Annotated in this window: 105 protein-coding genes and 2 pseudogenes (1 of these 107 cut by a window edge); 53 read left to right on the top strand and 54 right to left on the bottom strand. The window is 66.6% G+C overall.

Annotation, left to right across the window (positions count from 1 at the left end; genetic code table 11):
• The 25 genes from LGM56_RS33820 to LGM56_RS33700 all read left to right on the top strand — a co-directional run.
• Positions 1–245, top strand: the 3' portion of a protein-coding gene (locus LGM56_RS33820) for a flagellar hook-basal body protein (protein ID WP_256990186.1). Its footprint begins 460 nt before the window's first position; the window shows 245 of its 705 coding nt (coding positions 461–705); its start codon lies beyond the left edge, outside the window; the stop codon is at positions 243–245.
• 2 nt (positions 246–247) lie between these two features.
• On the top strand, positions 248–1,021 hold the full coding sequence (locus tag LGM56_RS36995; RefSeq protein WP_089498684.1) for a flagellar hook-basal body protein: 774 nt from the start codon (positions 248–250) through the stop codon (positions 1,019–1,021).
• Positions 1,018–1,785: a hypothetical protein gene (locus LGM56_RS33810; protein ID WP_226207937.1), complete on the top strand. Its 768-nt coding sequence runs from the start codon at positions 1,018–1,020 to the stop codon at positions 1,783–1,785. Before LGM56_RS36995 ends, LGM56_RS33810 begins: the two co-directional genes overlap by 4 nt.
• A 1-nt stretch (position 1,786) precedes the next feature.
• A complete protein-coding gene (locus LGM56_RS33805) occupies positions 1,787–2,377 on the top strand; it encodes a flagellar basal body L-ring protein FlgH (protein WP_089498682.1) in 591 nt (196 codons plus the stop codon).
• Positions 2,371–3,492 (top strand): flagellar basal body P-ring protein FlgI, encoded by a 1,122-nt coding sequence (locus tag LGM56_RS33800; RefSeq protein ID WP_089498681.1) that lies wholly within the window; start codon positions 2,371–2,373, stop codon positions 3,490–3,492. Before LGM56_RS33805 ends, LGM56_RS33800 begins: the two co-directional genes overlap by 7 nt.
• Positions 3,493–3,504: 12 nt before the next feature.
• Positions 3,505–3,870: a flagellar basal body rod protein FlgB gene (locus LGM56_RS33795; RefSeq protein ID WP_089498680.1), complete on the top strand. Its 366-nt coding sequence runs from the start codon at positions 3,505–3,507 to the stop codon at positions 3,868–3,870.
• A 3-nt stretch (positions 3,871–3,873) separates the two neighbouring features.
• The gene (gene flgC / locus LGM56_RS33790) at positions 3,874–4,320 is read left to right on the top strand and encodes a flagellar basal body rod protein FlgC (RefSeq protein WP_089498679.1); all 447 of its coding nucleotides are present in this window, start codon (positions 3,874–3,876) and stop codon (positions 4,318–4,320) included.
• Entirely contained in the window at positions 4,317–4,622 is a 306-nt protein-coding gene (gene fliE, locus LGM56_RS33785) for a flagellar hook-basal body complex protein FliE (RefSeq protein WP_226207936.1), read from the top strand. Before flgC ends, fliE begins: the two co-directional genes overlap by 4 nt.
• 3 nt (positions 4,623–4,625) lie before the next feature.
• Complete coding sequence (gene fliF / locus LGM56_RS33780) at positions 4,626–6,104, top strand: flagellar basal-body MS-ring/collar protein FliF (RefSeq protein ID WP_226207935.1); 1,479 nt, start codon at positions 4,626–4,628, stop codon at positions 6,102–6,104.
• Positions 6,040–6,624, top strand: coding sequence for a hypothetical protein (locus LGM56_RS33775; protein WP_226207934.1), 585 nt, complete (start codon positions 6,040–6,042; stop codon positions 6,622–6,624). The genes fliF and LGM56_RS33775 overlap by 65 nt, the downstream gene beginning before the upstream one ends.
• Positions 6,621–7,340, top strand: coding sequence for a FliH/SctL family protein (locus LGM56_RS33770; RefSeq protein ID WP_226207933.1), 720 nt, complete (start codon positions 6,621–6,623; stop codon positions 7,338–7,340). Before LGM56_RS33775 ends, LGM56_RS33770 begins: the two co-directional genes overlap by 4 nt.
• Positions 7,333–8,655: a FliI/YscN family ATPase gene (locus tag LGM56_RS33765; RefSeq protein WP_089498675.1), complete on the top strand. Its 1,323-nt coding sequence runs from the start codon at positions 7,333–7,335 to the stop codon at positions 8,653–8,655. Before LGM56_RS33770 ends, LGM56_RS33765 begins: the two co-directional genes overlap by 8 nt.
• Positions 8,652–9,101, top strand: coding sequence for a hypothetical protein (locus tag LGM56_RS33760; RefSeq protein WP_144023174.1), 450 nt, complete (start codon positions 8,652–8,654; stop codon positions 9,099–9,101). The genes LGM56_RS33765 and LGM56_RS33760 overlap by 4 nt, the downstream gene beginning before the upstream one ends.
• Before the next feature lie 113 nt (positions 9,102–9,214).
• A complete protein-coding gene (locus tag LGM56_RS33755; protein ID WP_226207932.1) occupies positions 9,215–9,808 on the top strand; it encodes a hypothetical protein in 594 nt (197 codons plus the stop codon).
• Positions 9,798–10,205, top strand: coding sequence for a flagellar hook assembly protein FlgD (locus tag LGM56_RS33750; protein WP_175038154.1), 408 nt, complete (start codon positions 9,798–9,800; stop codon positions 10,203–10,205). Before LGM56_RS33755 ends, LGM56_RS33750 begins: the two co-directional genes overlap by 11 nt.
• Positions 10,206–10,227: 22 nt before the next feature.
• Positions 10,228–11,421, top strand: a complete 1,194-nt coding sequence (locus tag LGM56_RS33745; RefSeq protein WP_226207931.1) for a flagellar hook protein FlgE — start codon at positions 10,228–10,230, stop codon at positions 11,419–11,421.
• Entirely contained in the window at positions 11,418–12,224 is an 807-nt protein-coding gene (locus LGM56_RS33740) for a FliM/FliN family flagellar motor C-terminal domain-containing protein (protein WP_089498670.1), read from the top strand. The genes LGM56_RS33745 and LGM56_RS33740 overlap by 4 nt, the downstream gene beginning before the upstream one ends.
• Positions 12,221–12,553, top strand: coding sequence for a FliM/FliN family flagellar motor switch protein (locus LGM56_RS33735; RefSeq protein ID WP_089498669.1), 333 nt, complete (start codon positions 12,221–12,223; stop codon positions 12,551–12,553). The genes LGM56_RS33740 and LGM56_RS33735 overlap by 4 nt, the downstream gene beginning before the upstream one ends.
• Entirely contained in the window at positions 12,550–12,897 is a 348-nt protein-coding gene (locus LGM56_RS33730) for a hypothetical protein (protein WP_089498668.1), read from the top strand. Before LGM56_RS33735 ends, LGM56_RS33730 begins: the two co-directional genes overlap by 4 nt.
• Entirely contained in the window at positions 12,812–13,672 is an 861-nt protein-coding gene (gene fliP, locus LGM56_RS33725) for a flagellar type III secretion system pore protein FliP (protein WP_226207930.1), read from the top strand. Before LGM56_RS33730 ends, fliP begins: the two co-directional genes overlap by 86 nt.
• Positions 13,669–14,433 carry a sigma-70 family RNA polymerase sigma factor gene (locus LGM56_RS33720; RefSeq protein WP_226207929.1) on the top strand — a complete coding sequence of 255 codons (765 nt, stop codon included), beginning with the start codon at positions 13,669–13,671 and terminating at the stop codon, positions 14,431–14,433. The genes fliP and LGM56_RS33720 overlap by 4 nt, the downstream gene beginning before the upstream one ends.
• A 6-nt stretch (positions 14,434–14,439) precedes the next feature.
• On the top strand, positions 14,440–15,012 hold the full coding sequence (locus LGM56_RS33715) for a tetratricopeptide repeat protein (protein WP_226207928.1): 573 nt from the start codon (positions 14,440–14,442) through the stop codon (positions 15,010–15,012).
• A gap of 17 nt (positions 15,013–15,029) precedes the next feature.
• Positions 15,030–15,392, top strand: a complete 363-nt coding sequence (locus tag LGM56_RS33710) for a hypothetical protein (protein ID WP_089498665.1) — start codon at positions 15,030–15,032, stop codon at positions 15,390–15,392.
• A 58-nt stretch (positions 15,393–15,450) separates the two neighbouring features.
• Positions 15,451–16,695: a glycosyltransferase family 9 protein gene (locus LGM56_RS36990; RefSeq protein ID WP_226207927.1), complete on the top strand. Its 1,245-nt coding sequence runs from the start codon at positions 15,451–15,453 to the stop codon at positions 16,693–16,695.
• Positions 16,696–16,718: 23 nt separating this feature from the next.
• The gene (locus LGM56_RS33700; RefSeq protein WP_226207926.1) at positions 16,719–16,979 is read left to right on the top strand and encodes a hypothetical protein; all 261 of its coding nucleotides are present in this window, start codon (positions 16,719–16,721) and stop codon (positions 16,977–16,979) included.
• Positions 16,980–17,034: 55 nt separating this feature from the next.
• Here LGM56_RS33700 and LGM56_RS33695 read toward each other — a convergent pair whose 3' ends face one another.
• From LGM56_RS33695 to LGM56_RS33680, 4 genes and pseudogenes are all read right to left on the bottom strand, one after another.
• Positions 17,035–17,370 (bottom strand): hypothetical protein, encoded by a 336-nt coding sequence (locus LGM56_RS33695; protein ID WP_144023170.1) that lies wholly within the window; start codon positions 17,368–17,370, stop codon positions 17,035–17,037.
• Between the two features lie 12 nt (positions 17,371–17,382).
• Complete coding sequence (locus LGM56_RS33690) at positions 17,383–31,776, bottom strand: LysM peptidoglycan-binding domain-containing protein (RefSeq protein WP_226207925.1); 14,394 nt, start codon at positions 31,774–31,776, stop codon at positions 17,383–17,385.
• Positions 31,777–32,221: 445 nt separating this feature from the next.
• Positions 32,222–32,489 (bottom strand): annotated as a pseudogene (locus LGM56_RS33685) (integrase core domain-containing protein); the annotation flags it as partial.
• 320 nt (positions 32,490–32,809) lie between these two features.
• Complete coding sequence (locus LGM56_RS33680) at positions 32,810–33,931, bottom strand: DUF2827 domain-containing protein (protein ID WP_226207924.1); 1,122 nt, start codon at positions 33,929–33,931, stop codon at positions 32,810–32,812.
• 185 nt (positions 33,932–34,116) lie between these two features.
• Here LGM56_RS33680 and LGM56_RS33675 point away from each other — a divergent pair, with 185 nt between their 5' ends.
• Complete coding sequence (locus tag LGM56_RS33675; RefSeq protein WP_226207923.1) at positions 34,117–34,689, top strand: hypothetical protein; 573 nt, start codon at positions 34,117–34,119, stop codon at positions 34,687–34,689.
• A gap of 135 nt (positions 34,690–34,824) precedes the next feature.
• Here LGM56_RS33675 and LGM56_RS33670 read toward each other — a convergent pair whose 3' ends face one another.
• The 3 genes from LGM56_RS33670 to LGM56_RS33660 form a co-directional block, all read right to left on the bottom strand.
• Positions 34,825–35,823, bottom strand: a complete 999-nt coding sequence (locus LGM56_RS33670; protein ID WP_226207922.1) for an ABC transporter substrate-binding protein — start codon at positions 35,821–35,823, stop codon at positions 34,825–34,827.
• Positions 35,824–35,869: 46 nt separating this feature from the next.
• Positions 35,870–36,214 carry a DUF3088 domain-containing protein gene (locus LGM56_RS33665; protein WP_071336123.1) on the bottom strand — a complete coding sequence of 115 codons (345 nt, stop codon included), beginning with the start codon at positions 36,212–36,214 and terminating at the stop codon, positions 35,870–35,872.
• Positions 36,215–36,334: 120 nt separating this feature from the next.
• Positions 36,335–36,754: a hypothetical protein gene (locus LGM56_RS33660; RefSeq protein WP_226207945.1), complete on the bottom strand. Its 420-nt coding sequence runs from the start codon at positions 36,752–36,754 to the stop codon at positions 36,335–36,337.
• Between LGM56_RS33660 and LGM56_RS33655 the strand changes: the two genes are divergently transcribed.
• The 4 genes from LGM56_RS33655 to LGM56_RS33640 all read left to right on the top strand — a co-directional run bounded on the left by LGM56_RS33655 (position 36,698) and on the right by LGM56_RS33640 (position 41,111).
• Positions 36,698–37,882 carry a porin gene (locus tag LGM56_RS33655; protein ID WP_226207921.1) on the top strand — a complete coding sequence of 395 codons (1,185 nt, stop codon included), beginning with the start codon at positions 36,698–36,700 and terminating at the stop codon, positions 37,880–37,882. The genes LGM56_RS33660 and LGM56_RS33655 overlap by 57 nt on opposite strands.
• Before the next feature lie 140 nt (positions 37,883–38,022).
• Complete coding sequence (gene soxC, locus LGM56_RS33650) at positions 38,023–39,297, top strand: sulfite dehydrogenase (protein WP_226207920.1); 1,275 nt, start codon at positions 38,023–38,025, stop codon at positions 39,295–39,297.
• Positions 39,290–39,814, top strand: coding sequence for a c-type cytochrome (locus LGM56_RS33645; RefSeq protein ID WP_226207919.1), 525 nt, complete (start codon positions 39,290–39,292; stop codon positions 39,812–39,814). Before soxC ends, LGM56_RS33645 begins: the two co-directional genes overlap by 8 nt.
• A gap of 109 nt (positions 39,815–39,923) precedes the next feature.
• The gene (locus LGM56_RS33640) at positions 39,924–41,111 is read left to right on the top strand and encodes an LLM class flavin-dependent oxidoreductase (protein ID WP_226207918.1); all 1,188 of its coding nucleotides are present in this window, start codon (positions 39,924–39,926) and stop codon (positions 41,109–41,111) included.
• Between the two features lie 2 nt (positions 41,112–41,113).
• Here LGM56_RS33640 and LGM56_RS33635 read toward each other — a convergent pair whose 3' ends face one another.
• From LGM56_RS33635 to LGM56_RS33600, 8 genes are all read right to left on the bottom strand, one after another.
• Positions 41,114–42,475 carry an LLM class flavin-dependent oxidoreductase gene (locus LGM56_RS33635; protein WP_226207917.1) on the bottom strand — a complete coding sequence of 454 codons (1,362 nt, stop codon included), beginning with the start codon at positions 42,473–42,475 and terminating at the stop codon, positions 41,114–41,116.
• A gap of 42 nt (positions 42,476–42,517) precedes the next feature.
• A complete protein-coding gene (locus LGM56_RS33630) occupies positions 42,518–43,735 on the bottom strand; it encodes an acyl-CoA dehydrogenase family protein (RefSeq protein ID WP_226207916.1) in 1,218 nt (405 codons plus the stop codon).
• Between the two features lie 167 nt (positions 43,736–43,902).
• Entirely contained in the window at positions 43,903–44,790 is an 888-nt protein-coding gene (locus tag LGM56_RS33625; protein ID WP_089498652.1) for an ABC transporter permease, read from the bottom strand.
• The gene (locus tag LGM56_RS33620) at positions 44,787–45,776 is read right to left on the bottom strand and encodes an ABC transporter ATP-binding protein (RefSeq protein WP_226207915.1); all 990 of its coding nucleotides are present in this window, start codon (positions 45,774–45,776) and stop codon (positions 44,787–44,789) included. Before LGM56_RS33620 ends, LGM56_RS33625 begins: the two co-directional genes overlap by 4 nt.
• A gap of 64 nt (positions 45,777–45,840) precedes the next feature.
• A complete protein-coding gene (locus LGM56_RS33615; RefSeq protein WP_226207914.1) occupies positions 45,841–46,872 on the bottom strand; it encodes an ABC transporter substrate-binding protein in 1,032 nt (343 codons plus the stop codon).
• A 49-nt stretch (positions 46,873–46,921) separates the two neighbouring features.
• The gene (locus LGM56_RS33610; protein WP_413226813.1) at positions 46,922–47,851 is read right to left on the bottom strand and encodes a TauD/TfdA dioxygenase family protein; all 930 of its coding nucleotides are present in this window, start codon (positions 47,849–47,851) and stop codon (positions 46,922–46,924) included.
• 172 nt (positions 47,852–48,023) lie between these two features.
• On the bottom strand, positions 48,024–48,185 hold the full coding sequence (locus tag LGM56_RS33605) for a hypothetical protein (RefSeq protein WP_226207913.1): 162 nt from the start codon (positions 48,183–48,185) through the stop codon (positions 48,024–48,026).
• Between the two features lie 503 nt (positions 48,186–48,688).
• Entirely contained in the window at positions 48,689–49,627 is a 939-nt protein-coding gene (locus LGM56_RS33600) for a response regulator (RefSeq protein ID WP_226207912.1), read from the bottom strand.
• 231 nt (positions 49,628–49,858) lie between these two features.
• Here LGM56_RS33600 and LGM56_RS33595 point away from each other — a divergent pair, with 231 nt between their 5' ends.
• Complete coding sequence (locus tag LGM56_RS33595; RefSeq protein WP_226207911.1) at positions 49,859–50,332, top strand: acyl-CoA thioesterase; 474 nt, start codon at positions 49,859–49,861, stop codon at positions 50,330–50,332.
• A gap of 13 nt (positions 50,333–50,345) precedes the next feature.
• Here LGM56_RS33595 and LGM56_RS33590 read toward each other — a convergent pair whose 3' ends face one another.
• The 3 genes from LGM56_RS33590 to LGM56_RS33580 all read right to left on the bottom strand — a co-directional run bounded on the left by LGM56_RS33590 (position 50,346) and on the right by LGM56_RS33580 (position 52,840).
• On the bottom strand, positions 50,346–51,788 hold the full coding sequence (locus LGM56_RS33590; protein WP_226207910.1) for a sensor histidine kinase: 1,443 nt from the start codon (positions 51,786–51,788) through the stop codon (positions 50,346–50,348).
• 492 nt (positions 51,789–52,280) lie between these two features.
• Positions 52,281–52,493: a twin transmembrane helix small protein gene (locus tag LGM56_RS33585; RefSeq protein ID WP_006489184.1), complete on the bottom strand. Its 213-nt coding sequence runs from the start codon at positions 52,491–52,493 to the stop codon at positions 52,281–52,283.
• Positions 52,490–52,840 carry a hypothetical protein gene (locus LGM56_RS33580; RefSeq protein ID WP_089444220.1) on the bottom strand — a complete coding sequence of 117 codons (351 nt, stop codon included), beginning with the start codon at positions 52,838–52,840 and terminating at the stop codon, positions 52,490–52,492. The genes LGM56_RS33585 and LGM56_RS33580 overlap by 4 nt, the downstream gene beginning before the upstream one ends.
• Positions 52,841–53,109: 269 nt before the next feature.
• Between LGM56_RS33580 and LGM56_RS33575 the strand changes: the two genes are divergently transcribed.
• Together LGM56_RS33575 and LGM56_RS33570 are read left to right on the top strand one after the other, a co-directional pair.
• The gene (locus LGM56_RS33575) at positions 53,110–53,868 is read left to right on the top strand and encodes a YoaK family protein (protein ID WP_089498645.1); all 759 of its coding nucleotides are present in this window, start codon (positions 53,110–53,112) and stop codon (positions 53,866–53,868) included.
• Positions 53,869–53,955: 87 nt separating this feature from the next.
• Positions 53,956–54,141: a ribbon-helix-helix protein, CopG family gene (locus LGM56_RS33570; RefSeq protein WP_021158209.1), complete on the top strand. Its 186-nt coding sequence runs from the start codon at positions 53,956–53,958 to the stop codon at positions 54,139–54,141.
• Positions 54,142–54,174: 33 nt separating this feature from the next.
• On the opposite strand, the gene LGM56_RS33565 is transcribed toward LGM56_RS33570, so the two are convergent.
• Both LGM56_RS33565 and LGM56_RS33560 read right to left on the bottom strand, forming a co-directional pair.
• Positions 54,175–55,011: a spermidine synthase gene (locus tag LGM56_RS33565; protein WP_226207909.1), complete on the bottom strand. Its 837-nt coding sequence runs from the start codon at positions 55,009–55,011 to the stop codon at positions 54,175–54,177.
• Between the two features lie 43 nt (positions 55,012–55,054).
• Positions 55,055–55,399, bottom strand: coding sequence for a zinc ribbon domain-containing protein YjdM (locus LGM56_RS33560; protein WP_021158207.1), 345 nt, complete (start codon positions 55,397–55,399; stop codon positions 55,055–55,057).
• Between the two features lie 362 nt (positions 55,400–55,761).
• Here LGM56_RS33560 and LGM56_RS33555 point away from each other — a divergent pair, with 362 nt between their 5' ends.
• The 3 genes from LGM56_RS33555 to LGM56_RS33545 all read left to right on the top strand — a co-directional run bounded on the left by LGM56_RS33555 (position 55,762) and on the right by LGM56_RS33545 (position 57,256).
• Positions 55,762–56,025 (top strand): HPr family phosphocarrier protein, encoded by a 264-nt coding sequence (locus tag LGM56_RS33555; protein WP_179250258.1) that lies wholly within the window; start codon positions 55,762–55,764, stop codon positions 56,023–56,025.
• A gap of 63 nt (positions 56,026–56,088) precedes the next feature.
• Complete coding sequence (locus LGM56_RS33550) at positions 56,089–56,310, top strand: hypothetical protein (protein ID WP_089463946.1); 222 nt, start codon at positions 56,089–56,091, stop codon at positions 56,308–56,310.
• Positions 56,311–56,716: 406 nt separating this feature from the next.
• Positions 56,717–57,256 (top strand): GNAT family N-acetyltransferase, encoded by a 540-nt coding sequence (locus LGM56_RS33545; RefSeq protein ID WP_226207908.1) that lies wholly within the window; start codon positions 56,717–56,719, stop codon positions 57,254–57,256.
• Positions 57,257–57,317: 61 nt separating this feature from the next.
• On the opposite strand, the gene LGM56_RS33540 is transcribed toward LGM56_RS33545, so the two are convergent.
• Both LGM56_RS33540 and LGM56_RS33535 read right to left on the bottom strand, forming a co-directional pair.
• Positions 57,318–57,572, bottom strand: coding sequence for a hypothetical protein (locus LGM56_RS33540; protein ID WP_226207943.1), 255 nt, complete (start codon positions 57,570–57,572; stop codon positions 57,318–57,320).
• Between the two features lie 19 nt (positions 57,573–57,591).
• A complete protein-coding gene (locus LGM56_RS33535) occupies positions 57,592–57,945 on the bottom strand; it encodes a hypothetical protein (protein WP_226207907.1) in 354 nt (117 codons plus the stop codon).
• Positions 57,946–58,579: 634 nt separating this feature from the next.
• Here LGM56_RS33535 and LGM56_RS33530 point away from each other — a divergent pair.
• Positions 58,580–59,290: a response regulator gene (locus LGM56_RS33530; RefSeq protein ID WP_089498642.1), complete on the top strand. Its 711-nt coding sequence runs from the start codon at positions 58,580–58,582 to the stop codon at positions 59,288–59,290.
• A gap of 9 nt (positions 59,291–59,299) precedes the next feature.
• On the opposite strand, the gene LGM56_RS33525 is transcribed toward LGM56_RS33530, so the two are convergent.
• The 14 genes from LGM56_RS33525 to LGM56_RS33460 all read right to left on the bottom strand — a co-directional run bounded on the left by LGM56_RS33525 (position 59,300) and on the right by LGM56_RS33460 (position 73,409).
• On the bottom strand, positions 59,300–59,782 hold the full coding sequence (locus LGM56_RS33525) for a DUF1641 domain-containing protein (protein WP_226207906.1): 483 nt from the start codon (positions 59,780–59,782) through the stop codon (positions 59,300–59,302).
• 220 nt (positions 59,783–60,002) lie between these two features.
• The gene (locus tag LGM56_RS33520; protein WP_226207905.1) at positions 60,003–61,178 is read right to left on the bottom strand and encodes a YncE family protein; all 1,176 of its coding nucleotides are present in this window, start codon (positions 61,176–61,178) and stop codon (positions 60,003–60,005) included.
• 61 nt (positions 61,179–61,239) lie between these two features.
• Positions 61,240–62,052 carry a creatininase family protein gene (locus tag LGM56_RS33515; RefSeq protein ID WP_089463942.1) on the bottom strand — a complete coding sequence of 271 codons (813 nt, stop codon included), beginning with the start codon at positions 62,050–62,052 and terminating at the stop codon, positions 61,240–61,242.
• Between the two features lie 194 nt (positions 62,053–62,246).
• The gene (locus tag LGM56_RS33510) at positions 62,247–62,645 is read right to left on the bottom strand and encodes a RidA family protein (protein ID WP_089498638.1); all 399 of its coding nucleotides are present in this window, start codon (positions 62,643–62,645) and stop codon (positions 62,247–62,249) included.
• A gap of 91 nt (positions 62,646–62,736) precedes the next feature.
• Positions 62,737–63,507 carry a benzoate diol dehydrogenase BenD gene (benD, locus tag LGM56_RS33505; protein ID WP_226207904.1) on the bottom strand — a complete coding sequence of 257 codons (771 nt, stop codon included), beginning with the start codon at positions 63,505–63,507 and terminating at the stop codon, positions 62,737–62,739.
• 2 nt (positions 63,508–63,509) lie between these two features.
• A complete protein-coding gene (benC, locus tag LGM56_RS33500; RefSeq protein ID WP_226207903.1) occupies positions 63,510–64,532 on the bottom strand; it encodes a benzoate 1,2-dioxygenase electron transfer component BenC in 1,023 nt (340 codons plus the stop codon).
• 45 nt (positions 64,533–64,577) lie between these two features.
• Positions 64,578–65,066 carry a benzoate 1,2-dioxygenase small subunit gene (benB, locus tag LGM56_RS33495; RefSeq protein ID WP_089476094.1) on the bottom strand — a complete coding sequence of 163 codons (489 nt, stop codon included), beginning with the start codon at positions 65,064–65,066 and terminating at the stop codon, positions 64,578–64,580.
• The gene (locus tag LGM56_RS33490; protein WP_226207902.1) at positions 65,063–66,421 is read right to left on the bottom strand and encodes a Rieske 2Fe-2S domain-containing protein; all 1,359 of its coding nucleotides are present in this window, start codon (positions 66,419–66,421) and stop codon (positions 65,063–65,065) included. The genes benB and LGM56_RS33490 overlap by 4 nt, the downstream gene beginning before the upstream one ends.
• A gap of 121 nt (positions 66,422–66,542) precedes the next feature.
• Positions 66,543–67,487 (bottom strand): catechol 1,2-dioxygenase, encoded by a 945-nt coding sequence (catA, locus tag LGM56_RS33485; RefSeq protein ID WP_226207901.1) that lies wholly within the window; start codon positions 67,485–67,487, stop codon positions 66,543–66,545.
• 51 nt (positions 67,488–67,538) lie between these two features.
• Positions 67,539–68,675, bottom strand: a complete 1,137-nt coding sequence (locus tag LGM56_RS33480) for a muconate/chloromuconate family cycloisomerase (protein WP_226207900.1) — start codon at positions 68,673–68,675, stop codon at positions 67,539–67,541.
• Between the two features lie 564 nt (positions 68,676–69,239).
• Complete coding sequence (gene iaaH, locus LGM56_RS33475; protein WP_226207899.1) at positions 69,240–70,712, bottom strand: indoleacetamide hydrolase; 1,473 nt, start codon at positions 70,710–70,712, stop codon at positions 69,240–69,242.
• 105 nt (positions 70,713–70,817) lie between these two features.
• Positions 70,818–71,531 carry a helix-turn-helix transcriptional regulator gene (locus LGM56_RS33470; RefSeq protein ID WP_226207898.1) on the bottom strand — a complete coding sequence of 238 codons (714 nt, stop codon included), beginning with the start codon at positions 71,529–71,531 and terminating at the stop codon, positions 70,818–70,820.
• 286 nt (positions 71,532–71,817) lie between these two features.
• Complete coding sequence (locus LGM56_RS33465) at positions 71,818–72,255, bottom strand: hypothetical protein (protein ID WP_226207897.1); 438 nt, start codon at positions 72,253–72,255, stop codon at positions 71,818–71,820.
• Positions 72,256–72,506: 251 nt separating this feature from the next.
• On the bottom strand, positions 72,507–73,409 hold the full coding sequence (locus LGM56_RS33460) for a LysR family transcriptional regulator (protein ID WP_226207896.1): 903 nt from the start codon (positions 73,407–73,409) through the stop codon (positions 72,507–72,509).
• A 184-nt stretch (positions 73,410–73,593) separates the two neighbouring features.
• Here LGM56_RS33460 and LGM56_RS33455 point away from each other — a divergent pair, with 184 nt between their 5' ends.
• Positions 73,594–74,370: an SDR family NAD(P)-dependent oxidoreductase gene (locus tag LGM56_RS33455; RefSeq protein WP_226207895.1), complete on the top strand. Its 777-nt coding sequence runs from the start codon at positions 73,594–73,596 to the stop codon at positions 74,368–74,370.
• Positions 74,371–74,430: 60 nt separating this feature from the next.
• On the opposite strand, the gene LGM56_RS33450 is transcribed toward LGM56_RS33455, so the two are convergent.
• Positions 74,431–75,615 (bottom strand): sugar transporter, encoded by a 1,185-nt coding sequence (locus LGM56_RS33450; protein WP_226207894.1) that lies wholly within the window; start codon positions 75,613–75,615, stop codon positions 74,431–74,433.
• A gap of 214 nt (positions 75,616–75,829) precedes the next feature.
• On the opposite strand from LGM56_RS33450, the gene LGM56_RS33445 reads away from it, so the two are divergent.
• Entirely contained in the window at positions 75,830–76,504 is a 675-nt protein-coding gene (locus LGM56_RS33445) for an HAD family hydrolase (protein WP_226207893.1), read from the top strand.
• Between the two features lie 109 nt (positions 76,505–76,613).
• Here LGM56_RS33445 and LGM56_RS33440 read toward each other — a convergent pair whose 3' ends face one another.
• A complete protein-coding gene (locus tag LGM56_RS33440) occupies positions 76,614–76,856 on the bottom strand; it encodes a DUF6566 family protein (protein ID WP_089498625.1) in 243 nt (80 codons plus the stop codon).
• 342 nt (positions 76,857–77,198) lie between these two features.
• Between LGM56_RS33440 and LGM56_RS33435 the strand changes: the two genes are divergently transcribed.
• From LGM56_RS33435 to treY, 9 genes are all read left to right on the top strand, one after another.
• Positions 77,199–77,483 (top strand): hypothetical protein, encoded by a 285-nt coding sequence (locus tag LGM56_RS33435; RefSeq protein ID WP_089444215.1) that lies wholly within the window; start codon positions 77,199–77,201, stop codon positions 77,481–77,483.
• Positions 77,484–77,562: 79 nt separating this feature from the next.
• On the top strand, positions 77,563–78,051 hold the full coding sequence (locus LGM56_RS33430) for a phage protein NinX family protein (RefSeq protein WP_089498624.1): 489 nt from the start codon (positions 77,563–77,565) through the stop codon (positions 78,049–78,051).
• 145 nt (positions 78,052–78,196) lie between these two features.
• On the top strand, positions 78,197–81,589 hold the full coding sequence (locus LGM56_RS33425; protein ID WP_226207892.1) for a maltotransferase domain-containing protein: 3,393 nt from the start codon (positions 78,197–78,199) through the stop codon (positions 81,587–81,589).
• Positions 81,589–85,002, top strand: a complete 3,414-nt coding sequence (gene treS, locus LGM56_RS33420) for a maltose alpha-D-glucosyltransferase (RefSeq protein ID WP_226207942.1) — start codon at positions 81,589–81,591, stop codon at positions 85,000–85,002. Before LGM56_RS33425 ends, treS begins: the two co-directional genes overlap by 1 nt.
• Positions 84,999–87,206 (top strand): 1,4-alpha-glucan branching protein GlgB, encoded by a 2,208-nt coding sequence (gene glgB / locus LGM56_RS33415; RefSeq protein ID WP_226207891.1) that lies wholly within the window; start codon positions 84,999–85,001, stop codon positions 87,204–87,206. Before treS ends, glgB begins: the two co-directional genes overlap by 4 nt.
• Positions 87,207–87,238: 32 nt before the next feature.
• Positions 87,239–89,365 carry a glycogen debranching protein GlgX gene (glgX, locus tag LGM56_RS33410; protein ID WP_226207890.1) on the top strand — a complete coding sequence of 709 codons (2,127 nt, stop codon included), beginning with the start codon at positions 87,239–87,241 and terminating at the stop codon, positions 89,363–89,365.
• Positions 89,362–91,233: a malto-oligosyltrehalose trehalohydrolase gene (gene treZ / locus LGM56_RS33405; RefSeq protein ID WP_226207889.1), complete on the top strand. Its 1,872-nt coding sequence runs from the start codon at positions 89,362–89,364 to the stop codon at positions 91,231–91,233. The genes glgX and treZ overlap by 4 nt, the downstream gene beginning before the upstream one ends.
• Entirely contained in the window at positions 91,230–93,440 is a 2,211-nt protein-coding gene (gene malQ, locus LGM56_RS33400) for a 4-alpha-glucanotransferase (protein WP_226207888.1), read from the top strand. The genes treZ and malQ overlap by 4 nt, the downstream gene beginning before the upstream one ends.
• Positions 93,437–96,208 (top strand): malto-oligosyltrehalose synthase, encoded by a 2,772-nt coding sequence (gene treY, locus LGM56_RS33395; protein ID WP_226207887.1) that lies wholly within the window; start codon positions 93,437–93,439, stop codon positions 96,206–96,208. The genes malQ and treY overlap by 4 nt, the downstream gene beginning before the upstream one ends.
• A gap of 372 nt (positions 96,209–96,580) precedes the next feature.
• On the opposite strand, the gene LGM56_RS33390 is transcribed toward treY, so the two are convergent.
• The 3 genes from LGM56_RS33390 to LGM56_RS33380 all read right to left on the bottom strand — a co-directional run bounded on the left by LGM56_RS33390 (position 96,581) and on the right by LGM56_RS33380 (position 97,967).
• Positions 96,581–96,808, bottom strand: a complete 228-nt coding sequence (locus LGM56_RS33390) for a hypothetical protein (protein WP_089429619.1) — start codon at positions 96,806–96,808, stop codon at positions 96,581–96,583.
• A 229-nt stretch (positions 96,809–97,037) separates the two neighbouring features.
• Entirely contained in the window at positions 97,038–97,394 is a 357-nt protein-coding gene (locus tag LGM56_RS33385) for a DUF1488 domain-containing protein (protein WP_226207886.1), read from the bottom strand.
• Positions 97,395–97,595: 201 nt separating this feature from the next.
• Positions 97,596–97,967: a hypothetical protein gene (locus LGM56_RS33380; RefSeq protein WP_226207885.1), complete on the bottom strand. Its 372-nt coding sequence runs from the start codon at positions 97,965–97,967 to the stop codon at positions 97,596–97,598.
• A 170-nt stretch (positions 97,968–98,137) separates the two neighbouring features.
• Here LGM56_RS33380 and LGM56_RS33375 point away from each other — a divergent pair, with 170 nt between their 5' ends.
• Complete coding sequence (locus LGM56_RS33375; protein WP_089444157.1) at positions 98,138–98,494, top strand: DUF3175 domain-containing protein; 357 nt, start codon at positions 98,138–98,140, stop codon at positions 98,492–98,494.
• Positions 98,495–98,530: 36 nt separating this feature from the next.
• A complete protein-coding gene (locus tag LGM56_RS33370; RefSeq protein ID WP_226207884.1) occupies positions 98,531–99,850 on the top strand; it encodes a cation:proton antiporter in 1,320 nt (439 codons plus the stop codon).
• Between the two features lie 159 nt (positions 99,851–100,009).
• Here the strand turns inward: LGM56_RS33370 and LGM56_RS33365 are convergent, their stop codons facing one another.
• The 6 genes from LGM56_RS33365 to LGM56_RS33340 form a co-directional block, all read right to left on the bottom strand.
• On the bottom strand, positions 100,010–100,396 hold the full coding sequence (locus tag LGM56_RS33365) for a DUF3022 domain-containing protein (RefSeq protein ID WP_226207883.1): 387 nt from the start codon (positions 100,394–100,396) through the stop codon (positions 100,010–100,012).
• Positions 100,393–100,554 carry a DUF1328 domain-containing protein gene (locus LGM56_RS33360; protein ID WP_011349711.1) on the bottom strand — a complete coding sequence of 54 codons (162 nt, stop codon included), beginning with the start codon at positions 100,552–100,554 and terminating at the stop codon, positions 100,393–100,395. The genes LGM56_RS33365 and LGM56_RS33360 overlap by 4 nt, the downstream gene beginning before the upstream one ends.
• Positions 100,555–100,600: 46 nt before the next feature.
• Positions 100,601–100,789 (bottom strand): DUF3008 family protein, encoded by a 189-nt coding sequence (locus tag LGM56_RS33355; protein ID WP_089499056.1) that lies wholly within the window; start codon positions 100,787–100,789, stop codon positions 100,601–100,603.
• A gap of 77 nt (positions 100,790–100,866) precedes the next feature.
• The gene (locus LGM56_RS33350) at positions 100,867–102,327 is read right to left on the bottom strand and encodes an RNA polymerase factor sigma-54 (RefSeq protein WP_226207882.1); all 1,461 of its coding nucleotides are present in this window, start codon (positions 102,325–102,327) and stop codon (positions 100,867–100,869) included.
• A 215-nt stretch (positions 102,328–102,542) separates the two neighbouring features.
• Entirely contained in the window at positions 102,543–102,851 is a 309-nt protein-coding gene (locus LGM56_RS33345; protein WP_089498612.1) for a hypothetical protein, read from the bottom strand.
• Positions 102,852–103,013: 162 nt separating this feature from the next.
• Positions 103,014–103,319 carry a hypothetical protein gene (locus LGM56_RS33340; RefSeq protein ID WP_089498611.1) on the bottom strand — a complete coding sequence of 102 codons (306 nt, stop codon included), beginning with the start codon at positions 103,317–103,319 and terminating at the stop codon, positions 103,014–103,016.
• Between the two features lie 163 nt (positions 103,320–103,482).
• On the opposite strand from LGM56_RS33340, the pseudogene LGM56_RS33335 reads away from it, so the two are divergent.
• Positions 103,483–103,656: pseudogene (locus LGM56_RS33335) on the top strand (CBS domain-containing protein); the annotation flags it as partial.
• Between the two features lie 109 nt (positions 103,657–103,765).
• On the opposite strand, the gene LGM56_RS33330 reads toward LGM56_RS33335, so the two are convergent.
• The 4 genes from LGM56_RS33330 to LGM56_RS33315 form a co-directional block, all read right to left on the bottom strand.
• On the bottom strand, positions 103,766–106,072 hold the full coding sequence (locus tag LGM56_RS33330; RefSeq protein WP_226207881.1) for an ATP-binding protein: 2,307 nt from the start codon (positions 106,070–106,072) through the stop codon (positions 103,766–103,768).
• A 37-nt stretch (positions 106,073–106,109) separates the two neighbouring features.
• Positions 106,110–107,477 (bottom strand): sigma-54-dependent transcriptional regulator, encoded by a 1,368-nt coding sequence (locus LGM56_RS33325; protein ID WP_089498609.1) that lies wholly within the window; start codon positions 107,475–107,477, stop codon positions 106,110–106,112.
• A gap of 461 nt (positions 107,478–107,938) precedes the next feature.
• Positions 107,939–108,403 (bottom strand): hypothetical protein, encoded by a 465-nt coding sequence (locus tag LGM56_RS33320; RefSeq protein WP_226207880.1) that lies wholly within the window; start codon positions 108,401–108,403, stop codon positions 107,939–107,941.
• A 45-nt stretch (positions 108,404–108,448) separates the two neighbouring features.
• Positions 108,449–109,087: a MarC family protein gene (locus LGM56_RS33315; RefSeq protein WP_226207879.1), complete on the bottom strand. Its 639-nt coding sequence runs from the start codon at positions 109,085–109,087 to the stop codon at positions 108,449–108,451.
• Between the two features lie 134 nt (positions 109,088–109,221).
• Here LGM56_RS33315 and LGM56_RS33310 point away from each other — a divergent pair, with 134 nt between their 5' ends.
• Positions 109,222–109,440 carry a DUF6566 family protein gene (locus LGM56_RS33310; RefSeq protein WP_089498606.1) on the top strand — a complete coding sequence of 73 codons (219 nt, stop codon included), beginning with the start codon at positions 109,222–109,224 and terminating at the stop codon, positions 109,438–109,440.
• A gap of 38 nt (positions 109,441–109,478) precedes the next feature.
• Here the strand turns inward: LGM56_RS33310 and LGM56_RS33305 are convergent, their stop codons facing one another.
• On the bottom strand, positions 109,479–109,856 hold the full coding sequence (locus tag LGM56_RS33305; protein WP_226207878.1) for a DUF5594 family protein: 378 nt from the start codon (positions 109,854–109,856) through the stop codon (positions 109,479–109,481).
• A gap of 37 nt (positions 109,857–109,893) precedes the next feature.
• The gene (locus LGM56_RS33300) at positions 109,894–111,426 is read right to left on the bottom strand and encodes an FAD-dependent oxidoreductase (protein WP_226207877.1); all 1,533 of its coding nucleotides are present in this window, start codon (positions 111,424–111,426) and stop codon (positions 109,894–109,896) included.
• A 235-nt stretch (positions 111,427–111,661) separates the two neighbouring features.
• Here LGM56_RS33300 and LGM56_RS33295 point away from each other — a divergent pair, with 235 nt between their 5' ends.
• On the top strand, positions 111,662–112,822 hold the full coding sequence (locus LGM56_RS33295; RefSeq protein ID WP_226207876.1) for an NAD-dependent formate dehydrogenase: 1,161 nt from the start codon (positions 111,662–111,664) through the stop codon (positions 112,820–112,822).
• 43 nt (positions 112,823–112,865) lie between these two features.
• Here the strand turns inward: LGM56_RS33295 and LGM56_RS33290 are convergent.
• Positions 112,866–113,677 (bottom strand): PLP-dependent aminotransferase family protein (locus LGM56_RS33290; protein ID WP_226207875.1); only part of this gene is annotated, 812 nt, incomplete at its 5' end.

Raw genomic sequence — 113,677 nt, 5'->3', positions numbered from 1 at the left:
CGTTCGCCAATCCGAATCAGCTGTCCCGCACCGCCGACGGCCTGTATCGCGCCAACGGCGCCCGACCTGTCGAACTCGTCGATCCGCGCGTGATGCAGGGTTATCTGGAAGCGTCGAACGTATCGAACGCCGACGAGATGGTCCGGATGATGGGCGCGATGCGACGCGTCGAATCCGGGCAGAAGCTCGTTCATGCGTACGACGACATGATGGGCACTGTCTTGCAACGTCTGGGAGACATGTAATCGTGAACAACGTGTTCTACATCGGCGCGACGGGTCTCAACGCGCAGCAAACCGCCATCGACGTCACGGCGAACAACATCGCGAACATGACCACGCCCGCGTTCAAGCGCGGCACCGTCGCGTTCTCCGAACTGCTCACGACCGTTCCGGCGCCGCTCGTGCGCGACTATGTGAACGAAACCTCGAGCGTCGCGGCGGGCGTCAGCGCGGATCCTTCGCTGCATGTCTATACGCAGGGCGAATTGCGGCCGACCAACAATTCCCTGGATCTGGCGATTCGCGGCAACGGCTTCATCGAGCTGGCGTCCGATTCCGGGCAGTCTCTTCTGTGGCGCGGCGGTACGCTGCGGGTCGGATCCGATGGCTATCTGGCAACCGCGGACGGCCAGCGCCTGAAAGCGATGATTTCAGTGCCGCGGGATGCGTCGGCGCTCACGATCTCGCAGACCGGCCAGGTTCAGGCGACCGTGCCCGGCCAGACCGACCCGCTCGAGATCGGCGAAATCGAAATGATGGTGCCCTCCGACGTGCGCGCGCTCGAATCGGTCGGCGGCGGCGTCTATCGTGCACGGGACGACGCGTCGTCATTGACGCGCGTTCGCCCCGGAGAGGACAACGCCGGCGTGCTGGTCCAGGGCTTCAGTGAAGCATCGAACGTGTCGATGTCGGATGAACTCGTCGGCCTGATGCTCTATCAGCGCACCTATGCGGCCAACGCGCGGCTCGTTCAGGTCGGCGACGAGCTGATGTCCATCGCGAACGGGCTCAAGCGATGACGCGCCGCCTGTCTCGCCGGCATCGGCCGCACGCGCCGCTTGCGGCACGCGTCCGACTGCTTTGCATCGGTGCACTTGTTCCCGCGTCGGTACTCGGCGCCCCGGCGCCGGAATCCGCGATCCGCTTTCGTTCCGCCGTGGTCGTCGATCGTCCGACGGTCACGCTGGCGGTGGTCGCCGATCTGACTGCACTGCCCGATTCCGTCGCGCAACGCGCAGCGACCGTCCCCGTGATGTCGCTCGCCCGCTCGGCAACCGACGTTCGCGTGGATGCGCGCCGGCTGGCCGAATCCGCGCGACGCGGAATGCCGATGCTCGCCCCGTGGCTCGGCAACGTGCCGGCCGCGAACGTCGACATCTCGCTTCGTCAGGCTGGTGCCGTCGGCAGCCCGGCCTCGCTCTCGTGCGTGACCCTGCTCGCAGATCTTCCCGTGGACGCCAGCCCGTTGGCCGGTCAGGTCCGGACTGCACGCTGTCCGGACGACGGCGCCGCGCGCGTCTGGCGCTACGACGCGGATTCGCATGTGGTTCGCGCGGCCCGGGATATGGCCGCGGGCGAGGTCGTGCCAATGCCCGCCTCGTCGCGTCTGGCCGCCGTCCATCGCGGCGGGCGCGTGTTCGATACCGTACAGGTGGGCGCCGTGACCGTCATGCGATCCGGAACGGCACTGGCTGACGCGGCGCCGCGCCATGCCGCCCCCGTACTGACGGGCAACGCGGACATCCAGGTTTGGCGGGCTCCGTCCGTCGAAAGGGGACGCTGACATGCACCGTCTCGTTTCCTTCATGCGCGCGGCCGTTCTTGCGTCGCCCCTGCTCGGTGCGATCCCCGCACCGGCGGCCGACCTCTATCAGGGATCGACTTATGAATCGCTGACGGCGGACCGCCGCGCGTCGCGGCCGGGCGACATCGTCACGATCCTCATCTACGAAAATTCGAGCGCAAGCAACACCGCGGACACGTCGACGAAAACCGGCTTCGGCGTGCAAGGCAGTGTGTCGACGCTGTACGCGGGCAAGAATTCCGCGCAAATCGGCCTCGGCGACAACTACGGCGGCAAAGGCCAGATCCAGCGCACGGGCCGGCTACTCGCCCAATTGAGCGCAAGCGTCACGGGCGTGACGCCGAGCGGCGATCTCGTCGTCGCCGGCACGCAGGACATCGACGTCAACGGCGAAAAAACACGCATCCGCCTTGAAGGCCGAATCCGGCCGATCGACATTGCCGCGAACAACACGGTGCTGTCGACACGGTTGGCCGACGCGAAGATCGACTACACGGGCGAAGGCTTCATCACCGATCGCTCGCGACCCGGCCTCATTCCCCGCTTCCTCGGATGGCTTGGCCTATGGTAAAGCGCGTCCTTATCCATGCCGCGTGGCTGCTCTGCGCGCTTTCGACCGGCGCCGCTGCGGCCACGGCCGAGGTCCGCCTCAAGGATCTCGGCCGCTTCCTCGGCTGGCGCGACAACATGCTCGTCGGATACGGGATCGTGACCGGCCTGTCTGGCTCGGGCGATTCGCCGCGCAACCAGGCAACGCGCCAGGCGATGACGAACCTGCTGTCGCAGTTCGACCTGAACCTGACTCAGGATCAGTTGCAGAGCCGCAACGCCGCGATGGTCATGATCACGGCGTCGCTGCCGCCGACCTCGGATGTCGGCGACAAGCTCGACGTCAACGTGACGTCGATGGGCGACGCGCGCAGCCTGTCCGGCGGCACGCTGATCATGACGCCGCTGCGCGGGCCGGACCGCAAGGTCTACGCGCTCGCGCAGGGTGCGGTATCCGTGGGCGGCTATCGCTACGACGCCAACGGCAACTTGCGGATGAAGAATCACCCCACCGCGGGCACGATTCCCGAAGGCGCGACCGTCGAGGTGCCGGTCACGGCCGACCTCGTCAATCGCGACGGCTACCTCAGCTTCATCCTGAAGGATGCCGATGCGATCACGGCGGAGCGCATCGCCTCGCAGATCAACCGTTCGCTGGGCGGCGGTACCGCGCGTTCGACTGATGCGCGCACCGTGCGAATCCGTGCACCGCTGGACGGTGGTGGGCTGAACGGCTACGTGGCCCGCATCGAGTCTCTCGCCGTCGCCCCCGACCAGCGCTCGCGCGTCGTGATCAACGAGCGTTCCGGCACGGTCGTCGCGGGTGGCGACACGCACATCGCGCCGATCACGATCTCGCACGGCGACATCAAGGTGACCGTCGCCACGCAGTACAACGCGTCGCAACCCGGTCTCATCGGGATCACGGGACCGAACGTTCGCAGCCTGGTCGTCGGCAACAGCGAGCTCTACGTCGACGAACCCGGCCAGACGGTCGCTGGATCGTTCCCGCAGGGCAGCGTCGGTGATCTCGTCCAGGCGCTCAAGGCGAGCAGGATCAGCACGCGCGACGTGATCGCGATCCTGGAAGCGATCAAGGCCGCCGGCGCGCTGCATGCCGACATCATCGTTCAATAAGGAGAGGGATCCATGTCCATCGATCTCGTCGCGTCGATCGCCACCCAGGCGCTCGATGGGTTGTTCGCCCGACAGGCCGCTACTGCACAGAACATCGCGAACGCCAATTCCGTCGGCTATGTGCCGGTCCGTGTGTCGTTCGAGGACGCGTTACGCGACGCCGCCGAAGCACGGCCCGGCGACACGGACGAGGCACGCCTCGCACGGGTCCGGTCGGTCGAACCGTCGATCGGCGCGCCACTGCCGATCGACGTCAACACGGTGCGCCTCGACGACGAAATTGCATCCGCATCGGAAACCGCGGCGCGCTACGCGATGCTGATTGGCATGCTCGACCGGACGCTGCAGATCCGCCAACTCGCCATCAAGGGAATGTAAGCGATGGAAAACAGCCTTTTCGCGATTGCGCGCTCGGGGCTCGACGTCGAGCGCCAGCGCATGGAAGTCATCGCCCAGAACCTCGCCAATGCGGGCACGACCCGCACCGCGGACGGGCAGCCGTACCACCCGTTGCGTCTCGTCTCGGGCCCGAGGATCGGGGCGACGTTCGAGGATCACCTGCGCAGCGGCGACACGTCGCCGACCTTTGGCATGACCGGCGTCCAGAGCTACGGCGTCGAGCGCATGGATACGCCGCCGCGGCTTGTCCACGACCCGGCCCATCCGCATGCCGACGCCAACGGCATGGTCGCCTATCCGGGGATCGACCACGCCGGAGAAATGGCGCTGATGGTACAGACGCTGCGCAGCTACGAAGCCGATACCGTGGTCTTCAACGCCGTGCGCTCGATGTACATGCGCGCACTCGAACTGGGGGCGCGTTCATGAGTGCCGCCCCGATCGAATCGATCTCGATGCTTCAGAGCGGGCCGCTGTCGGAGACGGTGGCGCTCTCGCCGCTCGCGCAACCGTCGAGTTTTGCCGACTGGCTCGTCACGGGCGCGACCCGCGTCGACCAGACCGCCAGGTTTGCCGACGATGCCGTGACCCGCTTCGCACTCGACGGTGCGGTCCCGCCGCATCAAGTGATGATCGCGCTGGAGGAAGCGCGCATGTCGTTGCAACTGGCATTGCAAGTGCGCTCTCGCATCGTCGAGGGTTACCAGGAACTGATGCGGATGCAGCTTTAAACCATGGAATCCCTGCTTTCACGTATTCGCGCATCGCTGGCCGACGCGTCGCCGCGCCGCCAGCTGGCCGCCGTGGCCGTACTCGTCGCGATCGTCGCGTCGTTGATCGCGGCCGGCTACTTCGCGCTGCGTCCGCATTATCAGGTGCTGTTCCGGGACCTGAAGCCGCAGGATGCAGCCACCATCGTGGCCGAGCTCGAACGACAGAAGGTGCCGTTTCGGGTCGGCGAATCGTCGTCGGCCGTGCTCGTCCCTGCCGCGGATGCTCAGGTCATGCGGCTCAAGCTGATGAGCAGCGACATGAGGCTGCAGGGTGCGGTCGGCTTCGAGCTGTTCAATAACTCGGACCTCGGCATCACCGATTTCGCGCAGAAGGTCAACTATCAGCGCGCCCTGCAGGGCGAACTCGCGCGCACCATCATGTCGCTCGACGAGATCGAACTCGCGCGCGTCCATCTGGCCTTTCCCGATTCGTCGATCTTCCGGCGTGCGGACGATCGTCCCAAAGCGTCCGTCGCGCTGTTCATGCGCAGCGGACATACGCTCGGCCCGGACACGGTACGCGGCATCCAGCGCCTCGTGGCTGCGGCGGTCCCCCAGTTGTCGGCCGCCGACGTGACGGTGCTCGACCAGCGCGGAGAGCCGGCAACCGCGCGCGACGTGCCCGTCGACGATCCGCACTACGCGCTCAAGCACGCGCTCGAACGCGAGTACGAGCGCAAGATCGACGCGCAAATCGCCCCGCTGCTCGGGTCACGGCACGCAACGGTCAGTGTCGATGCAACGCTGAACTTCGACCAGGTGCGCATCACCAACGAATCCGACCTTAACCGGCCGATCACTGGCGCTGGCAGCACGGGCATCCCGTTGCCACCATTGTCGACGACGGCGAAAAGCTTCAGTTCGCCGCCGGGCTTCCCGCCCTTGCCTGCCGCACCGTCGGCCGACGGCACACGGACGGAGCGCAAGCTGGAGCAGATCGTGTCGGCCCCGGGCTCGCTGAAACATCTCAGCGTCGGCGTCGTGATCGACGGTGCATTGCCGGAGGACACATTGACCCAGCTCAAATCCGTCGTGGCTGCGGCGGTCGGCGCCAATGAATCCCGTGGCGACACGGTCGTCATCTTCGCGCGTACCCAACCGGCCGATAACTCGGCCACGGGGATTGCGTCGCCGCTACCCGTCGACGGCGCCGGTCCCACGGCCGCCGCGTCGAACTACGCCGGCGATATGCATGCCGACCCGACGCATGCGCAGCCGGACGGTGTCCAGCGCCTCTGGACCCGGCTCGGGCTGCCGGGACCGTTGGCCGCCTACGCGACGGCGCTCGCGCTGATGATCGGAAGCGCGTTGCTGTGGCGCGCGCTAGCCGGCGGCCGGCGTTCTGCCGGCCCGCATGCGATGACTTCGACGGAACGTGCCGAGTACGTCACGCGTCTCCGCGTCCTTCTTTCCGAGAGCCGCCAGCACCATGAAGGTTAACGATCGAGCGCGCGCCGACCGGCGTCTGCGCGGCATGGTTGCCGATCTCGCCGATCGGCCCGCCGACGACATCGAAGCAGTCTGGCATGCGCTGTCGGACACCGAGCGCAAGCAGTTGCGCCCGCTGCTCGAAGGCGCGGCATCGCTCGGCTCCGGCGAGCCTGGCGGATTCGCGTCGGTCCTGTCTGTCGCACCGGCGCAGGCAGGCGATCAGGCGTCGCCCAATCACGCCGGCCCCGCGATCGGGCGCCTTGCCGGTCATTGGCCCGATGCGTTGCTCGCGCAGTTGGCCGGCTGTGTCGACGACGCACACCGCACGCGCCTGTTCGCCAGCCATCCGGCATGGCAGCGCCATGCCGTCGCGCCGCTCGCCCCGCGCGCACGCGATGCATTGTTGAAAGCCGCGCACGAGGCGATCCAGGCGCTCCCGCAGGCCATCGACATCGTTGCAGTGTCGCCGCGCCCGCCGGACTCGTGGGGACGACGCCTCCTCAACGGTCTTCGCAGGGGACGCACGTGAACGGGATCATCAAGGCCAGGCAGATCGTGTTGAGCGTCGACCGCGTTCCGCTCGGTGCGCAGCCCGACGTCACGGACCGTCGTGCGTCGCCCACCGGGCGCGCAGCGATCTCGCCTTTGCACGACGAAGGCGACACGGACAACGCATTTGCGCAGGAACGCGATCGCCTGCTCGCGCGGATCGCCGAGCTGGAAACGGCGGCATCCGGCCACGAAGCCGAGCGCGCGCAACAGGCTCGGGCAGCGTTCGAGCGCGGCATCGAGGATGGCGTTCGGCAGGCGGCACGAGCCGAGAGCGAGCGGCTTGCGCTGCTGAAGGGCGGCATCGATGCCGCGCTCGACGCGTTCATCGCGCGCATTGCATCGCTGGACGGTCTCGCGGCAGAAGTCGCGCTCGTCGGGCTGGAGCGCGTCCTCGGTGACCCGACCCGGCATGCGGAACTCGTCGTCGAAACCGTACGCCATCGCCTGACGTCGATCGCGCAGGGCTCGCTCGTCGGGATCCGTGTGTCCGCGGACGATTTCCGCGATTCGGCATTGCTCGATGCCGTCCGGCGCACGCTCGACACGGCCCCGTCGGTGGCGCTCGTCGCCGATCCGCAGCTTCCTGCCGGCGCGTGCGTCATCGAGCTGACGCTCGGCAAGCTCGACGCCGGTATTCCGCGCCAGTTGGCCAGCGTCGCCGCGACGATCCGGGAGGCAAGCCGCCATGCATGAACGGCGATCCGCGCACCCGTATGTCGAAGCGCTGCACCGCCTCGACCCCGTCGCGCGCTTCGGCAACGTGACCCGCATCATGCCGACCTTCGTCGAAGCAGACGGCCCGGGCGTGGCCGTCGGTTCGCTGTGCATCTTGGGCGAGCAGTCGCCGCCGCTCCATGCCGAGGTCACGCGCGCAGAAGTGGGCCGAGTGACCCTCGCGCCGTACCAGTCGACCTCGTCGCTCCAGGTCGGCGATACGGTGCGGGCGGCCGGTTCGGACGCGACCCTACCGGTCGGCGATGCCTACCTGGGACGGATCGTCGATCCGCTCGGACAACCGCTCGACGGCGGGGCCGCGATCGCCAACCGACATCCGTGGCCGCTCGCGGGCCTGCACACGTCGCCGCTCGAGCGCGCGACGCCCGACCGCGCGCTCGAAACGGGCATCCGTGCCATCGACACGCTGCTGACGCTCGGCGTCGGTCAGCGCATCGGCATCTTCGCGGGAAGCGGCGTCGGCAAAACGACGTTGCTCTCCACACTGGCCCGCCACGTCGATGCGGATGTCTGCGTCCTGTGCCTCGTCGGCGAACGTGGGCGCGAAGCCGAGGATTTCTGGCACCGGTCGCTTCAGGACGTGTCGCGCGCGCGCTCGGTGATGGTGATCGCCACGTCGGACCAGCCGGCGATCCTGCGCGCGCGCAGCGTATCGGCGGCGCTCGCTCATGCCGAGTACTTCCGTTCGCAGGGCAAGCATGTGCTGCTGCTGCTCGACTCCATCACACGCTATGCGCTCGCGCTGCGCGAGATCGGTCTCGCGGCGGGAGAGCCGCCGACCCTTCGCGCCTACACACCCAGCGTCTTCGCCGCGTTGCCGAAAATCGTCGAGCGCTGCGGCGCGGTGCGCGACGGCGGCGCCATCACCGCGCTGATGACGGTGCTGGCCGAAACCGACGAAATCGACGATCCGATGGCCGAAACCATGCGCGCGCTGCTGGACGGTCATCTCGTGCTGACGCGGACGCTCGCCGAACAGGGACACTTTCCGGCCATCGACGTGACGCGCAGCGTCAGCCGGGTCATGCAGCACGTCGCTGGCGACGACGCGCGCCATCTGGCGACGCGCGCCCTCGCCGGGCTGTCGCTCTACGAGCGCTCGCGCACGCTCATCGAAGCCGGCCTCTATGTCGCCGGCAGCAACCCCGTGCTCGACGACGCACTGCGCGTGCGCGCCAGCCTCATCGATTTTCTCCGGCAGGACGTCGGGCAGGCCACGGATCGCGATCACGCGATCGCATCGCTGAAGACCTTGCTGGAGGCGACGTCATGACGCGCCGATCGCAACGGGACGGTGCGCTCGACATCGCGCTTGTTCGTCAGCTTCAACTGCAGCAGGCAATCTCCCGTGCCGCGCAGGCGCGAGCGGTGCTTGATGTCGAGCGCGAGCGGCAGCGGCAGGTCGAAGCCGAGCACGACGCTCATCTCGCGGCGTGGCGCGGCGCGGCCGTGAGTGACCGGCTGTCGCCCGCGCTGCTCGCCAACTGCGCGGCGGCGCTCGTCTCCGTGTCTGTTCAACGGGACGCCGCGTCGCATCGCGTCGACGTGCGGACCGCCGAGTTGGCAGCCGTGCGCGATGTCCTGCAGCAACGCGACCGTCTCGCCGAAGCCGCCGACCGGCGGGCATTGCAAGTGGAGAAACAACATCGTGCGGCACTCGACGAGCGCCGGATGACCGAACTCGAAATCCGCGTGGCGCTTTCCGGAGGAACTCGATGACAACGGGAGTACAACTGTTTCGCCCGGCCGAACCGCCGGCCGATCGGCCGCACGCGTCGGCCGGCGGCACCGACAACGCGTTTGGCCAGTTGCTGCGTTCGATGGAGCAGGACATGTGGCGCAACGCGGCGTCCGGGCTTCCAGCCGGCGGCCCTGCCAGATCGGCGCCCGGCAAGACCGCACGCGTCGAAACACGAGCGGACGCCCCCGGAATCGCCGAACAGCGGCCTTCAACTGCCGCGACGACGCCTGAGGCAAAGGCAGCGGCGACGGTTTCGGCTGCCCCCCGTCCCATGCTCCCGGTCACGCAAGCGGGCGCGCCGACGGCGCAGGCGCAGCGCGAATACCCGGCGCGGACGGTGAGCGTCAGCCTGGAGTCCGCGCTTCCGCCGCCCAAGCGTGCCGGGCAACCGGCCACGCAGGCGACCGGCCCGACCGAACGCGTGAACGACGCCGCTCGCAGCCGTCCTGTCCCGGCCGCCTATGCGTCGCCACCCGCATCCGCAGCGCCGTTTCGCGTGACGGTCCTGCCCGGCGACGGCGCACCGCTCGTGTCGCTCCGCGTCGCGCAGGCCGCTCCGGAAGACCTCGACACACTCGATTCCCATGTTCGCGCCGCTCTTCAGCTGAGCGGCCTTCGCGCGTCGAAACTCGTCATCAACGGCGTCGACCGCAATGCTCCCGGAGAAACCAATCATGGCGATTGATCCCATTGCCTCGTCCACCAATCTCGGCGCCCGGGCGGATTCGCTCGGCCTGAACATGCAGTCGCTGCTTCAGATCATCCTGACCCAGCTTACCTACCAGGATCCGCTGAAACCCGTCGACAACTTCGAGTTCGTTTCGCAACTCGCGCAGTTCACATCGCTCGAGCAGAGCCGCCAGATGACGGACAAGATCGACAGCTTGCTGACCGTGCAATCGGCAACGAGAACGGTCGGTCTGCTCGGCCGCAACGTGGATGTCCAGACGGACACGGCTTCGCTGAGCGGCGTCGTCAAAAGCGTGTCGTTCAAGGACGGACAGCCGCAGTTGACGATCGAAACGGCCGACGGCCAGTTCCTGACCAACGCGACCGTCGCGCAGATCGTCGCGGTCCGATAGTCAACCTGCCCGGGAGAATTCCATGCTTGAAAGCATCTACATCGGCATGAGCGGCCTGACCGCCTATTCGCGCGGCTTGCAGACCATCAGCAACAACGTGGCGAACCTCAATACCGCGGGTTTCAAGACATCGACGCCCCAGTTTGCCGATCTGTACTACGGTCAGCAATTCGCGCGCGGCTCCAGCGGCAATCCGAACGTCACGTATTCGGGAAGCGGTGTCGAGTACGGCTACGCATCGCTGAATTTCAAGCAGGGCGATACGCGGCCGAGCGACGGCCAGCTCGACCTGGCGATCCAGGGCAACGGATTCCTGACCTTGCTCGACGAAAAGGACGCCCGTTACACGAGAACGGGCCAGTTCATCGTCGGCGACGACGGCTCGATTCGCGACAAGTCCAGCGGTCTGCAACTGGCAGCGCTCACCGGCTCCGGCGATCTCTCCGGCCTGTCGGTGGCCGGCAAGCAGATCAATCCGCCGCAGGCGACGACGGTCGTCAAGTTCACCGACAACCTGTCGACCGGTTCGACCAGCTTCTCGATCCCGAACATCGACGTGTATGACGCCGGCGGCGGGAAACATACGCTCAAGCTCGATTTCAAGCCCGATACCGGCCCGCTACCCGGACGCTGGAAAGTGTCCGTCAGTGACGAGAACGGCGCACCCGTCAAGGAAAGCACGCTGCAGTTCACCGGCGGCATTCCCGATCCGGGAAGCAACAAGATCGACGTCACGCTGCGTCCGGCCAACGCCCCGCTGCTCACCGTCTCGCTCGATTTCTCGAACGGCGTGACGAGCTATTCGGCAGGCACGACGTCGACGCTTCGCGTGTCCTCCAAGGACGGCTATGCGACCGGCACGCTATCGTCGCTGAGCGTCGATCAGGACGGCCAGCTCGTCATCGGCTATTCCAACGGCCAGAACGACAAACTGGGCGCGATCGCCCTCGCCAGCTTCGCCAATCCTCAGCAACTAGTCCAGACCGGCAAGGGGCTGTTCGATGCAAGCCACGCCGCGCCGCCCGCGTATCGCTCCAGCAACGGCGCGGGCGTCGGCAAGCTGCTGTCCGGCGCAACGGAAGCGTCGAACGTCGACCTGTCGTCCGAGTTCGGACAGCTCATCCTGATTCAGCGCGGCTTCCAGGCCTCGTCGCAGGTCGTCAGCGCCGCGAACGAGATGATGATGCAGCTGCTGCAGATGCGGAGTCAGGGATGAGCATCGGCCCCGTCACCTGGCGCCCGGCCGGCGCCCGCGATCCGGACATCGCGCGGGCGCTGTTCGAAACAGCACTCACCGACTGGCAATCGCGCTGGTTCGTCCGTCCGTGCTTTTCCATTGGCGAGATCGTCCGCCTGCCCGGCAGCCCGCCCGAAGCCGACGCCCTAGCGCAAACCAGCCACGCGTGTGCACCCGGCGTTCGTGTCGACCTGTACGAGCGCAGCGACCGGCGCCTGATCGATGCCGCATTTGCCGCAGGCGGACATGCCTTCGACACCCATGCGTGCCACGACTTCCTGGCCTCGATCGCCACGGAGATGCGCGACGATCTGATCGCGTCACTGCGCGTATCGTCCTCTTCCGCGCAGGTCAGTTCGCCGCACGCCGCAGCCGCCGCATCGTTCAGCGGCTACGGCGCCATTCGGCTGGCGATCGTCGCATCGAACGGAGACATACTCGCCATGCTGTTCTGCGACATTCGGCACGTCTGGAACGACGCCGCATCCGACGCGGCCATCGTGCCCCGCCGCCCCGTCGACTGCGACCTGACGCCTCGACGCCTCGCGCTCGATGCATGCCCGGTCGCGCTGTCCGTGCGGCTCGGTCAGTGCGAGCTGTCCGCGTCGCAGTTGACAACCCTGTCGCCGGGTGACGTCGTCGTCCTCGATCGCGCGCTCGACGCACCTGCCACGCTGGTCATCGACGAGACCTCGTCCACCGTCGCGTTCGGTACTCCCGGCCGTACCGGCACCTCGCTTTCCTTCAAACTGACGTCGCTCGCGACGCCCGATTCGCCATGACCACCCATACGTTTCCCAAACAGGCCGTCGCGGCCCGCGTCGATTTTCCCGAACAGCACGCCGACGCGCACACGGAAGATTCGCCGCGCCCAATGCTCGAGTTGCTCGACGGCGTCAAGGTAACCGTCGACGTGCTGCTCGGTCGCACCACAATGAACGTCAAGGACATGATGACGCTGCAATCCGGCGGCGTGCTCGAACTGGACCGATCGATCGGAGATCCGGTCGAAATCGTGTTGAACGGCAAGACGATCGCGACCGGGGAGATCGTCGCCGTAGACGGCCGCTTCGGCGTCAGTATCGTCAGTGTCGGAACGGCCGATCGATGACCTCAACGGTACCCACCTCGTGGCTCGAACGCGCGCCCGATGCCGCTCCGGCCGCGGGCCTCTTTTCACACCTCGGCGTCGACTGGGTTCGTGTCGTACTGGCATTGCTGTTGTGTCTCGCGCTCGGCGTCGTCGCCGCGCTCGTCATTCGGGCGCGCGCCGTACGCGGCACGCGTCGCGATTCCGCGAACACGTCACGCATCCGCGTGATCGAACATACCCGTCTTTCCGCCCGGGCTACCCTGCACTTGATCGAATATGACCAGCGCGTCGTCCTTCTCATGTCAGATGCGAACGGCAGCCGCGTCGTTGATGCTCGCGACCAATCGCCGTCGGAGTCCTGAGATGCGCACAACGTTCCACCGCGTCGTCGCCGTCACGCTGTTCGCGCTCCTGGGCACCGTCGCGGGTTGGGCTCATGCTGCGCCCGCCCTGCAGGCCGCTTCCCCGCTGTCATCGCTCGGCGTCGCCGATTTCGTGCGCCCCGGAGCCGGCATGTCGGAAGCCGTCCGGATCGCCGTTTTGCTGACGGTACTCAGCTTGCTCCCCGCCTTCGTCGTCTCGATGACGGCCTTCATCCGGATCGCGATCGTGCTGTCGATGATCCGCCACGCATTCGGCATGCCTGAAACGCCGCCGACGCCGGTACTGATCAGCCTCGCGCTGTTCCTGACCGTGTTCGCGATGCTGCCGACGCTGCAGGCGATCAACCACGATGCGCTTCAGCCGTTCATCGGTGGTCACCTGGAACTGTCACAAGCGCTTGAGCGCAGCAGCGGGCCGCTGCGCGATTTCATGCTGCGGCAGGTGCGTGAAGACGAACTGAAGTGGATGTACGAGATGTCGCACCAGCCGCTTCCCGCGACGCCAGCCGACGTCAGCCTGCTGCAATTGACGCCCGCATTCATCCTGAACGAGCTGCGCGTGTCGTTCCAGATCGGTTTCGTCATCCTGCTGCCGTTTTTGCTGATCGACCTCGTCGTCTCCAGCGTGCTGCTGTCGCTCGGCATGCTGATGGTGCCTCCGGCGACGATCTCGCTGCCGCTCAAGGTACTGATGTTCGTGCTGGTCGACGGCTGGGGCCTCATCCTGCGTGGCGTGCTGGGCAGCTTCAAATGACACTGCAGGATCTGCCGGGCGCAACGGACGCCATGTCGACGGAAGGACGGGAGAGCGATTTGTGGCTCGCGTTCGAACTCAGGCGCGACCCCGATGCTAGAGAGGCGCTGTTTGATTTTTATCTGTCGTATGCGGCCGCGCTAGCCGGCAATCTGTATCGCGGGCGCCACCGCGACGATGTCGAGTACCAGGACTATATGCAGTTTTCCTGCGTCGGCCTGCTCGAATCCATCGACCGGTTCGACCGGAGCCGCGGCGTCGCATTCACGACATTCGCGACGCAACGGATCAAGGGCAGCGTGCTGGACGGCGTCATCCGGCTGACCGACGGGCAGGAACAGACCGCGCTTCGCGCCAGTGTCCGCCGCGAGCGGCTGGACTCGCTGAAGGATGCGGCTGGTGACGAGCCACGCGACGTGTTTCGCGTGCTCGCCAGCGTGGCGGTCGGCTTGGCGATCAGCTTCATGCTCGACGATACAGGCATGGTCGACGCCAATGCAGGTGCCGTACAGCCTTTCCAGGACCACCCGTACCGGACACTTGCGCAGCAGCAGACGCGGTCCCGCCTGTACGATGCAGTCGATCACTTGCCTGCACGCGAGCAGAAGATCATCCGATACCACTACTTTCACCGCTTGAGCTTCGAGCACATTGCCGACATTCTCAACTTGTCCAAGGGCCGCATTTCGCAGCTGCATCGCGCGGCACTCGACGAGCTTCGTCGGCAGATCGGCACCGACGACTTCTATCTTCTTGCGTGACTCGCCATGGAAAACAACCCATCATCGACTTTGTGCCCGGACGACCAGATGGCCGTGCTGGTAGAAACCATGCGATCCAGCGACGAAGCAGCGCTGCACGCGTTGAACAATGCGCTCGAGCGCTGGCCCGACGATTATCGTCTGTGGTTCCTGCGCGGCGCGGTTCATGCCGGATCGCAGCACTACGAGGCGGCCAGAAGCGATTTCAGCGCAGCGCAGCAACTGACGCCCGATTTCCCGATCGCCGGCTTCATGCTGGGCTTTCTCCACTTGACTCATGGGCATGTCGATCGTGCAGTCGAAGCATGGGGGGCGCTCGATACGCTGCCGGCGGACGATACGCTGCGCGTGCTGAAAACCGGCTTGCTGAATCTTGCTGGCGACCGCTTCGCGCTCGCCAGCGAACAGTTGCGAGCGGGCATTGCATCGAATACGAAATACCCACTGATCAATCGCTATATTGTTGACGTGCTACAGCATGTCGAGTCGATCGTCGGTTCGTCGCCAGCCGATCACGCGCCATCCGAAAAGACGGGTATCCTTCCGGAAATTGATCCGGCGTTTTCGACGTCCCGCTGACAGGCTTTTCCATTGCCATGATTTCCCGTACCACGCTCGACCAACTCACCGAGATACTGCGCAGCGAGCTCGACAAGAAGGCGCGCGCGCGAGCAGGCGCCGCAGACGCGACGTCGGCCGGCAGTACGACTTCCAAAGTCGAGCCGCGCCCGTTGGGCGAAACGCTCCGGGCTCATATCGACCAGTTGCTCGCGGCGGGCGTGACGGACGAGTTCCAGTTGACGCGCGCCGCGGTCGAGCATGTGTTGCACCGGCAATTCGGCGACGAGCAGGTCAACGATCCGACGTTTCAGTCGATTGCGAACCGGGTGGCGCAAGCCATTCTCGAAGACGGAAATCTCAGGGACGATCTGATGGCTGCCTTTGCCCTTCGCAAATAACGCTCGTTGAACTGAGCCAACGCACATCACCGGGGCTAACGTGACAAGCGACCACACCGTGCTCGACAGCGCATACGAGATCTATCTCCGCGACAAATCCGCGAGCGCCGGACTCGCGCTGTGCCGGACACTCAGGCTTTCCGGTCACGCAGAAGAAGCCATACGGGTGTTGAAAGAACTGGCGGACCGTGTTGAAGATCCGTTTCTTCGCGCACAGATCGGTATCGACATGAACCTTCTCGGCCTTTTTTCCCAGGCCGAAGCCCTATTGAGTCAATCACTATCGGTACTTCACCACGAACCTGATCGGCGAGCCTTGACAGCCGAACTTCTGGTCTCGCAGTACGCTCAAGGCCGATTTCGCGAAGCCCACACGCTTAATCGGCGCTCGCGCGATGCATGGGGGCGAGCTGGTGTAGTTTCAAATATTTTTTCGACTCATACCAGCGAGTATCATCGGATTGTCAAAAAACTGCTTCGATGCGACGAATCCGTCGCCGGGAAGCGTGTCCTCATCATCCATGAGGGCGGCCTTGGCGATGTGATCATGTTCTCCCGGTACCTGCACTTGTTACGGGATGAAGGTGCGGCGGCTATCGTATTACAGGCACCAGCCATATTGGCGCCGATATTCGCCACCTACGACTGGATCACACTTGTCGAGAACGCCGGCGATGCCATTGACCAAAGCGATTGCATCATCTGTACCTTTGATCTCTTTGTCCGGTATCAAAAAACGCCCTACTTCCCAAGCTGGACGGAATCATACGTACAGGCGCCGGCTGGACGAGAAATGCCGACGCTGGCGGCTGACACTTTCCGCAACCGACGCGATGGTGTTCGCGAGATCGGCTTGATCTGGCGCAGCAATACTGCAGTGCGTCATGAACCGTACCGGTCGATCTCGCTGGCGCAACTCGCACCGCTGTTCAGTTCTTCGGAATGTCGTTTTCATGCACTACAGTTCGGCAAGATCACCGACGAGGAGCATGCGTTGCTGGGTCAACACGGCATCGGCATCCTCGGTAACGAGCTGCGCGATCTTGGCGATACGGCCGTCATTCTCAATGAGCTGGATCTATTGATCACGGTAGATACGGGGCCGGCCCACCTGGCTGGGGCGCTGGGGCGGCCAGTATGGGTGTTGCTGTCGGCGGCATGCGACGAGCGCTGGTACAACAGCCATCGTGATACGCCGTGGTACAGGTCCATGCAGCTATATCGACAAGCGACATTGGGCGATTGGAGCAGACCGATAGCAGAGATGGCAGATGCGCTGGCTGGCAATCACGCACTAAGGTGATCGCTCGCGGGGCGGGAATCGCGTTGATACACCGCCTCGACGGCGATTTTTGTTCGTCAGTCCACTCGCACTTTGGACCAACACCAGATTTACGCAGCAAAGGGGCCGGCGACGGCGCGACGGCCGGCGCCGGAATGCGGCAATTGCCGGCGTCAGTGGCAGCCGTCACGAACGACGAACATCGCGTCATTGCCGACGACTGGCTGCGCCGCGCGATCACCGGAATTCGCGTAATGCTCCTCGATGACGACGAACGGCGACGCGTCGCCAAGCATCTCTTCTGAGATTCGAGCCCAGAGACAACAACGCCTGCGTAAGCGGGCGTTGGTTCCTCAAAGACTAATCTTTAAAGCCCGCAAACGGCCCAAAGAACACCACTCCTTGCTGAACTAGAGACGGCAACTCCTCGGGCGACGGAAAGAAATCTGGACAATCCGACCAAACGCTTTCCACATAGGTACTCCACGAGTCCACAGGAATCTCGCGCACATTTCCTACGACAGTATCGAATATGTAGTGCATCTGAGCAGCGGCAAGTACCCCCTTCTTCACCGCAGCCTCATAACCCGATGCACTTGCGTAGCACACAACAAGTGCTCCATCGATTCCTTCCGGCATATCACAGCCATCGCCTCGCAATAGCCGCATCTGAAACTCAAACAGGTGGTTCTTCATGCTCCGCCTTGGTTAATATTGCCTTCCCGTTCCAGGAACGATGACGTTCCGCAATTGCTCAATCTGCTCTCGACTAAGCCCGAATTGATTGCTCGCCTTCGTTGGATCCGCAATCACTGGCTTGCCCGGGTTCAGGGGCCGCTTTGCTTCCTCGACTGCAGAAGCCCTCAATTGCTGTACAAACGATTTCGGCACTTCGAATGACTTGATCGTGTTGTCAGGGAACTGTTGAAGTCTCTGGGCCAAGAATTCCTGAGCACGAGCCTCGTCCCCGAAATTCAAGTAGAGATTCCGCTCATCGCCTCGCCCCTTGTTGGCTAGTACCGGCGGAATCGTGACGCTGCCAGTTGCCTCATCAATAAACAATCGACGATTTCCTGCTCCCTCAACACGATAGACCGTCACGGTACTTGGGCCGCTCGCGGCACCTCGCCCAAGGAGAAGCCCAACCCCAAACTCAGCATAGCTCGATGCCCCCGAGTTGTAGGGAATTTTTGCTCCATTCAGGAAGGGAACATAATCCGGCGTGCCAGGCAATGCGCCGCCCAGCAGGTTGACCCCTCCCTCAATCGTGTTCAGTGCAAGGTTGATCGGCAGCTTCGGAACATCGGCAACCCATGAACTCCCGAGATCGAATTGCGCTCGGCCGGCAGTACTGTTCCCGAAACGATCAAAGCCGCCGCGTACGTCCGTGGACAGACGTCGCTGCGCATCCCACACATATTTCAGCGCATCGGCGTCGCTTCCTGCCAAACCGAGCGAACCACCGTTGCGGTTCGCGAGATCGGGGTTCGCAGTGTAGCCAAATGCGTCAGCACGCCCCAATGGGCTTGGAGTAGAGAATCCCGCAGACAGGCCATACAGCGTCGACGCGCTGCTGTAGGTTGTCGGCGTTGTATCGACCAGCCCACCGTACGCGCCATACATCAAGGCGGCATTGCTGTACGTCGACTCCGGTGCGATGAACCCACTACCAACTCCGCCCAACCCACCCGGCAGAATTTGGTCGTTGACGGCGGCGATCGCGTCCTGCGCGCGCTGCGTAGTTTTGTCGACGGAGGCTGCCTGCACATTGCTGGCCACCATGTTGCCGACCGTGCTCGCCACCGCATCCGCCGCAATTGCTCCGATGTTACGCCCCAAACTTCCGCCACGAACCAGCGTGCTCGCAACACCAGCGCTCAATCCGCCGGTTACGCCGCTGGCAAATCGCGCCATGGCCGTGCTGGCACCAGCCCCGATCGCTACTTTTCCGACCTGCTCGCCTACCCCGTATCCTACACCCGATGCAATCGCGCTGGCCGCCACACCCTTCCAGTCAAAGCGATCCTGTAGTCCGGTTACAACCCCGATACCTTGCGTTGCCACCGATCTCATGGCGCCTTGAGCTGCCGCGCTCAACGCATTCGCCGGCGCGCCCACTGCCGCTCCAATACCTGCGGTCAAACCCGCCGCTACCGCCCCTAACGTGATGCTGTTCAAATTCAAGCCGTGCTGCTCGCCGGCCGCGATCATCACGCCTTGCGATGCTAGCGCGCCCGCAGCGCCGCCAATTGCTGCGGCTCCGAAACCAGCAGCACCCAACGAACCCGTCAGGGCGCTGACACCGGTTGTGAATAGCCCTCCGGTGGCTGTCGCGCCCAACGCCGGCGCCGCGGCCCCTGCTGTTATCACCGTTGCCACGGCGGCGACGACGATCGCTATGATCGGCATGAATCCGCCGCACCCGCTCGGTCCCGGCGGAGGTGGCGGCGCCGGCAGCGTCGGCTGCGTATTGCCGATCGCCAGCCCCGGATCGTACGGCTTGAACGTCGTCGACGTGTTGTGGACGTTCGTCACCTTGTTCGGCACAGTCAGCAGTTGGCCGGCCCGCAGCTCGTCCGTACTCTTCAGACCATTCGCGTCCGCCAGGATGTACCACAGGCTCGAATCGCCCCACAGCGCCGACGCAACCGACTTCAGCGTATCTCCTGCACGCACCGTCCACTGGCCCGCGCTTGCCGCCGGATATGTGCCGTTGATCGCCATGTAGTTCTCGTCGAAGTCGGCGGCACTGATCGGCGTGAAGACCCGATACTGGTTCTCGTTGCCCTTGCCCAGCTTGCCGGCAAGTTCCTGCATGTAGTCGATCTGGTCGATCCCGTCGTTGCCCTGGTTACCAACCCGGTTGCCGTTCAGGTAGTAATAGTTGTGCTTGCGGTCGCCCGCCGCCCCGTTGATTCGTCCATTTGCATCCACCGTGACGCCGGTCAGCTCGTCGCGCCGCTGCACCTGGCCGCGCAGGTCGGTCCAGTACTGGAACGCACGCGCCTTGCCCGGATCGTTCCCGCCGTCGTCATACGTGCTCTTCAGGTTGCCGTTCACGTCGTAGTTGAAGTACGACGTCGCCGGACGCCAGCCCGGTGCATTCGGATTCGACGCCTGTACGGTCACGCGCGATTGCTTCGCGCTGTCCCACCACTCGTATGCATACGTGGAAGTCGTACGCGTCTCGCTGGAGTCGTCCGGAGTCGTCTCAACCCTCGTCAACGTGCCATCCGCCATACGCGAGTATGCGGTCGTCGCACGATGCAGCGTGTCGCGCTCCTGCGTGATCATCCCGTCCGCGTCCCAGGTGCGGTCGATTCCGGTGACCTGCTGCCCCGTCTTCGCGTCGCGTTCGACGAATCCCGTCACGCGGCCCACCAGGTCGTTCTTGCGCTCCTGCACGATGATGTCGTTGACGCTCTGCGTTGTCAGGTAGCCGTTCGCATCGTACGTATAACGTTCGGTGCGGCCATCCTTCGCGTACGCAGCCAGCACGCGCTCGCCCGCCGCGTTGTAGCCGAGTTGCACGCCATCGCCCCCGAGTGCTCCCTTCACGATCGAAACGCTCGTGTCGTTCGGATCGGTTGCACGCGCACCCGACAAACTACCCATCGACACCGTGAAGCGGTTCAAAGCATCGTATTCGTACCAGTACTCCTGCTCACGATCGTGATATCCAACCATGTCGGTGTATTTCGCGAGCATGTGCCGACGATTACCTACCGCGTCGTACTCGTAATAGACCTTGTACGCGTCGTCCTCGATCGCCGTCACCCGGTTCAGCGCGTCGTACTTGACTCGCGACTGCGCGAACACGTAGACGTCGCCGAAGTTCGAGAAATACTCCGCCGTCCGGTTGCCGTCGCCATCGTATTCGTACAATGACTGCGTCTTCGTCGCGTTATCCTGGATCGAGCGCACCAGCCCGTTCGAGTAATATGTATAGTCAACATCCTGTCCGCTCGAGCCAGACTGCTTGGCAAGCAGCCCCGCCCAGTTGTACGCATACTGGAACACGTGCCCACCGAGGTCCGTGTGCTTCATCAGACGCCCGAACTGATCGTTCTCGTCGACCGTTGTCATGCCGTTTGAGTTGGTCGTCGTGCGGATCCATCCGCCGGCGGTCGCCGTCCCGGCCGAGCCCATGCTTGTGGCCCACTTGTAGTCGTATTTCACTTCACGACCCGCCGCACTGATCGTTTTGACGACCCGACCATCGACATCGTAAAAGGTGCGCTCACGGTTACCCAGTGCATCCGTATGCGCGATGCGCCGGTCCAGCGAATCGTATTCGTAGCGGTCAATGCTCCGCTGACCGTCGACCAGTGCCGGCCGATCGACTTCGATCAGGCGGTCCATCTTGTCGTAGCGATAGTCGGTGCGCCGCCCCAGCTCATCGATCGACGTTCGCAGGTGGCCAAACACGTCGTACTGCATCGTCTTACTGAACCCCAGCGCGTCCCACGTCCGGGCCACCGCGGCCTTGGATGCCCCGTAGTTCCACTGCTGCGTGGTCAGGTTGCCGTTGGCATCCTTCAACCCGACCAGGTTACCGGTGAGGTCGTAGTAGAACCGCGTCTCTGGTTCGACTTCCACCTGCGCACCATTCGCGAGCGTCACGCTCACCTTCGGCTCGTGCTTGAGCGTCAGATTCCCCATCGTGTTGTAGAAGGAAGTCGTCCAGTTGCCGCGGCCGTCTCGCTCGGCCGACACCTCGCGGAATGCGTTGTGCTGCTGCAGCCGGTCGATCGTCATGTCCTTCGCCGTTTCCTCGATCACGCCCACGATGTCAACGTTCGTCACCGGGTTGTTGCGCGTGCCGGTCAGGAAATAGCTCTGGCGCTCGGTCAGGACATTACCGTTCGTATCCTTGGCGAGATAGCGGTATTCGAACTCCGTGCGCGTTAGCAGCGCCGATGCATCGAACAGAAAGCGTCCCAGCGCGTCGCGCGTCAGCGTCACTTCGGTGAAAGGACGATCGAACGCCTGGTCTTTTGCCGTGGACTGACGGTAGTACAGCGTAACTGTATTGACGTTCGTAAGCGGCTGACCGTCGGAACCGACCGGTTTGAACTCGAAAATGCTCGGGCGCTCGCTGCCCGTCAACGTGACCTGCGTATTGCCAAGTGAGCCGACGGTGATGTCGCCGGCGCCCATCGCCAGCGGTATGCCCGCCGCGTCGTAGGCGGTGTATTTGATCGAATAGGCATACGACTGGCCCGGTTGCGGGATCAAGCCACCCGACTGGACGTCCCAGGTGAACTCGCCATTACCCATACGCGTGATGCGCGAATAGCGTGTCGTCCCGTCCTGCACCCACGACACCATGATGTAATCGGTGTCGGCCGGTTGTGCGTGGAAAACGATCGTCGATTTCAGGTCGGCGAGATAGTTCGTGCTGAACGAAGGCGAGCCGTTTCCTCCCGGCAATCCGACCGAACTCAGCAGGGCGTCAAGCTTCTGGCCTGCTGCGTTGTACAGGTCGAATTCCACGTCCAGGTTGCCCGGCGCGTATCCCGACAGATCGACCGAGAACGCACCCGTGGCCGGATCGCGCCAGAGCGTTCGTTCCTCGTTCCATGTGGTGCCGCCCTGCGGGCGCATCTTCACGACGACGTGGTCGGCCAGATGCAGCGCGGAATCGCGGGCTGAATAGAGGTTCAGGGTTTGCGGCGACGTCCAGATGTAGCTGCCGGATGCATCGGCAAGGAAACCAGCACGGCTGCTTTCCTCGTAAGCGGGGATCGGCGAAGACGTTACGGTCGAGTTACCGCCGCGCGCGATATGTGCGTTATAGCCATCGCGGCGCAGCAACGTACCGGGCTCACGCCCGTCGCTGCCGTCCGATATGGCCATGAAGATCATTTCGTAATCGCCGTCCGGCAAATTGCCTACGTCGATCGTGTATGAACCGGGTTCGCTGTTGGGGTCCTTGCCGAGCGTCCGGAATGCTTCGGTGGACCCCGATGGACGGTAGTACAGCATCGCACGCGCACCCTGGGGCAGCGTGTGATTGGCCAGACTCAATCGATTGGATACCGACTGCAGCTCCTGCGACGAATTGAGGGCGTCCTGATCAGCCACTTTGGCCTGAACGTTGCCGTTGGATACCCACGCTTCATACAGGACGGCCCCCTTTTCCACCTTTCCGAGCAAACGTCGTTCGCCGGAGCCATTTTGCGGCTTGACATAGACTTCGATGGAGTAATCGAACTGGAGCGGTTTATTGGGATAGTCGCCGCTTGGCGTACCTATCCGGACGTAGCTATTGACCGGAAAGGTGACCTTACCCGACTGGTTGACCGCTGTTTGAACCGTTTGGGTCTGCGTGATGTCTACCGGATCGTGGTCTACCCCGGAAGGCCGTGATGTCCCGAGGTTTTCGCCTTGCTCCCGATACGTCGCGACGACCTCGTACTGATAGGCTCCGTATACATCTTTCAGGTCAGGGAGATTGATGTCGAGGCTGTATATCTCAATATAAGACGACACCAGGTTCCATGACACGCTGGCTGTAGCTGCGGCGCCCGCTGACGTAGTCAAGCTCACTTCCGCCGGTTCGGTGTACACCGGACCAGCAACTGGCCGATTCTGTTTTTCGATCCATCCACCGATACTCAGTTGCGTATTCGCAAAGATTCCGCCGTCGATCGGAATATCGACCGGGTGGAAGCTGATACGCGGGACACTGCCCGACGTCTTCGGCTGGCGAATCTGGATGACCTGATTACGTGCGTCGTAGCGCGTAAAGGTCTGCATCATGTCGGCCTTCTGGAGCAACTTCTCGAGATCGTCACCCGTCTTGATCGCGAATTCACGCAGATCGGTCTGCATTGACTCGACCTTCAGCGTCGCGTTCCCGTTGCGATCGTACATGTACAGATGCGAGATGCCGTCGTTGAAGTTCGTTCGAACAACGCGGCCAGCATTGTCGTAGTCCGTGTATTCCTGCCACTCGCCGCCTTGCTCGGAGAGTACCCCGTTTCCGTTCGTGCGCCGACCAATCAATTCACCGTACGCGTTATAACGCAACTCGGTCTGGATGCCTTGCTCCGAGCCGCTTTCCCGCCATGTTCCGCTGAATCGCTTGATTTCCCGGTTTTCCAAGTCGTAGCGGGTCCCGAACGAATAAAATTTTCCGGGTCCATCAGCCTCGACGTTACCGAAAGACGTACCCGTCACATTACCGGCCACGTCGTACGAGTAAATCGTCAGCGTCCCGTCCGCATACCACTTGCCATTGACTCGGCCACGAGCGTAAGTGTATGCAGTCTCCTCGTCCCCGCTGCTGTGCTGCCGGGTTTCCCGGGTGATATTGCCGAGACCGTCATACTGGTACACAGTCCGTGCGCGGGTTCGCTGTCCCTGGTAGTCGGTGAACTCCGGCAATATTTCCAGCGTGCGATGGCTGAGAACATCGTACCCGTAGTCATACTGATTGCCGTTGGCATCGATCTGCCTCAACAAATTGCCGTTGCCGTCGTATGCATAACGCGTTGTCGCCGCACCGACCTGTTGCGTCAGCTTGCCGTTGTCGTCAACCGTTGCAAACTGTACATTTTCACGCGTCTCGCTCGTCTTTCGGCCGTTGCGATCCCACGTGTAATCGGTAATCCGGTCATCCTCGCTGCGCGGCCACGCGTTGATCAGCGTGGCGCCGAGCGAGGGATTCGCCGTCACTGGGTCCGGATACGGCTTGGCGAACCGTATCTCCTGCGTCACGTCACCTCGCTCGTTCAGCGTATAGGCGATGCCGTATCCCTTTGCGTCGATCTCCAGCGTCTTCTTGCCGCTACCGTTGTAGAAGTACAGTGTGCGACCGCCGCCAGGATCCGTTTTGGAGATGACCGCGCCGCGTCCGTCGTATTCCCATTGAGTGACGAGCTCACTACCTGACGTGATGAAGTATTCGCCACGCTGGTCTTCACCGGCGCTCGGATCGAAATACCCGGTCGCGACGTTCATCACGCGCGACTGGACGAGGCGTCCGTCTGCGTCATAGACCATACGTGTTTCACGCACGCTGGTCGCATCGACCGGCGCCGGAGGCTGTGAACCTTGCGTAGCCTTCACCGGGTCCCCGAAGATCCGCGTACGTGTCGCGTTGCCAGCCGGGTCATACTCCCACAACGTGAGCGTGCCGCTCGGGCTGACTTGCCCCGTCTTGCGACCGGCAGCATCGTAGTACCACGTTGTGATCGCACCGTTGACGCCGACTTTCGATACAAGGTTGCCGCGCGCATCGTAGACCGATGTTTCGATTGCATCGGCCACGTTATAGTTGCCCAAATAGACGGACTGATAGGTCCTTACCTGACGGTCCAGAAGATCGTAGCCGTATTCGGTAATTCGTTCTTCGTCGAGCCCCTGCGCCTCCGTCATCTTGATGCGGTTGCCGCGCGAATCGTACTCGAAGCGGTTGATGACAGTCTTGTCTTTCGACAGCACCGGCAACGTCTCCGACGTCATCCGGCCCAGATGGTCGTACGTATACTTGAACGTACCACCCAGCTTGTTCGTATAGCTCGTGCGATTGCCGAGCCCGTCATACCCGTAGGTTTCGAAATACCCTTCCGCATCCGTCGACTTGACCACGCGACCGAGCTTGTCGTACGCCATGCGAGTGACGGCATCTGCCGGATCGCCGGCCGGCAGCACCTGCGACAGATCCGACTTCCAGCCGTCGCGTTTCCACGCGTCATCGACTGCACCCGCGCGTGCGAGCCGATAATCTGTCACTTGTGACACGTTGCCGAACGCATCGTATTGCGTGCCGACCACCCAGTTCTCCGGGCTGACCTGCGCAACGACCCGGTTGAGCTTGTCGTAGAACGACACCGTCGTGGCCGACAGAGGATCGGTCATCGTCACCTGATTGCCGAACGCGTCGTACTGATAACGCGTCACGTTGTGCAGCGCGTCCGCCTTCTCGCTCACGCGACCGGCGGCGTCGTAGCTCTGGGTACTGGTGTAAGCCTGCAACAGCGCAAGCTTCTGGTCCGCGTTCAGCGCGGCCGCCGCCAGCGCCGTGCCGGCGCCATCCACAAGGCCTCGCGCACCGCGCTCCGCCAACGCCCAGGCAGTATCCTGTTCGGCGAGTTCGACACCACGTGGGTCGGTCGCCGCAATTTGCCGGCCGAGTGCGTCATACGCATAGCGGGTCGTGCTGGCGACGGCCGTACCGTATGCCAGCGTCTTCGCGATCAGGTTGCCTGCAAGGTCATAGACGGCATGTGTCGTCGATGCGTCGCTCGTGCCGGCGGCCACTGTCGTATCGATCGCCCTGCCGAGCGGGTCGAGCGTATAGCTGGTTTTGACGCCCAGTGCGTTGGTCATCTCGATCAGCCGACCGGCGCCGTCGTAGCGATAGGCCGTGACCGCAGCCTGATCGAGCGACTCGGACCTCAACGCCAGCCACGCGTCGTAGGTTGTCTTGTAGCTCGCTGCTTCCGGATGAGCACGTGCGTAACGGATCGTCTTCGCGAGACGGCCCGCGTTGTCGTACTGGTTCTCCGTAGCGTAGCCTTCGGCATCCACCGTGTACACCGGTCGGCTCGCGTCGTCATAGAACCACCGGGTTTCGCGCGCAGTGTTCTGTGCGCCTTGGGCGTCCCACGAGTTCAGCAGATCCGAGAAGGTGGCGTAATTCGGATTGTCGCTGCCGGTATACGGTGTCGCGTAAGACTTCGAGTCGACAAGCTGATCGATAGCGTTGTACGAATTTCGTGTGACATAACCGGCGGCATCGATCGTTGCGATCAGACGATGCTTGACGTCGTACACCATGCGCGTCACACGGTCGCCGGTTCGAACCTGCGCGTCGATCCGCGACAGTGCATTGCGAACGGTATCTTGCGACTCGCCGTCCGCAGTATCGATAAATCCCGCGTACGCGGTCTTGCGGATCACGTTGTTGCCAGCGTCGTACGTCAATTCAGTGACGGCGCCCGCCGCATCGACAGTAAAGCGCAGCCGACCGTCGGCATCGTAGACGTTCCGCCCAATCTCGTCCTGTTGCGATGCCGGCACCAGAGCGCGCAATTGCTCCGCCGTCAACTGGTCCGGCAAGGTTGCCAGCGCTGCCAACGTTGCATGCACGGTGCGTTTGACGATCCGCCCTTCGGCATCGCGGTCGATGACGATTACGGTGCCCGTCGGACCGACCGATCCGATCTCACGGCCCGCGGCATCGTAGACATGGTGCGTAACGCCACCCGCCGCATTGGTCTCGGACACCAGATTGCCGGCGGGGTCGTAGACGTAGTGCGTGGTCAGTCTCAGTCCGGCGGGATCGACTACCTGCTCGATCAGCCGGCCAGCGCCGTCGTAGGTGTTCTGCGTGGCCTTCGCGGCCGTGCTGTCCGCGCCCTCGGTCACCGTCAGAATCTGGCCCGTGCCGTCGTAGGCGAAGGTCGTCGTCAACTTCTGGCCGTTCGGATCGACGATCACCGTCATCTTTCGACCGTTCAGGTCGTAATGTGTGTCGGTCACCGTTCCGGACGGATCCGTTGTGCGGATCTGTTGCCCTTTCGCGTCGTATTCGTATCGTGTTACCAGTTCGACCGGGATCCACCCGTTCGGGCCACTTGTCGGCGCGCTTTGGTTGGTCCGCTCCTTGCGCGTCAGAACACGCCCAACTGCGTCATAGGTGTACTCGACGGACTTTCGGTCGCCCTCGTACTCCGTCAACACGTTTCCAGCGTGATCGCGAACGTATCCGTGGGACTGGGCCGTGTCATAGCCATTCAGCGTCCTGCTTTGGGAGCTGACGTTCTTCAACAGCCCATCGCGATCGTACTGATATTGAATTACATTCCCTTGTCCGTCGGTCACACTCTCGATCTGGCCATACTCGTTGTACTTTGTGGTTGTCACTACGCCCTCAGGCGTTTTGACGATCATCCACTGCATCTTCGAGCTGTAGCTGTACGTAGTCGTGTTGCCCAGACGATCGGTTTGCGTCAGTACGTTGTTGAACGCATCGTATGTCGTGCTGGTTCGACCGGACACGTCACGCGTACCGACAGTTCGCCCGTTTCGATCGTACTCCGTGACCCGCGACACCCCGTTCGCATCGACGGATTGCACCACACGGCCGAACGCATCGTAGACTGCCTTCGTGATCTGATTCAGGTAACCCGGGTCCGTCGCTTGCTGAATCTGATGTCCAACGCGATCGTAGTCGTACGTCGTGATTCGATGCGTATTGACGCCCACCTGTTGCGATTGCGATGTCACCTCACCGAACGTGTTGTACGCATACTCGGTGGTCGCACCCATCGCATCGGTGCGCTTCGTCAAGCGGCCCGCCGTACTGTAGTTGAAGGACGTGCGCGACGCATCGGCATTATCGAGTGCAGCAAGGGCAGTCGCCACATCATCCGTGAGGCGGCCACCCTGCAGCGTCTTGAGTACGTCGGCCGACAGCCGAACTGCGTAAGCAGTGGTTTGTGCTATATCTCCGAACGCGTCACGGTTGTGCGCGACAACTTCACCGGACGCGTTGATCGTCACCGCGAGATTGCCGTTCGCGTCGTAGTAGTAGAGCGTCTTGCGACCGTCCGCGTCGGTAGCAGATGTCCGCAGACCAGCCGCATCGTATGTGTAGGCTTCGTAGAACTCGTCACGCCGAAGCTGCGCGAGCATGGCGGTATCGCCGCTCTTTTCGTACAGGTCGATCAGCTCGAGTATCCGGCTGCCTTCTCCGGAATATTTCCGAACCACGCGGCCTTCTTCGTCGTAGCGATACGTCGTCGTGCGATTGAATGGGGCCTTGCCTTGCGTTTCGGTCAGCACGCGCCCCATCTTGTCGTAAGTGAAGCTAGACGTCTTGGATCCCATTACGCCATAGGTGACCTGCTCCAGCAGACGGCCCATCGCGTCGTACGCATAGGTCGTGCGTTCAAGGTCGCCCGGCGTTGATGCTGATGCGATCAGATCGGCTGCGTTGAGCGTGTAGCGAACACTGAACCATTGCGGGCCGTCGATGCCCATTAACGACGGCGTCGCAACCACCTGACTGAACACGTGATTGTCGAAGCTTGCACTACGTACCGTGACCGGGTTTTCTCTCCCTGAGCGGAATTCGACTGTATGACTTGCCAGCGGAATCGCATTGGGTACCGTCAACGTATAAGAGGTGTAATCCGACGCCGTCAGCGTTACCGTCCCTGCTTGCACGCCGTCCAGCCAGACCTCAAGTTTTGCGCCGACCTGGCCGGACGCCTCGATCTTCACCGGCACCTGCTGCGGCTGACTTAACGCGCCCAACGCGATGCGCTGCCCTCTCACACTCTCTGTTACGTTACCCTGAGCATCGTATTGATAGCGGGTGACGTACCCCTCACCATCTATTTCGGCTGCAAGCCACCCGCGTGCGTCGTAGACGAAGCGCGACGACGTGTCCTGTGCGTTGGCGACTGGAATCAGGTCAGCAAGCTTGGGTGCCCGCCCACCGGCGAAGGCCAGGCGAAGCGACTCGTTCACTGGCGTCGCATAGCGCACGATTTCAATGCGTTCGCCAGCAGCGTTATAGAGGTATTCCGTCAGATAACCTTGCGGGTCAAGCTCGCCGCGCAGCAGCCCGTCCTGGTCGTACAGGTAGCGTGTCGACCGATCCCGTGCCGGATCCGCCGGCGGAAGACCGGACGCCAGCACGGCAGCCGGATCGACGCGATTGGCGAATATCGTCTTGCCGGTCAAACGCCCAAAACCGTCATAGCTCAGTTGCGTCAACGTGCCATCGGCATCGACCGTGCGGTCGACCCACGCATTGTTCATTCTGAACAACCAGGTCGAGCGGTCCGCCGTGGTTGCGGCCGGCCGAAGTCCCGATGTTTCGAGGGTGAGCGCGCTTCCTGACGGTAACCGTTCGATCGCGCGTCCGGTGTTGTCAGACAACGTTGCGAGTTGCGCCGCGGTCAATCGCGTTGCGTACGTTACCGTCCTCGTCGGGAATGCGTAGGCCTTGTCGTAGACGTATTCGGTGAGCGTTCCGTCCGACGCTATCTCGGCAACCCGCTGGTTGCGGGCGTTGTACAAATAATGGGTACTCTGGCCATTCGCGTCGGTCGAAATCCGGAGCCTGCCGTCGGCGTCGTATCGATTCGTCGTCTTCGAAAGAAGACGACCTTGGACCGTATCGGTGGATGCGACGAGTTCGCCGGTCGCGTTCCAGACCGACGTACGCGTGAGGCCGTTGGCGAATGTCACCGAAACCGCGTGACCTGTATCGTCATACTGATACGTCGTCAGTGCACCATCGAAACTCACGGCACTCAACAACCGACCGAGGCCGTCGTAAGCGAATTGCTCAACCTGCTCCTGCCCCGACGGGCCAATGTAGCGCTGCAGCAGGCGCCCATGCGGATCGTAAACGTACCGCGTCTGGGATACCCCGCCAGACGTATCGCCCGTGCCATCGGTCAGCAAGTGCTCGTACCGCGTTTCGACCGCCACGTTACCGCGCCAGTCATAGGTCGAATCGATACGCAACGCATCTTGCCGACCACCGAGGCCGCTCACCCACGCATCGAGCGAACCGATGGACAGCGCCGTCGACTCAGCCAAACCGGCGACGTCGAACACCTCGCTGTTGTATCGGATTTCCGACACGCGCTGTCCGGCCGCGTTGTAGCGGTATTCCGTTACCCGGCCCTCGGCGGTCACTGTATAGCGCAGGTGTCCCACGGCATCGTACGCATAGCGCGTCGTCTGCGACATGAACTCGGGCCTGTCCATCGAACTCTTGACCGTCTCCGTCAGCAGCTCGTTACGCGGGCCGTAGGTACGCTCCACGCTCGTCCCGATATTACTTTCCAGAACCAGATTTCCTGCGGCGTCGTACTTGAGGTACGCGTTACCGAGCACCGTATCATTTTGGTTGCTCAGGTTTCCCTGGGTGTCGTAGTAGAAACTTGCCTCGCGACCTTCCCATTGCCCGTCGAGAGAAGGTGCTGTCCGAATATCAGTCAGCCGCCCGGACTCGTCCCATGACATCACCTGAGCGAAACCAAGCGGATCAATCACGGTCGTTTCGCGTTTCACGAGGTCGTAGCGCAGGCTCGTGACCCGTGAGGCACCGTTGTCGGCAAACTGAGCAATCGCCGAAACACGATATTCGCCATCGAGCAGCGCATACGCGAATTCCACCCGCGAGCCGTCCGTCTGCCCGATCGACGCTACCCGGTTGCTCGTGCCGTCATAGGTGTACGTCGTCGTAAACACGTTGCCGTCGGCAATGCTGTTGTCTTCAGGCGACAGATCGGTCACGACCTGCGACAGTCGCCCCTGCGCGTCGTATGCATAGCGCACCGTGGTCTCGGTCGCCGACTGCCCGTTCGCTTGCTGATAGACCGAACGCAGCGCCGAAAGCCGCCCGGCGGCGTCGTAGTCGAGATAAGTGACATCCCCGCCCGCCGTCGTGATCTGTGAGAGCTGACCCGAAGCGGTATAGCCGTACTTCACGGTGTTACCGTCGACGTCCCGGCTCGACACCAGCCGTCCGCCCTGTGCCGCGTCGTACGTTTCCGTCACATGCTGGGTACCATCGGTCCACGTCCAGCTGTTCGTGGCAGCATCGAACTGCAGGGTCGCACGCGGCCCCGTCGTCGTCACGGCCGTTGGTCCAGGCTGGTTTGCATTTCCGACGTTCGCGCCAACACCGGCAGTCGATACGTAGAGATTGCGCGTGGCATCGAACGCAAACTTCGTTTGCGAACCGTCCCAGTCGGTTAGCGTGATCGTGCTTCCGGCCTCATTCAGCGTGCCGGCCAGCCCATCCACGGTACGGGATGCCCCTTCACGCCAGTTGAGCTGCCCGAGGCTGTTGTACGCGCGGTACACGGCGCCGTTGATGCCCTGCCCCAACAGCAACTGATCGCGATCTTGCAGCATCAGGTTGCCATTCGCCGCGTTGACGTAGACCTGTTCGCCCATCTGGCCGAACGCGGCGTTACCCAGCACGCCTCTGTTGCCCAACGCCGTGGACGAAGATGATTGCAGACCCAGCCCTTGGCCCGTAACGATCGCTACCATGCGCTTGTTCTCCCGTATTCGATGTGGTGCCGTCTGGCCGGGTGGACCGGATTCGGCTTTCATGCGGGAGTTATCCGAAGCGTTGGAGATTCGTTTAGCCGATCGACCTGAAAGTTACACTTTGTTACATTTTCGGGGTCAAAGATCAGGACGCCGTCAGGCTGACGCCGATTCTGAGTGGGAGGTCATCTCAGGGCTCAGTCGTTTGCGTCCTACTCACGAGCACCAGCGCGCATCCTCGAAGCGCTCGCTGCCGGTTAAGCTCGACCGGTCGTTGCGTTGAGACCGTGTCAGCGCACGGTTGTGGCGTCGGCAAGCTCTCGTGTTTCAGCAGGTTCGATTGCCGATGACGCCGCCTGATGGTCTCCAGTGACCACGACCGCAATCTCGCGCGCTTTCCCAAAATATCGCACCAGCTTGGCGCGCACGCGTCGTTTTGCAGTTCCTCTGCGATGCGGAATTTCTCCAAGCAGTTGAACCGCGCCGGGAGTCGTGGAGGCTGGGTTATTTAAGTTAATGCAGGCACGTCAGCGATATTTCTGAGTTGCCTGTAGTAGTTTGCCTCAGCCTTAGCTGGGGGATATAGCCGAGCGGCTCCATCGGTCGATGATGGTTGTATAAGGCCACCCATTCCAGCGTTGCCAGTTCGACGAGTTCCCTCGTTTTCCAGCGGGACGACGATGAATCAGTTCCGTCTTGTACTAGCCATTGATCGTTTCAGTCAGTGCATTGTCGTAGCAGTCGCCCCGGCTGCCAACCGACGGCTCGATCCCGCTCACCAACTGAATGCGATTGCTTCCTCTGTGCGGCAGATGGCCAATATTGCCTTCTTTAACTCTTGCAGTATTTTTCCCCGCGCTCGCAAGGAAGTCATTTAAAATCAATTGTTTAACCGTGCTAAAGCATGAGCAATATTGCTCCCGTCATGCATGTTGATCAGCGAATAGCGCACTCAACGGGTAAGACCAATCTCGCTCCACTTGTTGCTACCGGCTCGCAATCAATAGCGGTCTCGAGGCGGCAGCGACATGCACATTCCGAATCTCACTCGCCTCGGTCAACGATTTTCTCAGTCCTCCCCCAAAGTTCCACGCATTCAATCAAAAAGACCGATCAGCAGCCTGTCATACGACTCGATTTGCCTAGAATTTGTCGACAGAAATCCACCAATAAATTCGCGCTGCCGATTTTTGTAATCAACCCATTTCTCATCGTGCGAATCGATTGCCTGCCCGAGTTGCAGAGCGCCCTCCTCCACGTCCTGTGCGCTATAAAAATAACCAAGCTCACGGCAGAGGTATGCGTTATGGATCAATGCATACCCGTTCCAGCAAACATCAAAATAGAAGTAATTCAGCGCAAGCCCTGATTGATGGGATATTACAATGTCGGTATGTTCCGAAAGAAATTGAGGGGTGTTGTAATAACCGACAAAGCTTATCTTTGAATCTTGCACCAGGTCGAGGTGGTACGCGATGCCAATAAATTCGGGGCTGTTTTTTGCAAGATGCTCCGTGTTCGTCGCGTGCACATAAGCTATCTTTTCGCCAAATTTTCGATAGCCCAGTTCTGCAATCAGGAGCGGATAGAGGCAGAACTTCGTCACGTCGATATTCGGCTCCATGATGGAGAGGCGCTTCGATTGCCCGGTTGGACGATACTCCCCGCCATGCGGAAGCGCTGCCGACCGCTCTTCGACGCACATCGGGTCCCAAACGAACGGGACTTCACGAACCGGCTGGCGCCGTAATACGCTGAAGTAGCCCGCGCTGGTATCGACAACTTGCGGGATGATCCACACTTGATCATAACGTTGGTTGATGAATACCGTTTCCGCGTGTCGTCTGCCAAAAATCATGGCCTGCATCATGTGCACGTATTCCGGACCGCAGCAGTAGCTCACGACTTTTGTGCCGCGAGCCTGCAGATACGCGGTTTGCTGCTGGTCAATTTGCCCCCCGAGTTCGATCAGGACATCGAGCGAGTCTTTCGCATCGTCGAACGAGCGAATCGGATACTGCGTGGTATCCCATGGAAGTTCCGACGTGATCTTGACGTTCGTGGTGTTGACGAGCGTGACCTGATGGCCAAGAGGCGAGTGTTGAAAGAGCTTCATCAGATACAAGGCGTTCTGCTTGATGCCGTTGACCCAGAGACTCTCCGCCGCGTGGTGAAGGCCAATTGTGATACCGACGCTGAGTGAGCGTGCCAAACTCATGGGAGGTTCTCCAGGATGCCCGTCCAATAAAGAGTTAGATCATAGCGCTGCACTAGTCTCCAGCTGTCAAGAACTGTCAAAATCTGACATGCGTGCTCGGCACGGGTGACCCTGCACGGCATGCCATACAGCGGCGCGCAGGGTTTCGTATTCGAGGAAGTGCGGTTATCGATTGACGTGTCCGTGTGCTGTCGATTGAAATCGCGTCGGATCCAGTCGACGATGTCCGGACAGCCCTGAGCGCGAAAATGCTCGCCTACCCGGCACATTTGTTAAATAGCTTGAATACCCGCCAACGTGCGAATGATTTGCCGTACTATCCGCCCGTCATCCTGGCTAATGTCGAATGCGGTCGAGCGACCTTGGGCAACGGCCATGGTTTTTATCTTCGGGAGCTCGAGCCGGGCGCCGATTTCATCCGCACGCCAGGACCGATCATGTTTCAGTCCCCGGGAGATTCCTTCGTCAACGGTTCGTTGCTGGGCCTGTGCGTCGAGGTTCCGCTTGCCGCGATCGTTTCGCTTGCGATGCACGGCGTCGACTGGAACGGGCCGCGCATCGCGATGCTCGTCGCCACGCCGGTGCTGATCGCATGCATCACCCTGCTGACGCGCCCCGTCGCATTCAGCACGGTATGGAAGCACAAACGCTCGCCGTTCGTGCTCGACGACAATGTGCGCGCATCGATTTACGGCCGGCTCTGCGGGATTGCGATCGGCGTCGTGTTCGGCATCATGGTCGCGACGACGTTCGCCTGACCCGGTCGAGAAAAATCTCCCATCGGGGCCTGCGCAGGGCGCGAAGCCTCGCTCACGAAGGGAAAGCAGCGTTTCCGGAATGCGCGTGCGCCCCCCAATCCCCCACTCACCCGGCCGCCTTCCCATTGCCCTCGATCACGTCGCCGCGACCAGCGCGTTGAACGACGTATCCCACAGCGGCGCGACATTGGCCGGCCCATCCAGCACACCGATCCGCGCGAACACGTCCGCGACCTGCTGATGCTGCGCCACCACGTCGGGCGTCACCGGCAGCAGTGCGTAGTCTTCGCTGCGCTGGTCGAACATCGCGACGAGATCGGCAACCGGCACGCGCGTCTCGCGGTTCTGCACGAGCGCATAGTCGCCGAAATGCCCGTTCGCCCATGCATACGCGCGTCGAAACCGGAGCAGCAGATCGCCCGTCGCCGCGCGACGGCGCGCATCGTCGAGCGTGCGCGGGTTCGCATAGACCGGAAAGTTGCCCGACAGATAGCCCTTCCCCGTCTTCAGCACGCGTGCACCGTAGCGATTGCGCGCGAGCTGGCCGTTGTAGCCGTAGATCGCCCATGCGTCGATGTCGCCGCGATCGTATGCGGACAAGCCATCGGCCGGCGACAGGTTGATCGGCTGGATATCGTCGAAGCTCAGGCCGGCCTCCGCGAGCTGGCGATACAGGAAGTAGTGCGACGTCGTCGCACGCACGTACCCGACACGCTTGCCCTTCAGGTCCGCGATGCCGCGGATCGGCGTGTCCTTGCGCGCGAGCGTGACCTGGTTGTTCAGGTCTTCGCGCACGCGGGTGATGAGCCGCACGTTGGCCTTCTGTCGCGCGGCGAACACGGCCGGAATTTCGCTGCCCGAACCGATGTCGAGCGCATCCGCGTTGAGCGCCTCGATGTGCAGCACGCCGTTGTTCAGCTCGCGCCAGTCGATCCGGTACGGTGTGTCGGCCAGCCCGGCCGCCTGCAACAGTGCGCGCCAGCCGCCCTTGTAGGTTGCGACGCGCAACGTGGTGCCGGCGAGATCGGTGTTGACCGCGGGCGCGGCGAACGCGGCCTTCGCGGCCCATGGCGCCGCCGCCACCGCGGCGCCGGCAAGCAGCAAACGGCGACGTGCCGCCGAAATTGACGACATCGGATGCTCCTGTCGGTCGATCAAACGGGAAGTGAAAATTGCTGCGTCAATGCAGCACCGGAAATCCGTGGCGCTCGGCCAGCAGTTCGAGGATGCGGCGCGCGTCGGTGACGAAGCGCACGTCGCCGAGCGTCTGTGCATCGTCCGGCGCCGGCTGGTCACGGCCGAGCACGAGGACCGGCAGCCCCTGGTGCGCATCGTCGAGCGCGTCGATCACCGCGTGCCGCGGCCGCTCGAAGCCGACACGTTTCACGTCGATTCGACTCGCGCGATCGGGCGCGCTCGCCAGCAGCCCCTCGATCGACAGTCCATGCGGGCAGACGAAGCGCTGGCCCGGATGCTTCGGATCGGCAAAGCCCGGTTCCAGCAGAAACAGCACATCGCGACTCATGACAGACGGCTCCCGTGTTCGTGGTTCAGCCGGGACGAATGCGCTTGGGCGCCCTTCCGTTCCCGGAGCATGCCGGCCCGAGGCCGGATGCCCGACTCTACCGGCATGCGTCGCATGGCCCTACCAACGTTTTGCGGAATCGATATGCGGCCGCGCGTAGCGCATCGGGCGCCCGCCGCACAGCGGGCGTTGCGTAAAAACATCGCGCGCCGGGCCGCAGATAGTGCGCACATCGAACGATTTCAGCGATCGATATGACGGCGCCCGCGCGTATCCGGTGCCCGACGTTCGCCGTTCGCGCGATACGTTCGCCGCAGCATGGGTGCCGGACGCGATCGCGGCGCACATGCAGGGCTTGCGGCAACGCATATTGCAAATCGGCCGCGCAGCGATTTGCAAACCACGGATCGACCGTTCGCCGGCACCGCCGTCATCAATAGGATCGTGATCCTCGCAGATGTACCCATAAAAAAGAGGATAGTCATGATCAAAAAAACGGTAGTCCTGGGTTTGGTTTCGATCGGTTCGGTCAGCGCGCATGCGCAGAGTTCAGTCACGTTGTACGGCGTCGTCGATGCCGGGTTCGCTTATACGAACAATCAGGGTGGCGCGAGCAACATCCAGCAGACGAGCGGCAAGCTGAGCGGCAGCCGCTGGGGCCTGAAAGGCGTGGAGGATCTCGGTGGCGGCGTGCAGGCGGTCTTCACGCTCGAAAGCGGGTTCCGGCCGAGCGACGGCGGGCTCGGCCAGGGCGGCCGCCTGTTCGGCCGCTCCGCCTACGTAGGCCTCGCCAGCAAGGGGCTCGGCACGCTGACCTTCGGCCGCCAGTACGAGCCGATCACCGACCTCGTTGCGCAGTACTCGGGGTCCGGCTTCTGGTCGCCGGCCACGCACGTGGGCGACAACGACAACATGAACCAGAGCTTCCGGCTGAACAACGCGGTGAAGTTCCGCAGCGACACGATCGCCGGCTTCACGGCCGACCTGCTCTATGCGTTCAGCAACCAGGCCAACGGTGGCGCGGGCACCGGGTTCTCGAACAACAACGCGTGGGGCGCGTCGGCGAACTACGTGAACGGCCCGTTGTCGGTAGGCGCCGGCTATGTCCGCATCAATCACCCGAATTCGACGTCGAATACGAGCGGCGCGGTGGGCGGTGCGACCACCACCACCGGCAACGACTACAGCGGCGGATTCTTCTACGGGCTGAACGGCGGCGTGCTCAAGCAGCAGATCGGCGTGGCGGGCGCGAACTACGCGCTCGGCCGTGCGACGCTGGGCTTCGCGTGGAGCCACACGCAGCTCGATTATCTCGACGGCTCGTCGCGCAAGTTCAACAACTACGACGTGAACGCGCGTTACCAGCTCACGCCGGCCGCCACGCTGATCGGTGTCTATACGTTCACCGACGGGCGCGCGAGCGGCCTGCCGGGCACTGGCGGCCAGACGCTGAAGCCGCGCTGGCACCAGTTCACGCTCGGGTTCGACTATGCGTTGTCGAAGCGCACCGATATCTACCTGTCCGGCATCTACCAGCTCGCGGCCGGCGATGCGAGCACGGCAACGTCGGGCGGCTATCGCAAGATCGCGGCGATCTCGAACATCGGCAGCGCGTCGTCGACGAACCGCCAGGTCGCGTTCGTCAGCGGGCTGCGCGTGAAGTTCTGACGGCGAGCATCGGGCGCATCGGGCGCGGTGCAGCGTGGTGCGATAAGCAAAGCGGGAATCGTTGTTTGTCGCACCGGGTTCGGTTGCCGAGAATGGGCGTTTCCCCGCGTGCTGCCCCGGCGCACGATACGCGTTCGACCATGACCGACTCCCGTTTCCCGCCCCATCCACCGCGCAGCGGCCGGCGCGCGGCACTGCGCCGGCTCGCCGGCGGCTGGGCGGCAGCGATGCTGCCTGCCGGCAGCGCGCTGGCTAGCCAGCCGCCCGCCCCGCTCTCCCCGCTCGACGTGCCGCCATGGACCCGCGAACCGGGTGCGCCGCTACTGTCGCCGCCCTACGGCATGCCGGGGCCGCACGAACGCGACGTGATCCGCCGCAGCGCCCGCACGCCGGCATTGCCCGGCTCAGGCTCGTCGATGACGCCGCTCGCCGACCTGTTCGGCGACATCACGCCGAACGGCCTCGTCTACGAGCGTCATCATGCGGGTGTGCCGGAAATCGATGCGCAGCGTCACCGCGTCGTCGTGCACGGCCTCGTGCGCGAGCCGCGCGTGTTCACGATCGACGACCTGCTGCGCTTTCCGTCCGAGTCGCGGATCCACTTCCTCGAATGCTCGGGCAACACCGGCAGCGAATGGAACGGCCCGAGCGGGCTGCCCGTTCAGTTCACGCACGGGCTGCTGTCGTGCTGCGAATGGACGGGCGTCCGGCTGTCGACGCTGCTCGACGAAAGCGGCATCGATCCGGACGCACGCTGGTTGCTCGCCGAAGGCGCCGACGGCGCGGCGATGACACGCAGCCTGCCGCTCGACCGGATCCTCGAGCGCGCGCTCGTCGTCTATGCGCAGAACGGCGAACGGCTGCGCCCCGAGAACGGTTATCCGGTACGGCTGATCGTGCCGGGTTTCGAAGGCAACACGAACATCAAGTGGCTGCGGCGGCTGAAGCTGGTGCGCGCGCCGGAGATGACGCGCGAGGAAACGTCGAAATACACGAACCTGCTGCCCGGCGGCTGCGCCCGCCAGTTCGTGTTCGAAATGGATGCGAAGTCGGTCATCACGCGGCCGTCGGCCGGCCATCGGCTCGCGGCGCACGGCTATTACCCGATCGGCGGCTACGCGTGGTCGGGACGCGGCCGGATTCGCGCGGTCGACGTCTCGACCGACGGCGGCCGCACCTGGCGGCCCGCGCGACTCGCGGGTGACGTGCGCGATCGCGCGCTGACGCGCTTCGAAGCCGACTGGATCTGGAACGGCGAGCCCGCCGACCTGCAAAGCCGCGCCACCGACGACACCGGCTACGTGCAGCCGACCCGCGAGGCGCTCGTCGCCGTGCGCGGCGTCAATTCGCAGTACCACTACAACGGCATCCAGAACTGGCGCGTCGGCGCGGACGGCGAGGTGCGCAATGCGTAAGCCGCTTGCCTGCCTGCTCGTTGCATCCCTGCTGGTTCCGAGCGCATTCGGCGCGGGCTACGGTCTCGGCCAGCCGGTCGACCGTGCGGCGCTCGCGGCGTGGGACATCGACGTCGCGCCCGACGGCAGCGGCCTGCCGCCCGGCTCGGGCACGGTCGCGCGCGGCGCTCACGTGTTCGCGGACAAATGCGCGATGTGCCACGGCGCCGGCGGCGAAGGCGGCGTCGGCGATCCGCTCGTCGGCGGACTGGGCTCGCTCGCGAGCGCGAAGCCGAAAAAGACGGTCGGCAGCTACTGGCCGTACGCGACGACGCTGTTCGACTACATCCGCCGCGCGATGCCGTACAACGCGCCGCAATCGCTGAGCGCGGACGAAGTCTATGCGGTCACCGCGTATGTCCTCCATCTGAACGGCATCGTGCCCGCCGATGCACGGCTCGACGCGCGCACGCTGCCACGCGTGCGGATGCCGAACCGCGACGGGTTCGTGCCCGATCCGAGGCCCGGCACGCTATGACGCGGCTCGAACCGCGCGCACGCACATCGTGCATGACACCCGAGCGATTCGCCGCCGCGCGTGCCGAGCGTTGTCGTCCGGACCCTGTCCAACCCGCAAGGAAGCCTTCATGAGCGACACTTCCCTCGCCGCGCCGGTCGCGCCGTCGCCGTTCGTCGACGTGCGCTCACCAGCGGATTTCCCCGACAGCCCGGTGTCGCGCGTCCTCGCGCAGCCGCTGATGCTCGGGCTGTTCCTGCCGATCCAGGCCGGCGGCTGGAGCGCGTCGACGCTGCCGCGCACGACCGACTGGACCTTCGACTACAACGCCGACCTGGTCGCGCGCGCGGAGGCACTCGGCTTCGATCTCGTGTTCGCGCTGTCGCAGTGGCTGCCGAAAGGCGGTTACGGCGGTGTGTTCGACGGCCAGGCGCTCGACTCATTTATGACGCTGGCCGCGCTGACCGCGCGTACCGAACGGATCATCCTCGTCGCGACGAGCCACGTGCTCTACGGGCCCTGGCATCCGCTGCATTTCGCGAAATTCACCGCGACGCTCGATCACATCTCGCGCGGGCGCTGGGGCATCAACGTCGTGACCGGCCACCGCGCGATCGAGCACGAGATGTTCGGCTGGAACCGGATCGAGCATGACCGGCGCTATGAAATGGCCGCCGAATTTCTCGATGCGGTCCAGCAGTTGTGGGCGCAACCGGACAATTTCAGCTACACACCGGCGCTGTCGAGCTGGCGGCTGGGCGGCGCATTCGTGACGCCGAAGCCGCGCTACGGCCGCCCGCTGCTGATCAACGCGACGGGCTCCGATGCGGGTATCGATTTCGCCGCACGCTACTCGGACATCGTGTTCGTCACGAGCCCCGCAGGCACGGATGCCGAACACGCGGTCGCTGCGCTGCCCGCGCATACCGCACGGGTGAAGGCAGCCGCCGCGGCGCGCGGCCGAACGATCCGCACGTTGCTCAACCCGCTCGTGATCTGCCGCGAGACGGCGGCGGAAGCCCGTGCGTACCGCGACGCGATCGTCGCGCATGCGGACGAAGGCAGCTTCCACCGTTTCGACAGTGACGCGCATGCATGGAGAGGCGGCTTCGAACAGCGCTCGCAGGCTGCCTCGCGCGCGATCGGCGGCAATATCTCGATCACCGGCTCGCCGGAGGAAGTCGCCGATACCATCGTGCGGCTGCACCGTGCAGGCATCGACGGCATCCAGTTGAGCTTCTACGACTTCAAGCCCGATCTCGACTTCTTCGGCGAGCGTGTGCTGCCGCTGCTGCGCGCCGCCGGCTTGCGGCGCTGACGTCAGGCAGCCGTTTCGGCACGGGTGGCGGTGGCGCGGCGCACGGGCCGCCGCAACCCCAGATGCTCGCGCAGCGTATGGCCCGCATAGTCGTCGCGAAACAGCCCTCGGCGCCGCAACTCGGGCAGCACCAGCGCGATGAAATCGTCGAGGCCACCGGGCAACGTCGGCGCCATCACGTTGTAGCCGTCCGCGCCGTAGCGCACGAAGCGCTCTTCGAGCTGGTCGACGATCTGTTCCGGCGTGCCGACGAGTTGCCAGTGGCCGCGCGCGCCTGCGACACGCAAATAGAGTTCGCGGATCGTCAGGTTTTCGCGGCGCGCGAGCTCGATCGTCAGCGCCTGTCGGCTCTTGCTGGCGTTGGTCTCCGGCAGCGGCGGAATCGGACCGTCGAGCGGATACGCGGACAGGTCGGATCCACCGGTGAGGCCGGATACGAGCGCGAGCCCGACCGTCGGGTCGATCAACGACTGCAGCGCGTCGAATTTCTCCCTCGCTTCGCTTTCGGTACGGCCCACCACCGGAAACACGCCCGGCATGATCTTCAGCGTATCGGGATCGCGGCCGAACGCCGCGAGCTGGCCCTTCACGTCCGCATAAAACGCGACCGCGTCGTCGAGCGTCTGCTGCGCGGTGAAGATCACCTCGGCCGTGCGTGCGGCCAGCCGCGTACCGGCCGGCGACGAACCGGCCTGCACGACGACCGGGTGCCCCTGCGGCGGCCGCGCGACGTTCAAGGGCCCGCGCACCTGGAAGAAGCGGCCGCGATGGTCTAGCACGTGGCGCTTGTGCGGATCGAAGAAGCGGCCCGATGCGCGATCGCGCACGAATGCATCGTCGTCCCAGCTATCCCAGAGGCCACGCACGACATCCGCGAACTCCTCCGCACGCGCATAGCGTTCGGCGTGATCGAAATGCGCGTCGCGATTGAAATTGCGCGCCTCGTGCTCACTCGACGACGTGACGAGGTTCCAGCCCGCTCGACCGCTGCTGATGTGGTCGAGCGAAGCGAACTTGCGCGCGATATGAAACGGCTCGTTGAAACTCGTCGACGCGGTGCCGACGAGGCCGATTCGCTCGGTAACGGCCGCGAGCGCCGACAGCAGCGTCAGCGGCTCGAACTGCGCGACGTAGCTGTGCGCGGTGCGGCTCAGGAACTCGACGTCGTCGCCGCGCGTGCCCACGCCGTCGGCAAGGAACACGAGATCGAACTTCGCGGCCTCGGCCGCCTGGGCAAGCCGCACGTAGTGGCGAAAATCGACGCCCGCGTCGGCCTGCGAACCGGGGTGGCGCCACGCGGCGATGTGATGGCCGGTCGGGTACAGGAATGCGCCGAGATGCAGGTGTCCGGTGCGGGTCGTCATCGGGAAGGGTTTCCGGAAAAGAGGGCCGCGCGCGCGGCCAGGTCAGAACACGCGGCCTTCGGTCAGGTGCGTCGTCACGCCGTTCAGCTCGTAGTCGCCGATCACGCGCGCCTTGTGCAGCAGCGGGTTGTGGCTGAAGATCGTGCGCAGGTTGCGCCAGTGCCGGTCGAGGTTGTGTTCGCGCGCCGTCGCCGACGCGCCGCCGACTTCGAACAGCCGCTCCGCCGCATGCAGCGCCAGCTTGCTGACGATGAGCTGCGTGCGTGCCGTGGCGAGCGCGCTGTCGAGCACCAGCGCATGCGCATCGGCATCGCCGGCTTCGATCGCGTCGGCGGAACGGTCGAGCGCCCGCGCGTTTTCACGGACGAGCGCATCGATTGCATGACTGTGGGCGGACAGCTCGCCGACGACCTGCTGGATGAAATGATCGTCGCGCGCGGTCGGCGCCGGGCTGTGCAGCACCGGGCGGCCGTGCGCGAGCACGTAGCGGCGCGCATCGGCAACCACGTTGCGCACGATGCCCGCCCCCGTCGCGACGAGATGCAGCTGCCGCAGCGCGCCGCAATGGCGGCCGACGAGCGTCGAGCCGTCGCGCGCGGCCACCTCATCCGCGAACACCTGCACGTCGTTCAGCAGCAGGCTGCCGCTCGCGGTCATGCGCTGGCCCATGCCGTCCCAGTCGTCGAGTACCTGCACGCCGTCCCGCGCGACGGGAATGATCACGGCGACCGCGTCACCCTGCTCGTTCTCCACGTTGATGCGTGCGAAATCGGCAAACGCGGTGCCGGTCGAATAGTATTTGCGGCCCGTCACGCGATAGTGATCGCCGTCCCGACGCAACACCGTGGTGTTCTCGCCGGGCCGCGACGTGCCGCGCTCGGTCGACGCACCGCCGAAGATCGCGCCGGCCAGCGCCCGCTCGAGCTGCACGTCGTTGAACGGCGTGCGCGGCGACAGCCGCAGCGTCTCGATCTGGTCGTAGTGAATCCGCAGCGCGTGCGCGAGATTCGAATCGGCGGCGGCCAGCGTCGCGATCGTGTCGAACAGGTCGACCAGCGTGCCGCCGAGGCCGCCGCGCTCCACCGGAATCCGCAGCACGCCCAGCGTTGAGCGGCGGAAGATCGCAAACCCCTCGAACGGCAGTTCGCGACGCGCCTCGCGTTGCGCGGCATCCTGCCCGATCGCGTTCGCGAGATCGGGTAGCGCGGCAAGCGCGTCGCGCAACGCGTCGCGCGGATCGACGGCATCACGGGCAGTCATTCGGCAAGTCCTTGTTCGGGAAGATCGGGCGCTGCGCAGCGCGATCGCGGCATGCGCGAACCGCCGCGTGCGCAGCATCGCAAAGTATAGGGACGCACCCGGCGCGCGTGAAAAGCCGATTTCAGCTTACGTTATGCAGGCGCCGGGAATTGCCGCGTGCGGTGACATCAGTGCTGGATGCCCCAGCGCCGCACGGTCACGCGTTCGAGCGTGTCGAACACGAGGTTCTCGACGAGCAGGCCGATCACGATGACGGCCGCGAGGCCGGCGAACACGCGATCCGTATACAGCTCGTTGCGGTTCTGGAAGATGTACCAGCCGAGCCCGCCCTGGCCCGCGCTCGCGCCGAATACCAGCTCGGCCGCGATCAGCGTTCGCCACGCAAATGCCCAGCCGACGCGCAGGCCCGACAGGATCGACGGCAGTGCGGCCGGCACGAGGATCAGCGCGATCTGGCGCAGGCCCGTGAGGCCGTAGTTGCGCCCCGCCATCTTCAGCGTGGCCGGCACGCCCGCGAAGCCCGTATACATGCTGAGCGCGAGCGGCCACAGCACCGCGTGCACGAGCACGAACAGCAGGCTGCCGGTGCCGAGCCCGAACCACAGCAGCGCGATCGGCAGCAACGCGATCGACGGCAGCGGATTGAACATCGACGTCAGCATCGCCAGCAGGTCGCGGCCGATGCGCGTCGATACCGCGAGCGATGTCAGCGCGAATGCGAAGCCCACGCCCAGCGCGTAGCCGCGCAGCAGCACCGACAGCGAGATGCCCGTCTTCACCAGCAGTTCGCCCGACTCGATGCCCTGCACGAACGCGGCCAGTGTCGCGCCGAAGGTCGGCACGAGCAGATCGTTCGCGACGATGCGCGCGACGATCTCCCATGCGGCAATCAGCACGAGTGCGATGACGCTGCGCCGAAACCATCCCGCGCCGGCGACGCGACGCCACAGCGGCGCCGGCACGGCACGTTCGGCGTCGGGCAGCGTGTCGAGCGTGCGTTCGTATTCGGCGCGCACGGGCGGCAGCGGCGGCAGGGACGGATCGATCGTGCTCATGATGCGGCTGCCTCCGTCGTCGGGGCGTGGGTCGAGTCGGTATCGAACAGCAGGCGATGGATCCGCGCGACGTTGTCGCGGAAGTCGCCGGTGTCGACGTTGTCGAGCGAATGCTCGTGGCTGTTGAGTTCCGCACGCACGCGGCCCGGATGCGGCGACAGCAGCAGGATCCGGTTGCCGACGACGAGCGCTTCCTCGATCGAATGCGTGACGAACAGCAGCGTGAAACGGAATTCGTCCCACAGGCGCAGCAGTTCCTCCTGCATCTTGCGGCGCGTCAACGCGTCGAGTGCGGCGAACGGCTCGTCCATCAGCAGCACGCGCGGCTGCATCGCCAGAGCGCGCGCGATCGCGACACGCTGCTTCATGCCGCCCGACAGCGTGTGCGGGTAGGCGTCGGCGAACCCGCTCAACCCGACCTTGTCGAGATAATGCAGCGCGCGCGCCCGTGCTTCGGCGCGCGACAACCTGGCGGCGGCACGCAACGGAAACGCGACGTTTTCGACGACCGTCTTCCACGGCGGCAACTGGTCGAATTCCTGGAACACCACGACGCGGTCAGGGCCCGGCCCGCGCACCGGCCGGCCGTCGAGCGCGATCGAACCCGATACGGGCTCGATGAAGCCGGCAATCGCCTTCAGCAGCGTCGACTTTCCGCACCCCGACGGGCCGAGCAGCACGAAGCGGTCGCTGCCGTACACGTCGAAGCTGACCTGGTGGGTCGCGCGCACGATCCGCGCGCCGCTGCGGTATTCGAGGTTCACGCGGTCGATGGCGAGCAGGCGTTCACTGTGTGCGCCGGCCTGCGCGGCGTCCGGCGCGGGCCGGCCGGCGACTTGCGCGTCGGGCTCGGGGTGGCCGGCAGGCGCCGCGCCGCCGCGTGCTGCATACGGCGGCAGCCAGGTTCGGGGAGAAGTGGCGTTCACGATCGAATCTCTTGCGGGTAAAGCATCAGCATGCGGCCAGCCCTTTCGCGGGCCAACCATCGATTGCCCATATCGAAACCGCACCGACGCATAAGCGTCGATCGCGGCGTCGAAGCGCCTCTGCTCAACTGCCGCCGGCCGTCGCCGGATCGTCGAAGAAATAGTCGCGCCACGACTTCGGTTCGTTACGGATCGCACCGGTGCGGTGCATGAACTGCGCGAGCGCGAGCGTGTTCTGCGGCGCTGTCTTGAACTGCACCTGCGGATTGCGCAGGATCTTCAGCAGCAGCGCGCGATCGATCTTCGATGCGTTCACGCGGATATAGGTATCGGCGGCGCGCTCGGGATCGGCCGCGATCTGGCGCGCGGCTTCGGCCAGCGCGGCAACGAATGCGCGATAGGTCTTCGGGTTGTCGTCGCGGAATTTCTCGGTGGCATACAGCACCGTCGCGGAGCTCGGGCCGCCGAGCACGTCATAGGAATTCAGCACGATGTGCGCGTTCGGGTTGCCGGCGAGTTCCTGCTCCTGAAACGGCGGATTGCCGAAGTGGCCGGTAATCACGCTGCTGTTCGCCAGAATAGCCGCCGTTGCGTCCGGATGCGGAATCGCCTGCGTGAGCGCGTCGAGCTTGTCGAATTGCTTGTCGCCCCACTGCTTCGCGGCCGCGTATTGCAGCACGCGCGACTGCACCGACACACCGACCGCCGGCACCGCGATGCGGTCCTTCGTGCTCAGGTCGGCGATCGTCTTCACGTTCGGGTTGCTGCTGACGAGGTAGTACGGGAAATTGCCGAGCGACGCGACGCCCTTCACGTTCTGCCGGCCGCGCGTGCGGTCCCACACGGTCAGCAGCGGCCCGACGCCCGCGCCCGCGATGTCGACCGCGCCGGACAACAGCGCGTCGTTCACGGCCGCGCCGCCCGACAGCCTGACCCAGTCGACCTTGATGTCGAGGCCGGCCTTGCGCCCTTCCTTTTCGATCAACTGCTGGTCGCGCGCGACGTTCAGCATCAGGTAGACGACGCCGAACTGCTCGGCGATGCGGATGCGGCCTTCCGCGTGCGCGGCTTGCGGGGCGAGTGCGCCGGCGAACGCGAGCGCTGCGGTCAGTGCGGCCGCCAGCGCGCGGCGCGCCGGCAAAAACGAAAACGACATCGGAACTCCAGTCAGGATGGGGCGGAAGATTGACGCGGCGGCACGTGGCTCAGAAAGGCGCGTCGCCTTCGATCGTCGTGCGATACAGCTTGCGGCGCAGATGATCGGGCGTGCCGGCGGCGAGATGCATCAGCGAACGGTTGTCCCAGAACACGAGATCGTGCTCGCGCCATGGGTGCCGGTACACATGCTCGGCACGCACGCTGTGGGCGAACAGCTCGTCGAGCAGCGCGCGGCTTTCGTCATCGGGCAGCCCGACGATGCGCGTCGTGAAATGCTCGCTGACGAACAGCGCCTTGCGGCCCGTTTCCGGATGCGTGCGCACGACCGGATGCACGACCGCGGCAACCTGCGCGATCTGCTCGGGCGACAGGTTCGGCCGCCACGGGCTGCGCGCCTGCAATTCCGCATAGCGCGCGAGATACGTATGCTCGGCGCGCCGCCCTTCCACCGCGCGGCGCAGATGGGCCGGCAGCGTGTCCCACGCGAGATGCATGTTCGCGAACAGCGTGTCGCCGCCTTCGGCCGGCAGTTCCTGCGCATGCAGCAGCGAGCCGAGGCTCGGCTTCTCCTTGTACGACAGGTCCGAGTGCCAGAAATGGCCCGCGTCGCCGAGCCCGATCGGCTTGCCGTTCTCGACGACGTTCGACACGATCAGCACCTCCGGATGGCCGGCGAGCGCGAACTGGTGCAGCACGTGGATCTGCAGCGGGCCGAAGCGGCGGCTGAACGCGATGTGCTCGTCCGGCGTGATGCGCTGGTCGCGAAACACCAGCACGTGATGGTCGAGATGCGCGCGATGAATGCGCGCGAAGTCGTCGGCGTCGAGCGGTTGCGACAGGTCGAGGCCGACCACTTCGGCACCGAGCGGCGCATCGAACGGCACGATGTCGAAGTGCTGCGCCGCAACGCGCGGCCGCGATGCGGGCGGATGCCCGGCGCAAAGCGATGCGTCGTCGAGGATGGCGGTAGTCGTCACGGCACGGCCCCCTGATTCGGTCAAAACGCGAATCTACGAGTGCGTGCCGGACGGCGTCAACGAAGCGATTCCGATACGTTTATCTGCTGCGCTGATAAAGATCGCTGCTCCCGCATACGGGGCGGCAGCGGGCGGCGGGCTCATGTGCGAAAGCGGCCGATCGCGGCGGCCGTCACGACGCCGTCGACGGGTCGGGTACCTGCACGGCGCCTTCCGGATACCGGATGTCGACCAGCCCGTTCTTGTCGCGGATGCGTAGCGGCGGCGCGGCTTCCACGCTCGCGCGGTCGACGCCTTCGCACACGGCCAGGGTCGTGTTGGTCCGGTCGTACACGCGCGGGTCGTCGACCGCGAAGGCCCAGTTCAGGAAGCGCAGGCTTCTGGGGTCGATTCCCGGCAGATGTCGATTTCAATTCGATTGCCGCATTCCGGCACGTATGAATGGCGTTGGGCGCCAGCGTGCGTCCATTTCAATGCATGACGCGCCCGGCGGACGCAATGCGGCGAACGAGCTCAATCGACGCGCCGTGAAAACGCGCTTCGACGCACCGGTCGGAAATTTGCGGATCGTTTGCCGCTGCAGCTTTCGTGAAGCGTGATGACAACATCAGATCGAGAATCGATCGATATCGGGAGCGCGTGCAGACCGTTGGTCAACGGTCTGCACTGAACGGATGTGCCGTCTATTGGAATATTGGGCGGCCCTCGGAACAAGGTGTGTATTGAAACAAAATCCCGTGCCGCTGATAACTGACAACATTGACAGGGATTGTTCCAATTCGAGTGGCTACCGAGTCGACGACAGCACCGCCCGATTGGAAATGAGCGGACGATCTTTTACGCGTGACGCCATTTGGCCAATGTAGGCAGTTCGCGCTCGGTGATCGGATCATCCAGACGGAGCCAGCTATAAAACGTGCCGTGCCATCCAGGAACGGGGAGCGGAGCCGTGCAGCGAATGTCAGGAGGGCCCGGCCGATAGGCCTGAAATGGCCAGAATAGCGGCATGATGCGGCGCGCTTCCATGTCTTGGCGCAATTCGGCCGGTCCGCCCGCGTCGGACACGATATCGCAGTGGAACGACCAGTCCTCTTCGCTCCAGGCGAGAAATACACTGGGCGCGCCGACGGCATCGAACATCAGCACCGCGTCCTGATTGGGGCGCCAGTAGTATTCGACGATGCCTTCCCGCGCGGCCACCTCATCGATCAGCTTGACGATCCGTGGATCCCGGTAGGTCGCCCCCGCTTCATGCAGGCTGATGTGCCCGCGGGCCGCGCAGCACTTGCGTTTCGCGTCGTCCAGCGCGCTCGCCAGCTTGCGCGCCATCTCGACGTCGGTTTTCTTCAGATAGCAATCGATCAGTCCCGCGTTGAACGCGGCCACCGCCTCGCGCTCGTCGGCGATGCCGGTGAGCAGGATTTTCATGCAGTTCGCGTTGCGGATGGAGGTCAGAAACTGGATGCCGTCGACCTCCGGCATCGAATAGTCGACGACCACCGCGCCCACCGCCTCGAATCGGGCAGGATCGGCGAGCGCATCCTCGCCGATCGCATTCCCGCCGGTTTTCTCCGCACCGAAATAGTCCGCAGCCGTGGGGGGACTCTCCGCGTCACGCGATGACACGAAGTCGAGCGCCGCCCGGGGGTGCGTAAAAAAGTGGTTCAGGCGTTCGTCCGGAAATGCGCCCCGCAGCGCCTGCAGGAAATCCGGATTGTCGTCGACAAATACCACGGACACGGGGTAAAGCACCGGCTGCCTGACGAAGGGTTGCATAAGAGTCTCGATAAATCAGCAGAAAAAGAGGCGGTATCGGAGACGCTTTACCGCGAATGATTATCGCGGCAATTATCCGGCGAAAGTGGGACGCACATCAACTATTCCTCATCCGCTAATTCGGCACGTTTCAACCATGCCGCTCAGCGGAATTGCACGGGGAGAATCGGGCCATTCCTTCTCGTTGAAGGAATGCGCCGCTACCGCCAGTAGCGATTCAAGGAGTTATCCATGTTGACGCGAGACGCGATTCTTCACGTCCTTTCCAACGAAACGGCCTATCTTTCCGAGAAAACCTTCCACCATGTGGTCGACATTTACCTCAAGGATTCCAATGCCTTCATGAATACGTATTTCGCACGTTATTTCGAATGGCAGGGCGTGTGCCGTGAACGCTGGTTTCACGAATGCATCCACGACAACCTGATGGGGGCCGGCGGGGCGTTCGTGACGAAGCGCGCGCATCAGGAATACGTCCACGAGACGTTTCCGTTCCAGCGCGTGGATTGCTTTCTCAATACGTTCGAGGTCCGGCAATGCTCGGCCTATCTGCTGTTTCGCTTCTACGTGGACGGGCGGCAGGTATCGCTGGGGTATCAGCAGATCGTGTTTGCCGGCTCCGACAAGCGGATCCGCCGGTTTCCGCCGGGCATCATCGAGCGGGTCAAGGCGTATGAGCTGATCCTGCCGTCCAGCGCGAACTGAATGTGAGACCGCCCTACCCGACGCGATAGCGCGGGGGGAGCGCCGGCGGACCGTTCAATGTCGGATCCGCCGGCGCGCCGGGCTCAGGCAGCCGAATCGTGAACGTGGTCCGCACGCCGGGAACGGATTCGCACGTGATGGTGCCACCGAGCGCTTCACATGCGCGGCGGCAAAAACTCAGGCCCATGCCGGCGCCGCGACCGTGCGACTTGGTCGAGAAAAAGGCGTCGAAGATTTGAGGGAGCACATCGGGGGCGATGCCCGGGCCCGTATCGCTGAAACGCACCACGCAGTAACCGTTGCTGCGATGCGCGTCGATCTCGATCTGCCCACGGCCGTTTGCGTGGATCGCGTACAGCGCGTTTTTCAGCAGATTGAAGATGACGAAGATCACGAGCGAGTCGGATCCAAAAAACCGGATGTCCGTATCGATCGCGTCGACCGATACCCGGTCCCGCTCACCCGGACGGAACGGAAAGCGATCCACGGCGGCTTCGACACAGGCCCGTATCGGATAGGCCGCGAAACTGTGGCGATCGAGCCGGTCCAGCGTAAAGGACGCCAGGGACATCTCGACTACCGTACTCGTGGTATCGACCTGGCGCCGGATCGACGACGCGAGCGTCGGCAGCCGCTCCAGTTGCCCGGGATACAAACCGTCGGCGCACAACCGGTGCTCGACCGCCAGCCGATAGCCGCGCACCAGCACCGGCAGGACTGAGCGTAGCTCGTCCGCGTGCAGGCCGATCGCCGCCAGCGGCGTGGCCACTTCGTGCGCGACCGTCGCGGCCAGCAGATAGGGGCCCATCAGCCCATAGCGGACGATCGACGTCGCGAGTATCCCGAGACTGATCGCGATAAACAGCACCCCGACCGGATAGAAGTCGACGCCGTAGTTCACCGCGTAGTCGGTCGCCGCGAGCGAGTAGAGGCCCAGGCTGACGAGGCATTGCGTGAGCAACTGCCGGACGTCTCGCGCCCGCCCCTGACGTCTTGCCTCGATCAGGAGCCAACCGCTGCGGCAGACCAGGAGTACCGTCTGCGCGACGTGCAACGGATGCAGCGGGCCCGCGTTGGGATACGGGCCAAAGAAATGCGGGCGGAATCCATCGACGACCGCATTGCTGGTGACCAGCAGCACGGCCAGCAGGACGCAGAGTCCGTAGGACGCGAATATGAGCGGCCGCTCGTCCCGACGCGATACGACTTCCGTCACGAAATGATAGAAGGTCGTCGGCAGAAACAGGATGAACAGATAGCCGGCCTTGACCAACACGTTGGCGACGTCCGCGTCGGTCGTCTGGAACAGGAAGGCCCACGTTCCCTGCCAGACGAAGGTCGTCGCGCACATCAGGACGAACGGGACGGATACCCGCGTGAGCCCCTTGGTGGCCAGCACGTAGAGGCCAAACCCGAGAAACAACGCGGATACGAACGCAGGCAAGATCGAGTACATATGCGTGAATCCAGCATGTTGACGGGTCGCGCACCACTGAACTGTCCTGGCCGGTGCCGTTCGCGAGAGTAGCACGCCGAGCCAGGCGTGCGAGCGCGGCGGGTTTGTCCACGGGGCTGCCGCGCATCACGACTGTTGCTCGCGCGGTGCCGTATGCCGGGTAGCGTTGACCAGAATGAAATTGTCGCGGTTTGCGAAGCAAGCTTGTCACTTCGCCGTTCAACGTTGGCCGGAAGGTGCGAAGGCCTCGTGAATTCGTGAGGCTGCACGTCGCGAATCCACGCTGTCGCTGGCCGTGGCCTCGCGAAGCCCCGTATCAACTCCCCTGCGCTGCCGTTGCCGCGTGGGCAGCCTCTGTCGCGCGTCGTGCGAACCCTGATTTTGGGTCACACATCCACGTCGTCACGATAAGTTTTCTTATCACAATAGATCTGTTGTAGATCGGAACTCGCATTTGCGCGAACGCCCCGCATGCAACGGGGCGTTCGCCTTTCAGCGCCCGATCGGCAACCCGGTCGGCTCGATCCAGCCCAGCTTGTAAGCGATCAGCAGCGACAGGAACAGCGTGACCGACAGCCCGACGCGCGCCGCGAGCGACCATGCCATCCGCTTGGACTTGCCGCGATCGTGATTCATGAAATACAGCGCGAAGATCAGGCTCGCGATGATCATCGCGAATGCCACGGAAACCAGCAGAGTTTTCATTGGTGATGCCCTTGAAGATCGGAATCGGCCTGAATCAGTTCGGCCAGTTTGTGCCGCTCGTCGGCGAGCGCGCCGACGCCCGACGCCGGCCAGTCCAGCGCGACGCCATTGCCCAGCGAATCGCGCACGAGCGCCTGGTAGCGCCGGTCGTTGATCCGGCCGTGGTCCATCGTTTCCGAGATCTCGCGCCGGAACGGCAGCGGGAAACTTGCGTATGCGCGCGACAGCGCCGCATATTGTCTCGCATCGATCTCTTTCGACGATGGTATGACAGTCCAGATCACCACAGCCACGATGGCCGTGAACGGGATCGCCGTATAGCGAAGAATGAACTTGATCGGGGTCATGAAACGGTGGGCAGAAGTGATCGCGAATGCGCGCGGCGCGCCCATACGGTAGCGAAACCGCAATCGGGCCGCAGTCAGGCCGCGCCGGATGACATTGTACTGAAAGCCCTATTCGACTAACAGAGTATGATAATGGCATTATCATGTTCATCACATGATTAGAGAGACCCGGCACCTGTGCGCAGGCGGCGTGCCCGCCCTGCCGTCCGGTGCCGGTCGTCATGTCCATGCCCGCGACCCGCGGCGATTGAGCGAAGCCCTGAGCCCCTATGCCAGCGCAGTACTTTCGAAACCTGACGGGAAAACACCGCAGCGCGACCGCGAACCGTCAGCTCGGGTTCTCGCTGGCGTTCGTCGCCGGCGCGGCCAATGCCGGCGGCTTCCTCGCGGTCAAGCAATACACGTCGCACATGAGCGGCATCGTGTCGGCGATCGCCGACCAGACGGCGCTCGGCGACGTGCGGCTCGCGCTGGCCGGCATCAGCTCGCTGGGGTCGTTCCTGATCGGCGCCAGTTGCTCGGCGATCCTCGTCAACTGGGGCCGCCGTCGCGGCCTGCACAGCCAGTTCATGCTGCCGCTGCTGGTCGAGGCCGCGCTGCTGCTCCTGTTCGGGCTGCTCGGCAGCCACCTCGCGCTGTGGGAAACCTTCTTCGTGCCGGTGACCGTGACGCTGCTGTGCTTCATCATGGGATTGCAGAACGCGACGATCACGAAGCTGTCGGGCGCGGAGATCCGCACGACGCACATGACGGGCATCGTGACCGACCTCGGCATCGAGCTCGGGAAGCTGTTCTACTGGAACCGGTCGGCGGTCGACGTCGACGCGCAGGCGGTGGTCGCCAACCGCTCGAAACTGCGGATTCACGCGACGATGCTCGCGTCGTTCTTCATCGGCGGCCTGGCCGGCGCGATCGGCTTCAAGCATGTCGGCTACGTGTCGACCGTGCCGCTTGCCGCGGTGCTCGTCACGCTCGCGATCGTGCCGGTGATCGACGACCTGCTCGTGTTGCTCCGCAGCAGGCGCTGATCGCGCACCGGGAGCGCGCTTTCGGCGGCGGCGCCGAAGGCGGATCGATTATAATTTGATTAACATACCGACCACCCTCGCCCCGCAATGGAAACGAAAACCGCCCGCCTGACCGTCCTGATCGACCCCGCGAAAAAGGAAGCCTTCGAGATGCTCTGCGCGGAGCAGGATCTCACGCCGTCGCAAGTCGTGCGGCAACTGATCCGCGAGTATCTCGACCGCCACGGCGTGACGTACAAGACCAAGAGCGCGCTCGGCAAGCGCGTGAAGTAACGGCCGGCCGGACCGGCCGCGCCTGCCTGCAGGCTACGCGCCGATCTCCCATCGCCCGTGCGGCTGCGCACGCATCACCAGCCGCTGCGGGTCGACGCTCTCCCCAGCCTTCATCCGCCTCGCCGTGGCCGCCAGCTTGAGCTCGCCGGCCCGCGCACACCCAAGGGCGCGTTCGAGCAGGATCCGCAGCGACGGCAGCCGGCCGCCCCCCTTCCACGCGAACGCGATGAAGTTGTTGTCGTCGCCGCACGGCGCCAGCGTGTACGACGCGCCGAATACGGCGCGCAACTGCTCGAGATGCTCGGGCAGCGCGGGATCGTCGTCCATGAAGTTGATTGCCAGCACGCCGTTTTCGCTCAGGCGCGCGTGACATGCGGCGAGGAACGCGGCGCCCGTACAGCGGCCCCGCATGCCATCGGCGACGAACGCGTCGTGCAGGATCACGTCCGTCCTGACATCCGCCCTTGCCAGATGATCCGCGCCGTCGGCGCACACCACCGTGAACCGGCCGTCATCAGCGGGAATCCTGAAAACGTCACGCAGCGCGATCACGTCCGGGTTGATCTCGACCGCGTCGATCGTCGCGCCGGGCAGGTGCCGGTAGCAGTACTTCGCCAACGAACCGCCGCCGAGCCCGAGCATGCAAATGTGCGCGGGCTCGGGCTGCAGCAGCAGAAAACCCATCATCACGCGCGTATAGCCGAGCTCGAGCCGGCCCGGATCCCGGAGCGACATGAAGCTCTGCGTGCCGAAATGGTCGAAGTGCAGTGAAAGCGCGTGCTGCGTCTCCAGCACGAACGGCCGGCCGTCGTTCAGCGGCGTCGCCAGGAACCTGACGAACGCGTCGTAGGAAATTCGATCCTCGGCCATGAACGGGCTGTCGATTGCTGACGGTCGATGGGAGCGTGCGCGCTCAGACTTTCTTCAGGTAGCAGGCCTTCAGCATGAAGCCACCCATGTCGGTCTTGCAGTCGACCTCGTGATCGCCGCCGACGAGCCGGATGCTCTTGACCTTGGTACCCATCTTAAGCGTGATCGACGAGCCCTTCACGCGCAAATCCTTGATCAGCACGACCGAGTCGCCATCCGACAGCACGTTGCCGTTGGCGTCCTTGACGACGTCGCCCGCCGGTTCGTCGCCCGTTTCGGCGCCGGCGCCGGCCGACCATTCATGGCCGCAGTCCGCGCATACGGTCAGCGTGCCGTCCGGGTAAGTGTTTTCCATCGCGCATTGCGGGCAGGCGGGGGCGGCGTTCATTGCAGCTTCCATTCAGGGGAGTTGAGTCGTCGATAAAAAGGCCGGACACGCTGGCAGCGTCGCCCGGCCCGCCTGAAGACACGCGCCGACGGGTCGGCGAGCCGCCTCCGGCGCACACGACATTATAATGCAATACACATATCTTGGCATCTGTATTATAATCAGCGTTTTCGCACCGTTCGCCGGACTTACCGCCAGTTTCGCCGAGAATGCCGGCACATGAACGCAGGATGCACATGCCCAGGCGGCGCTGCCGGCTTACCGGCGTCATGCGGAAAAACGCGTTTCTCCCGTGCCTGGCGCACCGCCGGCCCGGCGCCGCATACCGATCCCGACGTTCCGTCCAGAGGCTCTCCGACATCGTGGCAACCGTTGTGTACGTTGAAATCGGCCCCGCGTGGAACCGCAACCGCGGCTACGCCGCACGAGCAGCAGCCGTCGACGCGGCGCGCGGCTTCGAAAGCGACATCCTGCTGATCGCGAACGGGATCAGCAGCGACGCGAAGGACAGCGCCGCCGTCGCGGCGCTGCAGGTGCACGGCGGCACGTCCGCCCAGGTGCTGGCCACCGGCCCCGACGAGGAGGCGGCGCTGCAGGCGCTGCTGCCCGTGCTGCAGGCGAGCTGAGCGGCGCGCCACCCGATGTCACGGCACCCCGCCCACCCCGAATCCCCTTTTCACGAGGAAGCGATGAGCGACAACTTCACGCCCAACCCCCCGAACCTGTCGGCCTCCGCCATCTGGGCGCTCGAGCGTCTCGCCGACGTCCGCTACGGGCGCGATGCGCCGGCGCTCGGCTGGTCGATCGCGAGCGAACTCGTCAGCGCGGGCTTCGTCAGCCATCCCGCACACGGCCGCTCGGGCGCGTCGATCACGGCCGAGGGTCGGACCTTCCTGAAGAACCGGAAGTAGACCGCCGGCGGCCGCGAATCAGCTTGATCCCTCCGGGCATCATGTCGAGTGCCGGATGCACATCGGACGGGAGGCGCACCGCATGAAAGCGCGGTTATCGCGCGGAAAGACGATGGAATGGCGTCCGCTTCCCGTACGGCGTCGTCGATGCGGCGGCATCACCTGGCCGCCCGCACCGCAGCCCGTCCGTGCAAGGGTTTTGCTATCATTCCGGCGCCCTGTCTTGCCGAATTGGACATGCCCGCTCGCAGCGGGCCGCCGTCGCCTGCCGTCAATCGTACGTCGTCGCTCGCCGAGGTACATCGCCGGCCGATCTGCCTGCCGGTGCGTGAATGGAACCTAACCAGCGCGGCATCGACATGCTGACGGCCTGACCGTCCCATGCCCCTCCTCTCCGGAAGCCACGATGCCGCCTGTCTCCTCCCCGCCCGTTCTCGATACGCCGCGTCTCATCCTCGAAGGCCATCCGCTCGGCGACTTCGAGGCGCTCGCCACGATGTGGGCCGAGCCGAAGGTCGTCGAGCACATCTTCAACGGCAAGCCGTCCGCGCCGCGCGACTCGTGGATGCGCATGCTCGCGTATCGCGGGCTGTGGCCGCTGCTCGGCTATGGGTACTGGGCGATTCGCGAGAAGGCGTCGGGCCGCTATGTCGGCGATCTCGGCTTCGCCGATTTCCACCGGCTCATCGAGCCGTCGATTCGCGGCGTGCCGGAAGCCGGCTGGGCCCTTGCGACGTGGGCGCACGGCAAGGGGTACGCGACCGAGGCGCTCTCGGCCGCGCTGGCATGGCTCGACGGGCAACACCGGTTCGAGCGCAGCGTGTGCCTGATCGCGCCGACCAACGTCGCGTCGATCCGCGTGGCGGAAAAGGCGGGTTATGGGGAGCCGGTGCAGATCCGGTTCAACGATACCGACTCATTGCTGTTTTCGCGCGCGCGCCGCTAGGCTGCCGGCGGACGGGTGACGCGGGCGGGCCGTATGGACGGCACTGGCGCGCCCTCGCCGCTCACTCCACGACCGGTTCATACAGGCTCGTAAAGAGCCCGTTGTCCATCGGCCAGCAGTTGCCGCAATCATCGCGCAAGATCCAGTCACCCGACTTCACCGAACGCCAGCCTTCCGGTGTGGCGATCGCGCGTCCGCCTTCACGGGTTTCCACCCGATCGTGGTCGCCATCCGCGAACCACCGTGTTGCATCGACATAACTGATGCGTTTTCGAAATCGCATACCGCCACCGAAATGTTGAGACCTAACCGGCATGTTCAAGGATCTGTCCGTGTCAATGCGTGTACGGCGCGAAGCGCCGTGAAGTGGCTGAGCGCCACGAAGGGGATCGGGCGGCCATGGCATCGGCCCCGGGCGACGCCAGCCGGGTTTCGTGCAACGCCTTCCGGCTCTCCGCGACGCGTGCCTCCAGCGTTTCCCGTGCGGTGATCGAGATCCGGATATCGATCTCCCGCATTCTCCGGAGCGCCGCGTGAACCTCGTCGGGTTGACCGGGTGACAGCGTCATCAGGAACGCCGAACGTGTTTCCGCTGCCCGGACGGCCTCGCTCCAGTCGGCCCGGGCGACCGCGACTTCGATCGCAGTCGTGAGTGCATCGAGACTCCGGATGATTTGAAGCGGCGTCATTTCGCATTCCTATCAGAACATCCTGCCGGCCACACGTTTGCCGCCTGGAAGGCGGGAAGACGTCGACATTGATTCGCGCGCGTCGGGCACCGGCAGTGCCGCGCCCAACGGACGCACCGGGCGAGCAATGGCACGCTGTCGGTCACCGCCACCGCGTTGGCATTCCCTTTGGTGGCCAGCCGGTAAGCCGGTGTGCAGCATGCTCGCCATCGAGTCGCCACGATTGTAAGGACCTGTTCGTTGCCCGTTTCGTAATATTTTGTAATGATATGTCGAGCAATCTTTACCGGCTTGCGGGCCGGGCGAGTGTGCTTTTCACGCGCCATTTTTCCGCAAACGTTTTCGTTCGAACGACTTCGCGCCAGCGGTCCTCGGCGGTCATGAAGCGGATCCCGCGCCTGAGCTTATCGCCCAACCATCGCCCCGTTCCGCGACGACACGATTCCACACTTTCGCCCATTTGCCCGGCTGCATGGGCCGGGTGATTCGCGTGCGGACGGGGCGGTCGAGCGATGCAGATTTCGCTACATTCCAGCGAAATGTTTGGACGTATCATGCGCGTCTCTTCAGTCACCCCATGGTCGGACTGGGCTTGAGCGCTCGCCACTTTCCCGTTTCATCCCCTCGTTTAGCGATGCCCATCCGAATCCTGCTCGTCGAAGACGACGTCCACTTGTCCGCACTGATCGCAGACTATCTGCGCACGCATCAGTACGAGGTGGACCGCCTGTTCGACGGCACCGACGCCGTCGCCACGATCGTCGCGCGTCACCCCGACCTGGTGCTGCTCGACATCAACCTGCCGGGCAAGGACGGCTTCGAGATTTGTCGCGAGGCACGCATGCGGTACGACGGCATCGTCATCATGATGACGGCCCGCGACGAGCTGTTCGACGAGTTGCTCGGCCTGGAATTCGGCGCGGACGACTTTCTCCACAAGCCGGTCGAGCCGCGCATCCTGCTCGCGCGGATCAAGGCTCATCTGCGACGGGTGCGTATGCGCCCGGACGATGTCGAGCCCGCATCGCCTCATCGTTTCGAGTTCGGCAAGTTTTCGATCGACCGGGCCGATCGCAAGGTTCGTCTTCCCGACGGCAGCGCACCCCGCCTGACGTCGACCGAGTTCGACCTGCTGTGGGCGCTCGTCTGCCGCGCCGGCGAGGTGGTCAGCCGAAAAGACCTGACGCTGCTGCTGCGCGGCATCGAGTTCGACGGCTTCGACCGCTCGATCGACGGCCGCATTTCGAAGCTGCGCCGCAAGCTGCGTGACGACCTGACGGAACCGAAGCGAATCAAGACGATTCGCGGCAAGGGCTATCAGTTCAGCAAGCACGCGTGGGACTGACGCGCTGCGTCAGGTGCCCGTCGTCTTCTCGCCGGGCGCGGTGACGGGCGTCTCCGGGGCGCGCGCCAGCCCTTGCGCGAACACCTTCAACCCTTCGAGCAACGGCGTCAGCGCGTCCCACAGCGCTTCGTCGTGCAGCAGCCGGTACGCGCCGCGCACGCCGGGTGCGACATGCTCGTGCTGCGCCGGCTGCCACGCGCCGACGTGATGCAGCGCGTCGGCGGCCGCGAACACGGCCTTGCCGAACTGTTCGGGCGGAATGCGCGACAGCGCCATCAACAGCACCGCGAGATTCTGCATGCCGCTCTGCATGCCCGGCTTGTCGAGCGCATCGACGAACGTGTCGGCCAGCCGCGCGTTCGCGCTGACGACCTCGGTCGCCAAATGCAGGAATCCATGCCGGTGCAGGCTGCCGAGCAAATGTTCGAGCGCATCGTGCGCGCTGGGCTCCGGGTGCGGAGGCGTCGTGTCGGGGGACTGACGTTCGGTCATCGGCTTTCTCCGGTTGGGACGCCACGTGGCCGCCGCGACGGCGGCCACGCGCGCCGGTTGCGTGTCGTTCGTCTGACGCCGCCCGCCCGGCGGCAGGCCGGGCAGGTGCGCGAACCGCGCGCCGCTTGCGCCGCGGCGGTTGCGTGCGCGGTTTTCATCGGCGAGCCATGCGGCCCGCGTGTCGAACGGCCGGGCCGGTACGCGCTGACCGGCCGCCGCCCTACCGCATGTTTCCCGTATGGCCCAGCGAATAGCGGCCCGGTTGCGGCCACACCGTCAGGCCGTGCGGCTCCATGCCGACGGGAATCGACCGGACCGCGCCGCTCGTGGTGTCGATCGCGTAGACGACGTCATCGAAACGGCCCGACAGCCACAGCGTGGTGCCGTCCGCGCTGACGTTGCCCATGTCGGGGCTGCCGCCGCCGGGAATCGGCCACGTTGCAACCACCTGGCGGGTCGCGAAATCGAGCACCGATACGCTGCCCTTGCCGTGACGTGGCCCATGGACGCGATTGGAGCCGCGATTCGCGATATAGAGCTTCGTGCCGTCGCGGCTCGGGTACAGGCCGTGCGTCCCGACGCCGGTCGGGATGAAGCCGATCTTCGTGAAGGCGTCGCCATCGATGACGTACACCCCGTCGGCCATCATGTCGGCGACATAGAACACCTTGCCGTCGGGCGACACGCGGATGTCCTGCGGCATTCCTTTCCGGTCGAGCTCGAGATAGCCGACCACCTGGCGGTTCACGAAATCGATCTTGGCCAGCTTGCCGCCGAACTCGCACGTGAAGAGCGCGTACCGGCCGTCGATCGAAAAGTCGGCATGGTTGATGCCCTTGCATTGCGGCACATCGAGGCTCGATTTCAGCGCCATCGTCTTCGGGTCGCGGAAGTCGAGCCGCGCATGTGCCTCGGCCACCACGATCGCATCGTGGCCGTCGGGCGTGAAATACATGTTGTACGGATCGTCGACGTTCACTGGCTGGCCGGGCTTGCCCGTCTTCGGGTCGATCGGCGTCAGGCTGCCGTCGGTTCGCCCTTCCGCATTGTTCGCGACCCACAGCGTCTTCAGGTCCCAGGCCGGCACGACGTGCTGTGGGCTACGGCCGACCGCGAACCGGTCGACGACCTGGTACGTGGCCGGGTCGATCACGTAGACGTCGTTCGATCTCAGGTTCGGCACGTAGATGCGCGGCAACGCGCCCGCTACCGCCGCGCTCATGCGGCCGGCCTGCGCCTCGCTGTACAGGTTGTCGGGATGGACGACGGGCGGCATGCCGGGTACGGTCGCGACGGCGGCCGCCGCGATCGCCCCGCGGGCACCGACGGCCAGCGCCGCCACGATGACGGCCGCGGGACGGGGGAAGCGAAGATGACGGCGAAAGCGCGGTTGCATGACGATGTCCCGGTTCGATTGAAGGGAACGACGACCAAGGTGGCGCGATGGCGCGGCTGCGTCAGCGGCCGGCGATGTCCTTTCTGATCGCGTCGACGGTGCGCGACACGATGGCGTCGGTGCCCAGCCGGCCGAGTTCGACACTCGCGTGACGCGGATCGCCGCCGTAGACGCCGTCGACGGCACCGGGCTTCGCGGCGTTGCGCAGCTTGTCGACCCTGACCATGCGCGGCTCGACCGCCAGCAGCAGCGCCGTATCGGCCAGCCCCGCATGCGTGCCGATATCCGCGGCCGGCACGCCGTGCTCGCGCAGGATCTGGTCATAGCCGTCGGAACTGGTGCCGTAGTATGCGGCCGGCACGAACGCGCGCGCCCCCGTGCCGGCCCACGACTTGTTGAGCCGCGCGACGGATTGCTTGATGTCGTTCTGGTAGCCGCCGTGGTCGCCGAGAAACACGATGTTCGTGAAGCCATGGACGCGGAAGCTGTTGGCCGCGGATTCGAGGGTCTTTTCGAAGACGTCGTCGGGCACGGTGATCGTGCCCGGGAAACGCATGTGCGACGTCGGCGGCGCATAGCCGCCCTCGGGCACATAGGCGATGACGGGCGCGACGATCGCGTTGCCGAGGCCTTCCGCGATCCGCCCGGACAGCACCCTGACCCGCGCGTTGTGCTTGCCGAGCGCGACGTACGGGCCGCTTTGCTCGGTCCCGCCGATCGGAATCAGGATCGTGGTCTTGCCGGCCCGGATGCTGTCGCGCAGTTCGGTCCAGGTCATGTCTTCGAGTTGCACCGTGCCCGGCGCCTGGGCGAGCACGGCTTGCGCGACGGTGACAGCGAGGGCGGCGAGGATGGCGCGTGGCAGGCATTTCATCGCGGATTCCCGGCGTAAGGAAAGAAACGACGCGGCGTTCTCTCGCACCATAAACGAACTCGCGCGACTTGTCGCTGACCGACGCATGACGCTTCACGCCGCAGGTCGAGAGAAAGGATTTCGTCAGGATGCCGTCTTGCGTCGTGACGCCTGTCACTCCCGGTCAGCACGCGCCCTCTCCTCATCTGCGCCCATCACGCCGGCAACACGGCCACCGCCTTGATCTCGACGATATAGCCCGGCGCGCCGCCCAGCATGTGCGCACCGACCGCCGTCCACGCCGGCTTCGGGTGCGCCGCGAGGTAGCGGTCGCGCACCTGCATGAACAACGGCAGGTCGCGCATGTCGGTATGGAAGGTCGTCAGGTCGACCACATCGTTGAACGATGCGCCTGCCGCTTCCAGCACAAGCTTCAGATTCTCGAACGCCTGCACGATCTGCGCTTCACGGCCTTCGACGAGCTGCATCGCCGCATCGCGGCCGATCTGGCCGGATACGTACAGCGTATCGCCGACCATCAGGCCCGGCGCATAGCCGATTTTCTCGTACACCGCTTCCATGCCCGCCGGAACGATGGCTTTGCGATCACGCATGAGAGTCTCCGTGGCCGGCGTCTTCGCACCGGCCGATGGGTTGTCGATGAACACAGGTTGAACACGTGCAGGTGGCGCCACGACACATCGCTCAACCCGTATCGCCGCCCGCGACCGGCAGCACCGTGCCGGTGATGTAGCTCGCCTCGTCGGACGCGAGGAACAGGATCGGCGCGATCTGTTCGTCGAGGCTGCCGTAGCGCTTGAAGAACGTCGACTCGGTGACCTGGCGTACGGCCTCGCCCATCCATGCCTGTTCCTGCTCGCTGTCGCCGGCCGCGTTGCGCGGCACGCGTCGCGGCGGCGCGCTGGTGCCGCCCGGTGCGGTGGCCACGACCCGGATGTCGTGCTCGGCGTATTCCATCGCGAGCGCCGCCGTCAGGGCATTGACGCCGCCTTTCGCTGCCGAGTACGGCACGCGGCGGATGCCGCGCGTCGCGTTCGACGAGATGTTGACGATCGTGCCGCCGCCGCGCGCGAGCAGATGCGGCAGCACCGCGTGGCACGTATAGAGCGTCGGCATCAGCGAACGACGGATTTCCGCATCGATCTGCGCGGGCTCGAATTCGGCGAACGGGCGCATGCGAATCGCGCCGCCGACGCCGTTGATCAGGATGTCGATGCCGCCGAACGTCTGCGCGGCGTACGCGATCGCCGCCTGCGCACCGTCGTAGGTTTCGAGATCGGCGACGAAGCCGGCCGTCTCGCCACCGGCAGCTTCGGCCGCGACGTCGGCGACGAAATCCGCGCGATCGACGAACAGCACCCTGCCGCCTTCGGCCGCCGCGCGCAGCGCGACGCCGCGGCCGATGCCCTGCGCGGCGCCCGTGACGACGATGACCTTGCCAGAGAATCGTTGCATGATCACGCCGCCTTTGCCGTGACGTTGGGGGTGAACTTCTCGTAGTGGAAGCTGTTCGGCTTCACGCCTTCGTCGTCGAAATACTGGCGCACCGCGTCGACCATCGGCGGCGGCCCGCACAGATACACGTCGACGTCGCCGTCGTTCAGCGCATCGGCCGGGATGTGCTGCGTGACCCAGCCCTTGCGCGGATGGCTCGACGCCGCATCCGCGACGACCGTCGCGAAGCTGAAGTTCGGCAGTTTCGCCGCGTAGGCTTCGATCGCGTCGACCAGCACGAGGTCGAGATCGCGCGTCACGCCGTAGATCAGGTGCACCTTCTGCCGCGACCCGGTGCGTGCGAGCACCTCGAGCATCGACAGGAACGGTGCGAGCCCCGTGCCGCCCGCGAGGAACAGCAGCGGCCGCTGCACGTCGCGCAGGTAGAAGCTGCCGAGCGGCCCGTGCAGTTCCAGCGTGTCGCCGGGCTGCGCCGATTCGAGCCACGTGCTCATCACGCCGCCGGGGATCTTCTTGATCAGGAAGCTGACCTTCGCATCGGCCGGCGCCGACGAGAACGAGTAGGACCGGTGCTGCCCGCTCGCGGGCACGTCGATGTTCACGTACTGGCCCGGCAGGAACACCGGCGCGGCCGCGCCGACGTCCAGTTCGAGCACGACGGCCGCGTCGTTGTGCTGCTCGACCTTCGTCACCGTGGCGGCGAACCCGCTCTGGCCCGTCTTGCACGCGACCGACGACGTCGGCACCGCGATCACGCAATCGCTCTGCGGCACCATCTGGCACGTCAGCACGAGGCCGCCGTCCTTTTCGTCCTCGGTGAGCGCGGCGTCGATGTAATCGTCGCCGAGGTCGTAGCGGCCGCTTTCGGCGCGGCACTTGCAGGTGCCGCACACGCCGTCGGAGCAATCCATCGGCAGGTTGATCTTCGCGCGGAAGGCTGCGTCGAGCACCTTCTCGCCGGCCTTGCAGTCGATGAAACGGGTTACCCCGTCCTCGAAGTTCAGTGCAATCTTGTAGCTGGACATGGCGTCGCCTCCACTTCCTTGTCTTTGATGACGAAACAACGGGCGTCAGACGTGATAGACGTCGAGCACCTGCCGGATGTAGTCGTTCTTCAGCACGATCTTCTTGTACGCGATCAGCAGTTCGTCGCCCACCTGGCGCAACGTGACGAACATCGTGCCGAAGAAGTGATCGGTCACGCGGTAGCGGTGGTTCAGCGTGTGAAAGTTGTAACGCACGTCCACCTCGCCGTCGCGTTCAGCCAGCACCTCGACGTTCGTCACGTTGTGGCTGGTGCGCGGCTCGGGCGTCGATGCGCCGCTGCGCTCGGTCTTGATCCGGAACACGCGATCCTCGAGGCCGCCGCGGTCCGGGTAGTACATCAGCGAGATCTGGCTCTGGTGATCGTCGGTCGGCCGATCGTCGTCGTCCCATGCGGGCATCCAGTACGTGACGTCCTCCGTGTAACAGGTCAGCCACGCGTCCCACTGGCGATCGTCGAGCAGGCGCGCTTCGCGATACAGCGCCGCGCAAATGGTCCGGTAATCGAAGCTCATGCTGCCACCTCCCCGCGTTCCTTCTTCAGCGCATCGCGCATCACGTGCACCCAGTGTTCGTGCTGGCACACGAACAGCCCTTCGTCCTCGCTGCGCTCGCCGGAAATGCGCGGGTTCAGCCCCATCTTCCTCGCGTTCTCGTCGGGGCCGTCGATCCACAACGGCGCACCGCGCGACAGGTCGTTCCACATCGCCGTGATACCCGCGTAACCGGCCTGGCATGCGCGAAATTCCTCGAGATCGTCGGCGGTGCCCATGCCCGTGACGTTGAAGAAATCCTCGTACTGGCGGATCCGCACCGTGCGATCGGTCTCGCTCTCGCCCTTCGGCGCGAAGCAGAAGATCGTGACCTCGGTCTTGTCGACGCCGAGCGGCCGCACCACGCGGATCTGCGTGCTGAACTGGTCCATCAGGAACACGTTCGGGTACACGCACAGGTTGCGGGTCTGGTTGACGATGAAGTCGGCCTGCACGTCGCCGACGCGCGCCTTGATCTCGTCACGGTGCTGGTACACCGGCCGCACTTCCGGGTTCATCGTCTGCGTCCACAGCAGGATGTGGCCGTTGTCGAAGCCGTACACGCCCGCGACCGACTTGCTCCAGCTGTTCGCATCGACGGCCTTGGTGCCGTCTTCCTTGCGGCGGCCCATCGTCGCCGCGTAGTTCCAGTGCACGGTGCTGACGTGGTAGCCGTCGCAGCCGTTCTCCATCTGCATCTTCCAGTTGCCTTCGTAGATGTAGGACGAGTTGCCGCGCAGCACCTCGAGCCCGTTCGGCGCCTGATCGACGATCTGGTCGATGATCACGCGCGCTTCGCCGAGGTAGTCCTCGAGCGGCAGCACGTCGGCGCTGAGGCTGCCGAACAGGAAGCCGCGATAGTTCGCGAAGCGCGCGACCTTCTTCAGGTCGTGCGAGCCGTTCGTGTTGAACTGCACCGGATACTCGGTCGTCTTCTCGTCCTTCACCTTCAGCAGCTTGCCGGTGTTCGAGAAGGTCCAGCCGTGGAACGGGCACGTGAAGCTGCCCTTGTTGCCGTGCTTGCGGCGGCACAGCATCGCGCCCTTGTGGGCGCAGGCGTTGATCACCGCGTGCAGCTCGCCGGTCTTGTCGCGCGTGATCACGATCGGCTGGCGGCCGATCCACGTCGTGTAGTAGTCGTTGTTGGCCGGGATCTGGCTTTCGTGCGCCAGGTACACCCAGTTGCCTTCGAAGATGTGCTTCATCTCGAGCTCGTACAGCTCGGCGTTCGTGAAGATGTCGCGGCGGCAGCGGAATACGCCGGCTTCCTTGTCGTCCTGCACGGCAGTGGCGAGCAGGTGATCCAGGTCGGTGGCTTGGTCGATCGTGGCGGACATGTTGGCTCCTCCCATGCGCGTGCCGCGTCCTGCAAGCACGCTCGCATCGGTAATCGGTTGAATCTCGCGGGAACCCGGCCGGCGGCGGCGCATCGGCGCCGCGCCGGCGGGCGGTGGGCGGTTACGCCGTCGCGGCTGCGCGCGGCCGGTGGACGATCTGGTTGTCCTTGCCCTGCACCCGTGGCGTCAGGACGAAGTTGAACTCGATGTCCTGGTACGCATCGGCCTTCATGCCGAGCGCCGTGCCGCCGGTCTTCGCGACCACGGGCGGGATCAGCGCCTCGCGCGTCGCATACGCGAAGTCATCCCAGATCAGCGGATCGCCGTCGATGTTGAACTGCGTCGTCAGCTTGCGGTGGTCGGGGCTGTCGACGAAGAAGTGCACGTGCGCCGGGCGGTTGCCGTGGCGGCCGAGGCTGTTCAGCAACTGCTGCGTCGCGCCCTGCGGCGGGCAGCCGTAGCCGACCGGCATCAGCGTGCGGAATTCGTACTTGCCGTCGGCGCCCGTTCTTACCGCGCCGCGCAGGTTGAACTCGCTCTGCTTGCCGGTCGGGTCGAAGTGCGAATAGAAGCCGTGCGAGTTCGCGTGCCAGCATTCGACCAGCGCGCCCGCGACCGGCTTGCCGTTGAGGCCGGTGACCGTGCCGTGGATCACGAGCGGGCCCGCGCCGTCGTCTTCGTCGAGGTCGATCTTCGACACGCCGTCGCGCACCGGTGCGCCGGCCACATACAGCGGCCCTTCGATCGTGCGCGGCGTGCCGCCGTCGAGGCCGGCCGCCTGGTCCGCGGCATCCATCCTGATGTCGAGATACTTCTCGAGGCCGAGGCCGGCCGCGAGCAGCGCCGCTTCGCCGTCCTGGCCGAGCTTGTTCAGGTAGTTGACGCCGGCCCACACCTCGTCGGGCGTGATGTCGAGATCGTCGATCGCCTTGAACAGGTCGCCGAGCAGCCGCAGCACGACCTGCTGCGTGCGCGCGTTGCCGCCGTTCGTGCCGTTCGCGCCCGCGTTCGACGCGGCCTTCAGCAGATCCTGCACTTCCCGGGACTCGAAAACTTTGACGCTCATGATGGTGTCTCCACGTGTATTGGGGGAATGACGGCCGTTGCCTGGCTCGGGTTATCGCGCGACTTTCGTCAGCCCGTCGCGGGTGAAACGCCTGACCTTGTCCTCGTCGAGTTCGATGCCGAGGCCAGGGCCGTCCGGCACGGTCAGTTCGAATTCGCTGTAATCGAGCGGCTGCGTCAGGATCTCTTCGGTGATCAGCAGCGGCCCGAACAGTTCGGTGCCCCACTGCAGGTTCGCGACACTCGCGAACAGGTGCGCGGACGCCACCGTGCTGAACGCGCCTTCGAGCATCGTGCCGCCATACAGCTCGATGCCGGCCGCGTCCGCGATCGCGGCGACGCGCTGCGCGGCGAACAGGCCGCCGCTTTGCTCGATCTTGATCGCGAACACGTCGGCACCGTGGTGCTTCGCGATCTCGAAGGCGCTGTCGGGGCCTTGCAGGATTTCATCGGCCATCAGTGCGACCGGGAAGCGGCGCATCAGGCGCGTCAGCGCCGCGGCCGAGGCCACCGGCTGCTCGACCAGTTCGCAACCGGCATCGGCCAGCGCCGGAATCGCACGCGCGGCCTGCGTTTCGCTCCACGCCATGTTCACGTCGACACGCACCGACGCGCGATCGCCGACGGCCCGCTTGATCTCGGCCACGTGGCGGATATCCGTCTCCGGCGACTTCGCGCCGATCTTCAGCTTGAACACGTTGTGGCGGCGCAGGTCGAGCATCCGCTCGGCTTCGGCGATGTCGATGGCCGTGTCGCCCGATGCGAGCGTCCAGGCGACCGGCAGGCGATCGCGGCGGCGGCCGCCGAGCAGCTCGCTCACCGGCACGCCGAGCCGCTTGCCATGCGCGTCGAGCAGCGCGGTTTCGAGCGCGCTCTTCGCGAAGTGGTTGACCTTCGCGAGCTTGCCGAGGAACGCCATCAGCGTCTGGATGCGCGTCGCGTCCTTGCCGATGATCGCCGGGGCGAGATACGTGTCGATCGCCAGCTTCATCGCTTCGGGGCTTTCCGGGCCGTAGGCCATGCCGGCGATCGTCGTGCCTTCGCCGAGGCCCGTCACGCCGTCGCTGCAGCACACCTTGACGAGCATCAGCGTCTGGCCATGCATCGTGGCCACCGACAGCTTGTGCGGGCGGATCGTCGGCAGGTCGACGAGGCGGGTTTCGATGCGTTCGATGGTGACGGAGGACATGGGGCACGCCGTGGGGGTGAAGTTCTTGAGGCGATTTATACGTCTCGTCCGGATCGAGCGTCCAATACTTTTAGGCGGTCATTTCAATACCTGGCGGGTATTGAAATGCGGGGATATTCGGGTGATTTAGCCTGTCACCATACCCGCAATGACGGGCAAGATGGCCGGGAAGCCGCGCTGGGTCGAGGGGAGCGGCCACCCGGGATGTGGACGGCCGGGGACGGGAAAGGCATCGGCCGCCACGCGCGCGGCGACGCAAAAAAGCGGCCTCGGCGGGCCGCTGTCAGGGTTTTCCTGATGCCTCGCCCGAGGCTCGTGGGCAGGTTTCTCGATATGCGCGGTTGGCGGCCGGCTTCGCGTGCGTTGGTTCGAGCGGTCGCCGGTTCAAGACGCTGCGGCGCCGGCGGGATTCACGTCAGCGGTGCTTGCGCATCGGGTCGGGCGTGCGAAGGGCTCGGCGTCAGGGCAGTCCGCCTCACGCGAATGCTCGCTGGCTTCGTCGCGAGCCTCACCGGATCCGGCAATTCAACTGCCGCACCGCCCCCGGGGCGCGGCGGCACCGCATCACGACTCCCCATCGACACCCGCGTACCCACCCAACCTGCCCTCCACCCCGAATCCATCATTCGGCGCCGGCAACCGCCCGAGCACCCGCTCGACCTCCAGCGCGACCGCGATGAGTTCGCGATCGGTGCCGGCCGCCCCATCCAGTGCGAGGCCGACCGGCAGCCCGGCCGCCGTCAGCCCTGCCGGGACGGTCATGCCCGGTACGCCGGCATTGCTGCCCGGCTCGGTATTCCGGATGTAAGTCGCGAACACCGACGCGGGCTCGCCGTTGAGCATCATCGCGTCGCCCGCCGGGATCGGGCACGCGGTGGCGATCGTGGTCGGAAACACCAGCGCGTCAGCGCCGCTGTCGGCGAGGCACTGCCGATACGCGGCACGCGACCGCGTGCGCCGGTCGAGCGCGGTACGGTACGCCGCTTCGCCGATCCCGTCGGGGCCGGTGATATGGCGGGCGATCTTCGCGACGTCCGGGCTCCCCACGTTCGCGACGATGTCGTCGACCGACAGGTCGTAGCCGTTCTCGACCAGATACGCGTGCATCGACGACCGGAATTCGTACAGGGCAATGACGGCCGGCTCGTCGTCGAAGAACCCCGGATAGTCGTTCAGGTCGATATCGACGCATTCGAAGCCCGCCTGCGCTAGTTTCGCCACCGCACCATTCGCTACCCGTTCGACGTCCGGCGCGAGGCCGCGCCAGAACGTCGTGCGCGGGACCGCCAGGCGCAGGGGGCGCGTCGCACTGCGGATCGGCAGCGACGTGGGTGCGCCGGTGCCGGACAGAATCGCGTCGAGCAGCGCGATGTCCTCGACCGACCGCGCGATCGGGCCGACGGTGTCGCGCGTGCGCGAAATCGGCGCCACGCCGCCCGACGGGTAGCGCCCCACCGTCGGGCGAAGGCCGACGGCACCGCACAGCGCCGCCGGAATCCGCACCGAGCCGCCGGTGTCCGTCCCGAGCGCGGCGGGCACCACGCCCGCGCCGACCAGCGCGCCTGAGCCGCTGCTGCTGCCGCCCGGAATCCGGTTGAAGTCATAGGGGTTGCGTACCGCGCCGGTCACGCGGTTGTTGCCCGACACGCCGAACGCCAGCTCGTGCAGGTTGGCCTTGCCCGCGATCAGCGCCCCTTGCGCGAGCAGCCGCGCGACGACCGGTGCATGCTGCGGCGGCACGCGGTTGTGCAGCGCCAGCGTGCCGTTGCCGGTCGGCCGGCACGCGGTGTCGATGTTGTCCTTGATCGCGATCGGCAGGCCCAGCAGCGCGTGCGGGGTGGCCGACGTCGCGAGGTCGCGGTCGCAGCGGGCCGCTTCGGCGAGCAGCCGCGCATCGTCGACGCACGTAAAGCCGTTCAGGTAGCGCCAGCGGGCGTGCCGCTCGATCGTTGCATACGCGTATTCGACGCAGGAAAATTCCCGGCGCAGGATCGCGTTCCGGGCTTCGGTGAGCGTCAGGGTTCCCAGGGTGGGCATCGTCGTCGTTCCTCGTCACGGGGGATCGTCACAAGGTAGGGCGCGCCGATTTTGACGCCCATCATCACAATGGATGACCCCGGCCGTCGGCCGTGCAACCCGCCGTTACGCCAGCGCGGCCGCCAGGCTCGCGCGGTTGGCGACGCCCTTCTTTGCCATCACGCGCCGCAGATGCGTGCGCACCGTCGGCACCCCGATGCCGAGCGTGCGCGCGACGTCCTTGTCGGTATAACCGGCGGCAACCAGCCGCGCGACGTCGCTCTCGCGCCCGGTCAGCCCCGTGCACGCATGGCGCCGCCGCAGCAGCGCGCGCCGGAAAAACGGCTCGATGCCGTTCAGCAGCAGCTTGTCGCGTTCGGTGAAATCGGGCCGCCCTTGCGCCCGCCAGATGCGCAGGTCGCCCACATGGGTCGCGCCGTCGAACGCATAGACGTTGATGCCGTGGTGCATGCCGTCGCGGCACAGGAAATCGGTGTAGAACTCGGTCTGTTCCAGCTCGCGCCGGCTCACCACCTCGTCGACGCAGGTCGCCACGCGGCGCGCGCGCAGTGGCGGCGTGACCGGATCGATATGCTGGAACCACGCTTCGTACCGGGCGATCTGCAACGGATCGACGTTGTACGAGAAGCCGTTGCGCCACAGGCCGGTGTGTTCGTCGCAATCGAACGATGCGGCGAAATCGGCGCGGAGCAGTTGCGTGATCGCGGGCAGCACGAACGTCCGCACGTCGACGACCGGCCCCAGTTCTTCCAGGCGGGCGACGAGGTCGCCGAACAGCCGGAGTTCCTCCGGTGTGATATCGGACGCGGAAAGGTTCATGACGGACGGTTCCTCGGCAAGCCGGTGGAGAACACCTGCATCGAGCGCTTCGACGGGGGTGTCGCGGCGGAGGCCCGAACGGGCGTGGGTGCGTCGCGATGCGCCATGTTACCCGGCAGATTGACGTACTGCGTATCGCGTATCGACTGCGGCGCCGAGCAGGCTCATGGTTCGCGCGGCACTCCGACACCTGAGCGGTTCGCCAGGGCGCACGAGGCAAAACGGCCGTTTTCCCGAGGGAACAACGACGGAGCCGCTGCGTCAAGGCGCCAACGTGAAGCCCCGCTCAGCGGTCGGCAGCCGCCACCGACGCCTGCCATTGCGCGGCCACGCCGGCGTAATCCCTGATCTTGAACGCGGAGCCGTCTTTGACGTGGACCCAGCCGAGCGTGCGCTCGGCGAGCGGCTTGTCGTGGTCGTCCGTCGCGATCTTGACGATCGCCTGCGCACGCACATGGACGAGACCGTCCGGATAGTCGGACGACGGGTTCGCGAGCGTCACCGTCACGAACGGCCCGAGATCCTGCAGCAGTTGAGCGGCCGGCGGATTGTCGGCCATCAGCAACGAACCGCCCTTCACGCGGTCGTCGACGCGAATGGCCGTGCCGCCCGGCCGCCGCTGCGCAGCGGTCGGCTGCGACATCCACAGCACGTGATCCGGGTTGAGATAGACCACATCGAGGTCGCCCATCGCGTCGCGGGTTTCAATCCGGGGTATCGGCATGCACAGTTCTCCAGTCGAATTTCGGGCACCGGGCGCCGGTGCGTCGGCATCCATGATGATGCCGCAATATGTCGGCTTGCCGCGTGCACGGCGGTGAATGGCGAATGGCGCGACCGCGCCAGGCCGGATGGCCGCGCGCGATGCACGTTACTCGCACGTTACCGTTTCGCAGGTGCGCCGACGTCGTCGAGTGGTGGTCGACACCGCTTCGCGCCAACACGCCCACGCGACCCGCAGCCCGGCCGCATCGCCTACCCCCGCCACGTCGCGTCCGCGAGCTTCGCCACCAGTTCGTCGTACACGACCCGGATGCGCCGGGGCATCGGCCCGCGCCTCGGCCGATAGACGTGCAGCTTCCACGGCTCGGGCTCGAGGCCGGGCAGCAGCCGCACGAGGCGCCCGTTGTCGACGTACGGCCGGACGAGGTACTCGGAGCACTGCCCCAGCCCCACCCCCGCACAGACGGCCTCGATCTCCACCTCGGTATCGTCGGTCAGATACGCGGGCGACGACGGGACGAACTGGTGCTCCCCCCGAAACATCCACGGCCACGCGCGGCCGCTCGCGCGATCGATCAGGCACGTGACCGGCATCGATTCGAGTTCCTTGCGATTTTTGGGCTCGCCCAGCCGCCGGATCAGCGACGGCGCGCCGACGATCCACATCGGCAACGGCCCGACCATCCGCGCGACGAAGCGGTTGTCGCCGATCGCCCCGACGCGCACGCCGATGTCGATCTGCTCGTCGACCACCAGCGACGGCACGTCCGACAGCCGCAAGTCGGGCACGAGCCCCGGATACCGCTGCATGAGATCGCTCAGGATCGGTTGCACGTAACGACGCCCCATGCCCGACGGCGCCGTGATCCGCACGACGCCCACCGGCGCGTCGGCCTGACCCGTCGCGGGTCCGAACAGCCCGTCGACGGCAGCCAGCGCCGTCTGCGCGTCACGGGCGAACGCCTGCCCGAACGCGGTGATCCGCAGGCTCCGGGTCGTCCGGTGAAACAGCGTTTCGCCGAGCATCTCCTCCAGTTCGCGCACCGCACGCGTCACGACCTGCGGCGACACGCCCAGGCGCGCCGCCGCCTCGCGGAACGTGGGCGCCGCGGCGGCCGCGGAAAAGATCTTCAGGATGTCGAGTCGGTTGAGCATGGAGAATCCTCACGGAACGCGAAAGCGGCAGCGCCTTTCATTCCCGAAACGGGAATTCTGAATGCGCCATTGTTCCATTTTTTTACGACCGGCGAGCGACCACAATGCTCATCAAGCGTGCATCGCAACCGATTCAACCCAGCCCCATGCGCCGCTTTCATCCCTCACTCTGGAGAATCTCATCATGAACGCAAGCACGAAACCGGCCCAACTCGACGGCCGCATCGCCGTGGTCACGGGCGCCAGCTCCGGCATTGGTCGCGCGTCCGCCATCGAACTCGCGCGGCGCGGCGCCAAGGTCGTCGTCTCCGCGCGGCGCAAGGCCGAACTCGATCGACTGGTCGACGCAATCGTGACTGCCGGCGGCGAAGCCAAGGCCTTCGTCGCGGATGTCGCGAACGAAGACGATTTGCGCAAGCTGTTCGATTTCACGGTATCGACCTACGGACGCCTCGACATCGCGTTCAACAATGCCGGCACGGAAGGCGTGTTCGCACCGCTGCTGGAGCAGGATGCCGAGCGGTTCGACAGGGTGTTCGAACCGAACGTGCGCGGTGTATTCAACTCGATGAAGTACGCTGCTGAAATCATGCTGCGGCAGGGCTCGGGCAGCATCATCAACAACGCGTCGATGGGCGGGCTGATCGGCTTCGAGAATGCGTCGGTCTATATCGCGAGCAAGCACGCGGTGATCGGGATGACGAAGACCGCTTCGATCGAATGGTTCAAACGCGGCGTGCGCGTGAACGCGTTGTGCCCGGGGCTGATCGAAACGCCGTTCCATCATCGCGGCATCTGGCCGTCGGACGAGGCGCAACAGGCATTCGCCGCATCGACGCCGGCAGGACGCTGGGGCTCCGCCGAGGAGATGGCGACGATCGTCGCGTTCCTCGCGTCGGACGACTCTACCTACGTGTCGGGGCATGCGCTCGTGGCCGACGGCGGTTATTCGGTGGCATGACGGGCAACGCGCGAGGCCGGGCCGTGGCGGCGTGCACCGCATGCCGCCCCCCGGCGTCGGCTAGGCCGCCGCCTGCCTCGCGTGCAGCCGCAGCGCCAGCCACGCGATCCCGACGGCCACCGCGCCGACCACGCCGCCGAACGTGCCGATCCACGGCAGCCCGAAGTCGCTGGCGATATGGTTGCCGATCAGCGCGCCCGCGCCGATGCCGACGTTGTACAGCCCGGAGAAGATCGACACCGCGAGGTCGGTTCCCTCCGGCGCCAGCTTCAGCACCCATGCCTGCATCGCGAGCCCGAAGCAGACGATCGCCCCGCCCCAGACCAGCGTATGCACGGACAGCGTGACGATGTTCAGCGCGCACGGGAACAGGATCAGCAGGCATCCGGCCAGCGCGACGATCGACCCGAGCAGGAAGTCGTCCGGCCGGCGCGGATAGATGCGGTTGAAGCAGATCGCGGCCGGTATGCCGGCGACGCCGAACAGGATCAGCACATACGTAATCCGGCTGCTGCTCGCGTGGTTCACGCTCTGGACGAAAGGCTCGATGTACGTGTAGGACGTGAAATGCGCGGACACGACAAGCACGGTGATCGCGTACAGCGCCACCAGCGCGGGCTTGCGCAGGAACACGCCGATGCTGCTGAGCGACCCGGCGCCCTGGCTCGGCGATACCGGCAACGTCGCACGCAGCAGCACCAGCGCGACGGCCGCCGCACCGGCGATGATCAGGAACGTGACGCGCCAGCCGAAGGTCTCGCCGACCACGCGCCCGAGCGGAATGCCGGCCACCATCGCGATCGCCGTGCCCATCGCCAGCAGGCTGAGCGCGCGGCTTTTCCGGTCGCTCGGCGCGAGCCGCACGGCCAGCGGCACGGAAATCGACCAGAACACCGCATGCGCGCACGCAATGCCCAGCCGACCGACCATCAGCACCGCGAAATTCCATGCGACGCCGGTCACGACGTGGCTCGCGATGAACCCCAGCAACGCCCACGTGAGCAGCTTGCGGCGCTCGACATGGCGCGTGGCCAGCGTCAGCGGCAAAGACACGACGGCCACGGCCCACGCGTAGATCGTCAGCATCAGGCCGACGTCGGTCGGCTGCATGTGCAGGCTGTCGCCGATCGCGCTGAGCAGCGCGACGGGCACGAATTCGGTGGTATTGAAGATGAAGGCGGTGAGTGCCAGGGTCAGGACACCCCACCACGAGTGCTTGGAACTGACGGCGTCCGGTGTAGCCATACCTGGAATCGGCGAGACGAGGGTTTGGGGGCGCGCGGCGCGGAGAACCCGGCCCGGCGATCGCCGCGATTGTACCAGCGGCCCATGACACGGCGCGGCGTGGGGGCGTCGGTGAGCCGCGGGACATGGTCATGACATGGCCGTGCGCCGATAATGTGCCGACACGCTTCTCACGACCCGTTTGCACGCGCCCCTTTCGATCCAGGAGATACACATGCGCATTGAAACGTCTTTTCTGTTCGATCTCGACGGCACGCTCGTCGACAGCGTCTACCAGCACGTACTCGCGTGGAAGGAAGCGCTCGATGCGGAAGGCATCGAATTGTCGGTGTGGCGCATCCATCGCAAGATCGGCATGAGCGGCGGCCTGTTCCTGAATCAGCTGCTGCGCGAGACGTCGGGCGACCTCGACGCCGAGCGCGTCGAGCGGCTGGCGCGCCTCCATGCGGCCGCGTACCAGCGGCTGCGCGCGCAGGTCCGGCCGCTGCCGGGTGCGCGCGAACTGCTGGCCGCGCTGTCGTCGGCGGGCATTCGCTGGGCGATCGCGACCAGCGGGCGGATGGAGACGGCCGCCATCAACCTGGAGGCGCTCGGCGTCGATCCGGCGAAGCAGGTGGTCGTGACGCGCGATCAGGTCAAGTACGCGAAGCCCGATCCCGACCTGTTCCTGACGGCCGCCGCAAAACTGAACGTGCCGATCGAACACACGGTCGTGGTGGGCGACAGCATCTGGGACATGCTCGCCGCCGCCCGCTGCCGCTCGCTCGGCGTCGGGCTGCTGTCGGGTGGGTACGGCAGCGACGAACTCGAACGCGCGGGCGCGCTGCGTGTGTACGACGATCCGGCCGATCTGCTGTGGCATCTCGACGAGATTGCGGCGCGGCCCTGAAACGCCTGCTTCGCCGACGGCGCCCGCACCGGCGCGCCGTCGGTTTCGTCAGGCCGCGAACGACCACCGGCCGCGCCTGCGCGGAACCGGCTCGCGGCCGCCGCGCGGCTCAATCGTCGTCAACGCGCTTGTCGATCAGATAACGGCCCCGCTCGACACCCGCGAGCAGCGCTTCGTTCTCGGTCGTCCAGGTGGGGCCGTCGGCCGCCGGCACGACCAGCTCGATGCGCTCGCCGCCCACATACACCTGCACCTCGTCACGCCACGCGCCGCTGTCGTTGCGCCGCGCCCACACGCGTATCTCGTGCCCGCGATACGGGTCCCGAATCTGTGCGTCCTGTTGATTTTGCACGGTGGCCTCCTTGTACCTATCTGCGATGGCGATGCAAATAATACGCGCCGCATGAGCGCCGCGCGCCCCGTCGGCCCATACGCACGCGCCGTGCCTGACACCCGGCCGCTGGCACGCGGTTTGCGCGCCGGTCGCGCACCGAACCGCCGCGGCATGCCGCGCGAGCCCGCGAAGCGGTTCCTCCAGCAACCGGACGACGATCCGCGCACCGACGCCTTCCCCGGCTCCGCTCCCGCGACCCGGCTCGCGGATCGACCGTCCCGACCCTTCGCGAAGGAGCCTCGTGTGAATCAAACGACCGATCTGCTCTCCTATCTCGTGACGAGCCAGCTGGCCGCGCGCATGCGGTCCGGTGCATGGCTCACGACCGGTCAGCTCGTCGACGTGCAGCGGATGTGGCTCGCGTGCCATCGCGCCGAATGCGGATGGCTTGCGCGGATCAGGATCGCGGACGCGTCCGTGACGATCGCGCAAGGGATCTACGACATCGCGATCGCGAACCGCGATCCCGACAGCGGTGAACGGGTGCGGCTCGACGCCGATTCACCGGAATTGAACGCGCTGCGCGAACGTTGCGACGCGCTGCTGCAGCGGATCGACGGCAGCCGGGACGTCGACGCATGGTGATCGTGCCCGACCGCGCGACGCCCCGCAGCGGGCACGCCGCTTGCGCGGTGAGCCCGTTTTGACCCGACGGAGCCGGCCCATGCGAACCGACGCACTCGACGGAAACGATCTCGACTACTGGTGTGCACGCGCGCTGTGCGCCGACGACGAAGACACGCTGCGTTTCACCGCCGTCGCACCGCACCTGGTCGTGACGGCTGCGTGCGACGCGCTCAGGCGGCTCGACACGTGCTTCGTGCCGTCGGCGTCGTGGTCCGACGCGGGCGCGGTGCTCGACCGTGTCGACGATCTGCGAATCGCACGGCACGGCGACGACGTCGAATGCGACGCGACCTTCGTCGATGGCCCGTCCACCTGCGGCGCGCACGGACGCGATGCGCGCGTGGCCCTGCTGCGGGCGTTCGTGCGCGCCCGCTTTGGCGACGAAATCGATGCACCGCCGCCGTTCCCGCACCGGATCGAACACGGTGCGGTGGTGCGCTGCGATCCCGGCGTGCCGCTTCCCGAAGCCGATGACGATCGTGCCACGGGCGACAGCACGGATATCCGCTCGGTACCGCGCATGTAAGTGCATGCAGTACCCAGCGGTCATGTAAAAACGACAGTCCCCGCCGCCGCGGGCCCCCACCCGCCCTTGCCCACGGGGAACCACCCGGCAGGCACGCGCGTTGCGGCGAACCGGCGTCATCGACTGCCGCCCCTACGCCCGCGCCATGGACTCCACGCCGCCCTTTTCTCCGCACCTCTACTTCTGCGACGCCCGTCTCGTCGGGCCGCTCGACGCATGGCCGCAGACGTTCGCGCATGTCGCCGGCATGGGCTTCGATCATGTGCTCGTCGGCGCGTTCTGGGCCGCGAGCGTCGCCGGCTTTCCGCGCCACGTGGCCGATTTTCGGCGTCCGTCCCAAGCGTTCGCGACCCGCGCGAGCGCGCTCGAAACCTTTTCGCGGCTCGCCCAGCTCGCACACGGCCACGGGCTGCGCGTGCTGCTCGAAGTCGTGCCGGATCGGGTCGCGCGCGAGAACCCGTTGCGTGCCGAGCATCCGGACTGGTATGTCGAGCGCACGCACGACGACGCGCTGATCGATCCGCGCGGCACCGCGCACGCGCTGGACGTCGCCCACGCGAATCTCGGCGATGAAGCTGCGCGCGACGCGCTGTCCGCGTGGTGGTGCCAACACCTCGCCGCGTTCGCCGATGCGGGCGCGGCCGGCTTCCTGATCGACGCGCCGCATCATCTGCCGGCGGGCTGGTGGCCCGGCTGGCGCGCGGCGCTGCGCCGTACGCGCCCGGACGCCGCGGTGCTCGCCGGCGTGCCCGGCCATGCGCGCGACGCGCTGGCGCAGCTCGAAGGCGCCGGGTTCGACGCGGTGTTTTCATCGGTGCGCTGGTGGGATCTGCGCGCGCCGTGGTTCGTCGACGAACACCGGCTGCTGCGGCGGATCGGCTCGCCGATCGCGTTTCCCGACGCGTTCGACGGCCCGCGCCTCGCCGACGACTGGCCCGACGCGTCGGATGACACCATCGCCCGCGCCTATCGCCGCGCGCTGTGGACCGCTGCCGCCGTCGGCACCGGCTGGCTCGTCCCGATGGGCTTCGAGCGCGGCGTCACGATGCCGCTGATGGCGCGCGACGCCGAAGCGGCGCGCTACCGCACCGCGTTCGAGCGCGCGCGCTTCGACCTGTCGGGCACGATCGCCGATGCGAACGCGTGGCGCCGCGCCACGCCTGTGGCGGCCGCGCGCGGCGAAATCGTGCAGTTGAGCGCGCCCGGCGCACCGGCGACCGCGTTGCTGCGCGGCACCGGGCCGTCGCTCGAGCACGACGAAGCGGCTCTGCTGATCGCGTTGAATCCCGAGCTCGACGCAGCGGTGACGGTCGACCCCGCGACGATCCTGCCCGGCGTGCCGGGCGGATTCACGCGCGTCGCCACGCACGACGGCACGCACACCCACCCGCCGGCCGCGCTCGAACCGTTCACGCTCGACCCGGGCGCGTATGCGCTGCTGCATGCGTGGCAGGCGCCGCCCGTCACGACACGCCACGACGCCGCACGCGAGCGCGGTGTGCTGTCCGTGGCGCTCGCGGCCGACCGGATCGCGATCGAGCGCGTCGAGCCGTCGGTCGACGGCGGCCGCTTCACGGTCAAGCGCGTGATCGGCGAGACGCTCGTCGTCCACGCATCGATCTTCACCGACGGGCACGCGCATCTCGCGGCCGCGCTGCAGTGGCGCGCCGCCGGCGACGACGACTGGCGCGAAATCCCGTTCGAAGCCGAACCGAACGACGGCTGGCAGGCCCGCGTCGTGCTCGACCGGCTCGGCCGCCATGAATTTCGCGTGATTGCCTGGCGCGACGACTGGGCCTCGCTCGTCCACGATGTCGCGAAGAAACACGCGGCCGGCCAGGACGTGGCACTCGAACTGCGCGAAGCGCAACTGCTGCTCGCGACCGCGCTCAAGCTCGCCGATCCGCTCGATGCGCGCGCGCGCACGCAGATGAAACGACTCGTCGCCGAATTCAAGGACGCACCGGCCGACGCGCGGCTCGCGCAGCTCGGCGCGGCGCCGCTCGCCGACGCGTTCGCGGCGCTGCGCTACCGCCCGTTCGTCACGCACGACACGACGACCTTCCCGGTCGACGTCGAGCGCCGCGCGGCGCGCTTCTCCAGCTGGTACGAGATGTTTCCGCGCTCGGCGAGCGACGATCCGCACCGGCACGGCACGTTCGACGACGTGATCGCGCACCTGCCGCGGATCCGCGACATGGGTTTCGACGTGCTGTATTTCCCGCCGATCCACCCGATCGGCACGACGGCGCGCAAGGGCCGCAACAACAGCCTGAAGGCCGGCCCCGACGACGTCGGCAGCCCGTACGCGATCGGCTCGCCGGACGGCGGCCACACGGCCGTGCATCCGCAGCTCGGCACGCTCGACTCGTTCCGCGCGCTGGTCGATGCCGCGCGCGGCCACGGGCTCGAGATCGCGCTCGATTTCGCGATCCAGTGCTCGCCCGACCATCCGTGGCTCGCCGCGCATCCGGGCTGGTTCGCGTGGCGGCCCGACGGCTCGCTGCGCTTCGCGGAGAATCCGCCGAAGCGCTACCAGGACATCGTGAACCCCGATTTCTACGCGCCGGACGCGCTGCCCGACCTGTGGCTCGCGCTGCGCGACGCAGTGCTGTTCTGGGTCGATGCAGGCGTGCGGATCTTCCGCGTCGACAACCCGCACACGAAGCCGCTGCCGTTCTGGGCGTGGATGATCGACGACGTGCGCGGCCGGCATCCGGACGTGGTGTTCCTGTCGGAAGCGTTCACGCGGCCGGCCATGATGGTCCGGCTCGCGAAGGTCGGCTTCTCGCAGTCGTACACGTACTTCACGTGGCGCGAGTCGAAGCGCGAATTCATCGACTACCTGACCGAGCTGACGACCGGCCCGGCGCGCGAATTCTTCCGGCCGAACTTCTTCGTCAACACGCCCGACATCAACCCGCGCCACCTGCAGAACGCGCCGCGCACGCAGTTCGTGATCCGCGCGGCGCTCGCGGCGACGCTGGCCGGCTCGTGGGGCCTGTACTCGGGCTTCGAGCTCGGCGAATCGGCGCCGCTGCCCGACAGCGAGGAATACGCGGACGCGGAGAAGTACGAGCTGCGCTCGCGCGACTGGAGCAAGGCCGCGCATATCGGCGCCGAGGTCGCGCGGCTGAACCGCGCGCGGCGCGCCAACCCGGCGCTGCAGACGCATCTCGGCCTCACGTTCGCCGACGCGGACAACGACGCGGTGCTCGTGTTCGTGAAGGCGACGCCGGCGTTCGACAGCGTGGTCGTTGTCGCGATCAGCACCGATCCGTGGCATCCACAGGTCACGAATTTCACGCTCGATGCGTCGCTGTGGCGCGGCCTGGGGCTCGTCGACGGCGAACCGCTCGACGCGCTCGAACAGGACGCCACGCATGCGGAAACCTGGCGCGGGCATCGCCAGTACGTCTCGCTCGATCCGCATGTGCGCCCGTATACGATCTGGCGGCTCACGCCGTCTCCAGGCGCCGCGCGGGCGGCGGCGCGCGAACCGGGCGACGCCCGGCCCTCCTCGGGAGCCCATGGATGATGAAACGCGAAGATTCCCTCGACGACGTACGCCGCGCGCAATTCCCGTCGCTCGCACCGGCCGGCACCCCGCGCCGGCGCCGCGCACGCCGCCGCGCGCCGGCGCTCTGCGCGGACGATCCGCTGTGGTACAAGGACGCGATCATCTACCAGGTGCACGTGAAGTCGTTCTACGACTCGAACAACGACGGCATCGGCGATTTCCCCGGCCTGATCGCGAAGCTCGACTACATCGCCGAACTCGGCGTCGACACGATCTGGCTGCTGCCGTTCTACCCGTCGCCGCGCCGCGACGACGGCTACGACATCGCCGACTATCGCGACGTGCATCCCGACTACGGCACGCTGGCCGACGTGCGGCGCTTCATCCGCGAAGCGCATGCGCGCGGCATTCGCGTGATCACCGAGCTGGTGATCAACCACACGTCGGACCAGCATCCGTGGTTCCAGCGCGCGCGCCGCGCGAAGCCCGGCTCCACGCATCGCGACTACTACGTGTGGTCGGACACCGACACGAAATACGCGGGCACGCGGATCATCTTCCTCGATACGGAAACGTCGAACTGGGCGCACGACCCGATCGCCGGCCAGTACTACTGGCACCGCTTCTATTCGCACCAGCCGGACCTGAACTTCGACAACCCGGCCGTCGTGCGCGAGGTGATGCAGGTGATGCGCTTCTGGCTCGACCTCGGCATCGACGGGCTGCGGCTCGACGCGGTGCCGTATCTCGTCGCGCGCGAAGGCACCAGCAACGAGAACCTGCCCGAGACGCACGCGATCCTGAAGCGGATCCGCGCGACGATCGACGCCGAGTATCCGAACCGGATGCTGCTCGCCGAGGCGAACCAGTGGCCGGAAGACGTGCAGGAATATTTCGGCAACGAGGACGAATGCCACATGGCGTTCCATTTCCCGCTGATGCCGCGCATCTACATGTCGATCGCGAGCGAGGACCGCTTCCCGATCGTCGACATCATGCGGCAGACGCCGGAACTCGCGCCGAGCAACCAGTGGGCCGTGTTCCTGCGCAACCACGACGAGCTGACGCTCGAGATGGTCACCGATTCCGAGCGCGACCTGCTGTGGCAAACCTATGCGAGCGACCGGCGCGCGCGGCTGAACCTCGGCATCCGGCGCCGGCTCGCGCCGCTGATGGAACGCGACCGGCGCCGCATCGAGCTGATCAACTCGCTGTTGCTGTCGATGCCGGGCACGCCGGTGATCTACTACGGCGACGAGCTCGGGATGGGCGACAACATCCACCTCGGCGACCGCGACGGCGTGCGCACGCCGATGCAGTGGTCGTCGGACCGCAACGGCGGCTTCTCGCGCGCCGACCCCGAACAGCTCGTGCTGCCGCCGGTAATGGGCGCGCTGTACGGCTACGACGCGGTCAACGTCGAGGCGCAGACGCGCGACCCGCATTCGCTGCTGAACTGGACGCGCCGCATCCTGTCGACGCGCCGCGCGTCGCAGGCGTTCGGGCGCGGCACGATCCGCTTCCTGCGCCCGGAGAACCGCAAGGTGCTCGCGTACCTGCGCGAGCTGGACGGCCATGACCCGGTGCTGTGCGTCGCGAACCTGTCGCGGGCGTCGCAGGCCGTCGAGCTCGACCTGTCCGAATTCGCGGGCCGCGTGCCGATCGAGATGACGTCGGATTCGCCGTTTCCGCCGATCGGGCAGCTCACGTACCTGCTGACCTTTCCACCGTACGGGTTCCTGTGGTTCGTGCTCGCCGAGCACGGCCGCGAACCGTCGTGGCGGCAGCCGCACGCGGAGCCGCTGCCCGAATACGTGACGCTCGTGATGCGGCGCGGCGATACGCGGCCGAACGTCGAACAGCTGCACGTGCTCGCGCACGATGCCCTGCCCTCGTGGCTCGCACGGCGGCGCTGGTTCGCGTCGAAGGACCGCGCGATCGGCACGGCCCGGCTGAACGTCGTCACGCCGGTGCCGGGCGAACCGTTCCAGTATGCGGAGGCCTGGGTCGAATCCGGTGAGACGGGCGACGTCGAACGCTACGTCGTGCCGCTCGCGGCCGCGTGGGGCGGCGAGACCTCGCAGCCGCTGTTCACGCAGCTGGCGCTGGCGCGCGTGCGGCGCGGCCATTCGGTCGGCTACCTGACCGACGCGTTCGCGCTGCCGGCGTTCGCGCACGGGATGCTGCGCAAGCTGCGCGACGGCGCGACGGTGCCGACCACCGACGGCGGCCGGCTCGCGTTCCTGCCGGAAGACGCGCTCGCCTCGCTCGATCCCGGCGACGACGCCGAAGTGCGCTGGCTCGCGGCCGAGCAGAGCAACAGCTCGCTCGTGATCGGCGACGCGATCGTGCTGAAGCTGGTGCGCAAGGTCGCGCACGGCGTTCATCCGGAAGCGGAAATGAGCCGGTACCTGACGCGGATCGGCTACCCGAACACCGCGACGCTCGCGGGCGAAGTCGTGCACGTCGATCCGGACGGCACGCCGCACACGGTCGCGATCCTGCAGCGCTACGTCGACAACCAGGGCGACGCGTGGACGCGCTCGTTCGACTTCCTGCGGCGCGCGGTGGACGAGCTCGCGCTGCCGGCGGCCGACGATGAGGGCGCCGACGGCGCGAACGAGGAACCCGACGCGCTGCTCGGCTATGCGGCGTTCGCGGGGATCATCGGCACGCGGCTCGGCCAGCTGCACGTCGCGCTCGCGCAGCCGTCCGACGATCCCGCGTTCGCGCCGGAGCATGCGACGCCCGAACACGTCGACGGCTGGTGCGCGGACGCGATCGCGTCGTTCGAGCACGCGCTCGACGTGCTGCACACGCGGCTCGATGCGCTCGATCCCGCGATGCGTGCGTCGGCCGACACGCTGCTCGCGTCGCGCGACGCGGCCGTCCGCGCGCTCGGCGAACTCGTGCCGCGCACGCTCGATGCGCAATGCATGCGGATCCACGGCGATTTCCATCTGGGCCAGGTACTCGACGTGCAGGGCGACGCGCTGCTGATCGACTTCGAAGGCGAGCCGGCGCGCCCGCTCGAGCACCGCCGCGCGAAATCGCATCCGCTGCGCGACGTGGCCGGCCTGCTGCGTTCGCTGTCGTACGTGAGCGCGACGGCGCAGTTCGCGATCGAGAAGGCGCCGCCGCAGGCGGCCGGCCGCAAGCGTGCGTTGTTCGACCGCTTCGGGCAGGCTGCCGCCGACCGCTTCGTCGACTGCTATCGCATGGCTACCGAGCAGGCCCCCGCGCGTTTCGTCGACCCGCGCTACGCCGATCGCCTGCTCGCGCTGTTCCTGATCGACAAGGCGTCGTACGAGCTGTGCTACGAAGCCGCGAACCGGCCCGACTGGCTGAGCGTGCCGGTCGGCGGGCTCGCCGCGCTGGTCGAGCGGCTGCTCGGCGATGGCGGCGCATCCGACGACGGAGGCACGCGATGACTGACACGCTGTTCGAACGATCCGACATCGATGCGCTGCTCGCCGGCCGTCATCCCGATCCGTTCGCGTGCCTCGGCCCGCACGGGCAGGCCGGCGAGGTCGTCGTGCGCGCGCTGCTGCCCGGCGCGACAAGCGTGCACGCGCTGTCGCCGGACGGCGCCGACCTCGGCCCGCTCGCGTGCGTCGATCGCGCCGGCTGCTTCGCGGGAACGATCCCGCGCAACGGCGGCGTCCCTCACTACCTGCTCGCGATCGACTGGCCGGACGCGCGGCAGGTGATCGACGATGCGTATGCGTTCGGCACGCTGCTCGACGACGCGGTGCTCGCGCGCTTCTCCGCCGGCGACCCGGCCGCCGTGCTCGACTGCCTCGGCGCTGTGCCCGCGCGCATCGACGACACCGACGGCGTGCGTTTCGCGGTCTGGGCGCCGAACGCGCAGCGCGTGTCGGTGGTGGGCGATTTCAACGGCTGGGACGGCCGCCGCCATCCGATGCGGCTGCGGCGGCCGTCGGGCGTGTGGGAGCTGTTCGTGCCGGGCATCGGCGCGGGCGAGTGCTACAAGTACGAGCTGCGCGCGGCCGACGGGCGCGTGCTGCCGCACAAGGCCGATCCCTGCGCGCGCGCGACCGAGGCGCCGCCGCGGACGGCGTCGGTCGTCGCCGACGTCGCGGCGCTCGACGCGTTTGCGTGGCACGACGACGGCTGGATGCACGCGCGGCCGCACACCGACCGCTACCGCGTGCCGTGGTCGATCTACGAGGTGCATGCGGAATCGTGGCAGCGCGTGCCCGAGGAGATGAACCGCAGCGCGACCTGGGACGAACTCGCCGAGCGGCTGATTCCGTACGTGCAGGGGATGGGCTTCACGCACGTCGAGTTCATGCCGATCGCCGAATACCCGTTCGGCGGCTCGTGGGGCTACCAGCCGCTCGCGCAGTTCGCGCCGTCCGCGCGCTTCGGGCCGGTCGACGGTTTCGCGCGCTTCGTCGACCGCGCGCATGCGGCCGGCATCGGCGTGCTCGTCGACTGGGTGCCCGCGCACTTCCCCGACGATCCGCACGGCCTTGCGCAGTTCGACGGCACCGCGCTGTACGAGCACGCCGACCCGCGCGAAGGGCTGCATCCCGACTGGCACACCTGCGTGTTCAACGTCGGGCGCACGGAAGTCGGCGCATTCCTCGCCGCATCGGCGCTCGCGTGGGCGCGCCGGTATCACGTCGACGGCATCCGCGTCGACGCGGTCGCGTCGATGCTGTACCGCGACTATTCGCGCGCGGAAGGCGAATGGGTGCCGAACGTGCACGGCGGCCGCGAGAACCTCGAATCGGTCGCGTTCCTGCGCATGCTGAACGACACGCTGCACGGTGCGGCCGCGCCGGCCGGCGTCGTCACCGTCGCGGAGGAATCGACCGCGTGGCCGGGCGTCACCGCGCCGACCGGCGACGGCGGGCTCGGCTTCGACTTCAAGTGGAACATGGGCTGGATGCACGACACGCTCGCGTATCTGCGCGAGGATCCGGTGCATCGCCGCTATCACCACGACCGGATGACGTTCGGGCTCGTGTACGCGTTCTCCGAGCGCTTCGTGCTGCCGCTGTCGCACGACGAGGTCGTGCACGGCAAGGGCTCGCTCGTCGCGAAAATGCCGGGCGACGCGTGGCAGCGGCTCGCGACGCTGCGCGCGTACTTCGGCTTCATGTGGGCGCATCCCGGCAAGAAGCTGCTGTTCATGGGCAGCGAATTCGCGCAATGGGCCGAGTTCGCGCACGACGCGACGCCGCACTGGGACCTGCTCGACGCGCCCGCGCATCGCGGCGTGCAGCGGCTCGTGCGCGACCTGAACCGCACCTATGCGGCCGAGCCGGCGCTGCATGCGCTCGACTGCCACGCGGCCGGCTTCTCCTGGCTGATCGGCGACGACCGCGACAACAGCGTGTTCGCGTTCGCGCGCCGCGACGACGCGGGGCACCTGGTGGTCGCCGTCTGCAACTTCACGCCGGTGCCGCGCGCGAGCTATCGCGTCGGCCTGCCCGCGCCCGGACAGTGGCGCGAACTGATGAACACCGATGCTGCGCCGTACGGCGGCACCAACGCCGGCAACGACGGCGCCGTGTGGGCCGAAGCCGTGCCCGCGCACGGCGAGGCGTGGTCGGCCACCCTGCGCCTGCCGCCGCTCGCGACGCTGTGGCTGCGCCCCATCTGAATGCTTGCGCCCTCGACACGGAGATCCCCCGCATGCCGACTGCCCTGCCCGCCCGTCTCGAATCCGGCCGCAGCTACCCACTCGGCGCGACCTGGGACGGCCTCGGAACCAACTTCGCGGTGTTTTCCGCGCACGCGCACCGCATCCAGCTGTGCGTGTTCGATCCGACCGGCCGCAAGGAGCTGGCGCGCCTCGACCTGCCCGAATGCACCGACGAGATCTGGCACGGCTACCTGCCCAACGCGCATCCGGGCACCGTGTACGGGTTTCGCGCGGACGGCCCGTACCAGCCGCAGCACGGCCATCGCTTCAACCCGACCAAGCTGCTGCTCGACCCGTACGCGCGCAAGCTGGTCGGCCAGTTCCGCTGGTCGGACGCGCTGTTCGGCTACCGCCTGCATTCGAACCGCGCGGACCTGTCGATGGACCGGCGCGACTCGGCGCCCGCGATGCCGAAGTGCGTGGTGGTCGACGAGGCGTTCGACTGGAGCACCGACCGGCGCCCGCGCGTCTCGTGGCGCAACACGGTGATCTACGAGACCCACGTGCGCGGCGCGTCGATGCGGCGTGCCGGGTTGCGCCCGCCCGAGCGCGGCACGTTCGCGGCGTTCGCGCATCCGGCGTTCATCGATCACCTGCTGTCGATCGGCGTGACGACGGTCGAGCTGCTGCCCGTCCACGCGTTCCTGCAGCAGCGCGCGCTCGTGAACCGCGGGCTGCGCAACTACTGGGGCTACGACACGGCCGCGTTCTTCGCGCCGGAGCCCGCGTATCTCGCGACGCGGCGGCTCGACGAGATGCGCATCGCGATCCGCCAGCTGCATGCGGCCGGCATCGAGGTCGTGCTCGACGTCGTCTACAACCATACGTGCGAGGGCAACGAGCTCGGCCCGACGCTATCGTGGCGCGGCCTCGACAACGCGAGCTACTACCGGCTGATGCCGGACAACCGCCGCTTTCATGTCGACGAGACCGGCTGCGGCAACACGCTGAACCTGTCGCATCCGCGTGTCGTGCAAATGGTGATGGATTCGCTGCGCTACTGGGCTACCGCGTTCAACATCGACGGCTTCCGCTTCGACCTCGGCGTGACGCTCGGCCGCGAGGAACACGGCTTCGATCCCGGCGCGGGGTTCTTCGACGCGCTGCGGCAGGACCCGGTGCTCGCGCAGCGCAAGCTGATCACCGAGCCGTGGGATCTCGGCCCCGGCGGCTACCAGCTCGGCCGCCATCCGCCCGGCTTCGCCGAGTGGAACGACCGCTTCCGCGACACCGTGCGGCGCTTCTGGCGCGGCGACCCGGGCCAGCGGCCGGAGCTCGCCGCGCGCCTCGCGGGCTCGGCCGACCTGTTCAACCACCAGCGGCGCCATACGTGGGCGTCGGTCAATTTCATCACCGCGCACGACGGCTTCACGCTCGCCGATCTCGCGTCGTATTCGGCGAAACACAACGAAGCCAACGGCGAGGACAACCGCGACGGCCGCGACGACAACTGCAGCGCGAACTGGGGCGCCGAGGGGCCGACCGACGACGCGGCGATCCGCGACGTGCGTGCCCGCGTCGCGCGCTCGATGCTCGCGACGCTGTTCACCGCGCTCGGCACGCCGATGCTGGTGGCCGGCGACGAGTTCGGCCGCACCCAGCACGGCAACAACAACGCGTACTGCCAGGACAACGAGCTGTCGTGGCTCGACTGGGATCAGGCGCGCGGCGACGAAGCGGTGACGCTGATGCGCTTCGTGTCGCGGCTTGCCGCGCTGCGGCGCATGTACCCGGTGATGTCCACGCCGCGCTATCCGTCGGGCGACCGCGAAGCGGCGCCGGGCATGGCGGAGATCGGCTGGTTCGACGAGCACGGCGATCCGATGACCGTGCCCGCGTGGCAGGACCACGAGCGCCGTGCGCTGACGATGCGGCGCGTCGGCACGGGCCGCACCGGGCGCACCGAGGCGCTGCTCGTGATGCTGAACGCGTCGTCCGAGACGGTCGTGTTCGCGCCGCCCGCGCCGGCGCTCGACTATCGCGTGCTGGTCGACACGGCCACGCCCGACGCCGGCCCGCGCTCGTGGCCGGCCGACGGCCTCGACGTCGCCGCGCACGCGGCCGCGATCGCGGTGGCCGCCGTGCCGCCCGACCTGTCTCCGGGAGACCCGACATGAGATCACGCCCCGCCCGTCCATCGGGTTCGCATGCGTTCGACACGTCGTTCGGCGCGACCTGCGTCGAGCCCGACCGCACGCGCTTCCGGCTGTGGGCGCCCGCGAGCCGCACGGCCGCCGTCGAAATCGAAGGCGAAAACCGGCCCGCCATCCCGATGACCGCGGTGGGCGACGGCTGGTTCGAGGCCGTCGTGCCGTGCGGCTCCGGGACGCTGTATCGCTACCGGCTCGACGGCGATCTCGTGGTGCCCGATCCCGCGTCGCGCTTCCAGCCCGGCGGCGTGGACGGCCCGAGCCAGGTCGTCGATCCGGCTGCGTACCGCTGGCGCCACGACACGTGGCGCGGCCGCCCGTGGCACGAGACGGTGCTGTACGAGCTGCACATCGGCGCATGCGGCGGCCACGCGAGCGTCGAGCGGCGGCTGCCGGATATCGCCGCGCTCGGCGTGACCACGATCGAGCTGATGCCCGTCAACACGTTTCCCGGCGCGCGCAACTGGGGTTACGACGGCGTGCTGCCGTTCGCGCCCGATCCGTCGTACGGGCGGCCCGAGGAACTGAAAGCGCTGATCGATGCCGCGCACGGGCTCGGGCTGCAGGTGTTGCTCGACGTCGTCTACAACCACTTCGGCCCGCAAGGCAACCTGCTGCCGCGCTACGCCCCCGCATTCTTCCGCGCGGACCGGCAGACCGCATGGGGGCCGGCGATCGACTTTTCGCGCGAACAGACGAGCGCGTTCTTCATCGAGAACGCGCTGTACTGGCTCGACGAATTCCGTTTCGACGGGCTGCGCATCGATGCCGCGCACGCGATCGACGACGACGCGTGGCTGCGCGAACTCGCGCGCCGCGTGCGCGCGTACGCGGGCGACACGCGCCATGTGCACCTCGTGCTCGAGAACGAGCGCAACGCGGCGAGCCTGCTCGGGCCCGGCGGTTTCGACGCGCAATGGAACGACGATTTCCACAACAGCGCGCACGTGCTGCTGACCGGCGAGCGCGACGGCTACTACCGCGCGTACGCCGATGCGCCGCTGCGCCATCTGGCGCGCACGCTCGGCGAAGGCTTCGCGTACCAGGGCGAACCGTCGCCGCTGCACGACGGCGCCCCGCGCGGCGAACCGAGCGCGCACCTGCCGCCGACCGCGTTCGTCGCGTTCCTGCAGAACCACGACCAGGTCGGCAACCGCGCGTTCGGCGAACGGCTGCGCACGCTCGCGAACGAAGACGCGGTGCGCGCGGCGACCGCGCTGCTGCTGCTTGCGCCGTCGATCCCGCTGCTGTTCATGGGCGAGGAAGACGGCAGCACGCAGCCGTTCCAGTTCTTCACCGACTATCGCGGCGCGCTCGCCGACGCGGTGCGCGAAGGCCGGCGCCGCGAATTCGCGGCTTTTCCGGCGTTCACCGATGCCGCGCATCGCGACGCGATTCCCGATCCGAACGACATCGCGACGTTCGTGCGTTCGACGCTGCACGGCAGCAGCGACGCAACCACGCCCGACACCGACGCCTGGCGGCGCTTCTACCGCAGCGCACTGACCGTGCGTGCGGCGCTCGTGACGCCGAACCTGCCCGGCGCCCGCGCGCTCGGCGTCGACCTGCTCGCGGGCGACGGCGACCCGCAGGCGCTTGCCGCGCGCTGGCGCCTCGGCGACGGCAGCACGCTGACGATCGCGTTGAACCTCGGCGCGCACGATGCGGTGCTGCCCGCGCTGCCGGTCGGCAAGATCGTGTTCGAGACGCCGCCACGTGCACGCGACCGGCTGCGCGACCTGCGGCTGCCGCCCCGCGCGTGCATCGCGTGGCGCGACGGCGAGGTCAACCACGATGCGCGGCAGCACCGCATGAATGGGCAGGGACGATCATGACTTCCGACGTGTCGATCACCGAACTCGCGCGCGCGGCCGGCCTGGAATCCGACTGGACCGATGCGGGCGGCATCGCGCGGCGGGTGGACGATGACGCGCTCGTCGCGCTCGTCGACGCGCTCGGCTGGCCGTGCAGCACGGCGACCCAGCGGGTGGAAAGCGCCGCCGCGCTCGCCGACGCGAACGCGGCGCCCCCGCGCATCGTCACCGGCGACGCCGGCCAGCCGCTGACCCTGCCGGCCGCGATCGCCCCGCCCGGCGCGCGCTTCCGGGTCACGTTCGAAGCCGGAGGGCATGTCGACGGGCGCGTGGGCGGCGAAGGCGAACACGGCACGCTGCCGCCAGTCGCGATCCCCGGCTATCACGCGCTCGACGTCGGCGACCAGCGCATCGGGCTCACGATCGCGCCGCCGCGCCCGCAACCGGTCGACCCGCGCGCGGCGGAGGCGGGCGGCCGCTGGGGCATCGCGGCGCAGCTCTACAGCCTGCGCCGCGACGGCGACGATGGCGCGGGCGACTACACCGCGCTGGCGCGGCTGGCCGCGCATGCGGCACGGCACGGCGCGCAGGCGGTGGCGATCAGCCCGACGCACGCCGGCTTTCCGGCGCTGCCCGCGCACGACAGCCCGTATTCGCCGTCGTCGCGGCGCTGGCACAACGTCGCGTATCTCGACTGCGACGCGGTGCCGGGCGCCGCGGCCGTGCAGCACGCAACCGGTGCCGCGACCGACACGCCGCTGATCGACTGGCCGCACGTGCTGCCGCTGAAACTGCGGCGACTGCGGGCATGCTTCGACGCGTGGCGCGCCGGCGACGACCCGTCGCGTGACGCATTCCAGCGGTTTCGCGCCGCGGGCGGGGCGGCGCTCGATGCGCATGCGCGCTTCGACGCGTTGCAGGCATTCTGCTTCGAGCACGGGGTGGGCATCGACTGGCGGAAATGGCCGGCGCCGTGGCGCGAACCGGGATCGGCGGAAGTCGATGCGTTCGCGCACGCCCATGCCGACACGGTCGCGTTCCACACGTACCTGCAATGGTGCGCGTCGCGCGCGCTCGGCGACGCGCAACACGCGGCACGCGGCGCGGGCATGGCCACCGGACTGATCGCCGATCTCGCGGTCGGCTCCGATCGCGCCGGCAGCGACGCGTGGGCGCACGGCGCGACGCTGTTGCGCGGCGTCTCGCTCGGGGCGCCGCCCGACCTGTTCAATGCGGCCGGCCAGGCGTGGGGCGTGACGACCTGGACGCCCGCCGCGCTGCGTGCGCAAGGCTTCGTGCCGTTCGTCGAGCTGTTGCGCGCGGCGTTCGCGCATGCGGGCGGCATCCGCATCGATCACGTGCTCGGCTTCGCGCGGATGTGGATCGTGCCGGACGGCGGCTCGCCGCGCGACGGCGCCTACCTGCGCTATCCGGTCGACGATCTCGTGCGGCTCGTCGCGCTCGAGGCGGCCCGTCATCGCGCGCTCGCGATCGGCGAGGATCTCGGCACGGTGCCGGCCGGCTTCCGCGAACGGCTCGGCGCGCAGGGCATCGCCGGGATGCGCGTGCTGTGGTTCGAGCGCGACGCCGACGGCACGTTCCGGCCGCCGTCGGCATGGGATCGCGACGCGATCGCGATGACGTCCACGCACGATCTGCCGACTGTGGCCGGCTGGTGGCGCGGGGTCGATCTGGCCTGGCGGCGGATCGCGGCCGAGGCGGCGCAGCAGTCCGACGACGGGGCGGCGCGCAACACGGCGGCGCGTGCGCGGGCAGACGAGACGAGCGAGCACGAGCAGGACGACACCGCGCCCCGCGCGGCCACCTCGGCCAACGCCACGCCGCCCGCGGAAGCCGCCCCGCCGCCCGCCGTCGATCCCGACGTCGTCGCCGCGCATGCCGCGCGCGCCACCGAACGCGCGGCGCTGTGGCGCGCGTTGCAGGAAGCAGGCTGCGCGCCGGCCGGCACCGCCGCCCCGCAGGCCGACGCGCCGCCGGTCGCCGAGATACTCGCGTACGTCGCGCGCAGCCCGTCGCCGCTCGCGATCCTGCCGCTCGAGGATCTGCTTGCGCTGGACACGCAGCCGAACCTGCCGGGGCCGCCCTGCGGGCACCCGAACTGGCGGCAGCGCCTGCCGCGCGCGATCGACACGCTGTTCGACGCCGACGTGCGCGAGCGCATCGCGGCGGTGGTGCGCGCACGCGGTTCGCGGGAGCCCGGCCCATGACGCCACGCGCGACGCTGCGACTTCAGCTGCATGCGGGCTTCACGTTCGACGACGCGGCCGCGCACGCCGGCTATTTCGCGCGGCTCGGCGTGAGCCACCTGTACCTGTCGCCGATCGCGACGGCCGAACCCGGTTCGCGGCACGGCTACGACACCGTCGATTACGGCACGCTCAACCCCGAGCTCGGCGGCGAAGCCGGTTTCGTCCGGCTCGTCGATGCGCTGCGCGCGCACGGGCTGGGCGTGATCGTCGACATCGTGCCGAACCACATGGGCGTGGGCGGCTCGTCGAACGGCTGGTGGAACGACGTGCTCGAATGGGGCCCCGCGAGCCCGTACGCGCACCACTTCGACATCGACTGGCATCCGCCCGACGCGACGCTCGACGGCAAGGTGCTGCTGCCCTGCCTCGGCACGCCGTACGGGGAAGCGCTCGCGGCCGGCGACATCACGCTCGACGCCGATCCGGCCACCGGGCGCTTCTTCGTGACGTGCCCCGGGCGACGCCTGCCGGTGGCCGCCGCCGCCTACGCGGAGCTCCTGCGCATCGCGAACCGTGCGGACCTGAACGCGCTCGCCGAGCGCTTCGACGCGGCGCCGCCGCGCGACAGCACGCGACTGGCCGCCGCGCATGCGGCGCTGCGCGATCACGCGGCCGCGCACGGCCCGCATGCGCTCGACGCGGTGCTGCGCGGCGCCGATCCGCGCCGCGCGCGCTCCCGCGCCTGCCTGCACCGGCTGCTCGAACGCCAGTACTACCGGCTCGCGTGGTGGCGCACGGCCGCCGACGAGCTGAACTGGCGGCGCTTCTTCGACATCGCGACGCTCGCGGCCGTCCGCGTCGACGACGATGCGGTGTTCGATGCCGTTCATGCGCTGCCGCTGCGGCTGCATGCGGCCGGCTACATCGACGGCCTGCGCGCCGATCACGTCGACGGCCTCGCCGATCCGCGCGCGTACGGCCGGCGGCTGCATCAACGGCTTGCCGCGCAACGCGACGCGCGGCCGTACATCGTCGTCGAGAAGATCCTCGCGCCCGGCGAAACGCTGCGCGCCGACTGGGCCGTCGACGGCACGACCGGCTACGACTTCATGAACGACGTCGGCGCGCTGCTGCACGATCCGGCCGGCGCCGGGCCGCTCGCCGCGCACTGGGCCCACGTGTCGGGCGTGTCGCGCACGTTCGCGCAGGAAGCGCTCGACGGCAAGCGGCGCGTGCTGATGCGCCAGCTCGCCGTCGAGCATGCGCGCGCCGCGCGGGCGATGCACCGCGTGGCGCGTGCGGCGCCCGCGACGCGCGACGTCAGCCGGATCGCGATTCGACGCGTACTGGGGGAGCTCGCGGTGCAGTTGCCCGTGTACCGGATGTATCCGGTGCAGGACGAAGAACCGGCCGACGCCGATCGTCGCGTGCTCGCGCAGGCGTACGAACGGGCGGTCGAGGCCGTCGATCCTGCCGACCGGTTCGCACTCGATCACGTCGCCACCTGGCTCGGGTGGCCGGTCGTACGCGTGCCGCGCGCGGACGCCGCCGCGCTGCACGCGGCGCGCGTCGCGTTCGCGCAGCTCACCGCGCCGCTGGCCGCGAAGGGTGTCGAGGATACGGCCCACTACCGTTACGGCCGGCTTCTGTCGCGCAACGAAGTCGGCGCCGACGCGGGCGACTTCAGCCTGTCGCGCGGCGCGTTCCATGCGCGCAATCGGCGCCGCGCGCGCACCGTGCCGCACGGGCTCGTCGCCACCGCCACGCACGACCACAAGCGCGGCGAGGATGCGCGTGCGCGGCTGGCCGTGCTCAGCGAAATGCCCGACGCGTGGCGCGCGGTGTCGCTCGACTGGTCCGCGCTCAACCGGCCGCATCGCGGCGGCGCGCATCGCGAGCTCGCATGGGCGCCGGGGCCGGCCGCCGAGGCGATGCTGTACCAGACGCTCGTCGGCTGCTGGCCGCCCGAACTCTCGCCTGACGACGCCGCGGGGCGCGCGGCGCTCACCGAACGCGTCGTGCAGTGGCAGACGAAAGCGCTGCGCGAGGCGAAGCTTCACACCGACTGGCTCGCGCCCGATCTACGCTACGAGCGCGATTGCGAAGCGTTCGTCCGCGCGATCCTGAAGCCGCGCGGCCCGGGCGACTTCGCCCATCGGCTGCATGCGTTCGTCGCGCGGATCGCGCCGGCCGGCGTCGTCAACAGCCTGACGCAGGCCGTGCTGCGGATGGCTTCGCCCGGCGTGCCCGACCTGTATCAAGGATCTGAAGCATGGGATCACTCGCTCGTCGATCCGGACAACCGCCGCGACGTGCCGTTCGCGGCGCTCGCGGCCGAGCGGGTCGACGGGCCGGTCGCGTCGTATCTGGCGACGTGGCCCGATGCGCGCGTGAAACGGGCGCTGGTCGAGCGCATGCTGGCGCTGCGCGCGCGATGGCCGGCGACGTTCGCGGACGGCGCCTACGTGCCGCTGCGCGTACGCGGCCCGCTCGGGCGTCATGCGGTGGCGTTCGCGCGGTGCAGCGACGAGGCCACCGTGGTGGTGGTCGCGACACGGATCGCGGGTCGATTGCTCGGTGAAGCACCGGAATTGCCGCGCGTGGAACCCGCGCAATGGGGCGATACGGTGGTCGTGCTGCCGCGCGATATCGACGGGCCGTGGATGGATTGGCTGAATGCGGGGGATGCCGTCGACGTGGCGGGAGGGTTGATCAAGCTCGGTGACTGGCTCGCCGCGCTACCGATTGCCGTGCTGGTGGCTGCGCGTCCAACGAGCGAATCGTGATCGTCCAGCGCACGCGCGTTTCCGGCGGATGAAATTCCGGGAAGTCGTGGCGTTTGCCTTTAGTCACGAGCATCACGTATTTGCTCGTACCCAAGTTGCCAGGGGCAAAATCAAATTTGTGCAAGACAGCCTGCGTGTAATCGTTTTTGTACATCCAAAATCGATTTACGCCAGAAACGAGCTTTCATAATCGGTTTTGCGCATTGGCTGGGGCGAAGGAGATGCCCGTCTTGCAGCAGCCGTGTATCTAGCCCGCGATCGTTGATCGATACCGCCCTGAACGACCGGCCGGACAGTAAAGCAAGCCTCACGACAACACGCCCGCCGGCAACGCGCAGCTTTCCGCTACACAGGAAACGCCGCATCCGCCCGTCACGCGTCGGTGACGTCGGGCTCGCGCGCGTCGTTGCGTTGCACGCACTGCACGACCGACAACCCGTCGGCGGTCAACGCGGGCCGGCGCTCGCCGGACGCGTCGTCGTGCTGCATCACGATCAGGTGCTGTTCGACCAGCGCAAGGACATCCTCGCGGTCGATCTGGATCTGCTCCGGTGCGCGATGCACCAGCAGCAGCGTGGCGAATTCATGTGCGGTCAGCATGCTCGTTCCCCGTTGGCGGCTGCGCGAGATGCGCGCCGGCGAGCAGCAATGCATGCAGGGACCATGCCGGGTGGCGCGGCGCCCTCGTTATCCGTGCCGCTTGCGCGCGGCACGATGTGGCACCACACGGCGGCCCATGCGCGGTGCAAAGTTTTCAACGGCGTGTAATGCGGGAGGAAAACCGGCAGGAGGGAAACCGACGCAGGACACGCCGGGAACGTCGACCGGGTCAGGATCGCCGAGACCGGAACAGACCCGCTCGCGCACGACCGGCCGGCGCACGGAAATAGCCGCTGTGCAGCACTACGCCGCCGTTACCGTCACCGTTGCCGCCACCGCCGCTGCTATCGCCCAGCACGTCAGCGCAGGCGGCTGCGATGCGTGCGCGGCCCTGTTCGAACGCATCGCGCAAGTCGGCCTCTAGGGCGGAGCGTGCGCCGAAATGATCTTCCAGCGCTTCGACCGTGATGGCGCAGGTTTGCAGCTCGCCATCGACATCGATGACGAAACGCAACTGCAGCGCCGCCCCGTCGAATACGGGCGGCTCGTCGACCAGCGTCACGCGGCGGGCGGAATCGGCGGCCATCGTCTCAGGCGCCCCGCGCCGAAAAGCGATCGACCGGTGTGTCCCCGACCGCGAGCATGGCTACCTTGCAATGCATCAACTTTCCGCTCATGAGCCCCTCCGTCCGCGTGGCGGCACGTGTCGTGCCATGCCGGTCGCGCAGCAAGCGACGTGCCTGCCAGCCCGCGCCAATCTCGAGTATCTGAAAGCCGATCCGTGCGGCTACTGCAGACGGCGCGCGGCGTCGAGCATCGCATCGGTCAGCTCGACCGTCAGCGTCACGTGTTCGTCGGGCAGGCGCTCGAGCAGGTCCTCCACCGTGGCGTGCAGGATTGCGTGCACGCGCATCCGCGTGCTTTCGTCGAGATCCGCATAGCGCTCCATCGTGTCGCAGTCGAGCACGAGCATGACCGAATGCCGCGCGGTCTCGGGCGGCGGATCGGCCTCCTCCGCCCACGCCGCCTGAAACGTGATCCTGCCCGTCGCGACGTCGACATGGACCGTCGTATCGAGATCGTCGGCGTCGATCGTGTCGCCATCGGCATCGGCGTCGATCTCGTCGTTTTCCAGCCAGATCCGGGAATGCGATTGCATGATGTCCTCCTGCGTGATGGCGGGATGGCATGTCCTCTCTGTCGTTTGCAGCAACCCCCGTGCCGCGGCCGGCATGGGTTCGTCGGACGGATCACGCGCGCGGCGCGGCACGCGGTTTGCGTACCTCACCCCGTCACGACGCCCCTGTCACCTTCAATGGAGCCCATGGAATGCCTTCCGCTACCGCTACCCGCGCGCATGGCAAGCACCTCACACGACGCCCGGGCCGCGCCCGCGGCACCGACCCGCACCACCGCAAGCGCTGGTCCGCCGACGTCATGCAAAAAAGCGATGCGCTCGACCTCGAACCGGACATCTTCAAGTCCGACGACCCGGCCGCGATCGCCGCGTCGCTGAAGCATTCGGCCGAACACAGCCGCCGCCGCAAGGCGTCGCCGTTCCAGTCGGCGATGTCGATGCTGAACTTCTACGTGAACCGCGCGGGCCGTAACCTGCCGAAAACGCGCCGCGCCACGCTCGAACGCGCGAAACGGAAGCTGCGCGAAGCGTTCGGCCGCAAGCCCTGACGTCGCGCGACCCGATATCTGCCTGCTACCGCACACATGCACGAGACGCTCTGGTACGTAATCGTCGGCGCGGTGCTGATGGGCATGGGCGTCGCGACGTCCGCGCTGCGCCACCTGCCCGTCAGCACCGCGATGATCTATCTCGTGCTCGGCGTCGTACTCGGCCCGGCCGGCGCCGGCCTGCTGGATCTCGACCTCGAACGCGACGCACGGCTGCTGCGTGAGATCGTCGAGATCGCGCTGCTCGTCTCGCTGTTCGCGATCGGGCTGCGGCTGCGCGTGCCGCTCACCGACCGGCTGTGGCGCGTGCCATGCCGCCTCGGCCTGCTCGCGATGGGCCTCACCGTGCCGCTGCTGGCCGCGTGCGCGATGCTCGCCCTCGGGCTCGACTGGGGCCCCGCGCTGCTGCTCGCGGCGATCCTCGCGCCGACCGACCCGGTGCTCGCGCACGACGTGCAGGTGCACGACCCGGGCGATCGCGATCTCGTGCGTTTCGCGCTGTCTGGCGAAGGCGGCCTGAACGACGGGATCGCACTGCCGTTCGCGCTGGCCGGGCTCGCGCTGTGCGGCGCGCCCGGCACGACGCACGGGCTGCCGCCGCTGTCGGGCGCGTTCGCGCTCACCGCGCTGTGGGGCATCGCCGGTGCGGCCGCGATCGGCGGCGGCCTCGGCTGGATCACGACGAAGACGATCGGCTGGCTGCGCACGCGCCACGCCCAGGCGCTCGGCCTCGAAGGCTTCTTCGCGCTCGCGCTGATCGTGCTGTCGTTCGGCGCCGCGCAGTACGCGCATGCATTCGGGTTCATCGCGACGTTCGCGGCCGGGGTCGCGATGCGCCGGGTCGAGCACCGCGCGAGCGGCGATCGCGCGCCGCGCGACGTGATCGGCCAGATCGATTCGGCCGACGTCGTCGCCACCGAGAAGCATCCGGACAAAGCGCACGCGTTCATGGCCGAATCGGTGCTCGGCTTCACGATCGAACTCGAACGGATCGCCGAAGCCATCGTGATGACGATGATCGGCAGCGTGCTCATGACGCTGCCCGGCCCGCTGCTGACGTGGGGCGCGGCGTCGCTGGCCGTCGTGCTGTTCGTCGCCGTGCGCCCGCTCGCGGTGCTGGTCACGCTCACCGGTTCGCGCGCGACGCATGCGCAGCGACGGCTGATGGCGTGGTTCGGCATTCGCGGAATCGGCTCGTTCTACTACCTGCTGTTCGCGCTCGAACACGGGCCCGCCGCCGCGGTGCGCCCGCTCGCGGCCCCCGTGCTGGCCGTCGTGTCGGCATCGGTGATCGCGCACGGGATCACCGCGACGCCGCTGATGAACTGGTATCACCGGCTGCAGCATCGGCGCTGACGCGTGTATGACGATGCGCGCGGCCACGCAATCGGGCCGCCACGCAGCGGGTGGCGCCGAGGGGGTGAGGGAAGCATCGGTATCGACATGCGCTCGCCGCGTTCGGGATGCAGCGGCCACGCGGATCGCCGCGTCGCCATCCTGCGAACGGCAACGGCGTCAGGGCGCGCGCAGCGCCGCGTCGAGTTCGGCGCGCGTCACGTCGAGCGCGACGTTGCATTCGATCGCCGCCTCCTCGACGCGCGGCTTGCGCTCGTCCACCGCGCGCCGCGCGCGGTCGCACAGAACCGTGCGCACGCGCAGCCGGTCGTCCGCGCCGAGCGACGCATAGCGCGTGATCACGTCCGGCTCGAACCGCAGGTCGACCGTGCAGCGCCATTCGCGCGCGTCCTCGTCGGACGGCACGCGCACCCACGACACCTGGATCGTCAGCCGCCCGGACGCGTCGTCCGACTGCACGACGACGGTCGATTCCGACGGAAAACCGTTCGCGAGCGCATGCTCGAGCTCCTTGATGCGCTGCGACCGGCCGGGTGTGCCGGTCATCGTCGCACGACGCCCAGCAGCAGCGTGACGAGGAAGATCACGACGAAGATGTAGAACAGGATCTTCGCGATCTCGGCCGCGCCGGCCGCGATCCCGCCGAAGCCGAACACGGCCGCGACGATCGCGATGATGAAGAAGATGACGGCGTATCGCAGCATGGATACCTCCTGGATGGCAGCAGTGGTCAATACACGTCGTCGCCGGTCACGCATCGTGCTTGTGCTCCGGTTTGCCGCGTCTCGGCTTGGACGCCGTTTTTTCACGTTCCCTTTCGTTCATCGACCTGGCGATCGGCTTCGCCGGCGGCATGAGATCCCGCATTGTCGTGTTGCCGCATCGGGCCGACAGCACGGCACGCGCCGCGCCCTGCCGGGCACGGGACGTTGCCGGCATGGTTGCGCGCCGGTCGTGGGTGCACGCGTCGACGCGACGGTCGGCACATGCACGCGACAGGCTCGCCCGGGCCGCCGTCATGCCGCGTCGCGGCGCCGCAGGTCGGCCGGCGGAATCTTCATCGCCTGGCGATACTTCGTCACCGTGCGACGCGCAAGCAGGATGCCGCGGCCCGCGAGGTTCTGCGCGAGCGTGACGTCGGACAGCGGATCGGTGTGCCGTTCGGACGCGATCATGTCGCGGATCAGCACCTTCGCGGCCGCCGCCGAGCACACGCCCTTGCCGGCCGCCTCGAGCTTGCGCGGGAAGAAATGCTTGAACTCGAACGTGCCGTGCGGCGTGGCCATGTACTTGTTGCCCGTCGCGCGCGACACCGTCGATTCGTGCAGGTCGAGCTCCTCGGCGATGTCGCGCAGCACGAGCGGCTTCATCGCGATCTCGCCGTAGCGGAAGAAATCGCGCTGCCGCGCGACGATGCATTCGCCGACGCGCTGGATCGTCTCGAAGCGCTTCTGCACGTTGCGGATCAGCCAGCGCGCTTCCTGCAGCTGCTGGCCGAGCGGCGAATCGCGTTCGCCGCTCGACTGCGCGAACAGCGTCGCATAGCGTTCATGCAGCCGCGCGCGCGGCAGCACGGCAGGGTTGATCGTCACGATCCACTCGTCGCGCACCTGGCGCACGATCACGTCGGGCACCACGTAGTCGCCGCGCGTGCTGCCGTAATGATTGCCGGGGCGCGGGTCGAGCCCGCGCACCAGCGCGCAGGCCGCCTGCAGCGTCGGCGCGTCGCAGCCGAGCCGCCGCTGGATCTCGGCCGTCTCGCGGCGTGCCAGACGCTCGAGATGCTCGCGCGCGATCGCTTTCGCTTCCGCGAGCGCCGGCGTGCCGGCGGGAATCGCATCGAGTTGCAGCACGAGACACTCGGACAGCGAGCGCGCGGCCAGGCCCGGGCGGTCGAGCATCTGCACGAGCCGCAGTGCGACCGCGAGATCCTGCTCGGAGAGCAGCAGCGCGGGGGCGGCCGCGACCAGCAGTTCGGCCAGTTCCTGGCGCAGGTAACCGTCATCGTCGAGCGCGTCGATCACGATGCGCGCGGCTTCGCGGTCACGCCGGTTCAACGGATAGAGCCGCAACGCATCGTGCAACTGCTGATTCAGCGACGGCTCCGCGGCCAGCCATTCGCCAGGCGACTGGCCGCCCGCATCGTCGCCGTGGCGGCTCGTGCCGTGCGGCGTGGGCGCGGCCGTCAACGACACTTCGGACACGTCGGGCACTTCGGGCGCTTCGCCGTCCTGCGGGCGAGCGTCGTCGGGCTGGGGTGCGGCTTCAGGCGCGGCCGCCTCGGCCGGCTGCCCGGAGGCGTCGGCGCCAGCCTCCTCGTCTGCCTGGCCATCCTCGAGGAACGGATTCTGATCGAGCGCCTGCCGCAATTCCTGTTGAAATTCGAGCGAGGACAACTGCAGCAACCGCAGCGACTGCTGAAGCCTCGGCGTAAGTGCCAGATGCTGTCGCATCTGCAGCGCAAGCGAGACGGACATCGATGGTCCTCCTGACGTTTCACGGGTTTCGTTTCGTATTCGGTCAGGATTGATGCAGCTTCCATGCCAGACGGCGCGACCGCACCGCGTCGCGGGTCACGCGGGTTCGTACCCCGTCTTGCAAACCGTCGAGGGCCGCTTTTTTACAAGCGGGTCGGCAAGTTTTGGGCACGTGTTTCGCGCACGGTCCCGCCACGCGCCGGCCGTGGGATGTATCAGTACTGCGTCGGCGGCGGCGTGCCCGGCAGCGGCGGGTCGCCCGGCGTGCCGTTCGGGCCGGGGGGCGGCACGTCGGCCGGATCGCCGCCCGTCGCGCCCGGCGGCAACGTGTTGCCCGGCGACGGCCGCGGCTCGTAACGCGTATTGGCATCGGGCATCGTCGTGCCCGGCGACGGCGGATGGGCGCCGGGCGGTGCGGGCGGCGCGCCTCGCGCGCCGTAGGGAGCAGGTTGCGTGCAGGCAGCCAGCGCGCACGCGGCGGCCAGCAGGCATGCGCCGGTGCGGATCGTGCGGATCGGTTTCATCGAACACCTCCTGACATCCGCGGCAGCCGCGGAATCGGTTGGGCAGGCCCCGGCCAATCCGCAATCCGCGTGCCGTCCGTTCACGCGTCAAGCACGTCGTCCCGCGGTGCGCCCGAAGGTCGCGGGCCGCCGTCGTTCGCCGCGATGCCTGCCTGCGCGCCGCTAGGCGTCGTACGCGGCCATCACGAGCCATAGCTCGCGGCCGTCGTCGCGCACGCGTGCCGCGAGCGCATACGTGTCGGCGGGCTCGCATGCACGCTGCAGCGCGAATCTCGCCGGCTCGGTCGCGCCGAACGTCTCGTCTCCGAGCGGCCGCACGTCCGCCTTGCCCTCGAACATCCGGCGCTCGGGCCGGTAGATCAGCGGTTCGCGCTTCCATTCCTGGAAGCGGCTTTTCACCGAATCGAACCCGCCCCCGCAAACGTTGAGCTCGTAGCGCACGCCCTCTCGCCGTTTTGGAATCGTCATCGTGCCTCCGTGTGATGGGCGCGCGGCCGGCACGGGTCGCGCCGCACGTGGTCGTCGTCATCTTCGTCGTGTTCCGCGTCGCTACGGCAAGTCGCGTGCCGCGTGCCGACCCCGGGCATGGTCGTTGCGAAGACGTTCGGGTCATCGAGGAGGATTCGCTGGCGAGATCCAGCATGACATGGCCGATGCGCAGTTGCGGCGCCTGCCGGTCGTCGATCACGACAAGCGGCTGGTCCGCATGCTGTCGCTCGCGGACATCGCGACGCGCTCGGCCGGCCCGGCACGCGACGACGTCGCGAACACGCTCGAAGGCGTGTCGCAGCCGAAGCGGACGTGATGGCGCATCGAAGGCCGCGCGCGATACTGCCTGCCGGCCTCCGGCCAAGATCGGCCCCGCATCACCGAAACGGGCCGTCGCATCAGGACAACGACGGACGGCCGCCGCGTCAGCCGTCCTGCTTCGTCACGCGCACGATCTTGTCCGCCAGTTCGCGCACGTCGACCGGCTTACACAGATAGCCGTCGAACCCGGCCTCGAGCGCGCGGCGTTCGTCGGCCAGGCCCGCATGCGCGGTCACGGCGAGCACCCGCATGCCGGGCGGCCCGCCGCCGCCGTTCATGCCGGCGCGTCGCAACGCGTCGAGCAGCCAGAAGCCGTCGCCGTCGGGCATCGCGAGATCGGACAGCACGACGGTCGGCCGTAGATCGGCGGCCACCGCGAGCGCTTCGCGCCCCGTCGACGCGATCGCGACGGCCGCGCCGAACGTCGTCAGCGCGGCGGTGAGGCTCTCGCGCGTGGTCGGATCGTCGTCGACGATCAGGATGCGTTGCGTATCGAGCGTCAACGGGGCGCGATGGCCGTCCACGTGCGCATTCCCCCACGCCATCGCGCCGACGGGTTGCCAGCCGGCCGGCAGCGTCACCGTAAACGTCGCGCCGCGATTACGGCCCGCACTCTCGACCGTCACGCCGCCGCCGTGCAGCTCGGCGATATGCCGCACGATCGACAGGCCGAGGCCCAGCCCGCGCCGCGACGACGCCGGCGAATCCTCCGCGCGGCGGAACATGTCGAACACGTACGGCAGGAACGCCGGCACGATGCCCTGCCCCGTGTCGCTCACGGTCAGCACCACCCGCGCATCGTTGCGGGCGAGCCCGACCGTCACGCTGCCGCCGGACGGCGTGAACTTGAGCGCGTTCGACACGAGGTTCGACAGCATCTGCCGCAAGCGCTCGGCATCGCCCGACACCACGCAGGTCGACGCCGCACAGTCGAATTCGAGCACGATGCCGGCCGACGACGCGGCCGTCTGGAACGCGCCGACCGAATCGGAGAACAGCCGCACGACGTCCACCGGCCGCGCGTCGAGCTGCAGCTTGCCGGTCGCGAGCGACGACGCATCGAGGATGTCGCCGACCATCCGCGTGAGCGAGCGCGCGCTGCGGTCGATCGCGTCGATCGCCTGCTGCTGCAGCGCGCTGTCGCCCGAATTGCGCAGCACCTCGACCCAGCCGTAGATCACGTTCAGCGGCGTGCGCAGCTCGTGCGACACCGTCGCGAGCAGTTCGTCCTTCAGCCGGTTCGACGTATCGGCCTGGTCGCGCGCATCGCGTGCGCCCTGCAGCGACCGCTGCGCGCGCAGGTCGCGGCGGCGCTGCGCGCCGGCTTCGCGCAGCGTCAGCGACAACGCGACGGACGCACGCACGTCGCCGCGTACCGGGCCCGCCGACACGGTCGCACGGAAACGCCGGCCGTCGCGCCGCACGCACAGCAGGTCGATCGGCCCGACCGCCGCGTGCATGTCCTCGAACGACTGCACGAGCGGCTTGCGCTTCAGCCAGCGCATCGCCACCAGCGATTCGAACGTGCGCCCATGCGCATCGCTTTCGTCGTAGCCGAACATGCGTTGCGCGGCCGGGTTCCAGCTGACGATGCGGCCGTCGCCATCGATGCCGACGATCGCGTCGGGCGACGCGTCGACGACAGCGCGCTGCAACCGCGACGCATCGGCCCGCGAACGGTCGGCGCCGGCTTCGCGCAGCAGCAGCACGGCGCCGTCGACGTTGCCGTCCGCATCGCCGAGCGGCGCGGCCACCTCGACGATCGGCACCGGCTCGCTCCCTTCCGCCTGCAGCCAGTGGCGATCCGATGTGACACCCTCGCCGCCGAGCGCGAGATCGAGCGGGGTCGATTGAACGCGCCGGCCGTCGCGATCGACGATCCGCAGCACGTCGCGCGCGGCGCGGCCCGTCGCATCGTCCGGCCGGCAGCCGACGAGCGCGGCCGCGGCGGCGTTGAGGTAGGTGAGCCGCCCGTTCGTATCGGTGGCGATCACGCCATGCGGCAACGCCTGCAGCACGGCTTCGAGCCGCCGGCGCGCGGCCGCTTCACGCCGTAGCGCCGCATCGTTCGTGAAGCGCGTGCGGCGCAGCATCGACGCGATCGCGCAGACGAGCGCGCAGATCAGCACGAAGGTGCCGAGCCGCACGAGCCGATCGGGCAGCGGCTGCGTATAGGCCGCGGGATCCGAGAGAAACAGCGTCCACACGAGCAGGCCGCTGACGACCGTCGAGGCCATCCCGAACAGGAACGACGTCGCCCACGCGGCGCCCGCGAGCAGCGGATAGTAGAGGAGGAGCGGCAGGTTCACGCCGCCGAAGCGGATCGCGAGCGCCTGCAGCACGGTGGCGATCGCAACCAGCATCACGGCCGTGACGTAGTTGCCCGCGCGAGTCCGCGAAATGTCGATCATCGATCACGCTCCTGCCGGCGGGTCGGTCGCGGCGGCATCAGGACTCCGGCTTGTCCACTTCGTCTTCGAGCTGCGCGAGCCGGTTGTAGATCGTCTTCAGGCTGACGTCGAGCACCTCGGCCGCCTGCGCCTTCACGCCGCCGCATTGCGCGATCGTGCCGAGGATCAGCTTGCGGTCGGCTTCCTCGAGCGACGTGCCGAACGGCACGGTCACACGATCCTCGTGCGAATCGGCCAGGTTCGACAGTTCGTCCATGATCGGCGGCGGCAGCGTATCGATCACGTCCGCGTCGCAGAAGATGCTCGCGCGCTGCACGAAGTTGCGCAGCTCGCGTACGTTGCCGGGCCACGCATAGCTCTTCAGCGCATCGCGCGCGGCCGGTGCGAAGCGCAGGTTCCGGCCGCTTTCGGCGTTGAACTGCTGCAGGAACGCATCGGCCAGCATCGGGATGTCGTCGCCGCGCTCGCGCAGCGACGGCAGCGGGATCGGGAACACGTTGATCCGGTGAAACAGGTCGGGCCGCAGCTTGCCGTCGGCCATCGCGGCCTCCGGGTCGCGGTTGGTCGCCGCGACGATGCGCACGTCGACGTCGATCTCGCGCGTCGAGCCGAGCCGCGTGAGGCGCCCCGTCTCGAGCACGCGCAGCAGCTTGACCTGCGACTCGAGCGGCATCTCGGTGATCTCGTCGAGAAACAGCGTGCCGCCGTCCGCGCGTTCGAAGAAGCCCTTGTGCTGTCGCTCCGCGCCTGTGAAGCTGCCGCGGTCGTGGCCGAACATCTCGCTCTCGACGAGGTTCGCGGCAATCGCGCCGCAGTTCACCGCGAGGAACGGGCCGCGGCGGCGCAGGCTCAGGTCGTGCACCGTCTGCGCGGCCAGCTCCTTGCCGGTGCCCGATTCGCCCGTCAGCAGGACCGATGCCTCGGTGCGCGCGACCCGGCCGATCGCGTCGTAGACGGTCTGCATCGCGGGCGAGCTGCCGAGCATGCGGCCGAAGCGGCCGAGACGCTGCAGTTCGGAGCGCAGCTCGGCGATCTCTTCATGCAGCGCGGTGGTGCGCGGCACGCGCGCGAAGATGCTGTTCAGCCGCTGCATGTTCAGCGGCTTGACCAGGTAGTCGGTCGCGCCGCGCCGCAGTGCGTCGATCGCGGTTTCGAGGCTCGCGTGGCCGGTGGTCAGCACCATTTCGCAGTGCGAATGCTTCGGCAACGCATCGAACAGATCCATCCCGTTGCCGTCCGGCAGCACGAGATCGCACAGCACGAGATCAGGGGGGTGCGTCGTGACGAGCGTGCGCGCTTCCTCGAGCGTCGCGGCCGTGTCGCACGCAAGCTGCTGCGTGCGCGCCAGCGCCGCGAGCATGGCGCGCGTATCGGCGTCATCTTCGACGATCAGGACGTAGGGCATCGTGGCTCCTTGTGAAGCAGCCCGGCGCGCGTAGCTGCCGGAACCGCGGCAGGTTGCAGCGAGGTCCGGCCACTGGTCGCACGACGATACGGCTTGATCGATGCACTCGTGCGGATGGGCAGTCCTCCCGTGAAAAGCAGTCCCTGTGAGTATAGGAGAGGCATGTCGCGCATTCGCCGGTCATCGAATAAATCTATCCGCACTCAACATCTGCATTGCCAGATTCAATGCGCGGCAATCGGTAAGAACGCCATCGTTTCAAGGCAATCATGTGGCGTGAAATCGTGCAGATCGCGTCTTTTGCGCACGTTGACGCGCCATGCGGTCAAACTTGCCGGTCTGATTTTTCGCATGTCGGAATGTTCCGATGACGATCGTGGCCGCTTGATAGCGCGCGTTCGATTCAGACCCTGCCGCGTGACTTGCCGACCATCGAGCGCTCTATCTGCTTCGTCGATCCGTCAGTCGGTTGCGGCCTGACTGCCACCGTCGCGCGCTTTCGAGATCGCTTCGACTAGCTTCAGTTCGTCGTCGATCGACAGCGTCGTGTCGATCACGTCTCCGCCGAACGGGGCGAGCGCCGTGCTCAGCGCGTAGATATCGAGTTGGGTCGCGGCCAGCCCGAGCGACACGGTGCCGGGGCGCGCCTTGCGTGCGACGCGATCGATCAGCGCGTCGTCCACCGGCTTCTCGCGCCATGCGTCGAGCGACGATTCGATGTGCTCGACCACGCTGTCGAGCAGCGACGCGGGCGGCGTGCGATCGGGGTCGAGCGCATGCGCGCGCAACTGTCCGTCAGCCGTGCACTCGACGATCGCCACCCCCGACAGCGCGACGACGTGCCGGTCGCGCAACGTATCGAGTTCGGCGAGCGCGCGATGGGCGGCCGCGAGGTCGGGATAGGACAACACGATCAACGTATTCATCAACGACTCCATGAAATCAGGCGGCCGGTTCGAGAGGGGCGGCACTCAGTGCGGCAGCCCGAACGCGGCCTTCAGGCTCGCGACGATCATCTGCATCGCGATCGCCGCGAGAATCATCCCCATCAGCCGTTGCGTCACCGCCGTCACGCGTGGCGACAGGTAATGGCCGATCAGCGGTGCCGACAGCAGCGAGACGGCCAGCAACACGAGAAACGCAGCGAGCCCGAGCGCGAACGCGAATGCCTGCCCGGTCGAGAACGCGGTGTGCCCGAGCACGATCATCGTCGCGATCGTGCCGGGGCCGACGAGCAGCGGGATCGTCAGCGGATAGATCGCGACGCTCTCGGCCGCGGCCGGATCGGCGCCTTCGTCGTCGCCCGGCGAATGCTGGCGGCTCGGCGCGCCATGCAGCATCGACAGCGCGATCAGCAACACCAGCAGCCCGCCCGCGAGGCGAAAATCGTCGACCGTCAGGCCGAACACGTGCAGGATCGCGCCGCCCGCGACTGCCGACACGATACAGCCGACCGTCACGCCGATCGCGGCCGTCAGCGCGACCTTGCGGCGCACGCCGTCCGCCGCGCCTTCGGTCAGCGACAGGAACACGGGGATGTTCGCGATCGGGTTCATGATCGCGAACAGCGCCGCGAATACCTTGATGGAAAAGGTCAGGTCGAAGGCCACAGGTTCGCTCCCGTCTCGCGCGGCGATACGTGCGTCGAATCGCGCGCAGGTTCCGCTTCGTTTCGGATGCACGGCGCACGCCATGCTGCTACGATCGACGCACCGCGTTCACGCACGACGGAGGGCCCCGACCGATGCAAGCCACCGACACCTTCATGGATCACGAGATTCGCGTCGACGCGACGCGCAACGCGAACGGCGCGTGGGTCGCGCAGGTGCAGATCTTCCGCGACGGCGCGCCGGTCGACCTGCCCGCGCCCGAGCTCGTCACACCCGAATGGCTCACGTGCGACGAAGCCCTGCGCGGCGGCATCGACCAGGGCCGCGTGATCATCAAGACACGCGACCGCTAGCGGCAACCGGCTCATCCGCACGCATCGCACGGCGCGTTTCACGCATCGAAATCCAGATCGCCGATCAGGATCTCGCGATCGCGCTGGGTGCGCGTGCTGAAATCGACCGGCAACTCCATCTGCCAGCGTTCGATCGTGACCGGCAGCGCCGCGAGATAGCGGTCGAAGCGGCTGCGGTCGGGCTCGGCCAGCAACGCATCGATCGCATCGTCACACCACGCGAGCCGCGCGTTCAGCCGGTTCGGCAAGCCGACCGTCGACGTGAGGCCGATCACGTCGACACGGGTCGGGCCGCCCTGCCCGTCGTGCGGCACGACCTCCACCCTCACTTCGCCAGGCTGATACAGGCCGAGCACGCGCGCCGCGATGCGCGGCGCAAACTCGGTTTCGAAACGGGCACGCACATCGGGATTCATCTCGCCTCCGGGTTCGAATCATGTCGTCATACTGCTGTCACGCGGCTGCAATCTGCCGCTCGAATGCCGCTTCCGCCTTCAGGCTGTCGAGATCGCGACCGACCGTCGCGACCGCGAGCCGTGTGTTGCCGCGCCAGTACGCGATCGAGCAATCGTGCGCGCCGAGGTCGCCATCGATCTCGACCCGATCGAATTGCTCCGCATGCCCGACATAGTTGACCGTCAGGTCGTAATGCTGGCTCCAGAAGAACGGCACCGCGTCGAATGGCCGCTGCTGCCCGAGCATGTTGCGCGCGGCGACAATGCCCTGCCGCTCGGCGACGACCCAGTGCTCGACGCGAATCCGCTCGCCCGTCAGCGGATCGGGCCAGCGCGCGATGTCGCCGGCCGCGTAGATGCCGGGCGCGCTCGTCTGAAGGAAGCGGTCGACCGTCACGCCGCGCTCGACGGCCAGCCCCGCGTCCTGCGCGAGCGCCACGTTCGGATGCACGCCGATGCCGACCACCACGAGATCGGCCGGCAGCACGTCGCCGCTCGACAGCGTCACGCTGTCCGGCGTGATCCGCGCGGGCGTCGCGCCGAGATGGAACACGACGCCGTGCGACTCGTGCAGCGCCTGGATCGTGCTGCCGAGCGCTTCGCCGAGCACGCGCGCCATCGGGTGCGCATCGGGCGCGACGACCTGCACGTCGAGCCCGCGCGTGCGCAGCGCGGCGGCCGCTTCGAGCCCGATGAAGCTCGCGCCGACCACGACGCAGCGACGCGCCGTTTTCAGCTTGCCGATCAGCGCGTCGCAATCGGCGCGCGAGCGCAGCACGCACACGTGTGGCAGATCCGCGCCGGGCACGGTCAGCCGGTTCGGCTCGGCGCCCGTTGCAAGCAGCAGCGCGCCGTAGCCGACGCGGGTGCCGTCGGCCAGTTCGACCGCCTGCCGCGCGGGTTCGATGCGTACGACACGCGTGCCGCACCGCACGTCGATGTGATGGTCCGCATAGAACGACGGCGCACGCAGCGGCAGCCAGTCGGCATCGGCCGTGCCGGCGAGATAGTCTTTCGAGAGGTTCGGCCGGTCGTACGGCGGATCGGCATCGGCGGTGAGCAGCGTGACGGGATGCGGATAGCCTTCCTGCCGCAGCGTCACCGCGGCCGCGATGGCCGCCGCACCGCCGCCGACGATCACCACCGACGCGGGCAGTCCCGCTGCATTCAATACAGGCGGTGCGGCGGCCGGCCGCTCGTCGAGCACGACGGCGCGGCCATCGCGGCGTTCGACGCGCCAGCACGGCAGCCCGTCGAGCGCGGGCGCGCGCAGCAGCGCGCCGGTGCGCAGGCAGAACGCCGCGTGATGCCACGGGCAGTGGATCGTGTCGCCTTCCAGCAGGCCGTCGGCCAACGGCGCGCCGTAGTGCGGGCACTGTGCGCCCACGGCAAACAGTTCATCGGCGCGGCGCACGAGCAGCACCGCTGCATCGCCGACATGGCCCTCGATCATTGCGCCGTCGGCGAGCTCGTCGAGCGCGATGCCTTGCGTGAGATCGGGGCGTGACGACGAATCGTCGCTTTCAGTCATGACGTGGCTCCCGAAAAGTCAGGTAACGATCCCATTATCGACATCCCTCCTGAAAAGAACAGGTACAGACGTCCCCGCAGCGCACGCAAACACGCACTGTAGCTTGTACGCGATCCATGACGGGCGTAGAACGTCATCAACGTTGCGGCGCAACACGGCAGCGGCCCGCGACGCACGCCGCGCCTCCCGCGCAAGCCGCGTGCCGCCTTCTCCCCGTCACCAGGAGTACTACCCGATGGCTACCGTCCTGTGCGTGCTCTACCCCGATCCCGTGGACGGCTATCCGCCGCGCTACGTGCGCGATGCGATTCCGGTCATCACGCACTACGCGGACGGGCAGACCGCGCCGACGCCGGCCGGCCCGCCCGGCTTTCGTCCCGGCGAACTCGTCGGCTCGGTGTCCGGCGCGCTCGGCTTGCGCGCCTATCTGGAAGCGCACGGCCACACGCTGATCGTCACGAGCGACAAGGACGGCCCCGACTCCGAATTCGAGCGCCGGCTGCCCGAAGCGGACGTCGTGATCTCGCAGCCGTTCTGGCCCGCGTACCTGACGGCCGAACGAATCGCCCGGGCGCCGAAGCTGAAGCTCGCGCTGACGGCCGGCATCGGCTCCGATCACGTCGATCTCGACGCCGCCGCGCGCGCGCACATCACCGTCGCCGAAGTCACCGGCTCGAACAGCATCAGCGTGGCCGAGCACGTGGTGATGACGACGCTCGCGCTGGTGCGCAACTACTTGCCGTCACATGCGATCGCGCAGCAAGGCGGCTGGAACATCGCCGATTGCGTGTCGCGCAGCTACGACGTCGAAGGCATGCAGTTCGGCACGGTCGGCGCGGGACGCATCGGGCTCGCCGTGCTGCGCCGGCTGCAGCCGTTCGGGCTGCAGCTGCACTACACGCAGCGCCACCGGCTCGATGCATCGGTCGAGCAGGCACTCGGGCTCACGTATCACGCCGATGCCGCGTCGCTCGCGAGCGCCGTCGACATCGTCAACCTGCAGATTCCGCTGTACCCGTCGACCGAGCGCCTGTTCGACGCGGCGATGATCGCGCGCATGAAGCGCGGCGCGTACCTGATCAACACCGCGCGCGCCAAGCTGGTCGACCGCGACGCGGTCGTGAACGCCGTCACGTCCGGGCATCTCGCGGCCTACGCCGGCGACGTGTGGTTTCCGCAGCCGGCGCCGGCCGATCACCCGTGGCGCACGATGCCGTTCAACGGGATGACGCCGCACATCTCGGGCACGTCGCTGTCCGCGCAGGCCCGCTACGCGGCCGGCACGCTGGAGATCCTGCAATGCTGGTTCGACGGCAAGCCGATCCGCAACGAATACCTGATCGTCGACGGCGGCACGCTCGCGGGAACGGGCGCGCAGTCGTACCGGCTGACGTGACGCCGCGCGCGTGCCGCACGACGCGCGACGCGCGGCGGCTCACTCAGTCGAGGCAGTAGGCGGCGAGCTTGCCGACCGCGATCACCGCCTGCTCGATCTCCGGCGACCACGGGCTGCTGTAGTTCAGCCGGATGAAGTTCCGGTAGCTGTCCGTGATCGAGAACATGTAGCCGGGCCCGATCGTGATCCCCTGCTCCAGCGCGAGCTGGTACAGCCGCATCGCGTCGATCTGCGCGGGCAGTTCGATCCACAGCACGTATCCGCCCGCCGGGCTCGAGATGCGCGTGCCCTCCGGAAAGAACCGCGACACCATCGTACGCATCAGGTTCGCCTGCTGCGCATAGGCCTTGCGAATCCGCCGCAGGTGATGCTCGTAGCCGTCGCGTTCGAGAAACTCCGCGATCGCGAGCTGCGGCAGCGACGGCGTCGCGAGCGTGTTCAGGAATTTCAGCTTCTCGACCTGCTCGCGATAGCGGCCCGGCAGCGCCCAGCCGATCCGGTACGCGGCCGTCAGGCTCTTCGAGAACGACGAGCAATGCAGCACGATGTCGTGCCGGTCGAACGACTTCAGCGTGCTCGGATGCATGTTGCCGAAGTACAGTTCGTTGTACACGCCGTTCTCGATCAGCGGCATCCCCGTCTTCGTCGCGAACTCGACCAGCTCGCGCTTGCGCTCGTCCGGCATCTGGAAGCCGAGCGGGTTCTGGAAGTTCGGCATCACCATGCATGCGGCGATCGGCTGCGACTTCGCGATCGCGGCCAATGCCGCGATGTCGATTCCGTATTCCGGATGCGTCGCCACCTCGATCGCCTTCATCCCCATCCGCTCGATCGCGTGCAGCATCGCGTAGAACG

Origin of the sequence: Burkholderia sp. AU38729 (assembly GCF_020419725.1) — a bacterium.
Taxonomy (GTDB): Bacteria; Pseudomonadota; Gammaproteobacteria; order Burkholderiales; family Burkholderiaceae; genus Burkholderia.
The sequence above is the reverse complement of the archived record's forward strand: the minus strand, read 5'-3'. Positions and strand labels throughout refer to the sequence as shown.

What these genes read in the sequence shown, in the direction of transcription:
- LGM56_RS33645 (WP_226207919.1), top strand. Translation starts at nt 39,290, where the DNA reads ATGCGTAAGCCGCTTGCCTGCCTGCTCGTTGCATCCCTGCTGGTTCCG.
- LGM56_RS33545 (WP_226207908.1), top strand. Translation starts at nt 56,717, where the DNA reads ATGCCGCCTGTCTCCTCCCCGCCCGTTCTCGATACGCCGCGTCTCATC.
- LGM56_RS33695 (WP_144023170.1), bottom strand. Translation starts at nt 17,370, where the DNA reads ATGAAGAACCACCTGTTTGAGTTTCAGATGCGGCTATTGCGAGGCGAT.
- LGM56_RS33600 (WP_226207912.1), bottom strand. Translation starts at nt 49,627, where the DNA reads ATGCAACCCTTCGTCAGGCAGCCGGTGCTTTACCCCGTGTCCGTGGTA.
- LGM56_RS33580 (WP_089444220.1), bottom strand. Translation starts at nt 52,840, where the DNA reads ATGACCCCGATCAAGTTCATTCTTCGCTATACGGCGATCCCGTTCACG.
- LGM56_RS33670 (WP_226207922.1), bottom strand. Translation starts at nt 35,823, where the DNA reads ATGTCGTCAATTTCGGCGGCACGTCGCCGTTTGCTGCTTGCCGGCGCC.
- malQ (WP_226207888.1), top strand. Translation starts at nt 91,230, where the DNA reads ATGACTTCCGACGTGTCGATCACCGAACTCGCGCGCGCGGCCGGCCTG.
- LGM56_RS33425 (WP_226207892.1), top strand. Translation starts at nt 78,197, where the DNA reads ATGGACTCCACGCCGCCCTTTTCTCCGCACCTCTACTTCTGCGACGCC.
- catA (WP_226207901.1), bottom strand. Translation starts at nt 67,487, where the DNA reads ATGAGCGTCAAAGTTTTCGAGTCCCGGGAAGTGCAGGATCTGCTGAAG.
- LGM56_RS33385 (WP_226207886.1), bottom strand. Translation starts at nt 97,394, where the DNA reads ATGGCCGCCGATTCCGCCCGCCGCGTGACGCTGGTCGACGAGCCGCCC.
- LGM56_RS33380 (WP_226207885.1), bottom strand. Translation starts at nt 97,967, where the DNA reads ATGCAATCGCATTCCCGGATCTGGCTGGAAAACGACGAGATCGACGCC.
- LGM56_RS33620 (WP_226207915.1), bottom strand. Translation starts at nt 45,776, where the DNA reads ATGGTTGGCCCGCGAAAGGGCTGGCCGCATGCTGATGCTTTACCCGCA.
- benB (WP_089476094.1), bottom strand. Translation starts at nt 65,066, where the DNA reads ATGAGCTTCGATTACCGGACCATTTGCGCGGCGCTGTATCGCGAAGCG.
- LGM56_RS33430 (WP_089498624.1), top strand. Translation starts at nt 77,563, where the DNA reads ATGCGAACCGACGCACTCGACGGAAACGATCTCGACTACTGGTGTGCA.
- LGM56_RS33515 (WP_089463942.1), bottom strand. Translation starts at nt 62,052, where the DNA reads ATGAAATGCCTGCCACGCGCCATCCTCGCCGCCCTCGCTGTCACCGTC.
- LGM56_RS33455 (WP_226207895.1), top strand. Translation starts at nt 73,594, where the DNA reads ATGAACGCAAGCACGAAACCGGCCCAACTCGACGGCCGCATCGCCGTG.
- LGM56_RS33625 (WP_089498652.1), bottom strand. Translation starts at nt 44,790, where the DNA reads ATGAGCACGATCGATCCGTCCCTGCCGCCGCTGCCGCCCGTGCGCGCC.
- LGM56_RS33320 (WP_226207880.1), bottom strand. Translation starts at nt 108,403, where the DNA reads ATGAATACGTTGATCGTGTTGTCCTATCCCGACCTCGCGGCCGCCCAT.
- LGM56_RS33350 (WP_226207882.1), bottom strand. Translation starts at nt 102,327, where the DNA reads ATGTCCGTCTCGCTTGCGCTGCAGATGCGACAGCATCTGGCACTTACG.
- LGM56_RS33680 (WP_226207924.1), bottom strand. Translation starts at nt 33,931, where the DNA reads ATGAGTTTGGCACGCTCACTCAGCGTCGGTATCACAATTGGCCTTCAC.
- LGM56_RS33450 (WP_226207894.1), bottom strand. Translation starts at nt 75,615, where the DNA reads ATGGCTACACCGGACGCCGTCAGTTCCAAGCACTCGTGGTGGGGTGTC.
- LGM56_RS33590 (WP_226207910.1), bottom strand. Translation starts at nt 51,788, where the DNA reads ATGTACTCGATCTTGCCTGCGTTCGTATCCGCGTTGTTTCTCGGGTTT.
- LGM56_RS33295 (WP_226207876.1), top strand. Translation starts at nt 111,662, where the DNA reads ATGGCTACCGTCCTGTGCGTGCTCTACCCCGATCCCGTGGACGGCTAT.
- LGM56_RS33750 (WP_175038154.1), top strand. Translation starts at nt 9,798, where the DNA reads ATGGCGATTGATCCCATTGCCTCGTCCACCAATCTCGGCGCCCGGGCG.
- LGM56_RS33520 (WP_226207905.1), bottom strand. Translation starts at nt 61,178, where the DNA reads ATGCAACCGCGCTTTCGCCGTCATCTTCGCTTCCCCCGTCCCGCGGCC.
- fliF (WP_226207935.1), top strand. Translation starts at nt 4,626, where the DNA reads ATGGAATCCCTGCTTTCACGTATTCGCGCATCGCTGGCCGACGCGTCG.
- LGM56_RS33535 (WP_226207907.1), bottom strand. Translation starts at nt 57,945, where the DNA reads ATGACGCCGCTTCAAATCATCCGGAGTCTCGATGCACTCACGACTGCG.
- LGM56_RS33345 (WP_089498612.1), bottom strand. Translation starts at nt 102,851, where the DNA reads ATGAAACCGATCCGCACGATCCGCACCGGCGCATGCCTGCTGGCCGCC.
- LGM56_RS33470 (WP_226207898.1), bottom strand. Translation starts at nt 71,531, where the DNA reads ATGAACCTTTCCGCGTCCGATATCACACCGGAGGAACTCCGGCTGTTC.
- LGM56_RS33530 (WP_089498642.1), top strand. Translation starts at nt 58,580, where the DNA reads ATGCCCATCCGAATCCTGCTCGTCGAAGACGACGTCCACTTGTCCGCA.
- LGM56_RS33655 (WP_226207921.1), top strand. Translation starts at nt 36,698, where the DNA reads ATGATCAAAAAAACGGTAGTCCTGGGTTTGGTTTCGATCGGTTCGGTC.
- treZ (WP_226207889.1), top strand. Translation starts at nt 89,362, where the DNA reads ATGAGATCACGCCCCGCCCGTCCATCGGGTTCGCATGCGTTCGACACG.
- treS (WP_226207942.1), top strand. Translation starts at nt 81,589, where the DNA reads ATGAAACGCGAAGATTCCCTCGACGACGTACGCCGCGCGCAATTCCCG.
- LGM56_RS33795 (WP_089498680.1), top strand. Translation starts at nt 3,505, where the DNA reads ATGTCCATCGATCTCGTCGCGTCGATCGCCACCCAGGCGCTCGATGGG.
- LGM56_RS33340 (WP_089498611.1), bottom strand. Translation starts at nt 103,319, where the DNA reads ATGACGATTCCAAAACGGCGAGAGGGCGTGCGCTACGAGCTCAACGTT.
- LGM56_RS33690 (WP_226207925.1), bottom strand. Translation starts at nt 31,776, where the DNA reads ATGAAAGCCGAATCCGGTCCACCCGGCCAGACGGCACCACATCGAATA.
- LGM56_RS33715 (WP_226207928.1), top strand. Translation starts at nt 14,440, where the DNA reads ATGGAAAACAACCCATCATCGACTTTGTGCCCGGACGACCAGATGGCC.
- LGM56_RS33565 (WP_226207909.1), bottom strand. Translation starts at nt 55,011, where the DNA reads ATGGCCGAGGATCGAATTTCCTACGACGCGTTCGTCAGGTTCCTGGCG.
- LGM56_RS33805 (WP_089498682.1), top strand. Translation starts at nt 1,787, where the DNA reads ATGCACCGTCTCGTTTCCTTCATGCGCGCGGCCGTTCTTGCGTCGCCC.
- LGM56_RS33510 (WP_089498638.1), bottom strand. Translation starts at nt 62,645, where the DNA reads ATGCGTGATCGCAAAGCCATCGTTCCGGCGGGCATGGAAGCGGTGTAC.
- LGM56_RS33755 (WP_226207932.1), top strand. Translation starts at nt 9,215, where the DNA reads ATGTGGCGCAACGCGGCGTCCGGGCTTCCAGCCGGCGGCCCTGCCAGA.
- LGM56_RS33360 (WP_011349711.1), bottom strand. Translation starts at nt 100,554, where the DNA reads ATGCTGCGATACGCCGTCATCTTCTTCATCATCGCGATCGTCGCGGCC.
- LGM56_RS33630 (WP_226207916.1), bottom strand. Translation starts at nt 43,735, where the DNA reads ATGACTGCCCGTGATGCCGTCGATCCGCGCGACGCGTTGCGCGACGCG.
- LGM56_RS33730 (WP_089498668.1), top strand. Translation starts at nt 12,550, where the DNA reads ATGACCTCAACGGTACCCACCTCGTGGCTCGAACGCGCGCCCGATGCC.
- LGM56_RS33365 (WP_226207883.1), bottom strand. Translation starts at nt 100,396, where the DNA reads ATGACCGGCACACCCGGCCGGTCGCAGCGCATCAAGGAGCTCGAGCAT.
- LGM56_RS33735 (WP_089498669.1), top strand. Translation starts at nt 12,221, where the DNA reads ATGACCACCCATACGTTTCCCAAACAGGCCGTCGCGGCCCGCGTCGAT.
- LGM56_RS33810 (WP_226207937.1), top strand. Translation starts at nt 1,018, where the DNA reads ATGACGCGCCGCCTGTCTCGCCGGCATCGGCCGCACGCGCCGCTTGCG.
- LGM56_RS33490 (WP_226207902.1), bottom strand. Translation starts at nt 66,421, where the DNA reads ATGTCCGCCACGATCGACCAAGCCACCGACCTGGATCACCTGCTCGCC.
- benD (WP_226207904.1), bottom strand. Translation starts at nt 63,507, where the DNA reads ATGCAACGATTCTCTGGCAAGGTCATCGTCGTCACGGGCGCCGCGCAG.
- LGM56_RS33760 (WP_144023174.1), top strand. Translation starts at nt 8,652, where the DNA reads ATGACGCGCCGATCGCAACGGGACGGTGCGCTCGACATCGCGCTTGTT.
- LGM56_RS33665 (WP_071336123.1), bottom strand. Translation starts at nt 36,214, where the DNA reads ATGAGTCGCGATGTGCTGTTTCTGCTGGAACCGGGCTTTGCCGATCCG.
- LGM56_RS33370 (WP_226207884.1), top strand. Translation starts at nt 98,531, where the DNA reads ATGCACGAGACGCTCTGGTACGTAATCGTCGGCGCGGTGCTGATGGGC.
- LGM56_RS33635 (WP_226207917.1), bottom strand. Translation starts at nt 42,475, where the DNA reads ATGACGACCCGCACCGGACACCTGCATCTCGGCGCATTCCTGTACCCG.
- glgX (WP_226207890.1), top strand. Translation starts at nt 87,239, where the DNA reads ATGCCGACTGCCCTGCCCGCCCGTCTCGAATCCGGCCGCAGCTACCCA.
- LGM56_RS33355 (WP_089499056.1), bottom strand. Translation starts at nt 100,789, where the DNA reads ATGCCGGCAACGTCCCGTGCCCGGCAGGGCGCGGCGCGTGCCGTGCTG.
- LGM56_RS33550 (WP_089463946.1), top strand. Translation starts at nt 56,089, where the DNA reads ATGAGCGACAACTTCACGCCCAACCCCCCGAACCTGTCGGCCTCCGCC.
- LGM56_RS33460 (WP_226207896.1), bottom strand. Translation starts at nt 73,409, where the DNA reads ATGCTCAACCGACTCGACATCCTGAAGATCTTTTCCGCGGCCGCCGCG.
- LGM56_RS33560 (WP_021158207.1), bottom strand. Translation starts at nt 55,399, where the DNA reads ATGAACGCCGCCCCCGCCTGCCCGCAATGCGCGATGGAAAACACTTAC.
- LGM56_RS33575 (WP_089498645.1), top strand. Translation starts at nt 53,110, where the DNA reads ATGCCAGCGCAGTACTTTCGAAACCTGACGGGAAAACACCGCAGCGCG.
- fliE (WP_226207936.1), top strand. Translation starts at nt 4,317, where the DNA reads ATGAGTGCCGCCCCGATCGAATCGATCTCGATGCTTCAGAGCGGGCCG.
- flgC (WP_089498679.1), top strand. Translation starts at nt 3,874, where the DNA reads ATGGAAAACAGCCTTTTCGCGATTGCGCGCTCGGGGCTCGACGTCGAG.
- LGM56_RS33800 (WP_089498681.1), top strand. Translation starts at nt 2,371, where the DNA reads ATGGTAAAGCGCGTCCTTATCCATGCCGCGTGGCTGCTCTGCGCGCTT.
- LGM56_RS33615 (WP_226207914.1), bottom strand. Translation starts at nt 46,872, where the DNA reads ATGTCGTTTTCGTTTTTGCCGGCGCGCCGCGCGCTGGCGGCCGCACTG.
- LGM56_RS33710 (WP_089498665.1), top strand. Translation starts at nt 15,030, where the DNA reads ATGATTTCCCGTACCACGCTCGACCAACTCACCGAGATACTGCGCAGC.
- LGM56_RS33310 (WP_089498606.1), top strand. Translation starts at nt 109,222, where the DNA reads ATGCAAGCCACCGACACCTTCATGGATCACGAGATTCGCGTCGACGCG.
- LGM56_RS33740 (WP_089498670.1), top strand. Translation starts at nt 11,418, where the DNA reads ATGAGCATCGGCCCCGTCACCTGGCGCCCGGCCGGCGCCCGCGATCCG.
- LGM56_RS33390 (WP_089429619.1), bottom strand. Translation starts at nt 96,808, where the DNA reads ATGCTGACCGCACATGAATTCGCCACGCTGCTGCTGGTGCATCGCGCA.
- treY (WP_226207887.1), top strand. Translation starts at nt 93,437, where the DNA reads ATGACGCCACGCGCGACGCTGCGACTTCAGCTGCATGCGGGCTTCACG.
- LGM56_RS33525 (WP_226207906.1), bottom strand. Translation starts at nt 59,782, where the DNA reads ATGACCGAACGTCAGTCCCCCGACACGACGCCTCCGCACCCGGAGCCC.
- LGM56_RS33540 (WP_226207943.1), bottom strand. Translation starts at nt 57,572, where the DNA reads ATGCCGGTTAGGTCTCAACATTTCGGTGGCGGTATGCGATTTCGAAAA.
- LGM56_RS33660 (WP_226207945.1), bottom strand. Translation starts at nt 36,754, where the DNA reads ATGCGCGCTGACCGAACCGATCGAAACCAAACCCAGGACTACCGTTTT.
- LGM56_RS33465 (WP_226207897.1), bottom strand. Translation starts at nt 72,255, where the DNA reads ATGCCGATACCCCGGATTGAAACCCGCGACGCGATGGGCGACCTCGAT.
- LGM56_RS33375 (WP_089444157.1), top strand. Translation starts at nt 98,138, where the DNA reads ATGCCTTCCGCTACCGCTACCCGCGCGCATGGCAAGCACCTCACACGA.
- LGM56_RS33595 (WP_226207911.1), top strand. Translation starts at nt 49,859, where the DNA reads ATGTTGACGCGAGACGCGATTCTTCACGTCCTTTCCAACGAAACGGCC.
- glgB (WP_226207891.1), top strand. Translation starts at nt 84,999, where the DNA reads ATGACTGACACGCTGTTCGAACGATCCGACATCGATGCGCTGCTCGCC.
- LGM56_RS33445 (WP_226207893.1), top strand. Translation starts at nt 75,830, where the DNA reads ATGCGCATTGAAACGTCTTTTCTGTTCGATCTCGACGGCACGCTCGTC.
- iaaH (WP_226207899.1), bottom strand. Translation starts at nt 70,712, where the DNA reads ATGCCCACCCTGGGAACCCTGACGCTCACCGAAGCCCGGAACGCGATC.
- fliP (WP_226207930.1), top strand. Translation starts at nt 12,812, where the DNA reads ATGACCAGCGCGTCGTCCTTCTCATGTCAGATGCGAACGGCAGCCGCG.
- LGM56_RS33720 (WP_226207929.1), top strand. Translation starts at nt 13,669, where the DNA reads ATGACACTGCAGGATCTGCCGGGCGCAACGGACGCCATGTCGACGGAA.
- LGM56_RS33300 (WP_226207877.1), bottom strand. Translation starts at nt 111,426, where the DNA reads ATGACTGAAAGCGACGATTCGTCGTCACGCCCCGATCTCACGCAAGGC.
- LGM56_RS33640 (WP_226207918.1), top strand. Translation starts at nt 39,924, where the DNA reads ATGAGCGACACTTCCCTCGCCGCGCCGGTCGCGCCGTCGCCGTTCGTC.
- LGM56_RS33325 (WP_089498609.1), bottom strand. Translation starts at nt 107,477, where the DNA reads ATGCCCTACGTCCTGATCGTCGAAGATGACGCCGATACGCGCGCCATG.
- LGM56_RS33480 (WP_226207900.1), bottom strand. Translation starts at nt 68,675, where the DNA reads ATGTCCTCCGTCACCATCGAACGCATCGAAACCCGCCTCGTCGACCTG.
- LGM56_RS33765 (WP_089498675.1), top strand. Translation starts at nt 7,333, where the DNA reads ATGCATGAACGGCGATCCGCGCACCCGTATGTCGAAGCGCTGCACCGC.
- soxC (WP_226207920.1), top strand. Translation starts at nt 38,023, where the DNA reads ATGACCGACTCCCGTTTCCCGCCCCATCCACCGCGCAGCGGCCGGCGC.
- LGM56_RS33330 (WP_226207881.1), bottom strand. Translation starts at nt 106,072, where the DNA reads ATGATCGACATTTCGCGGACTCGCGCGGGCAACTACGTCACGGCCGTG.
- LGM56_RS33435 (WP_089444215.1), top strand. Translation starts at nt 77,199, where the DNA reads ATGCGGTCCGGTGCATGGCTCACGACCGGTCAGCTCGTCGACGTGCAG.
- LGM56_RS33570 (WP_021158209.1), top strand. Translation starts at nt 53,956, where the DNA reads ATGGAAACGAAAACCGCCCGCCTGACCGTCCTGATCGACCCCGCGAAA.
- LGM56_RS33585 (WP_006489184.1), bottom strand. Translation starts at nt 52,493, where the DNA reads ATGAAAACTCTGCTGGTTTCCGTGGCATTCGCGATGATCATCGCGAGC.
- LGM56_RS33305 (WP_226207878.1), bottom strand. Translation starts at nt 109,856, where the DNA reads ATGAATCCCGATGTGCGTGCCCGTTTCGAAACCGAGTTTGCGCCGCGC.
- benC (WP_226207903.1), bottom strand. Translation starts at nt 64,532, where the DNA reads ATGTCCAGCTACAAGATTGCACTGAACTTCGAGGACGGGGTAACCCGT.
- LGM56_RS33745 (WP_226207931.1), top strand. Translation starts at nt 10,228, where the DNA reads ATGCTTGAAAGCATCTACATCGGCATGAGCGGCCTGACCGCCTATTCG.